The organism is Polynucleobacter sp. JS-Safj-400b-B2 (assembly GCF_018881975.1).
Lineage (GTDB): Bacteria > Pseudomonadota > Gammaproteobacteria > Burkholderiales > Burkholderiaceae > Polynucleobacter.
Genome location: NZ_JACVPJ010000005.1, coordinates 56,690 through 149,310, shown reverse-complemented (window position 1 = coordinate 149,310; position 92,621 = coordinate 56,690). Strand labels below are relative to the sequence as shown.

Here is a 92,621-nt window from a genome sequence, read left to right as displayed (position 1 = left end):
GATCTGAGCAAAACTAAGTTGTGGATTGATTGCGCTGGTCATTACTGATCTCGATTGGAGTTGATCAGTAAATAACGTTTGATGGGATGCTTAGGTTGTCATGAGGGGTGAATAAATCTGTGTTTCCCTAAAGATTTATAAGAATAGGTAGAGAAAATTAGATATGCAGGACGTTGACTCCCTAATTAATGTGCTCAATCTTCAGCCGCATCCTGAGGGCGGCTTTTATAGAGAAATGTATCGGTCACCGCTGATTGTTAAACCTATTAGCCTGGGTGACAGGAATGCCTATACCAGTATTTACTACCTTCTTGCGGGAGATGACTTCTCATCATGGCATCGCATTAAATCCGATGAAACTTGGTACTTTCATGTGGGTTGCGATGTGCTCATTTATTTTTTTGATGAAAATAAATTACTGCAGACCATACAGCTTGGGTTTGAATCCAGAAATTTTCAGTACACCATTCCGGCTAATACTTGGTTCTCAGCCAAATCCATAAATACATCTTCTTTCTGCTTGGTAAGTTGTGCAGTAGCCCCAGGATTTGACTTCAATGACTTTGAAATGGGAAAGAGAGATTATTTATTAGAGGAGTTTGGCCATTCCTCTAGTAGCATCCAGGCTATTAAAGCGCTTACGAGAGCGACCAAGGCATAGTCAGGCTTTTCAGCTTATGTTTTAGTGATTTTTGAGAGTACCCCTGTTGGGGCTTGGTAAATACTATTCGTAGGACTGGCTCTTGTCTTCAGTATGGGATGGCATATTTTTATATTAAGTGCAAAAACATACCTATGAAGCAAACTAATAAGGCAGATGACGTTGTCTTAAAGAGTTCATCAAGTATTGAGTTGGGGAAGAGTTTACGTAAGGCTTAACGCAGCGATGATTTCAGATTATCTCGGTAAGATGGATGAATTTGATGAGGCTGTTAGCCAATTTTCGGTAAAGTACGCCAATCAAAATGAGAAAGACTATTAGGAATTGCCTAGTGTTGTCAGAAAAGGGGTAATCAAGGCCATATCTGAAGCAGATTTATAAGTTCATGATCTCAAGACTCATTTTGCATCACTGGTGGGTCGGGCGAGATTCGAACTCGCGACCAACGGGCTTAAAGAGGTCTGATTAGCTCAGACAGGGTGGTAAATTGCTCAAGCCACTTAGCTTTTCTCCAGGCGCTCCAAAATGAGATCGGCAAGAATGGATTCATTGCCATTAAAGGCTAGCTCCATTGCTTGATAAATTTGTTCCTGCTCCAGGTCGGAGTAGTCGAGTTGATAGCCGGCTGATTCACTAAGTTTGGAGATAAAAATGCGTTGTACGCGACCATTCCCCTCTCGAAAAGGATGAAGAGCGTTTATCTCTGATAAGTAGTGAGCCAGCCGTTTTGATAGGGAGTTTGAATCTAGCTCCTTAAGCCAGTTTTCACGAGCTAGTTTGTTGAATATATCGTTTGCCGCAGATTCAATAAAGCGCACATTAGCAAAACGACTATTGTCACGACTTATATCTACTGTGCGAATCTTCCCGGCCCAGTCATATACATCTTGAAAGAGGGCTAAGTGAATGCGCTGAAGATGGGCAAGATCAAATTGACCTGCTATGGGTCTCTCTAGAATTTCAATTGATCGCAAAGTAGACAGCTCACCTTCGTAGGTGTCTAAATCTTGTGCGTTAGTTATTTCTGCTTTGTTTCGAAGTACGTCCGTACCTGGGTAGCAGTAGGTGTCATCCGCGTCGTAGCGTGACATAGCGTTGCTTAGTTTCTTCCAAAATTTGCGCAATACTCTTTTTGCCGGCAACGTAATCAGTGAGGTTTTGCTCTAACTGCTTAGTTGGAACAATGCCTTCAATCCGAGCGGAAGCCACAGCGTTAGAAACGTTGTATTGGCGAGCTTGAGATTGGTTGGCAAACTTAGTTGGCATAGCTCTATTTTAGTCGATTTGGGGGTGATTTCCTAGCCATAAAATAGCTCTAAATCAGGCTTTAAATAGCTATTTGGAGGGATGATGTAAGTAATAAAAAAGCCCCGCAGAAGCGAGGCTTAGCGTTACTGGTGGGTCGGGCGAGATTCGAACTCGCGACCAACGGATTACTGTAAGGATATCTGGCTCAATAGTCTGTCTGTTAGCGGACATATTGAGTGACGGAAATCTGAGTATGGGTTCTCTATCCCGGCTTGGCAAGCTTGTATTAATTGCAAGCAATAGTCTTCAAATGAATTCTGAGGGAATTTATTAAATTGATAAATAGATTACTAAAAGACCAAAAAGACTTGATGAGATAAGATGTGGATTAGATAATTTATTAAGATAGCATTAATTTAATAAATTGAACCTAAGCTTATTAATAAATAGATTGACTTAATTGTGACTAAATTTTTACTGACAATGCAGTACGAAGAAAATTTTTTACTTCCTATTTTTATAAAGCATTATTCCCAATTTTTTCCTTTAAATAGCATTTATGTAATTGACCATGGCTCTTCAGATAACTTTGTGCCTGAAGGGGTAAACAGAATATATATTCCACGCGACAGAGATTTTTCAGAAAATGATAGGCTGTCATTAGTTAAAAATATTGCCGATGGCCTTTTAAAATATTATGACTATGGGATCTATGCTGATTGCGATGAACTCATAGCCCTTGATTATTTCAATGAAAGTGATTTAGCTGACTACCCAGTTGTATATGTCTGTGGATTTGATTGTTATCCAGGAGTTCTTGATGGGAGTGAAAGAATTTTAGGTCTAGCTCATTCAGGAATGTGTAAGCCGTTAATTTTTAAAGAGGTACCCAATTGGAGCAATGGTTTTCATTTTTCTGATAAACATTCACCTCAATTAGAGCTTTCTATCCCTATGGCTCATGTCAGATATTTATTTCCATCGCAAATTTCCAAGAGAGTTGAGGTTCGAAAAAGAGTTTATTCATCACTTATTGCGAGGGAGAGGGATGAAGGTTTTGATATGCATTGGCATGAGGGAGATAAGACGGTTTCAGAATTTTTTGAGTACTCAACTATGCTAGAACAAAAAAATACTCAAATTTCTTTGTTTAGTAATTTTGAAAGAAATCGCCTTTTTAATGAGAGGGCTAGCCAGGGTGTCTTTGTAAAGCATTCTTTTTATGTGCCAAAAGCGGACTACAAGCTTTTGGAAGAGAGGTTTGATTTAACTGATATTTTCCCCCGATTATTAGATTAATAAAAATCACTTCTAGTTCTGGGAAATGAGTTTTTCTCTCAAGAGCTCGAGTTCTAGAGAGGGCATCGAATGCCAAAGAGAGCCTTTGAACTTAAAAATTTTCCGTTTAATTTATAAGTAACTGGGACACCAATTTTCTGCACAGTAAGTTGACTAGGGGGGGGTATACAACTGCCTAAAGTGGGTGTTTTAGCCTCGCAACCAATACATAGCCAATACATGGCGCTAAAAAAGAAAAAAGGCTTCAAAAGCATTTCGCCTTTAAAGCCTTATACATCTTGGTGGGTCGGGCGAGATTCGAACTCGCGACCAACGGATTAAAAGAAGTCGTGGCTCTTCAAAACCCTATGTAAATCAATGCATAGCAAGCGCCTAAAAGAAGTGTGCGATTGAGTGTGCGATTAATCGGATTTATAGATACCGTTGTATCAATGATTAAAAAGCCTAAGGGGTATTGTTTTGGACTCCAATTAGCACTATCATTACCTCACTACTACCCTGATGGTTTCGACTGTCAGGTGCAGGGCCTCTTCGGAGGCCCTTGCTTTTTCTAAAGAGGGTTTTGAGTGACCAAATCTAAATTAAGAACTATTGTCTATATTGATGGTTTCAATTTCTACTATGGGCAATTAAAAGATAGTCGTCATAAATGGCTGAATTTAACCAAGCTCTTCAAGACGGTCCTGGGTGAAGAAAATGAGCTAGTTAAGATCAAATACTTTACAGCTCGGGTGCAACCAACAGAGCGTGACCCACAAGTCAATATTCGTCAAGACACTTACTTTCGAGCGTTGAAAGTATATTGCCCAGAAGTTGAAACTCATTTTGGCCATTTCTTGCGTCATAAAGTATTTGCTGAGAATGCTAATCCACCACCAAATAAAATTGAAATTTTTAAGACTGAAGAAAAAGGTTCTGATGTTAACTTGGCTTTACATGTCTTAAATGATGCTTGGGCTAATGCTTATGACTGCGCTGTAATCGTTTCAAATGACTCTGACTTAGCGTCGGCTTTGCAGTTAGTGAAAGAGCAACATAAGAAAGTGATTGGCCTCGTAACTCCTGGTGCACCTAAGCGTAAGCCCTCATGGCAGCTAAAGAAGTATGCTAATTTCTTCATTCCAATTCGGCAGTGGGCCTTAGAGCAAAGTCTTTTGCCGGATGCTATACCAAACACTGAGATTACTAAGCCAAAGAGCTGGTAAAAATTCACTCTCCTGCTTATTTTTAAGTGTCTTACATTGGGGCGCCTAGCCACAAATATCAACTGATTGCGGTCTAATAAATAGCCAATTGCTCCAAGTGGATACCAACATATTCCATTTGCCCAAAAGAAAAGGGACCACATTTCTGTGATCCCTTTGTATTACTGGTGGGTCGGGCGAGATTCGAACTCGCGACCAACGGATTAAAAGTCCGCTGCTCTACCGACTGAGCTACCGACCCAGTTAAGCCATAAATTATAGCAAGAAGTTTGTAGGTCTTCCCTGGGTTTGTGGGGTCTGCCTCTCAGCCCTTGTAGTTACAAGTGGCTTATGAATTTATCCGTCTGGCAACCGGTGGATTTTTGGAAAAATAGTCCTTAATTCCTCTCAAAATAGCCTCTGCAATCCGATCTTGGTAGCCGTCATCATTCAACCTAGCCTCTTCCTGTGGGTTGCTAATAAAAGCGGTCTCTACAAGGATTGAAGGGATGTCTGGGGCCTTTAAAACAGCAAAGCTGGCTTGCTCTACCTTGGCTTTATGTAGGGGTGCAAATCCACCGATTTGCTTCAAGATGGAGTTGCCCACCTGCAGGGAATCTTTAATCTGGGCAGTAGTCGACATATCTAATAGCAAGTTAGCAACCTGCCTATCTTGCGTCTTGATATTGATGCCGCCAATCAGGTCAGAAGCATTTTCTTTATTGGCCATCCAGCGTGCAGCAGTACTACTTGCCCCCATTTGAGAGAGTGCAAATACTGATGCACCTTTAGCATTTCTTTCAATAAAAGCATCCGCATGAATAGATACAAATAAATCAGCTTCTACACGACGTGCTTTTTGTACTCTGACATGGAGTGGTACAAAGTAATCACCATCTCTGGTTAAGAAAGGGCGCATATACGCTTCGCCTTCAATCTTATCTTTGAGCCTCTTGGCAATAGCGAGTACGACATTCTTTTCTCTTGAGCCCGCAGCGCCAATAGCGCCAGGATCTTCGCCGCCATGGCCTGGATCAATCGCAATGGTGATCAAGCGCTTGTATTTAGCGGGCGCTGGTAATTCCTTTGGATCCGGAATAGCTTGTGCAACTGGAGCGGCTGGAGTCTTAGCAAGCTCCTTTTCTTTCTTGGTAGCGAACTGCGCAATCAGGTCCACTTCCTCATTAGATTTTTCCAGGGCGCTTTCTTTCTTGGCGCTACTTCTCACTAAAGCCATCAAAGGATCTGGTGGGGTAGTGGGGTACAAGTCAAATACCATGCGGTAGTTGTACTCACCAACCGGCTCTAGGGTAAACAGTTGTGGCTTGATCGGTTCTTTTAAGTCAAACACTAAACGCACAATGCCTGGCTGAAATTGCCCAACCCGAACTTGTGAGATATACGGATCGTTTGGCTTGACCTTGGTTACTAAATCTTTGAGGGTCGGATTTAATTCCAAGCCTTGCACATCAACCACCAAGCGATCTGGGTTCGTCAAAATCTGCTGTGTAATCGGTAGTGGTGTGTCAGATTCCAAAGTGACGCGGGTGTAGTCCTCAGATGGCCAGACGCGTACACCTAATATCTTGGCACCCCAGGCAATATCGAGCTCTGTCAGCAAGAGTGCAAAGCTTAAGAACTTCGCTGAAGTCTTGAGTGTTAGTCTTTTCGAGAGGTTGATCTTTGGTTTGATCTTTTTAGTGCTCATGTATTGCTAGGGCTTAATCTCTTGCAATGCACTAGTTCCAGATGAACTCAAGCTGTTGATCTTAATAGTGCGCTCATTCTCATCCGTACCAGCAGATAGCTGAATCTGAATATCAAAAGCGGGTAGAGTGCCCTCAGCTTTTTCTGGCCACTCGATTAAGCAAATACCAGGAACATCAAAATGCTCTGCAAATCCTGCTTCTTGCCATTCTAGGGGATCACGCATGCGATATAAATCAAAGTGGTGAATAGTGACTGCTTGCTCTTTTAATTGCAGTGGGTAAGGCTCGCACAAAGTATAGGTAGGACTCTTTACCTTGCCGTCATGACCCAGTGCCTGAATGAGGTATCTGGCAAAAGTAGTTTTGCCGGCGCCAAGATCGCCCTCTAAGGAGATATTTAAGTGTGAATCTGGCTGCTTAGTCAGAAAGTGCTCAAAACTGGCTGCTAGATGCTTAGCAAGAGAGGCGGTATCGGCTTCCTGCCTACAATAGAGTTCTATTGCTGTAAGAGGGATTGCCTTCGTTGTCGTTGCCGGTGTTTGAGCCATTCCCCTAGTTTATTCAATATTTGCGCTACATTCTGTATTCCATATGCTTTTATCTACTAGCCCTCAATCCTTAGATGAGTCCAATCTGCGTGATTGGCTCAATGCCCAAGCGACTAAGCTTGGGTTTGATGGATTGCGGATTACTGACACCCATTTAGGATCTGCGACTGATCGCCTAAAAGAATGGCTTGAGCAGGGTCGTCACGGCCAAATGGAATACATGCAGCGCCACGCTGATTTACGCTCTAATCCCGAACTCTTGGTTCCCGGGACCGTGCGCGTGATTTGTGTATCCATGAATTACCTCCCACCCGAAACTGATTTTGATACTGAGTGGCAAAGACTAAAGGATCCTACTCAAGCAGTGGTATCAATGTATGCCAGGGGGCGCGACTATCACAAAGTACTTCGTAATCGCTTGCAAGAATTTGCCCAACTCATCGAAGAACGTATTGGTAAATTAGGCTATCGCGTATTTACCGATTCAGCTCCATTAATGGAAGTAGAGCTAGCGCGCAAAGCGGGATTAGGTTGGCGTGGCAAACATACGCTTTTACTCAATCGAGAATCTGGCTCCACGTTTTTCTTGGGCGAGATCTTGGTTGACGTTCCGCTTCCATTAGATCAAGAGATTGAAGAGCATTGCGGAACTTGTACATCTTGCATTGATGTGTGTCCAACGCAAGCCATTACTGCGCCATATCAATTAGATGCTAGAAGATGTATTTCTTATCTTACGATTGAGAATCCTGACTCCATCCCAGAGGAGTTCAGAAAAGCCATGGGCAACCGCGTATACGGTTGTGATGACTGCCAGCTCATTTGCCCTTGGAATAAGTTTGCTAAGCGCACTGAGCTACCAGACTTTGCAAGACGTCATGGCTTGGGGCATGCAAGTCTGTTGCATTTATGGTCTTGGACTGAAGCGGAGTTTGAGCAACGCCATGAAGGCAGCGCTATTCGCAGAATTGGTTATAGCCGCTGGCGTCGTAATTTAGCGGTAGCAATGGGTAATGCGCTGGCAAACTCTGCTGTAGCAGATACCGATAAGTCAGCAATACGCTCGGCTTTAAATACGGCCCTCGTAGATGCTAATGCTTTGGTGGCCGAGCATATTGAATGGGCCCTAGGCGAATGCAAGGCTTAAAAAGTGACTAGGCTTACAATTAATCTATGTCATCTGCAGACCAGCCCTATATTGATCCTAGCGAAATCGCGCTAGAGGAGTCTACGGCGCAACGCTTTAAAAATCCAGGTGATGCCTTTTGGTCTGGTATTCGGGATGCGGCAGGTGCTCCTGCAATGGTGCTCTTTGCTGGCATGGTGGGCTTTGGTGCCATGGGTAAAACCAATGGCTTTGATGTTTGGTTCACCACCTTTACTTCATTCTTCATGTTTGCGTTACCGGGGCAGGTTGTCTTGCTCGAGATGGCGATTACAGGATCATCTGTTGTTGCAATCGCATTAGCAGTCACGCTCACATCAACGCGCTTTATCACCATGACAGTGACGCTCTTTCCACAGTTTCATCAAAAAGATCGTAATCGCAGTTTGTATGCTTCCGTGCATTTGCTGGCAATGACAGCATGGGCTATCTCCATGCGCGAGTTTCATGCGATTGAAGTGAAGCATCGCCTCAGTTATTTTGTTGGCTTGGGATTACTATGTTGGCTAATCTCTATTCCGGGAACCATCTTAGGCTTTTACTTGGCTGGCATGGTGCCTCCCGCTGTGACTCTAGGCCTTGTCTTTATTAACCCACTGTTCTTTTTGCTGACTTTCACTGAAGTGAAGCCCTGGATTAATCGCATTGCGATTTTCTTAGGCTGCATCTTTGGACCAATCTTCTTTGTGCTCGATCGCGATACCAGTTTGTTAACTTCTGGCTTGGTCGCAGGTACTCTGGCTTACTTTATTGATCGCAAGTTCTTACGCAAGAAATCTGGAGTGGTTGGATGAGTGCTATAGATTCTATGGCTAACGCGCTTTCAGGCTGGGGCTTGTGGATCGCCTTGGTGGGCGCATGTGTTGGTACATACTTTTGTCGCGCGATTGGCGTATTGCTATCGCAAAGCATCAACCAGGATAGCGAAGTCTTCCGCTGGTTAGCTGCTGTGACCTATGCAATGGTTGCTGCTTTAACAGTGCGCTTGATTGTGATGCCTTTAGGCTTGATGGCTACAGTGCCTTTGTGGATCCGCATTCTGATCTGCGCCTTAGCAATTGGCGTGATGATCTCAAAGCCAACTCGCCGCTTGGTTCCAGCCTTATTGACTGGAACCTTGTTGATGGTGAGTTACGGCGTGATTCGTTAATAGGCTAATTCTTTAAGCTGAGAGATGTGCTGCCAAAATTCTGGCGATATGCACAGCTTCTCGTTGAGTGCCATCGGCAATTTGATGGCGACAGCTCGTACCATCTGCTACCACCCAACTATTCGGTGACTTTCGAATACTCGGCAATAGACTGGCTTCTGCCATTTCCTTAGACACTTCAATATGCTCCGCCTCATAACCAAAGCTACCAGCCATACCGCAGCAAGATGATTCAATCAGCTTAGGCTCTGCATTGGGAATGAGTTTGAGTAATTCCATTGCCGGAGTTACTGCGGCAAATGCTTTCTGATGACAGTGACCATGAAATAACACTGACTTATCAGCTGCCTTCAGGTTCAATTTGAGCTTGCCTGCTCTTACTTCACCAGCCAAGAACTCTTCTAGTAATTGCGCTTGCTTAGAAACAGTCACAGCGCGATCGCCAAAGCCCATTACTAAGGCTTCATCCTTCAGGGTAAATAAGCATGAAGGCTCTAAACCAATAATCGGAATGTTTTTATCAGCATAGGGCGCGAGGTGATCAACCAACTCACCAAGCGTTTCTTTAGCTTTATCAACCATGCCCGCAGCCAAATAAGTTCTGCCACAGCAAAACTCTTTGGAACAGCCGTTTTCATTGGTATTGGCTTGGTTTATTTTGTTTGCTTGACTCTTGTGCGGAATATGCACTCGATAGCCTGCAGCATTGAGTACTTTCAATGCTGCTTGTAGGTTTTCATCTTCGAAATAAGCATTAAAGGTATCAGCTAATAGAACAACACCTTTGCCATCGGTATTGCTAGCCAGTTGCTCTGGCGTGTATTGATAAGAATTTGCCCCCTGCTGGTTCCAGAAAGTCTTGCTCTTCCAGATCGGTAGGCTTCTTTGTGCAGAAATTCCCATGACCCACTCTTGTAGTGTTGCAATGGGTTTAATGTGATTGCGTAAGTTTAATAAGGTCGGCAAGAATGGAATGCCGCTAATGGTGTAGGCATATTTAGGTAAATAGGCAACCGCCAAATCTCGTAAGGAGTGACCAACTCGCTTCTTGTAAGCAGATAAGAACTCAATCTTCATCTTCGCCATATCCACACCAGTGGGGCACTCGCGACGGCAGGCCTTGCAGCTCACACACAGCTCCATGACGTCCTTAATGGCGTCGCTTGCTAATGGAGAAGATTCGGGCGATGTTCCACTTTTTAGATCGAGTTGATTCGAAAGCGCCAGGCGCAAAGTATTTGCTCTGCCGCGGGTAAGGTGCTTCTCATCACGTGTCACGCGATAGCTAGGGCACATTACTTCAGCATCAAACTTCCGGCAGTGGCCATTGTTATTGCACATCTCTACTGCTTTAGCTAACCCCATAGCGGGATCACCACCGGTGCCGGGTGCAGTGGTTGCCTCTGTGACAGGATCGTTCTGCACGTTCCAAGCAGACCAATCTAATGCAGGCTGTAATGGAATAACTTTATAGCTTGGTGTAAACCTGAAGTTACTTGCGTCATCCATCTTTGGTGGATCAATGATCTTGCCAGGATTAAATAATCCCTTTGGATCAAATGCATGTTTAATTTCAGCAAGGGCTTCTGTAATCTTTGGACCAAACTGCCAAGAGATCCATTCACCACGGCAAAGGCCATCGCCATGCTCACCGCTATAAGCGCCTTTGTATTTGCGTACTAAGGCAGAAGCTTCTTCAGCAACGGCACGCATCTTTTGGGCGCCATCTCTGCGCATATCCAAAATAGGGCGCACATGCAGTGTTCCTACAGAAGCATGGGCATACCAAGTGCCACGTGATCCATATTTAGAAAAGACATCAGTGAGGGCCTGGGTGTAATCAGCCAAACTCTCTAGAGGAACCGCGCAGTCTTCAATAAAACTCACTGGCTTGCCATCACCTTTAAGGCTCATCATGATATTCAGGCCTGCTTTACGCACTTCCCACAAGTTCTTCTGTAAGGATGCATCAGGCATGGGCACTACTGAGCCCGGTAAACCTAAATCACTCATAAGCTCTTGTAAGGCTTTGAGCTTCTCAAGCAATGGTGCATGAGACTCACCAGAAAATTCTACTAATAAGATGGCTTCTGGAGTCTGCGTTGTGTGATCAATTAAGGCAGTTTCAATAGTTTTCTTAAAGCTGGGATTGCTACGCGCTAGATCAATCATGGTGCGATCAACTAACTCAACAGCGGTAGGGCCAAGCTTCACAATATGCTGTGCGCTATCCATTGCTTTGTAGAAACTAGCGAAGTTCACAATGCCTAATACTTTGTGTTGTGGCAAAGGCGCTAGCTTAAGCTTGAGTGACTTAAAGTACCCAAGGGTGCCTTCGCTACCTACCAATAGATGAGCAAGATTCACGCTGCCATCTTGGGTGTAAGGCAACTCACTTTGTGGATTAAAGATATCCAAGTTATAACCAGCTACACGCCTTAGAACCTTCGGAAAGCGCGCCTCGATTTCTGGTTGGAGAGTCGTAGCTAAGTTTTTAACAAAATCACCCAACTGCTTTGCCGCACCAGTACTGCTTGCATAATCGCTAAAGTTCGCAATTCTGCCGTCTGCTAGCCAGGCATCAATACCTAAAACGTTGTGGACCATATTGCCGTAAGCAATCGAGCGGCTGCCACAAGAGTTGTTGCCTGCCATGCCACCAATAGTCGCTTGCCCAGCAGTAGAGACATCAACTGGATACCAAAGACCATATTGCTTTAGTGAGCCGTTGAGGTGGTCTAGAACAATGCCAGGCTCAACTTCTACATAGCCTTTGTCCAGATTGAGGTCTAAAACATTTCTGAAGTATTTGGTGTTATCAATGACTAAAGCCGCACCAGTAGTTTGTCCGCATTGACTAGTGCCTCCTCCACGCGGTAGAACTGGCACACCCATTTCTGCTGCAATCTGTATAGCGCTAGCAATATCTTGCGCAGTCTTTGGTACAAAAACCGCAACTGGCATCGCTTGATAAATAGATGCATCAGTCGCATAGCGCCCACGACTTGCGCTATCAGTCATCACATCGCCAGAAGTCTCTTGGCGTAAGCGCTTAGCGAGCTCTACCTGATCCACCATGAGTTCTTTAAGGTCTAGAGGCTTATTCATGATTTGACAGTTTCTAACGGGGATTCGGATTGGAGTAATTGAGCTACTACATCACGTTTATTTCTGACGTGTTGGATCATAATTTTGCGCATACGAACACTGTCGCGTGCCTTAAGGGCATCAAGCATCTCTTGGTGTTCTTCAACTGCCTTCTCCCATTTCACGCCATCCTGATTGGAGCGAAAGCGCAAGGCTTCGATGCGTGCATTGACTTGAGTAAATAGCTTAGACAAAACAGGATTGTTTGCCGCCTGATTAATTAAATGATGAATGCGTAAATTGAGTTTGTAATAGCTCGATAAATCACGACGCGCATAAGAAGCCATCATTTCATATTGAAGGGCTTCTAATTCAGAGAGGGTGGCATCATTAATATTCTTGGCTGCTAATTCTCCGGAGAAGCCCTCGAGATCTGCAATCACATCAAACGTATTCAAAACATCTTCAAGACTGAGTTGTACGGCGATGGCACCACGATTGGCGATTAATTCCACTAAGCCTTCGGCAGCTAGCCGGCGAATCGCTTCACGAATGGGGGTGCGAGAGACATTGAGACTCTCGGCTAATTCGCGTTCATTGAGTTTGCTACCTGGGGCAATCTTGCCTTCAACCAAGAGGGATCTGAGCTTCTCGAAAGTAGCTTCATGCAAATTTTGTGAATTTGGCTGTTCTAGTACTGTCATGGATCAACCCCCGGCCTTAATAATTTGTATACAAAATAAGAATAAACGATCTTAAAGCATAAATATAGCCTTTAAATGCTTAAATTAGGCTTTATTCTGGTGAGCATTGAAAATAATTTGTATGCAAAATGGAAATTTCCCAAAATTTGGCATACACTAGTGCCAGAAATAACTACCTATAAACACTTTAAAAGTGAGACACAGCATGTTGAAACTTGATAACCACGCATCAGGACGCCATTTTTTACATATTCCTGGCCCAAGCCCTGTTCCCCCACGCGTACTGCGTGCCATTAGCTATCAAACGATTGACCATCGTGGTCCAGAGTTTGGTGCATTTGGTCTGAAGGTATTAGATGGCATCCAAAAGATTTTCAAAACTGAGCAACCAGTCATTATTTATTCAGCTTCTGGAACGGGTGCTTGGGAAGGCGCATTAGTAAACGTTCTTAATCCTGGTGACAAAGTGCTGTTCTATGAAACTGGTCAGTTTGCTAACTTGTGGCGGGCCCTTGGTAAGCGCCTTGGTTTGGATGTGGAAGTAGTTGGTAAAGCGGGACAAGACTCTTGGCGTTGGGGTGTTGATGCATCCGTGATTGAAGAGCGTTTACGTAAAGACACTGGTCATGAGATCAAAGCGGTTTGCGTTGTGCATAACGAAACTTCGACCGGCGTGACCTCCAATATTGCTGCAGTTCGTAAAGCGATTGATTCTTTAAAGCATCCAGCCTTATTGCTCGTAGACAGCGTATCTGGCTTGGGTTCAGCGGACTATGAGCATGATAAGTGGGGCGCTGATGTCACTATCTCTGGCTCACAAAAAGGCTTGATGTTGCCGCCAGGTATTGGCTTTAATGCCTTATCACCAAGAGCAATTGAAGCCAGTAAAAATAACAAATTGCAAAAAGCCTATTGGGCTTGGGATGAAATTCTCGAATCCAATAAAACAGGTTACTGGCCAACTACACCGAGCACCAATCTCATGTACGGATTGCATGAAGCGATGGACATGATGATGGCCGAGGGATTGGATACGATTTTTGCGCGTCACCAACGTTTAGCTGCGGCTTGTCGCGAAGCGGTCAACGCATGGGGTCTGGAGATTCAGTGTCAGGATAAAGATTGCTACTCACCTGTACTCACTTGTATTGCGACACCAGAAGGTATGGATGCGGATGTGTTGCGTAAACATGCTTTGGAGAAATTCAACCTATCTTTGGGAACTGGTTTGGGCAAGATCAAAGGTAAGGCATTCCGTATCGGCCATTTGGGCGATTGCAATGAACTGAGCTTGATGGCCGCCCTTAGCGGGGTAGAGATGAGTCTGGGTTCTATGGGTTACAAACCCAAGGCCAGCGGAGTCCTTGCAGCCCAAGAGTTCCTTAAATAAGAAGGACTTAGAGCAACACAGAAGCGTATTAAGTGGGATGGAGCCTGATTCTGTATAAGGAATCGCGCTACACCCCTTATAATTCAAGTACTTATATAGAAGTGCACGAAACAATCACACCATATTCGAGACAGAAAGATTAAACATGTTGGCTACTAAACCTTACTTAACTCAAGCTGATGTTCAAAAGATTTTGGATGCAGCAGATAAACATGCTGCTGCCAATAACTGGGCAGTGACTATTGCCGTTTGTGATGATGGCGGTCATGTGTTGGGTTTAATTCGTCGCGATGGTTGTGCGCCAGTATCTGCTTACATTGCACAAGAGAAGGCACGTACAGCTGCAATGGGTAAGCGCGAGAGTCGCGTTTACGAAGAAATTATTAATAACGGCCGCATTTCTTTCTTATCTGCTCCACATATTTCGGGCATGTTGGAGGGTGGGGTCAATATCGAGGTAAACGGGTTTACCATCGGCGCAGTCGGCGTTTCCGGCGTTAAATCGACCGAGGATGCTGAAACCGCTAAGGCTGGCATTGCGGCCATCCTGTAAGTTACCTTGACAAATACTGCTACTGAAATAAATTCTTCTACAGGGGTGAGCGATACCGCCACTCCTGGTGTTACCCCTCCAGCAACAATCACTTTTGCTGACTTTGGTTTAGACCCGAAAATTCAAAAAGCGGTTCTGGAGCAGGGCTACACCATTCCTACTCCGATTCAAGCGCAATCAATACCGCATGTATTAGCAGGAAGTGACTTGATGGGTGCAGCACAAACCGGTACCGGTAAGACTGCCGCCTTTGTATTGCCGATCATTCAAAAGATTTTGCGTCACGCTAGCAATAGCGCCTCACCCGCACGCCATCCGATTCGTGCGCTTGTTCTGACCCCAACTCGCGAGTTGGCCGTGCAAGTGTCTGAGAATGCAGCTAGTTATTCCAAACATACTGATTTGCGCGCTGCTGTTGTTTATGGTGGCGTGGATATGAAAGAGCAAGTCGCCATTTTGCGTAACGGCGTAGAGATTTTGATTGCTACACCAGGACGATTACTCGATCACATTGGTTCTAAAGTTGCCAATCTCTCTCAAGTAGAGATTTTGGTTTTAGACGAAGCCGATCGCATGCTCGATATGGGCTTCTTGCCTGACTTACAGCGCATCATTGATTTGATTTCTGCGCAAAGACAAACATTATTATTCTCCGCAACCTTCTCGCCAGAAATCAAAAAGCTGGCACAAAGTTATTTACGCACTCCCGTAACGGTTGAGGTAGCTCGTCAAAACGCAGCCGCCGATACGGTGAAGCAAGTAGTACACATGGTTTCGTCTGCGGATAAGCAACGTGCGATTGTGAAAGTTTTAGAGGCTCGTACCCGCGCTGGTTTATCTCGTCAGTGCATCATCTTTACTAATAGCCGTTTAGGCTGTGCAAAGCTTTCTCGTGCCTTAGAGCGTGATGGCATCAAAGCCGGCGCGATTCATGGCGATAAGAGTCAGGGTGAGCGTACTTTAACTTTAGATGCATTTAAATCTGGCGCGATTGAAGCATTGGTAGCAACCGATGTTGCTGCACGCGGTCTAGATATTCCAGACATGCCTTGTGTGATTAATCACGAGCTGCCGTATAACGCAGAAGACTTCATTCACCGCATTGGTCGTACTGGTCGCGCTGGTAGTAAAGGTGATGCGATTGCCTTGGTGGATGCCAGTGAGAAGCGCTTGTTAGACGATATTGAAAAATTGATGAAGCGTAAGTTGGATGTGCAGCCTTTGCCTGAAGGAGCGCCTTCACAAAGTCGTCCATCATCTAGCGGTTATGGTGGCTCTAGTGGATCTAGAAGCTCTTACAGCGCACCATCCAAAATGTCAGATCCTTTCTTCTATAAGCCTTATGAACCATCTGCACCCGCGGCATCTACTGCAGATGCTAGCAAGCCAGAAGAGAAAAAAGTCGGTATTACCCCGGCCAAGCCCGCTGTTGGTGCTTTGCTTGGTGGCTTTAAGAAAAAATAATTCACTTCGAATAATTAACTTCGCCATGCATGAGTGGCTGCCAATAGCCACTCTGCAATAGTGACATTCTCGCCATCAGGCAAATTCTTCAATCCTAAATGTTTTGCCGCTTTGCGTAACTCTAGTAGTGAGTGCTTCTGATCTTGCGTATTAATTTGAGTTGCCAGAGTTTGCTTGCTGAGCTTCTCACCATGTTCATCAAGCACAAGAGGTAGATGTAAATACTTGGGCCTCTCATATCCCAATAGCCCTTGAAGATAAATTTGCCTTGCGGTATTACTCAATAGGTCTTGGCCACGAACAATGTGGGTGATGCCTTGTTCAGCATCATCAACCACAACAGCAAGCTGGTAGGTAAATAGGCCATCACTTCTACGCAAGACAAAATCACCCACTTCTGTGTTGAGATTTTGACTTTGTGGTCCCAGCGCTAAGTCCTCAAATTCAATAAGGCAGTTTTGGGGAAGGGCCATACGCCAAGCCTTTTGTAATGACTTTACGGTTTCTACCCCATTGCTCATTAATGAGGCAGGACGGCAAGTACCGGGATAGACCATCTCTTGATTGCGGGGCGTATCAATTCCTAGGCTTGCCAGGGTATTGGCAATCATTTGCCGGGAACAGGTGCAGGAATACAGGCATTCAAGCCCATTTAAGCGCTCTAAGGCCTTCAGATATGCCTCATGGTGCTGTGATTGATGGATCACTTCCTCATCCCAAGAAAGGCCACAGGCGAGCAATTGAGACTGAATCTGCTGGGTTACCTCGGGTATGCAGCGGGGGGTATCTAAATCCTCGATTCTGAGAAGCCATTTACCTCCATTTTTACGGGCATCCAACCAGCTTCCAAGGGCGGCAACCAAAGATCCGGCATGGAGCGGACCAGTAGGCGAGGGGGCAAATCGCCCGCGATAGCCGCCAGCTGGGGATGAAGGGTTTTTGAGTTTGGACACAGCTAAAATCATCTCATGGCTTCACCCCGTTTTGTTCATCTTCGCGTCCATTCCGAGTTTTCGATTACGGATGGAGTCGTGCGCATTGATGATGCGGTAGCTGCCGCCGTTAAAGATGAGATGGGTGCGTTGGCCATCACCGATTTAAGTAATTTATTTGGTTTGGTGCGGTTCTATACCGCTGCCCGCTCTGGTGGCATTAAACCTATTGCTGGAGCAGATGTTTGGATTAGCAATCCTCAAGATCCGGATCAGCCGTATCGTTTATTGTTGCTGGTCCAAAACCATTCTGGTTATCTCAATTTATGCGAGCTGCTCAGCAGGGCATCTTTAGATAATCAATCGCGTGGTCGTGCTGAAGTGGATTCCACCTGGTTTAGTGAGCCTGCTGCTAAGGCCGAAGGCAAGGCTGCTAAGCGCACTCTGTCTTATGGGTTAATTGCGCTTTCCGGGGCGCGCATGGGCGAAGTCGGTACAGCGCTATTGGGTGGACAAGAAGATCAGGCTAAGATCATTGCCAGACGCTACGAAAAACTTTTTCCACAGTCTTTTTACATCGAAGTCCAGCGTGGCGGCAACCCTCAAGATGAAAAGCAACTCCAACTTGCGTGCCATCTTGCCAGTGAACTAGATCTGCCGGTGGTGGCCACCCACCCAGTACAGTTCATGCAAAAAAGCGACTTTACTGCGCATGAGGCTCGCGTCTGTATTGCTGAAGGGGAGTTGCTAGGTAATCCGCGCAGGGCTAAAAAGTTTAATGACGAGCAGTATTTCCTGACCCAAGAAGAAATGGAAACGCGTTTTGCTGATTTGCCTGCCGCATTGGCGAACTCGGTTGAAATTGCAAAGCGCTGCAACCTTTCATTGGTTTTAGGTCAACCACGTTTACCGGATTTCCCAACACCGCCTGGCATTACCCTCGATGATTACCTCTTGCAGCAATCGGAGATTGGTTTGAAGCGCCACATGGAGCGCAATTTCCCAGATGCAGAAGAGCGCGAAAAAGAAATGACACGCTATCACGAGCGCTTGGTCTTTGAGGTGAAGACAATTGCTCAAATGGGCTTCCCAGGATACTTCTTGATCGTGGCGGACTTTATTAACTGGGCTAAAAACAATGGCGTACCTGTTGGTCCTGGTCGCGGATCTGGTGCGGGCTCTTTAGTCGCTTACTCACTCGGTATTACCGATTTGGATCCGCTCCGTTACAACCTGCTGTTTGAGCGTTTCTTAAATCCAGAGCGGGTATCCATGCCCGACTTCGATATCGACTTCTGTCAGCACGGTCGTGACCGTGTGATTCAGTACGTTAAGGATAAGTACGGTAAAGATGCGGTCAGTCAGATTGCAACCTTCGGAACGATGGCTGCAAGAGCAGCGATTCGTGACGTAGGGCGCGTGCTAGAGCAGGGCTATAACTTCGTAGATGGTATTGCTAAGCTGGTGCCAAATAAGCCTGGTCAGTACATGACCATTGAAATGGCGAAGAAGGAAGAGAAGCAACTAGCCGAGCGTGAAAAGAATGAAGATGAAGTGCGTCAGTTGCTTTCTTTAGCGCAGCAATTAGAGGGCATGACCCGTAACGTTGGTATGCATGCGGGTGGTGTATTGATTGCCCCAGGCCGCCTCACCGATTTTTGTCCTCTTTACACCCAAGAAAGTAAAGATCAAGACAGTAGCTCCGTGATTAGTCAATTTGATAAAGATGACGTAGAGGCGATTGGTTTAGTGAAGTTCGACTTCCTAGGTCTGACCACCTTAACCATCTTGGCGGCAGCAGAACGATGGATTAAAGCGCTACATGCGGATCGCAGAGATTGGAATATCGGCGAGATTGCGTTAGACGATGAAAAAGCCTTTGATGTTCTTAAGCGCGCTAACACTGTTGCGGTATTTCAGCTAGAAAGCCGCGGCATGCAAGGCATGCTCCGTGAAGCCAAGCCTGACCGCTTTGAAGACATTATTGCCTTGGTGGCTTTGTACCGCCCAGGTCCAATGGATTTGATTCCGGACTTTATTGAGCGTAAGCACGGTCGTCAAAAAGTAGAGTATCCAGATCCCCGTATTGAGCCCGTTCTAAGGGAGACCTACGGCATCATGGTCTACCAGGAGCAGGTGATGCAAATGGCGCAGATGATCGGCGGCTACTCATTGGGTGGTGCTGACATGTTACGTCGAGCGATGGGTAAGAAAAAGCCAGAAGAAATGGCCCAGCATCGCAAGATCTTTAGTGATGGCGCAAAAGCAGGCGGCATTACAGAGGTAAAAGCAAACGAGATCTACGACTTGATGGAGCGTTTTGCAGGTTACGGATTTAATAAGTCCCACGCAGCTGCATACGCACTCTTAGCTTACCAAACTGCTTGGCTCAAAGCGTATTACCCCGCAGAATTTATGGCGGCCAACTTATCGCTCGCGATGGACGACACCGATAAGGTGAAGATCCTGTATGACGATTGCTTGGCTAATAATATTCGGGTGTTTTCACCAGATATCAATACTGGTGTTTATGAATTCACGCCATTGCGTGCTCCCGATGCTGCTCCAGACTCCCCAATTAGCCATATTCGTTATGGCTTAGGCGCGGTTCGTGGTACTGGCGAAGCTGCGATTGAATCCATCGTGAAGGCACGTGAAACTGGCGGACCATTTAAAGATCTATTTGATTTCTGCGCACGTGTTGATCGTCGCCAAGTGAATCGTCGTGCTATTGAAGCCCTCATGCGTGCCGGTGCTTTCGATAGTTTGTATCGTGACTCTGTTCCTGCAGATGGCAATCTGTATGACATCCGATCAACCTTACTTGCCTCTTTGGCCAGAGCGATTGAGGCTGCTGAACAAGCCGAGGCATCAATACATCAAGTAAGTTTGTTTGAAGTTGCTGGTGAAGAGGATCGTCATCTCCCGGAGTTGGTCCGCGAGCCTACCTGGTCTGAGAAAAAACGATTACAAGAAGAGAAGACTTCTTTAGGCCTTTGCTTAACGGGCCATATGTTCGATGCCTATCGTGATGAGACCTCCCATTTCATTCGTCAATCCTTATCCAAGGTAGCAGAAGGTAAGGATCAACTCATTGCCGGGATCATCACTTCTGCACGAATGCTCACTGGTCAACGTGGTCGCATGATGATTGCCACTATCGATGATGGTTCTGCAGCACTTGAAGTGACCTTGTATAGCGAAGTCTACGAACCCAATCGTTCTTGGTTAAAAGAAGATGAGCTATTAGTTGCCAAGGTAAATGTGATGCCTGATAAGTTCTCTGGCGGAATGCGGATTGTCTCTGAGGCAGTAATGGACATTACTGGTGCACGTATGCGCTTTGCTCGCAACGTCCATGTTTGTATTGATAACGCGATCGATATCAAAATGCTCCGTAGCCAAATTAACCCTTATCTCATGGCCAACCGCGTACGTGATCCAAAGTTGGGTGCATCTGCCCCAGCTGGGCTGGGATCGAATGAGGGCATGAAGGGCTTAATGCTCACTGCTGCTGTCACTACTAGTGGTGGCGCTTGCTTAATGCAGTTCCCAGAAGAGTTACGTATTTACCCAGATGATGCATGTTTGCATGGACTCAATCAAATTTTAGCCTCTAAGCAAAAAGACCCTGTACAGATTCAGTACCTCTAGTCACGTCATTCAGTATTGATGGTTAATCTAATTCAACAATACTTTCTCAATTGCCTCAATCACTTGCTGAGGCTCTAGAAAATCCAAACACTCGCTATAACTATCTGCTTTATCTAGGCATCCAGCCTTACGGCAGGGAGCGCATTCCCCGGGGCCTTGGAGAATGGTAACGTTACCAACAGTTTGGGTGCGGGCGCGCATTTGATAGGGTTGCTCACCAATAAAGCCATTGGGCCATGGGCCAAAGTTCGTTGGTGGGGTGGCGCCAAATAGCGTAATCGTTGGAGTATTGCATGCAGCGGCTAAATGGGTAATCGAGGTATCAACACCGATATATAAAACAGCACTTCGAATCAGTGTCCCCGCTTGCGGAATCGATAATTTGCCCGCAGCATTGATCACTTGTTTTTTACTTTCATCATCTAACAAAGAAATGATGTCGTGATTGAGTTGTACATCTTGCTTGGCAGGGGAGGCGCTTAACACCACCTGAAAACCTTGTTTTACTAGCCACGTAATGAGTGCTTGCCAATAAGCGAGCGGCCAACGTTTGTAGGCAGTAAGCGGCCCTGGGTGCACAACGACATAAGGTTGCTTGAGTTCGTTAACAATGGCGGGTGTTAAGGGCTCTCCTGTAGGCGGAGTAACCGAAATCGACTTGGCAAAAAGTTCAGAGTGATTCTGAAAGAAGGGCTCTAGTAGGCATAGTTTTTCTGTAATGACATGCTGATTAAAGTAGTCAACACCCACCGTATGCATGCAGATGAATTTCTTCCAAGCGTTTTGCTTTTCGCTCTTACTTCGTTTCTGTTGATCTTGTGCATCTTTGCCTTGAGGATGACCGCCAAGTACGCCAACCCTTCTAAAGGCCGCGACTAAGCCATAGAAGTAAGCGCGATCACTGGGTTGTGTCACAACTGCCAAGTCATAACGCTGAAAAAGACGATTAAAGAGGGAGAGATATTCACCAAAGCCGGGTCGGTCAGACGTTTCAATCACTTCAGCAATGTCGGGATTGCCATGGAGCATCTCCAGCTTGCCGCGGTATCCCAAGAAATGAAATTCTGCATCCGGCCAGAGCGCTCTAGCTTTGCTTATCAAGGGCGTCGTTACCAGTACATCACCAATTTGCCTGGTGGCAATAAAGAGTACTTTTTTAGGCTTGAGCTTGGAGTAATTAGTCATCGCTATTGATATGCTTAAAGCGCCTTAGCCAAAATCTTTTCACGCACGCGACGGGCATTCTCAGCAGCATTTCTTTGATCGTGGATTTTATGAAAGAGATGGAGCACTTCGGTAGACCATGAGCCAGATTTGCGACGAATACCATGGTGTTGTAATCGGAAAACAAAATCAGCGTCTTCATGCCCCCAGCCTGTCATGGTTTCATCAAAGCCGGTAATTGCTTCAGCATCAGCCTTCCAGCAGGCCATATTGCAGCCCTTAATTCGACGCCAGACAAATTTTTGGTAATCACGCCAAGAGCCATTACCTATCTTAATTTTAAGGGGCCAGTATTTGTTGATGCCACCACTAAGGCGCTTGCTTAATAGCCCTGTGCAAAATATCTGAAAACTCCAATGGGCCCAAGTGAGTAGTTCTTCGGTCAGAATGTCATTCAGCAAGACTCTACTGCCAGTTACAAGGTACCCCTTTTGGGCTAATTGACGATGCCGAGCTACAAAGTCTGGCTGCACGATGCAATCACCATCAAGGAAAACTAAATAGTCTCCATGGGCAGCAGCTATTGCCCGATTCAAAATCTTGGTTTTCCGAAAGCCCTGATCTTCTTGCCAGAGATGCGTGATTGAAATCGGATGAGTGGCTTTGATTGCCTCAATAAGGTGCCGTGTACTCTCAGCAGAGCCATCATCAGCAATAATGATTTCAAAGTTCTTATCAGTTTGAGTAGCTAGCGATTCTAGGCAAAGCTTGAGCGCTTGTGGCCAGTTGTATGTGGCCAGCAAAATCGAAATCATTTATTTGCTTCCTGGTTTAGATGCCAGAGCTTCATGTAGCGGTAATAGGTGCCTTGACCATTGGATACTGCTAAAGCAAATCCTTGGGCGCCATCTAAAAATCCTACGCGAATAATATATGTGCGAATAAATGCCCATACACCATGTACAACTGCCTTAATAGGACTGCTAGTTTTGCCTTTGGCAAATGCTTGCTCTGCCGATGCCGTGGAATATCGATCTAGCTTTTGCAGAACTTGTGAATAGTTCATAAAGCTGTAATGCAACATCGGGTTATATAGCTTTGCGACCTGACCATTGGGGATGAGTCGCTCGTGAACTAAGTCATCCGAGAAGCGCGCAGTACCACGCCTAAAGAGACGATCCACATAATCGGGGCTCCAGCCGGAGTGGCGGATAAAGCGCCCGCAATACCAGGACAACCTAGGAATAGCAAAACAGTCTACGTGTGCGCTGTGATGAATCGCCGTCAGAATTTCGGATTTCAGGGCAGGGGTCAGTCTTTCATCGGCATCTAGGGATAGCACCCACTCGCTGGTAGCGAGGTCTAGAGCGCGATTCTTCTGGGGGCCAAAACCAGGCCAATCCGCAGGCTGGGAAATGCTTGCCCCATGTTTTTTGGCTATTTCTAGGGTGTGGTCTGAACTATCGGTATCAACCACTACGATCTGCTGGGCGATCCCTTCCAGGGAGGCCAGACAATCGTCCAAATTGGCCTCTTCATTGCGGGTGATGAGTATGACTGATAAGGTGGGCATAATTCATTATATGAATGCTCAAGACCGTACCGCCCTAAATCGCTTAATTACCTACCTCAAGCCCCATTACGGCTTGATTATTGGGTCGCTTTTGGCCATGGCTTTGGTGGCTGGCGCCGAAACCTCCATTCCGGCTCTGATGAAGCCCTTGCTGGACCGCGGCTTTACTGGTCAGCTCAATAGCAAGCTCTGGCAAGTCCCCGTTTTTTTGGTTGGCTTGGCCTTGGTTCGCAGTTTGGCTCAATTTTTATCCAACTATCTATTAACTCGAGTAATTAATGCGGTGTTATTGAAATTGCGTGAGCAAATGTTTCAAACACTATTGCATGCAAAGACTGCTTTTTTTCAACAAAACTCTGCATCAAACCTCATTAATGCAGTTGTCTTTGAAGTAAATAATGTCCTCTCTGTTATGGGGGGAATGTTAATTAGCTTGGTGCGTGATTCACTCACTGTAATTGGTTTAATGGGCTATCTCATCTACCTAAACTGGCAATTGACATTGGTGGTACTGGTTATTTTCCCGGTGATTGCATTCATCATGAGCAAAATTAATCGTCGCCTAAGATCCCTAAATAGAGAGCAGCAAACACTCACTAGTGAGCTTGCTTACATTGTGGAAGAGGCGGCTGCGGGATATAAGATAGTTAAAGTTCATGGTGCTGAAGAGTACGAAATGAATCGTTTTAGACAAAAGGCTGAACGTGCACGTCAGTTTGCTTTGAAGTCTGCTGTGGCGGGCGGTCTAAATCAGCCAATCACTCAGTTGATTGCCTCTATGGCTTTATCCGTAGTACTAGTCATCGCGTTGATGCAATCTGCCACCGAAGGCACGACTGTCGGTGGTTTTGCAGCCTTTATTACCGCCATGATGTTGGTAATTTCACCGCTTAAGCACTTGGCCGATATTAATCAGCCGCTACAACGTGGGCTTACAGCTGCAGAAATGATTTTTGGATTAATGGATCAGCCTTTTGAGGAGGATGAAGAGCACAAGCAGAATATGAAGCCGCTTAATAAGGCAAAAGGCGCTATTCGTTTTGATGACGTTGGCTTTTCATATCAACAAGAGGTCGGGCGAAAAGATGCTTTGCGCAATATCAATCTCAACATTAAACCAGGTGAAGTTGTAGCTTTCGTTGGACCTTCAGGTGGCGGTAAATCTACGCTCGTTAATTTATTGCCACGCTTCTATAAGCCGACCAGCGGCCACATTTTCTTGGATGACATTCCTATCGAAGATATTGTGTTGGCCGATGTGCGACGCCAGATTGCTTTTGTAAGTCAGGATGTCATCCTCTTTAACGATACGATTGCTGCTAACGTCGCCTATGGCGCCAACGATCAAGGTGGTATTGATCGTGGACGTGTCATGGAAGCTTTGGAGGCTGCTAATTTGAGTGCGCTGATCAAAGAGTTGCCCGAAGGTATTGATTCGATGGTGGGTGATAACGGTAATCGCTTATCCGGCGGACAACGCCAGCGCATGGCTATTGCCCGCGCAATCTATAAAAATGCGCCAATTTTGATTTTGGATGAAGCAACTTCTGCATTGGATTCTGAATCCGAACGTCAGGTTCAGGAGGCGCTTGAGCGCTTAATGGCGAATAGAACTACTTTAGTGATTGCTCACCGTTTATCAACCATTGAACATGCTGACCGAATTGTGGTGCTTGAGCATGGCAAGATCGTTGAAAATGGTTCCCACGAAGATTTAATTAAGCAAGACGGCTTGTATGCGAATTTACATCGCATTCAGTTCTCAAACGCCTAATTGAGTCCAACCAAAATTTAGAAAATTTAACTGAGAACAATATCGTATTGTTCTTGACGGAAGCTACCCTCAGCCTGGAGGGTAATCGGTTTGCCAATGAAGTCGCCAAGCTGTGCCAAGAATTGATTTTCTTCTTCTAGGAATAGATCAATAACATCAGGTGCTGCCACAATTCGGAATTCTCGCGGATTAAACTGGCGGTGCTCTCGCACAATCTCTCGCAAAATCTCGTAACAAATTGTCTGCGCAGTTTTAATCTCACCCTTGCCAAGACAGGTAGCGCAAGGCTCGCAGGTGATATGGGCGAGCGACTCACGAGTCCGCTTGCGAGTCATCTCTACTAAGCCCAAAGCAGAAAAATCGCTTACTGAGGTACGCGCATGATCACGCTCTAGATTACGTTTGAGTTCATGCAACACGGATTCTTGATGGTCTTTGCCAACCATATCAATGAAGTCAATAATGATGATGCCACCCAGATTGCGTAAGCGCAGTTGGCGAGCAATCGCTTGAGCTGCTTCCAAGTTGGTTTTGAAGACGGTATCATCAAGATTGCGTGCGCCGACATAGCTGCCAGTATTGACATCAATCGTTGTCATGGACTCCGTTTGATCAATCATCAGATAGCCGCCAGACTTTAAGTCTACTCGACGACCGAGGGCCTTATTGATCTCAGCATCCACATCAAATAAATCAAATAACGCACGCTCGCCACGATGTAGAGTCAGCTTGCCCAGCAGGTTGGGCATGTAAGCGGTGGTAAAGGCTTTAAGCTTCTCGAAATTTTCAGCAGAATCCACTCGAATTTGAGTGGTCTCTTCTCCAGCAACATCACGCAAGACTCGCTCAGCAAGACTGAGGTCTTGATAGAGCAGGGTGGGGGCCGGATTATGTTTCATCGCCGCATGAATGTTTTCCCAGGTGGTGCGCAGGTAAAGCATGTCATGCTGCAGTTCAGTATCCGATGCATCTTGGGCGCTGGTGCGGACAATAATGCCGCCTTTTTCATCGTCAGCCATCAATCTGGCAAGACGGGCCTTGATCGCCTCACGCTCTTCAGGTTGATCAATCCGCTGGGAAACACCTATATATTTTTCAGTTGCAGCATCGCTGCCCGCAGGGGGTAAATAAACCAAATTACGGCCAGCAATACTCAATTGGGTTGTCAGGCGAGCGCCTTTAGTGCCTAGCGGATCTTTTAATACCTGTACTAGTAGTGTTTGCCCCTCAAATAATAATTTTTCAATTTGTGCCTGAGGATTATTTTGGGTAATGTCTGCAACGTGCATAAAAGCAGTTCGTTCAAGACCAATCTCAATAAATGCAGATTGCATACCTGGCAATACACGCGCTACTTTGGCTAAATAGATATTGCCGACAATACCTCGTTGTCGAGTGCGCTCAATCTGCAATTCTTGAACTGCGCCTTGCTGAATTAAAGCAACGCGCGTTTCTTGCGGGGTGATATTGATCAGTATCTCTTCGTTCATATGCTGCTGACTTGGGCACGTTCCAGCAAAAGGCTGGTTTCATAAATAGGTAGACCCATGATACCGCTATAGCTACCCTGAATTGAGGGAATAAAGGCACCACCTAAGCCTTGGATACCGTAGGCTCCAGCCTTACCAAAGGGTTCACCGCTGGCGATGTAGGCAGAAATTTGTTCGGGAGCTAAGTTGACAAACTGAACTTCAGAAACCTGCACTAATTGTATTGGTTTTTCATCAGGATTTATGGTCACAGCTACCGAGCTAAGTACTTCATGTATTTTGCCGCTGAGCATGCTCAAAATACGTACAGCATCTACTGCATCAGCCGGCTTACCCAGAATTTCTCCATCAGGACTATTGGGTAGACTCACGGTAGTATCGGCGCAGAGGATCGGGGCCCACGGCAACCCACTTTTTTTCCATCTCGAAAGTGCTGCAGCACTTTTTGCCAAGGTAACGCGCTCAACATAGTCGCGAGCTTTTTCATTGAACAAGGGAGTTTCAATGCTTTCACTGTCTTCATCGGGGCTAGGCAAAAGCATTTCAAAGCGAATACCGATTTGCTTTAAGAGCTCTTGTCGACGGGGACTCTGCGAAGCAAGGTATATAAAAGAATGCACGGGATTTATCAACTTACTCACGATGATATGGATGGCCTTGCAGAATGGTCCAGGCTCGATAGAGTTGCTCAACAAGCAATACTCTAGCCATTGCATGAGGCAAGGTAAGGCTAGATAGTCGCCACATGGCTTGCGCACTTGCTTTTAAGCTCGCGTCCAAGCCATCCGCCCCACCAATTAAAAAGGTGATGTCAAAGCCCTCTTGGCGCCAACTGGCCAGTTGAGTCGCTAAGTTTTGTGTAGTTTGATCTTTGCCACGTTCATCCAAAGCAATCACCCTGGACCCCTTTGGAATAGCTGCAGCAATCCTTACGGCTTCTTTTGCGGGGGTGATATCCGGTTTGATCTCTTTGATTTCAATGCTGCAGTCAGCAGGCATTCTTTTGATGTAGTCATGGGTAGCTATTGCAACCCACTCGGGCATCTTATGGCCAACTGAAACTATGGTGAGTCGCATTGCCGCAAATGACGACGAAATTACTCGTCGTCTTCAGATTCGCTTGCCTTGGCAAGACCCTTATCGCCAGCTAATTTGACGCGGACTGGTTTAGCGCCCCACATGCCTTCAAGCTGATAGTAAGAGCGTAGCATCGGTTGCAAAATATGTACAACAACGTCGCCGCAGTCTACCAATACCCACTCACCGGTTTCTAAACCTTCAATAGAAATAACTTCACCGCCTTTGGCATTTACCTCTTCTTTGACGGACATTGCTAAAGAGCGGGTTTGGCGATTGCTTGAACCGGTAGCAATGATCACGCGATCGAATAATTCACTTAATTTGGTGGTGTCATATACACGAATATCCTGTGCTTTGACATCTTCTAGGGCATCAATCACGACGCGTTGTAATTTACGTAAGCCCATATTTTCTCGGTAATAATTTTTGTATTTAGGGTGATCTTAGCTTGATTACTGATACAAGCCCAGATTTGTAATGATTTCTAGGGTGTGGGTTGGTATTTGCTCGGATGCTATAGCGCTTCTAGAGCTTGATTTGAGGAGGTCGCGTAACTCGGTAGAGGATAGATCGACATTCAAGCTGTCATCGATATATATGAGGCCTGCGGTGCTATTTTCAAGAGCGGCAACATTTTTTACCTGATGATCTTCAATAAATTGCCTCACTTCAGAACTAATTTGGTCTTGTAAATCATGGTGCGGTCTAGTGGCCACGGCAAAATTGACGTATTGACTCAGCTTTTCCCAAGAATTCCAGCTAGGAAGCGCCACCAAGGAATCTGCTCCCATTAGCCAAGTCAAGCTAGCATTTGCTCCAAATCGCTCTCGCAAGGCTTTGACGGTATCGATTGCATAGCTTGGTCCAGCGCGATCGATCTCCATACGGTCAATGCCTACTTGAGTAGCGATCTTGAGATATAAAAATGTTCGTGCTAAATCAATTCCTGCAGCCTCAGTTAGCTTAAAGCGTACTTCTGCAGGAGTAATGCCGGCACCTTTTTGCCAGGGTTCACCGCTGGGAATGAGTAGTAGGGCATCTAGTCGCAACAGTCTTGAAAAATGAGTGGCCAGCTTAAGATGGCCCACATGAGGGGGATCAAAGGTTCCCCCAAGAATGCCAATTTTTTTAGGAGTATTCAAAGGTAAAGCGCTCAAGCTAGCCAATCTCGTGGCTTGAGGTAATAGTCATATAACTTAGCCTCTGGCGTGCCAGGAGTTGGCTGCCAGTTGTACCACCATTGAACCACTGGTGGCATCGACATCAGAATAGATTCAGTACGACCACCTGAGTGCAGGCCAAAGATCGTCCCTCGATCAAAGATGAGGTTGTATTCAACATAACGACCACGGCGATATTCTTGGAAAGACTTTTCTTCAGGAGTAAAGCCATCTTGATGGCGGCGCTGCACGATTGGGAGGTAAGCGTTAATAAATGCATCACCTACTGCGCGAGTCATCGCAAAGCTCTTCTCAAAACCGAGCTCATTAAAGTCATCAAAGAAAACGCCGCCAATACCTCGGGGTTCTTCACGATGTTTTAAGTAGAAATATTCATCACACCATTTTTTAAAACGTGGGTAAAGCTCTTCACCAAATGGATCTAAAGCATCTTTAGCAGTTTGATGAAAGTGTTTGCAGTCCTCATCAACGCCATAGTAAGGGGTCAAGTCAAAGCCACCCCCAAACCACCATACAGCCTCTTTATCTGGCGCTTGGGCAATAAAGCAGCGCACGTTCATATGGGTGGTGGGTACCTTGGGATTATTTGGGTGAAAGACTAAGGAAACGCCCATCGCTTCAAAGCTGCGGCCCGCTACTTCTGGGCGGTGATGCGATGCCGAAGGTGGCATTTGATCGCCGCGCACGTGCGAGAAGCCTACGCCACCTTTTTCAAGAATATTGCCGCCATTCAAAATGCAGGTACGGCCATATCCTTTAAGTTTGCTGTCTTCAGGTTTATGCCATTCGTCAGCAACAAAGGCCTTACCATCCAAAGCGCTCATGGCAGTGGTGATGCGATCTTGCAAGCCTAAAAAATATTCTTTTAAGGCATTGATATCAATTTGGGTATGGTGATCTGACAAGGCGTTCTAACTTTATGGGGTTACTTAATTGCGCGGTAGCCGATATCTTTGCGATATTGCATGTCATCAAACTTGATGTGATTGATCACATCGTAAGCTTTTTGTTGGGCGCCACGAACAGTGTCCGCAAGACCAACAACACACATCACGCGTCCGCCTGATGTCACCACTTTGCCATCTTGCAGTTTCGTGCCAGCATGGAAAGTGATTTGATCTTCAGTATCAGCAGGTATGCCGGTAATGACATCACCAACACGAGGAGTCTCTGGATAATTATGAGCAGCCAGCACAACGCCAAGGGCTGTGCGGCGATCCCATTCCAATTCCACTTCATTGAGTGTGCCATCTACCGCATGATCTAGTGCATTGACCAGATCGCTACGCAGTCGGGCCATGATGGGCTGTGTCTCTGGGTCACCCATGCGGCAGTTAAATTCTAATGTCTTGATCTTGCCGTCAGGCGTGATCATTAGACCGGCATATAGGAAGCCGGTATAAGGAATGCCATCTGCTTTCATGCCTTTAACAGTTGGCATGATCACTTCACGTAATGCGCGTGCATGAATTTCTGGAGTAACTACTGGAGCAGGGGAGTAAGCACCCATGCCGCCCGTGTTTGGTCCTTGATCGGCATCTAATAAGCGCTTGTGATCTTGGCTAGTTGCTAATGCAAGAACATTCTTGCCATCTACTAAAACGATAAAACTTGCTTCTTCCCCCGTGAGGAATTCTTCTATCACTACACGGGCACCTGCATTGCCTAGTTTATTGTCTGCCAACATCATGTCCACTGCCGAATGTGCTTCTTCAAGATTCATGGCAACGACAACGCCTTTGCCAGCAGCCAGTCCATCAGCCTTAATCACAATCGGCGCACCTTTGGCATCAATGTAGGCATGTGCCTCTATTGCATTAGAGAAGGTTTGGTAATCCGCTGTTGGAATGCCATGACGCTTCATAAAGGCTTTAGAAAAGTCCTTAGAAGACTCCAGCTGGGCTGCTAATTGAGTTGGCCCAAAAATACGCAAGCCATTATTGCGGAATACATCCACGATGCCGGCAGCAAGCGGAGCCTCTGGACCGACAACTGTTAAATGAATCTTCTCGCGCTTAGCAAAGTCAGCCAACTCTTGCAATCCTGTGATGGGTAAGTTCTCAATACCTGCAGCGGTTTGCTTCGCGGTAGCTGTACCACCATTGCCTGGAGCAACATAAACCGTTTGCACTTGGGGGGATTGGGCTAACTTCCAAGCTAGCGCATGTTCGCGTCCGCCAGATCCAATTAGTAGAATTTTCATAACAAGCTATCTGTAGTAATTAACAAAAAATTAAAGCGCAGCGTTCGTAAATACTTCTTGAACATCATCTAAGTTCTCAAGTGCATCTAATAACTTCTGCATGCTTTCTGCCTGATCACCTTCTAAGGCAATCTCTGTCTCGGGGCGCATGGCTACCGTTGCTAATTCAGGCTTGAGGCCTGCCTTGCTAATGGCGTCTTGCACTTTAGAAAAATCAGGAACGGGGGAGAGCACCTCTAAAGATCCATCATCATGAGTGATGACATCTTCAGCGCCAGCATCTAATGCCACTTCCATCAGTTGATCTTCGCTAGTACCTGGTGCAAATAACATCTGTCCGCAGTGGTTGAATAAGAAAGCAACAGAACCTTCTGTACCCATATTGCCGCCATTCTTATTAAAAGCATGACGAACTTCTGCAACGGTACGTGTGCGGTTATCAGTTAAGCAATCAACAATGATGGCTGCGCCATTAATGCCGTAGCCCTCGTAACGAATCTCTTCATAGTTCACACCCTCGAGTGAGCCCGTACCACGCTGAATCGCTCTTTGCACGTTATCGTTCGGCATATTAGAGTCTTTGGCCTTATCAATAGCCAGACGTAAACGTGGGTTTGTAGCAATATCACCACCACCTAATTTGGCAGCTACGGTAATTTCTTTAATGAGTTTGGTCCAAATCTTGCCGCGTTTTTCGTCCTGACGACCTTTGCGGTGTTGAATATTGGCCCATTTCGAATGGCCGGCCATACGGGTAAGTCCTTTTAATGATTTGGCTAGAAGACCTCATTTTAAGGGGTTCTAGACCCGAGGTAGGGGGTATCTAACCATTTTTTGTTACACTCTCATGTCTTAGCAGTAACAAAGTAGCAAAGTAAGCAGAATTTCCACTGCAAACACCTGCCTCGGTGATGGAATTGGTAGACGTGCCGGACTCAAAATCCGGTGCCGCAAGGCGTGGCGGTTCGAGTCCGCCCCGAGGCACCACTCAAAGACTTTCCTGTCCTTGAGGTTTCCCCAAGACAATTCTTAGTCAATCTAGATTTCGTAAGTCTCGGACTCGTTATTCATCGCTTGCTCAACAATTTTCTTTGTGAGGGTGGGTGAGAAGAGCTCAATGAAGGTGTAAACAAAAGACCTGAGGTAGGCGCCTTGTTTTACACCTAAATGCGTCACATTATTTCCAAATAGGTGTCCTGCAGGAATCACTTTGAGGTTGCGATCTCGGTCTGGATCGTAAGCATGACCGGCAACAATGCCAATACCCATACCCGTTTCTACATAAGTCTTGATGACGTCTGCATCAATCGCTTCTAAAATAATATCTGGCGTGATATTTCTTTGTGCAAATGCAGCATCAATCTTGCTACGGCCTGCAAAGGCTTTGTCATAGGTAATGATTGGATACTTGGCGATCTCTTCAAGAGTGAGTGTCGCTTGGTTTAGGAGTGGATGGCTCAATGGCACCATTAGTACGTGTTGCCATTGATAGCCGGGCAGGGCTAGTACTCCAGGGGTATTAGCAATTCCCTCGGTTGCAATCGCAATATCAGCACGATCATGCGTAAGTAATTCAGCGATTTGGCCTGGGCTACCTTGCTGAATGCTGACCTTTACTTTTGGAAAGCGCTTAGTAAATTCAGTAAGTACTTTTGGTAGTGCGTAGCGCGCTTGTGTATGGGTAGTTGCAATCACGAAGCTACCCTGATCTTGGCTAGCAAAATCTTTGCCTACTCTTTTCAGGGTTTCAACCTCATCGAGGATGCGTTCAATTGAGCTCAATATGCGTTTGCCTGGCTCAGTGAGAGAGCGAATGCGTTTGCCATGTCGACGAAAGATCTCCACGCCCAACTCATCCTCCAATTCAATAATTGCTTTGGATACGCCCGGCTGAGAGGTAAAAAGTGCCTTTGCAGCAGTAGTTAAATTGAAGTTCTGTCTGACAGCTTCCCGTACAAAACGGAATTGATGAAGGTTCATGTAAATTCCTATCTATATATCTACAAAGATATAGGAATTAAATTTTAAATGATTTTTGGGTATTAAGCCTTTGAAACCCAGCGCAATCCAAATATTGCCAATAGGAAGTACAACAGCGGTGGGGTTAGGGCTGTGAGAAGTGCTGGCCAAGAGCCCAAAAGTCCCACATTGGAGAAGAGGGAGTTGAAAAGCTGAAAGCTCATACCGAGCATGATTCCGCCAAATACCTTAATGCCTACGCTACCAGCCCGTACCTTTAAATAAGCAAAGGGTAGTGCAAGTGTGAGCATTACAAAAATAGTAAATGGGTAAACGACTTTCTTCCAGAAAGCAATTGAATGTCGCTGTGCATCTTGTTTGTTATCACGCAGATGAGAGATAAAGCGACCCAAGCTCATGATCGACATTTTTTCAGGGCTAATTAAAAGTACGTTCAAAATTTGCGGCGTGACTTCGGATTCCAAAGTCACTATCGGGTGCGTAAAAGTATGCGCAGAAAAAACAGGATTCAGCGGATCGGACTGCTTCGTTTCCTTAAAGCGAGTTTCTGTCACATCATTTAAGACCCAGATACCGGCCTCATCAAACTGTCCAGATACTGCGCTTCGAATGGAGAGGAGGTGATAGCTATCGTCAAACTCATACATACGGATATTACGAATTTCATTATCTTTATCAACCTTACCAACGTTGACATAGCGCACACCAGGACGAACTGGGCCGCTACCATCCTCATCACGTAAGCGATCTTTTACCCAAACGCCAGTTCTAAACTGGGATGAATAAGCAGAGCCCATGGCCTTCATGCGAATCTGATCAGACTTAGCCTCGGTATAGGGTCCAATCCACTCGCTCATGATGAGAGTGAGTGCAATTAAGGGTAAAGAGATTTTGGTTAGGGTTATGAGGCCACGCTTAACGTCTAGACCGGCGATGCGCAAAATGGTGAACTCAGACTGACTAGCTAGCATGGCAAATACATAAATACTGCCAATTAAGCCTGCAATCGGAATAATTTCTGAGATTCGGCTTGGGGCTTTTAGCAGGACATGCAGTAGTGCTAAGGGAAGTGTGTAAGCTCCCTGAACGGAGCCGAGCTCACTCAAGATATCAAAGAATAAAAATAAAGCCACTAAAGCAAATAAGATAAAACCAAAAGCAGCATAGATCTGCTTAGCTAGATAGCGCTCATAAATGAAAGGAAAGAGCAATTTCATTTGGTGGCGATAGAGGCGGGTAGTTGACGACGCCACCACTTCAGAGAAGGGTTAATGCGATTTCGAATTAAAGCTGTTGCAATCAAGAGCGCAAGCAAATGTATAGGCCAGATCGCTACAAAGACGCCTACCTTACCTTGCGAGACAAAGTTTTGTGTCAGGTTCAGAAGGTTGCTATAGATTAAGTAAATTAAGACTGCATAGAACATTGCCGTGTAATTCCCAAGACGGGGGTTTACATAAGCAAGTGGAATCGCAATCAACACCAGACCTAAAGCCATCAATGGTAGGCCGATACGCCAGAGTAACTCAGCGCGATTGGGGTTGGTGGATACGGGATTGGGATCATTTAAGAGTTCTGTAATGGTCTTCTCACGATCGCGCGGTGCAGGGGCCAATGCATCTTTGCTGCGGATCTTCGTGCTGTATTCGTTAAATTCGAGAATCCTAAAATCAGGCTGTGTAGGTTGCCCCTCATAGCGTCTGCCGTTATGCAGCACGATGGATTTCTCGCCCCCTGCAGAGTTTTGGATAAAGCCGGTTGAGGACACTGCAATGCTCAAGCGACCATTCTTGGAGTCCGCCACAAAGATATTCTTAACTTCACTTTTATCAACATCGAGCTCTTCGATAAAAAATACGCGCTCCGCTTTTGCAGATTCTTTAAATTGACCCGCACTCACCATGGATACATCATCGCGTTGTTGAAAGCGCTGACTAATTAAGGTTGATTCGCGATTTGCCCAAGGCCAGACAAAAAGAGCAAGTAGGGCAATGATGATGATGAGGGGTATGGCAAATTGCAGAATGGGGCGAATGAGATTTGTAATGCTGAGGCCGCTGGCAAACCAAACAATCATTTCCGAATCTTTGTACCAGCGCACTAAAACAATGAGGGTAGCGACAAATAGAGAAACCGTTAATAGCACTGCAAGATAACCTAAGGTAGCCAAGGCAATCAAAACAAGAGCATCCTCTGGATTCACTGCTCCGTTGGCCGCAAAACCCAAAATTCGGATTACCAAGGTAGTCACCATAATGGTAACTAAGACCAAAAAGACCCCGCCAGTCGTAAAACTGAGTTCGCGGCGAAGGGCCTGTTTAAAAATCATGAGAAATAAGGGTTTGGATTGGTGAGGTTATTAGGGATTACAAATGGCTTATATTGTTGGAGATTAGGGAAGTTCATCTCATGTCGGAGGATAATGGATAAACGCCCCAAATTAGCAATTTCTCACCTTTTGAATCTACCAAAATACCGTAATAGATTATGACAATTCAATTTAGCACCAAGATTTTCCCTCAAGCAGACCTTCAGAGCCTAAAACTCCAGAAAACTAGCCTCAAAGCCTTGCTTGGCCATAGCGCTGACTGTTTAGTTCTAGGTTATTCCAAGGCAGACTTAGATAGCTTCTCAGGCACTAAGCGCACCAAAGTCAAAACGGGTTTTTTGCCAGAGCTTGATCTGTTGCTCAGGGGTTCGGTTGCTCATGCCAACGTTGTTGGAGATTTAGATGCTAAGCAGGCATCAGCATGCATGTTGCGCGCAGAAAAATCTTGGTCGACCAATGGTGTTAAAGCCAAACGAGTATTGCTAGTGAGTTTGGGTGATGTTCACCTTGCTAGTGAACGTAGTTTGACTACGTATTCCAAAGTTGCTCGTTCTGCTTTGAAAGAGCTTAGCGGCGGATCCATTGAAAGTGCGCTGTGGTTTACTCCCAGTTTTGCGCTCACTCACAAAGCGGACTTTATTGCAGAAGAGGTGCGCCTCACCATTCAGTACGCGGGCGATCAGGCTTATCGTTTTGGTGTGCGCCAGCCTGCCATGAAATTTAAAGCTAAGGATAAGGCCGATACTTTCAAAAGCTTGGTCTTTGCCGGCAATGAAACTTGTTCCAAGGAGTTAAAGGCAGCAGTTGACCAGGGTATATCAATGGTTGAGGGTATGAACTTGGCAAAGGATCTTGGTAATCTTCCTCCAAACATTTGTACACCAACCTATCTTGGTAAGGCTGCCCAGGGCTTAAGCAAAAAAACCAGCCTCAAAGTTGAAGTTCTTGGACGCAAGCAGATTGAGGCTTTGGGAATGGGTTCATTCTTGTCGGTTGCTAAAGGATCAGACACGCCTCCACAATTTATTGTGATGAAGCATCAAGGCGGCAAAGCAGGCGAAGCGCCGATTGTGCTGGTTGGTAAAGGCATTACTTTCGACACTGGCGGCATCTCACTTAAGCCAGGCGAAGCTATGGATGAAATGAAGTACGACATGTGTGGAGCCGCCTCTGTAATTGGCGCCATGTATTCAGTTGCTTTGATGAATTTAAAAAAGAATGTGATTGGCGTTATTCCAACTTGTGAAAATATGCCATCAGGTCAAGCGACTCGTCCTGGCGATATTGTGAAGAGCATGTCTGGACAAACGATTGAAGTTCTCAATACGGATGCAGAAGGTCGATTAATTCTGTGTGACGCGCTAACTTATGTGGAGCGCTTTAAACCTGCAGCAGTCATTGATATAGCTACCTTGACAGGGGCATGCGTCATTGCTTTGGGTCATGTACATAGCGGCTTATTTTCTGAAGACGAGAACTTGGTGAGCGAGCTTACTAAGGCAGGCCATGCTTCTTTAGATACAGTGTGGCGTTTGCCCTTAGATGCTGCTTATCACGAGCAACTCAAATCTAACTTTGCAGACGTTGCCAATATTGGCGGTCGTCCAGCGGGTAGTGTGACAGCGGCTTGCTTCTTATCTCGCTTTACCGAGAAATACAAATGGGCGCACTTAGATATCGCTGGAACTGCCTGGAAAAGCGGGGCTGCTAAAGGCTCTACTGGTCGCCCAGTGCCGCTCTTGGTGAACTTCTTGCTTGAGCGTAAGTAAAAGCCCCTGGAAAAATATTGCATGGCACGAATTGATTTTCATAGCAATGTGAGTGACAAGCTGGAATACGCTTGCCGCCTCACACGCAAGATTTGGAGCGCCACCCCTGAGGGTGAGCCAGTGCGCAATATTGTGATGGTGGGCGAGAAGGCTGATTTACAAAAGTTAAATGAGCTGCTTTGGTCATTTAGTAAAACGGATTTCTTGCCACACTGTTTTATTGATGACGAAGCTGCAGCAGAAACACCCATTGTGTTGACCGATGATTTTGCTTCTCCTGCCTTAAGTAATATCCCTCATGCTGATGTCATGATTCATTTGGGCATGCGCATGCCTCTAGATGTACCAGCTTTAGTTGCCCGTTTCCCCAGAATCGTCGAGGTTGTTACAGTCAATGAGGCTGAGCGCTTAGCAGGGCGCGAGCGCTTTAAAGCCTATCGCGAGCTTGGCCATGAGTTGCATAACTTTGATCAAGCCAAAAGTTAATACCCATGCTGATTCATCCCCAGTTTGATCCTGCAGCAATTCGTATTGGTTCTTTTGCCATTCATTGGTATGGCTTGATGTATCTAATGGCTTTTGCGCAATTCTTGCTTCTAGGACGTTTGCGCATTAAAGAACCACGCTATCAAGCCCTGGGCTGGACATATAAAGATCTTGAGGATCTCCTGTTTGCAGGCGTTCTAGGTGTGGTGTTGGGTGGTCGCTTAGGCTACACCCTGTTTTATATGCCAGGCTTTTACTTATCCCACCCTTTAAGCATTTTCAAGATTTGGGAAGGCGGTATGTCTTTTCATGGCGGCTTATTGGGTGTTCTGCTGGCGCTTTATTGGTTTGCTAAAAAACGTAAGACTAGTTTTTTTGTAGTGAGCGACTTAGTGGCACCACTTGTTCCTTTTGGATTGGCATTTGGTCGACTTGGGAACTTTATTAATGGTGAGTTATGGGGCAGGCCTACTGATCTTCCTTGGGCGATGGTATTTCCATTGGTAGATTCTGTGCCACGCCATCCATCACAGATTTATCAGCTGCTTGGCGAAGGTATTTTGCTGGGCATTACTCTGTGGATTTATGCAGGCAAGCCTAGGCGGGTTGGTCAAGTTTCTGGGTTCTTCTTGCTTGGCTACGGTGTTTGTCGCTTCTTGGCTGAATATGCGCGCGAGCCTGATTCCTTCTTGGGTCTTCTGGGCTTAGGCTTATCTATGGGTCAGTGGTTGTGTGTGCCAATGATGTTGTTTGGCTTTTATCTCATGGCTGCATTTAAATCCAAGAGTAAATAGCCTGTGCTGAATGAAGAGCTGACGCTGCGAAAATTAGAGGTACTGTGCTCGTTTGTTCGTACTGGTAACCTTTCTAAAACAGCGGAAGAGTTGGGCTTAAGTTCGGTCAGCATTCACAAGGCATTGCATTCTCTTGAATCCGGAATAGGGTGCGCTTTATTTGTAAAAGAGGGGCGTCAGTTAAAAGCTTTGCCAGCAGCCATTTATTTGGCCGAAGCAAGCGCGGATTTATTGGCGGATGTAGACCGCGTCCTGAAAAAGACCAGAGCCAAAGCCGGTGTCGAGAGCGGGCAAATCCGCCTGGGTTCAATGTACTCCTTGACGGCTAATATCATTCCCAGAGTAATCATGGGCACCAAAATCCGTAGACCTGATTTGGATATTGATTTATATCTGGGATCTAATGAGGACTTGATGAAGAGGCTCAGCGAGGGAAATATAGATGCAGTAGTTATGGCAGTTCCTGTAAGAGATCTTCCCGAGGGTGTCCAGGTGGTACCTCTTTTTGAGGACCAGTTGTTTTTGGCTTCCTCCAAAAATAATAAGCCAGCCGAAGCAAATGTTGATTTATCCGAATATCGGAATGAGAAATTTCTAACCCTTCAAGATGGTTTTGCCACCACTTCGGGGTTTTATGAAGCTTTCCAGTCAGCTGGCTTTGCCCCCAATGTAGTCATGAAGGTGGGGGATATCTTTTCTTTGATGAATATGGTCTCAGGGGACCTTGGAAGATCGTTGCTGCCCGGCAGAGTGAAGGCATTAATGGGTGATGCGATTGAATTTACCCCGTTATTGCCAAAATATCATGTGACACAGCGTATTGGCTTAATGTACCTTCAGGCTAATGAATCAAACCCCAATATCCTCGCTCTAGCGGCTGAAAGCCGCATGTTGCATCGCAATAACTCCTAACCACATCTTGATGCCTTAAGCATTTAATTAACTTCAAGTTAATGATTACATACTTTCATTAATTGATTCAGGTATGGCTCAGTTATACATTAGTTAGCAACCCTTCACTCTTTGAGTTGATTTTTTTGAGAGATATACATGCTTGAAAAGCTAGCAAAAGCCCGTTACTTTTCCCGCGTTACTGGCGCGGTCAATCGACTTATTTCGGAGCGCGGTGAATCGAATGCCGTCAGCATGGCTAACGATGTGATACACAACTATCGCAAGCTATCTAAAGATCAGCATTCAAAATTTTTCAATTTTCTATTTGAAAAACTCAACCCCGATGCTGCTGCAGTCATGTCTGCAGCGCAAAATTTTTCAGCAGAAGCGAGTGCGCGCAATTACATTAAATTGCAGCGTGTGACTGAGCCACCGAGACAAGAATTGTTTCGTCGACTCAATCGCGCAACGAATGGAACTGCTGCGCTTGTAGGTATGCGCCGCGATCTGTTGCAATTGCTTGAAAAGCAGCCTGAGTTAACTGCAGTTGATTTTGACTTACGTCACCTCTTGTCATCTTGGTTTAACCCAGGCTTTTTAAAGATGCATCGGGTGGATTGGAAGTCGCCTGCCGAGGTTTTAGAAAAACTGATTCAGCATGAGGCTGTGCACGCAATTGATGGCTGGGATGACCTGCGCCGCCGCTTGCAGCCAGATCGTAGATGTTTTGCATTTTTTCATCCGCAGCTTCCAAATGAGCCTTTGATTTTCGTTGAAGTTGCGCTTTTGCCAGAAATTCCAGCCGTGATTACCCCCTTGGTGGATAAGAAGGCAGAGACAGTTCATCAAACTTCGCAATATAAAGTGGCTGCTTTCTATTCCATTAGTAACTGCGAACCAGGTTTGCGTGGTGTTTCGATGGGTAACTTCCTGATTAAGCGCGTTGCAGAACAATTGCATGCAGAGTTCCCAAGTCTTAAAACATTTGTAACTCTTTCACCAATTCCGGGATTCATTGACTGGGTTGCTGCTGGTGCAGATATTGGCGGTGAAAAGTCCGGTACCCAGCTGAAGCCGGCAGTTCGTACAGCTCGTGAGCAATCCTTAGAGGCCCTTGGACTTGCTAATCGCTCTTGGTCTGAGCGTTTAAGTGCTGGATGGCATCCCGACAATGCCACTGAAAAAGAAAAAGCCGCTTTACTATGCCTCGCAAGTATTTACTTGGGCCTAGGCTCTGCCGGCCGTAATGGCAATCCGGTTGCTAAGTTTCACTTAGGCAATGGCGCTAAGCTTCATCAAATCAACTGGGCTGGAGACCTTTCTCGCAAGGGTTTAAGGCAGTCAGCATCTCTCATGGTTAATTACTTGTATGATCTTTCCGCTGTTGAGGAGAATCATGAGCGCTTTACCCATGGGGAAATTGACTATTCACGCGCAGTTGGCCGTCTAATGCAGGCCTAGAAATATATTTTTGGAGGAGAGGCTCTAAAAGCAGAATTCAGAGAGTATTCGCTTTAGAGTCAGCAGCAAGAAAGCAGACGCCAAGATCTGACCGTATTATGCAGTCTATAAAACACTATTAGGAGAACAATATGAGTAATGAATTGAAATCTGGGCTTAACAAGCCAAATGCATTGCGTCGCCAATTATTGGCAGGATCTGCAGCGTTGCCTTTAGCTGGCATCGTCGGCTATAGCCCTGCATCAAATGCTCAAGGTGCAACAAAAACCTTGAACATCTCACATCAGTTTCCTGGTGGAACTATTCAGGCAGGTGATTTCCGTGATCGTCTTTGCCGTAAATTTGCTGAATCAGTTGAAAAACGCACTAAAGGTGCATTGAAGTTTCAGGTTTACCCAGGTTCATCATTGATGAAAACCAATGCGCAGTTCAGCGCAATGCGTAAGGGGGCCTTAGATATCTCATTGTTCCCAATGCCATACGCTGGTGGAGAAGTTCCCGAGCTGAACATTGGCTTAATGCCAGCATTGGTTACTAGTTATGAGCAGGCTGCTAAATGGAAGACTGCTGAAGTTGGCAAGATGCTTACCAAAATTTTAGAAGACAAGGGCATTGTCCTTTTAAGTTGGGTTTGGCAAGCCGGTGGTGTGGCAAGCAGAAGCAAGCCAATTGTTCTCCCAGAGGATGTTAAAGGAATGAAAATTCGCGGTGGTAGTCGTGAATTTGACTTGATGCTTAAGGCAGCAGGGGCTTCAGTAATTTCATTACCTTCAAACGAAATCTATGCAGCAATGCAAACTGGCGCAATGGATGCGGCTTACACGTCTTCTACAAGCTTTATGTCATTCAAGCTTGAAGAGTTGGCAAAAGCATTTACTAGCGCACGTCAAAAATCCTATTGGTTCATGCTTGAGCCATTGATGATGTCTAAGCAAATTTTTGATGCTTTACCAAAAGATCAGAAAGATGCCCTCATGGCAGCTGGCGCTGAAATGGAGAAGTTCGGGCTCGAAGCTGCAAAAGATGATGACAAAACCGCAGCCTTAGCTTACGCAAGAGCCGGTAGCAAAGTTACCGACGTTGATGCAGCGATTGTGGATAAGTGGAGAGTAATTGCTCGTGATAGTGCCTGGAAAGACTACGCAGAAAAGAATGAAAGCTGCGCAGCATTGTTAAGAGCAGCAGAAAAAGTGACCTAAATCATGACTCAACTATTACAAGCGGCAGACCGCTTAATGTCTGGAATGAATAAGCTGATGGTGTTGTTTGGATCATTGGCATTGGTGGCTGCTTCAGTCATCTTGAGCTATAGCGTTGCTTCAAGAGCATTTTTCGGAGCAACGACTGATTGGCAAGATGAGGCTGCAGTCTTTTGCTTAGTAGGCGCTACCTTCTTATGTGGTGCTTATGTTCAGCAAATCCGCGGACATGTAGGCATTTCAGCGGTATCTACTATGTTGCCTAAAGCAATCAATCGTCTCAGAGTGTTGATTATTGATATCGCCTCTTGTACTTTCTGTGCATTTTTTTCATGGAAGTCTTGGGCTTTGTTCCATGAGGCGTGGGTAGATGGTCAAGTAACTTCATCTTCATGGGCTCCACCACTCTGGATTCCATACATCATGATGTCTATCGGTATGACCTTGTTGGCATTTCAGATTTTGCTCCAAGCGTTTGGAGATGTTGTTAATCCAGGCGAAGGGGAATAAGCATGTCAATTACAATACTAGGAATATTATTTGCAGCGGTCACGTTGCTGGTTATGTTTTCAGGGATGCCCATCTCTTTTGCATTGGGCTCTGTAGCGGTCATATTTATGGTGTTCTTTATGCCTGCATCCTCATTGGATACAGTGACTCAGAACGTCTATGAAGAAATGGCGAGCATCACCTTGCTCTCGATCCCGTTATTCATCTTAAAAGGGGCGGCGATCGGACGTTCACGCGCCGGTCAAGATTTGTATGAAGCTTTGCACGTTTGGCTTGGTAAGGTTCCGGGCGGCTTAGGTGTGGCTAACGTGTTAGCTTGTGCTCTGTTTGCTGCAATGGCGGGATCTAGTCCTGCAACTTGTTCTGCAATTGGTAGCGCAGGTATTCCAGAGATGCGTAAGCGTGGTTATTCACCTGGATTAGCAGCGGGCATTATTGCTGCCGGTGGAACACTTGGCATTTTGTTGCCACCTTCTATTACGATGATTTTGTACTCAGTTGCTGCAGAACAATCATTAGGGCGTTTATTCCTTGCTGGCATTGGCCCTGGTCTGATGTTGGTATTGTTCTTTTCAATCTATACCGTATATCGGTTCCGCAAAGAGTACAACCTTGCACTACAGGCTGTTGAGGTTGGCGCTCCTAGTCATCCGATATTAGAGCGCCACACATACACTATGCAGCAGAAGATGAGTTCTCTTCCGCGTGTATTGCCTTTCTTAGTTTTATTAATTGGTGTGATGGTTGCGCTTTATGGCGGCTATGCAACACCATCTGAAACTGCAGGCCTTGGTGCAATTTTAGCTTTCGCATTAATTGCTGGTATCTACAAAATGTGGCGAATTAAAGATTTATCGCCATTGCTTAATGCGACCATTAAAGAATCCACAATGTTGATGTTCATCATTGGCATGTCTTTATTGTTTTCCAATGTGATGAGCCATTTGCACCTCAGTCAGTCTGCCGCGCAGGCGATCGTTGATCTTGGCTTTGGGCGGTGGGGCTTGTTGGCTGCTATTTTGGTTTTGGTAGTGATCCTAGGCTTCTTCTTGCCACCGGTCTCTATTATCTTGATGACTGCACCGATTTTCTTGCCACCATTAAGGGCGGCTGGATTTGATTTAGTTTGGTTTGGAGTGGTAATGACCATTGTGATGGAGACGGGTTTAATACATCCACCGGTCGGTCTTAATATCTTTGTGATCAAAAATATTGCGCCTGATATTTCTTTAAATGAAATCATCTGGGGCGTATTCCCATTTGTGATCATCATGATTCTCTCCGTTGTATTGCTATGCTTTGTGCCAGAGATTGCTACAGGATTATCTGATCTGGTAATGGGTGTGGCTAAGGTGCATTGATTGCAGTATTGATAAAAATATTAGTCCTATAGGAAATTTCATGAATTTATATGCACTCTTGGAAAAAGGTTTTCCAAAAGATAAAAAAGCATGCGCTCTCGAGACGCACGATGGTCTCTATTATTCTTGGGGTGATCTTGAGGCGGCAACTGCGAAGCTTGCCAATTTACTGGCTAGCCTGAAGCTTCCAAAAGGAGCTAGGGTTGCAGTACAGGTTGAGAAGTCTCCTGAAGCACTTTTTCTTTATCTAGCAACGATTCGTGCAGGTTATGTGTATTTGCCTCTGAATACTGCCTATCAATCTGCAGAAATCCAGTACTTCCTGGAAAACGCAGAGCCAGCAGTGGTTGTTTGCAGCAGCAAGAACCTCTCTTGGGTTTCTAAAGTGGCTTCTAAGGCTGGCACTATGCATGTATTTACTCTGGACGAGAATCGTACGGGTACTTTATTGGACCGTGCAGGAAACCTGAGCGACAAATTCAAGACTGTTCCAGCAAAAGATGATGATCTTGCAGCAATTCTGTATACCTCTGGTACAACAGGACGCAGTAAGGGTGCAATGCTTACTCATAAGAACCTTGGCAGCAATGCACAAGTATTGCAAAAGTTCTGGGGTTGGAAAAAAGGTGATGTATTGCTGCACGCTTTGCCTATCTTCCACGTTCATGGATTGTTTGTGGCGGCGCATGGCGCATTGATTAATGGCAGCAAAATGATTTGGTTGCCACGTTTAGATACAGCGCAACTGATTAAGCACATGCCACAGTCCACCGTGATGATGGGTGTACCTACATTCTATGTACGCCTATTGGCTGACAAAGGGTTTACTAAAAAAGTAGCAAGCAATATGCGTCTATTTGTTTCCGGCTCAGCTCCTTTGTTGACAGAGACATTTAACACTTTCAAAGAAGTAATTGGCCAGCCGATTCTTGAGCGTTATGGCATGAGTGAGACGGTGATGTTAGTTTCTAATCCTTACAAAGGAAAGCGCGTAGGTGGTTCAGTTGGTCTGCCATTGCCTGGCGTTAAGGTGCGTGTAGTGGATGAAGATAACAAGCCATGCAAAGTAAATGAGATTGGCAGCATTCAAGTGAAGGGCCCGAATATATTTGCAGGCTACTGGCGTATGCCTGAGAAGACTGCCGAAGAATTTACCAAAGACGGCTGGTTTAAAACTGGCGACGTCGGTCGTTGGGGTGGCGATGCCAATGGCGGTAAGGCTCCAAATGATTACTTGTGCATTGTTGGTCGCAGCAAGGATTTGATTATTTCTGGTGGCTACAACGTTTACCCGAAAGAGATCGAAAGTTTTATTGATGACATGGTTGGTGTTGATGAGAGTGCTGTGATCGGTATTCCACATCCAGATTTTGGTGAAGCAGTAATGGCAGTTGTTGTGCCAAAGGCTGGAGCCAAGTTAAATGCAGAAGCGATGATTGCTACTTTGAAAACGCAAATTGCGAACTTTAAGATCCCTAAGCGGGTTGAGATTGTTGCTGATTTACCTCGTAACGCTATGGGTAAGGTGCAAAAGAATATTTTGCGTCAGCAATACACAGCGTAATTAGAAACCGAATGCCTTGCGGCTTTCATTAAACATGAAGGCTGCAAGGAAAAAAAGCAGGATGCCAAAAACGCGTTTGAGTTGAGCAATATCGAGTTTTCTGGCCATCTTGGCGCCTAAGGGTGCAGTAAAGATGCTGACCCCCACAATGCAGGCCACAGCTGGTAAATAGACAAATCCCAAAGAGCCTGCTGGAAGGTTGGGGTTGCCCCAACTGCCGTACATATAGCCAATCGTTGCAGCAGCAGCAATGGGAAATCCTAGGCCTGATGAGGTGGCCATTGCTGTGTGAGGCTTAACATTGCACCAGAGCATAAATGGCACGGTAATGAAGGCCCCACCAGCTCCTACTAAGCTTGCAAGCGCCCCCGCAAAAGTTCCAAAAGAAAATAATCCTACTGCGCTTGGTAAATCTCTGCCTGCCTTGGGTTTTTTATTGAGCAGCATTTGGATTGAGGTGTAAACAATAAAGACGGCGAAGCAGAGTGAGAGCCATGACGTTTTGAGTGCCTCAAATAATTCACTTCCACCAATGAGTCCGCCAAAAACCATTCCTGGACTTAGGGATGCAACCAGCTTCCAATCAATTGAGCCATGTTTGTGATGCGCCCAAATTGCGGAGCTTGTAGTAAATAGAATAGTGGCCATTCCGGTAGCGATCGCCATATGGACGATCACTTCCTGACTAAAGCCAAGGTGGTTAAATACCAGAATCATGAAGGGAACCAGAATCATCCCGCCACCGATGCCTAATAGGCCAGCCAAGTAGCCGGAGATGCCGCCACACAGCATGAGCATCAAGATATCGCTCAGTAACATGAATTCCCCGCCTTAGCCGCTAGGCCGTCATCCTGAACCCTAAGGTTCAAGGTGGAACGGCTACTCTGCTTTGGGTGCATTAAGAGGTTCAGGGAGTAACCAAGTCTAAGTTGGCACTGTGAACTTGCAAAACGCTCACGCCCGCAAGGTAAAGATCGTTCCGGATGCTTGCGCATCGGTTCAAGGAACTATTGGCCTTGGCGAACCAGGCAGGGAAAGAGTTTGCATCAAAGCATCCACTTGATCTTCAAGAGCGCGAATTTCACCTTGAAGGCGAGTAACTTCATCGGAGCTCATATTGGAAGAGGTGCTTTGTTGCGATTGATTTTTTTGCAAGGTAATAAGGTCGCCCGCAATTTTGAGTGCCGCCATCATGCTGGCACGTTCAATGCTGCGATTACCACCGTTGATAGCAAGTTGAATTTGTTCATCTACCAAGACACATGCTGCTCGTAATAAGGGCTCGTGCTCAGCGCTAGTTGCTAGGGTGATTTTTTGGCCAGCGAGACTGACTTCAATGCGTTGTTGGCTCATTATCATCCTCTGAATTATTTGGTGGAACGACTTCGCCAAGTAGATTTAGTTGGCGACCATCACTTTGGTCTGGTAAGCGACTCAAAATACGTTGAACACGTTTGTGAGCATCATCAATCTTACCCTCAAGTTGCACATTATTTTGATTCAGTTTTTGTACTGCCTCAGAGATTGCCTGAATTTTTCCAGCCATTCGATTGATGGATGCGCATAGCGCATCCATGTCTAAGGCTAGGTCGCCAGCGGAAGGAGGTGAGGTCTCGTTCATACTGGCATTGTAGTCTGAAAAAAGGGCTTATTTCATGGCGTAACGCAGGCCTACAAATAGGTTTGACCCCGGGGTGTTGTAGCCATAGCTTAATTGGTAGGTCTTATTTAAGGCGTTGTTCCAGCGGGCAAAGACGCTCAGGTCTTTCTCTAAATCGTAGTTAGCATAGAGATTGAAGATGGTATAGCCACCCATACCAGTGTTCGCACCCTGAAAATCATCTCTTCGCCCGGAAAAAGTCGCCCCAACACCAGCAGTTAACTTAAGGTAAAGGTATTCAGCTGCTAGGTTGCCATACTGCTTGGCTTGTTTAATGAGGGTGCTATTGGTACTTTCATTGACTGGGTTTTGCTGCGTGAAAGAGCCCTTTAGGTTGAGCGAAGCAATTTGAGTAGACCCGCTTAAAGTGCCCCCGGTAATTTTGGCGCTGGCAACATTAGATGCGCAGCCAAAAATACCCGTTCCCACTGGGCAAGTATCTGAATTACTTACTTGAATCAAGTTTGAGATGGAGTTACTAAAGACCACGATATGTCCATCGAGGCCTGGTTTTTCAAAATGTAGTCCCGCTTCTGTGTTTTTACTTTTCTCAGGAAGAATCGCTGTATTTCCGTATCCGGGGTAGTAGAGATCATTAAATGTTGGCGCTCTAAATCCAGTTCCGTAGTTGATGTTCGCACGCCATTCTTTGGTGAAGAAATAACCATAAGCCGCAGCACCGGTAGTTTGTGGTCCATAACCTGTAATGCTGTCATTGCGGAGCGAGAAGTTAGCTAAGTGCGCTTCTCTTTTCAACTGATAGGCAATGGCGCCTGAATTGGTGTTACGGGTTTGACTAAAGCCCAAAAAAGGATAGGGCGCTGTTAAGTTGTTGAAGTCACCGTTGTTGTAGTCCAGTTGATTACTGGAAACTTTTTGGGTTTTTCTTTCCGCTAATACTTGCAAAACATCAGTGCCAATAGCGAAATCATTTTGCCAGGTGTAGGTATTTTGTCTTTGATTCAGGGTGCTGTCGTATGCTGGATTATCTGGTGTGCCAGGAGCATGGTTTAGTGCGGTTCCTGTTTGTGCGGATGCTTGCAGGAGGCTGTGCCAGTTTTCCATCACTTGATTTTTAGAGTAGAGGGAATAGGTTCCCAACTGAGAAACTTGATTTTGAGTTTGTTGATATAAAAACTCTTGCGGGTCAAACCCAGGTAGTTGGTTATTTAGACGACTATTTAAAAACTGCAATCCAAACTCTTGTCCCTTACTCCACTCCTGGGATAATCTGCCAGTAATGCTGTCTTGAACGTAGCCCGTTCTGCCTGATGCACTAAGCCCATCCTTATTATTGGGTGCAATGGTGTTGAAACCCATGGAGAGCGTTTGGCTTGCGGCAAGCGAGTAGCGAATTTTTTGATCGCCTTGCGTAGAGCCATTAATGCTGGCTTCACTAATGCTCGTGCCGTAACTGCCATATCCAAAAGAGGCGCCCACCTTAGCAGGGCCATCACCTTTTTTGGTGAAGATTTGCACTACGCCACCTATAGCATCTGAACCATAAAGACTGCTCTGAGGCCCAAATACGATTTCAATATGATCGATGATGGTGAGTGGAATCACTGACCAGTTAGTGCCGCCATTGATCGCATCATCAATGCGAACACCATCGATTAATACCAGGGTCTGATTGTTGGTAGTGCCTCGTAAGAAAACGCTGGCATTAGATCCTCCAGTTCCGTAACTGGAAATAGTTACGCCCTTTTGGCGTTGGAGTAATTCAACTAAGCTAGTCTGTCCGGCCTGTTCAATTTCTTCTGATCCGATATAAACATTGTCAGCCAATACATCACTGGCTTTTGTTGGTGTCCACGTTGCGGTGACGATGATGGGATTAACAGAATTGTTTGTGCTTGCTAAAACTAATGGTGCATTGTTTTGTGCAAAGGCATTAACGCTAATAAGCGTGCCCAGAATGAGGGCGAATTTTGATCTGCTGAACTGCTGCTTCATGATTCACTTTCTGTTATCGATTGCCTAGCTAACTTCCCCGTTAGATGGGTCGAACAGAATTTCCCGTGCAGGAGTTCAGGCGTCAATGTGGCGACAGATCGCAGGACCAGGCGCATTCATCGGCGCGCGAAGGTCCCCGTCCGCAAAATTCCACCTGTCTTGGCCGGTATCCGGGCTAGTAAATATCAGAATCTGGCCTTCCCATGCGATTGATGCGCACAGTGGCTTTGTCAGATTCCTCACGTCTTAGGAAGCTAGAAAAGACGTATTTACCTACCGTTGCGGGGGCAGCACACGTTTAGTGTTTCCCGTTTAACTTTATTGCACTGCAATAAAGCACCACGACACCGTCATTCTAGCGGATCTCTATCACTCAAAGTCGGGGATCAGGGCTTTTAGAGGTAAAAAAGCCTACAATGGACAGCCTAGGAACAAGGATTTATGACTGTATTAGATAAGCACCCCGAAAAAAACCTGATTCGTTTGCAGTTGAGTCAAAACTCGGTCTTAAAAAGCCTAGATTCCACAGCAATGGCTGATTTAGAGCGCCATTTAGAGATTGCTGATCTTAAAAAATCTGAAATTTTGCTTCATCAGGGCGATCATCAGATGGAGCAGTACTTTGTTCTAGATGGCATCCTCAAGCGGATTGTCTCTAGTGCGGATGCAAAAGAGATGATTTTACGTTTTGCCATTGAAAAAGATATTGAAACCAGCTATGCCGCATGGCGCTTGAAAACTGCTGCACCCTACAGTATTGCGTGTGTCACTAAGGCTCGCGTAGCCCGGATGCCGATGAAGAAGTGGGCTGAATTCCTTGAGGAGCATAAGCCTCTTAAAGAGAGTTTTGAGTTTGAGGTCATGCGCCTGATGAGTGAAATCATGGCTCACACCATTACCTTACATATGCTCGATGCCCCAGGCCGTGTAGAGCGTTTCTTGCGTAAATATGAGGATTTGTTCGAGCTTCTCCCAAAGAAGGAGTTGGCAGCCTACCTCAATCTCTCTCCTGAGACCCTAAGTCGCCTTAAAACAAAGCATAAAGAGCTCTTTGTTTAAGGGGCAAACCGCCCGTAATGACAGGATTTAGGGGGAAATTGACCGAAGTCAATGATGAACCTCTTCCCCAAGCCTAATATTCATCTCAGCCTAAGCGGGATACAAAACCCGTTATGCGATTTATAACTACATTGGAGACGTTAGCGAAAGCTAAATTGCATTGACTCTACAAGAGCAAACCCGCAATTTCTATATAAATTTCTATGACAACTGATAATCAAAACACACAATTAACCGATGGCTTTCACCTCGTCATTGACGCCCTGAAAGCAAACGACCTCGATACTATTTTCGGCCTCGTTGGTATTCCAATTACCGATTTATGTCGTTTAGCACAAGCAGAAGGTTTGCGTTTTATTGGTTTCCGCCATGAGCAGCATGCTGGTAATGCTGCTGCAATTGCAGGCTACATGACTCAAAAGCCAGGTATCTGTATGACTGTTTCTGCTCCTGGTTTCTTGAACGGTTTGACAGCACTTGCCAATGCAACTGTGAACTGCTTCCCAATGATTTTGATCTCTGGTTCAAGCGAGCGTGAAATCGTTGACTTGCAACAGGGTGACTACGAAGAGATGGATCAGCTCAACGCTGCTAAGCCATATTGCAAAGCTGCATATCGTATTAACCACATTGAAGATATCGGTATCGGTTTTGCTCGCGCAATCCGTGCTGCCGTTTCTGGCCGTCCAGGCGGCGTTTATTTGGACTTACCAGCTCAGTTGCTTGCTCAAACTATGCCTGCTGATGAAGCTAAGAAATCCATTTTCAAGGTAATCGATCCAGTTCCTCGTCAAATCCCAGCGGCTGATGCAGTTGCTCGTGCATTAGATGTGTTGAAGGGTGCTAAACGTCCATTGATCCTCTTGGGTAAGGGCGCTGCTTATGCTCAAGCTGATAAAGAGATTCGTGATCTGGTTGAAAAATCAGGCATCCCTTACTTGCCTATGTCTATGGCTAAAGGTTTGTTGCCAGATAATCACCCACAATCTGCTTCTGCAGCGCGTTCATTTGTATTGGCTGAAGCTGATGCAGTGTTATTGGTTGGCGCACGTTTGAACTGGTTGCTGGCACACGGTAAAGGTAAAACTTGGGGCAAAGAGCCTAAGAAATTTATCCAAATCGATATTCAAGCAAACGAAGTAGATAGCAACGTACAAATTGCTGCGCCATTGATTGGTGATATCGGTTCATGCGTTGGCGAACTCTTGAAAGGTATTTCTGTTGTTCCGAAGCCAAGCGCTGAGTGGATTGCAGCAATCAACGAGAAAAAAGATAAGAACATGGCGAAGATGGCTGAAACTCTGGCCAAAGAAGCTAACCCAATGAACTTCCATGGCGCATTGCGCGTGATTCGTGATGTGATCAAGAAGAACCCAGATGTGAACTTGGTGAACGAAGGTGCAAACACACTCGACTATTGCCGTGCAATCGTTGATATGTACAAGCCACGTAAGCGTTTTGACTCTGGTACATGGGGCATTATGGGTATCGGTATGGGTTATTCCATTGGCGCAGCTGTTATTAGCGGTCTTCCAACGGTTGCGATTGAGGGCGATAGCGCGTTTGGTTTTAGCGGCATGGAATTGGAAACAGTTTGCCGTTACAACTTGCCAATCACAACAGTTGTTTTCAATAACAACGGTGTATACCGCGGTACTGACGTAAACCCAACTGGTGGTGCTGATGTTGCACCGACTGTGTTTGTTAAAGATGCTCGTTACGACAAGATGATTGAAGCGTTTGGTGGTGTTGGTTACTACGTAACTACTCCAGCAGAATTGGAAGCAGCTTTAACAGAAGCGATTGCTGCCGGTAAACCAGCCCTCATCAATGCTGTTATTGATGAAACTGCAGGTACTGAGAGCGGACGTTTAACGAACTTAAACCCATCCACAGCAGCGGCCAAAAAGTAAGAAATACTGAGTAATAAAACATTCATATTTTTAGACTAAATTTAGAAGCAAACAAGAAAGACTTAAGGAGAAACAAACATGACTAAACCATTAGACGGTATTCGCATTATTGACTTCACACACGTACAGGCAGGCCCTGCATGTACTCAGTTGTTGGCTTGGTACGGCGCTGACGTTATCAAAGTAGAGCGTCCAGGTTCTGGCGACGTAACTCGTAGTCAATTGCGCGACATTCCAGGTGCAGACGCGTTGTACTTCACTATGTTGAACGGTAACAAGCGTTCTTTAACTCTTGATACTAAGACTCAAGAAGGTAAAGAAGTTTTAGAGAAGATGATTCAAACTTCTGACGTAATGGTTGAGAACTTTGGTCCAGGTGCTTTAGATCGTATGGGATTCTCTTGGAAGCGTATTCAAGAATTGAACCCAAAAATGATCATGGCTTCCGTAAAAGGCTTTAGCGATGGCCACTCATACGAAGACTTAAAGGTATATGAGAACGTTGCTCAGTGTGCTGGCGGTGCAGCTTCAACAACTGGTTTCTGGGATGGTCCTCCTACTGTTTCTGCTGCTGCTTTGGGCGATTCAAATACTGGTATGCACTTGGCAATCGGCATCTTGACAGCTTTGATGCAACGTCAAAAAACTGGTAAAGGTCAGAAAGTATCTTGCTCAATGCAAGACGCAGTATTGAACTTGTGCCGTGTGAAGTTGCGCGACCAACAGCGTTTGGACAAAATTGGTTACTTGGAAGAGTACCCACAGTACCCACACGGTTCATTCACTGACGTAGTTCCACGTGGCGGTAACGCTGGTGGCGGCGGTCAGCCAGGTTGGGTATTGAAGTGTAAGGGTTGGGAAACAGATCCAAACGCATACATCTACTTCACTATTCAGGGTCACGCTTGGGAGCCAATTACTCGTGCGATTGGTAAGCCAGAGTGGGCAACTGATCCAGCGTACATGACTGCTGAAGCTCGTCAAGACAAGATTTTTGACATCTTCGCAACTATTGAAGATTGGCTCAAAGACAAGACTAAATACGAAGCTGTGGACATCCTCCGCAAGTTCGATATTCCATGTGCTCCTGTTCTCTCAATGAAGGAATTGGCTAACTCGCCTGACTTACGTAAGAGCGGCTCTATCGTTGAAGTTGACCATAAAGTACGCGGTAAGTATTTGACTATCGGTAGCCCAATCAAGTTCTCCGATTTGGAAATCGAAGTTGGTCCATCACCAGTACTGGGTGAGCACACTGATGAAGTATTGGCTGACCTTGGCTATAGCGCTGATGACATCGCTAAGTTGCATACAGCTAAAGCAGTTTAATAATAATTAACACTGGCATTAACTTGAAGGCGCTCTTAGTGAGCGCCTTTTTTATTTCTTAAAAACTCTATAGATTGACCATATGAATACCAATGTTGATTTACATCAGTTAGTAGAGTGCGTAGGTGATGCAATTATTGTTGCTGATGTTCATGAAAAGATTATCTTGTGGAATCCTGCCGCCACACGTATCTTTGGCTATTCAGAACAGGAGGCTCTAGGAAATACCTTGGATCTGATTGTTCCTGAGCGTCAACGCCAGAGACATAACGAGGGTTATAGTCATTCAATGGAGACGGGCACAACGCGTTATGGTGCCTCATTGTTGAAAGTGCCCGCTATGCACAAAGATGGCAGCATGCTTTCGATTGCCTTTACTGTTGGGATGCTTTTTGATGCCTCTGGGAAGGCTAACGGGGTAGTGGCGACCATTCGTGATGAAAGCGAGCGTTTTGCCGAAGAAAGGGCCCTTAAAAGGCGGCTTGCTGATCTTGAAAATCCCCAGAAATAGCCGCATATAGACCTTAAGAAGAGTAAATGAAGGTTTAGGTGGAATTCATGCCCAAAAAACGGGCATACCTCAATTTTTCCCATTTCCCGCTGGTAAAATTGCCTCAATTCAAAATTTCATTCTTATTAGGACTTAAATCATGGCAAAAGCACTAGAGGGGGTCAAAATCCTCGACTTTACGCACGTTCAATCTGGGCCAACTTGTACGCAGTTATTAGCTTGGTTCGGTGCAGATGTGATCAAGGTAGAAAAATCAGGCGAAGGTGATGCCACTCGTGGTCAATTGCGTGATATTCCTGACGCAGATAGCTTGTATTTCACAATGTTGAACCATAACAAGCGTTCAATTACTGTAAATACCAAAACCCAAAAGGGCAAAGAAATTCTGGAGCGCCTTATTAAAGAGTGCGACGTATTGGTGGAAAACTTTGCTCCAGGTGCGCTTGATCGCATGGGATTTTCTTGGGAACGTATTCAAGAACTCAATCCAATGATGATCATGGCTTCTGTCAAAGGCTTTGGTCCTGGCCCATACGAAGATTGCAAAGTGTATGAGAACGTAGCGCAATGCGCCGGAGGTTCTGCTTCTACAACCGGTTTTGATGATGGCCCTCCAATGGTGACTGGTGCTCAAATCGGCGACAGCGGAACCGGCTTGCATTTGGCATTAGGTATCGTCACAGCGCTCTATCAACGTACTCACTCTGGCCGTGGTCAGAAGGTATTGGCAGCCATGCAAGACGCAGTTTTAAATTTGTGCCGCGTGAAGTTGCGTGATCAACAACGTTTAGAGCGTAATGGCTTAATGCAAGAGTATCCACAGTTTCCGAACGGTGAGTTTGGTGACTCTGTACCTCGTGCCGGTAATGCCTCTGGCGGCGGTCAGCCTGGTTGGATTGTGAAATGTAAAGGCTGGGAGACAGACCCTAACTCATATATATACGTGGTGGTACAGGCTCCAGTTTGGGAGGCGATTTGCAAAGTAATTGGCCATGAAGATTGGATTACCGATGTGCGTTTTGCATCACCAATGGCACGCTTGCCGCACTTGATGGAGATTTTTGGCGAGATCGAAAAGTGGACCATGACCAAGACAAAATTTGAGGTGATGGATATATTGAATAAATACAATGTTCCATGCGGTCCAATCTTGTCTATGAAAGAAATTGCTGAAGAGCCTGCATTGCGCGCTACTGGTACAGTGGTTGAAGTAGATCACCCAATTCGTGGCAAGTACCTCACTGTTGGTAATCCAATCAAGATGTCTGATAGTCCAACGGATGTGACTCGTTCACCATTACTCGGTGAGCATACGGATGAGATTCTCAGTGAATTGGGATACTCAACTGATGAGTTGATCGCATTACGTCACGATAAGGTGATCTAAGATGCGGGTTGCTTTGATTGGAAGTGCGGATTTTGGTAAAGCAGCTTTAGAGGCTTTTTTGGATCGTGGCGATGAAGTCGTTGCTGTTTTTTGTCCCCCTGATAATCCTAAATCTAGCAAGCCTGAAGTCTTAAAAGAGGCGGCACTTGCAAGGGGCTTAAATCCCTTGCAGTTTGCCTCCTTAAAGGGTCCTGAAGCAGCCCAAGCTATGATTGATAGCAATGCCGATATCTGTGTGATGGCGTATGTTATTCAGTTCGTGCCACAGGAGCTCTGCAAGATACCTAAGCACGGCACTATTCAATATCACCCATCTTTACTACCTAAATATCGTGGCCCCAGCGCTATTAACTGGGCTATTGCATTGGGCGACGAGAAAACGGGTTTAACCATCTTCCGTCCGTCTGATGGTTTGGACGAGGGTGAAGTGATTTTGCAAAAAGAAGTGACTATTGGGCCTAACGACACCTTAGGAAAAATCTACTTTGATCATTTATTTCCGGTAGGCGTTAAAGCGCTACTCGAAGCAGCTGACCTAGTAGTTTCAGGCAAGCATCAAGAAATCGTTCAAGATGAATCCCAAGCAAACTATGAAGGTTGGTTTGATGCGAATGCTGCGCAGATTCATTGGGCGACGCACATTAGCCAAATTTACAACCTCATCCGTGCATGCAACCCTGCGCCGGGAGCTTGGACAAAATTGGGCGAGCAAAAAGTTCAGATCTTCGATTGCCATAAACATGTGACTGCTACCTTTGGCGCTGTTAAAGGCAAGCCTGGTGAAGTCACTCAAATCACACTAGATTCTTTCTTCATCACCTGCCATGGTGGACAAATTGAAGTCCTCAAAGCTAAAGGTGCAGCAGGTAAAGTCACTGGTGCGGAGTTGGCTAAAGAATTAAATCTACAAGTTGGGCAGTTTTTCGCTCTATAGGTTAATTGCTGCTAATAGCACTGCAATTGGCAAACCATTGCTTGTTGTTTCTGAGATTGCCTAGATATTATTTTAGAAATTCAAGTAAAATATAAACAAGGAAGTCTCAAAGACTTTTTATTTAGCCAAAGAACTATAAGCCGGTGCATTTTCCAAACGAAATTTTTTTTATAGCGGCCTCATTCATATTATGGGGGTTAGTAGCCGCCTCAAAACCTCTAGTTAATAAAGGCAATCTTTTTAAGTCCGAGAGTTACTGGTTTGTGGCATTTGTATTTACTGCATTGGCATTTACGTTCTTCTCAATTGCTTCATAGGTTCATTTAGTTCTGCTTAGTTTTGCAAATACCTGCATTATTGGGGGCAATTTGTATATGGCATTATTTTGTCATTTTCAAAGAAAACCTAATGCTAGAAAATTTAGGCTTTTGCCTTTATTGACATTGGTCATCTACTGGTTTGTTTTTGAATATTTAAGGCAAAGAGGGGCATTTACAGAAAGGGTCTTTATTACCCTTGCAATCTGTTCCCTATGTCTTGTTTGGCAATTAGCGGAACTGTGCCTATTAGGCAAATTGCAATTTAAAAATCTACAGCTATTCATATTTTCAACATTTATTGAATTAGTTTTAGCCTTTGCAAGATTGGGCGCTCTCTTTTTCTACGAAAATAAGCCTGGCATGACTCTCTACGATGAGCCTATTGTAGCTTCTCTATTGAGATGGTCTTGGTTTGCTTTTACAGTTATTTCCTATGTAGCCCTGATTGGCTATTGGATAAAAAGATTAGCTACCGAGAAGTCTGAAGTCATGATGGAAAACAATGAAATCAAGGTGGAGCTAGCTTACAAAAAAGCTGAAAAAGCTGAATTGCGATTGTTAGCTTCGCTGAATGCGCTCGCCAAGGCTCGTGACAATGAAACGGGTAATCATATTATCCGTACGCAAAGTTATGTAAAAGCGCTAGCACTTCGCCTTAGGATGGATGGGCATTACACCGAAAGCCTTTCCGATGAATTCATTGAACTATTGTTTAAGGCTGCTCCATTGCATGACATTGGGAAAATTGGCATCCCCGATTATATTTTGCTCAAAAAAGGACCCCTTACAGATCAAGAGTGGGAAATTATGAAAACCCACGCATTGATTGGCGAATCTGTGCTGAGCGCTTCTGAAGTGGATGACTCTGAACACGGCGTGGTTGAAAAGGCAATCAAAATTGCCGGGGGTCACCATGAGAAGTGGGACGGAACTGGATACCCCCGTGGATTGGTTGGTGAGGCAATCCCCTTATCAGCTCGAATTATGGCCTTAGCAGATATGTACGATGCCTAGACAATGAGCGGGTGTATAAAAAAGCATGGACACATGAGCGGGCAGTCGAAGAAATTATCTCTAAAAGAGATGCCCAATTTGACCCATTAATAGTGGATGCATTCATCGCTGAGCAGGAGCTTTTTAAAGAAATTGCTCAGAAATACTGCGATAGCTAATTGCCTCGATACAGCTCTAAGCCAATCTCTTTCAAGACCTAACTGAGAGAGCATTTTAATTGCTGAGTTACTGGTAGGCATCTAGCTACAAAAATTTCAGCCCAACTACTAGAGATTAAATCTCTAGGTTATCAATCAAGCGAGTTTTACCTAGCTTAGCTGCCGTCAGAATGACAAGCGGCTCACCAGCCTGTAGGCTTTCGTTGGAAGCCGAAGCTAAATCGCTTTGCTGACGAATGGCAATGTAATCGGGTTGCCATCCACGTTTCGCTAAGGAAGCAACTGCAGCCTTTTCGATCTCGGAGATGGATTGGTTATTGCGATCTTTCAGTTGTATAACTCGCTCGCGTACCTCTTTGAGTACCTTCATTAACTCGGGTGCTTCAGCGCGCTCCTCACTTGAGAGGTAGCCGTTGCGAGAGGAGAGGGCTAGTCCATCTTCTGCGCGAATAGTCTCGCCAGGGATGATCTCGACTGGCAAGGCAAATTGCTTGGCCATCTGACGAATAATCATCAACTGTTGGTAATCCTTCTTGCCAAACACTGCAACCTGAGGTTGTACGCAAGAAAAAAGTTTGAGTACAACTGTGCAAACACCCTTAAAGAATCCAGGACGGAATTCACCTTCTAGGATGTCGCCTAACTGTTGCGGTGGATCTACACGATATTCTTGAGGCTGTGGATACAAATCTCGCTCGGTAGGTGCAAATAAGATGTACACACCTTCTTTTTCAAGCTTATCAATATCCGCCTGCATAGTACGGGGGTAGCTATCAAAATCTTCATTAGGCCCAAACTGCAGACGGTTAACAAAGATACTGGCTACTACAGGGTCGCCATGTTGTCTTGCTAGGCGCATTAGCGAGAGGTGGCCTTCGTGAAGGTTGCCCATCGTCGGAACAAACGAGGCACGGTTTTGGCCTCGTAGGTGGTCACGTAACTCTTGAATGTCGCTGATAATTTTCATGCAACAGGTGTGTAGGCGAGACGCACATAAATTGGAGCATACGGCTCAGCTTGAGTAATTTCTACTAAGGCTTCACGAGAGAGCTCAAGCATAGCAATAAAGTTCACGATGACTACCGGAATACCTTTGCCAGACTTAATCGCATCCTCAAACAGTTCGCCGAACTCTACAAATTTAGTGCTTTGTAAGCGGCGCAAGATACGTGTCATGAAGTCACGCACTGATAATTCTTCGCGAGTGATAGTGTGATGCTGAGTCAGTTTGGCGCGGTGTAGAACATCACGCCAAGCCATTTGCAAGTCTTCTACATTGACGTCTGGCCAAGCAATGGCAACTGTAGTGTCTACATAACCATGTGCCACCTGAAAGTCGCGACCTTGCTGAGGAATTTGATCGAGCTCTTGCGCAGCAAGCTTCATACGCTCGTACTCTAAGAGGCGACGTACTAATTCTGCGCGTGGATCTTCTACTTCTTCTTCACTGTCTGCCTTCTTCATTGGCAGAAGCATACGTGACTTAATTTCGATCAACATTGCGGCCATCAGTAAATACTCAGCAGCAAGTTCAAGATTGTGATGACGAATCTGGTCGATATAACTCAGGTACTGTTGAGTCACCTGGGCCATTGGAATATCTAGAACATTGAAATTCTGTTTACGAATCAGATACAGCAGGAGGTCTAAAGGACCTTCGAACGCTTCTAGAAAAACTTCTAGTGCGTCTGGTGGAATATAGAGATCAGTAGGGAGCTTAAAAAGCGGTTCGCCATACAACTTGGCGAAAGCAGCTGACATTCCATCAGTAACGGATGGAGTGCTATCTAGTAAATCGGATATTGGCTGAGTACTCGGCTCAGTCATTCGAATACACGTAGGCGCGTTGCTTGAGTTTTGCAGCTTTGGCGCGGCGCTGATCTTCAACGCTCAATGGCTCTTTATCCCAAAGGAGGGCGCGGCCAGCTTGCTGTTCAGCTTCGAGGTTTGGACGCTCTGTTTTGAGTTCAGTTAAGAACTGGGTGATTTCAGATTGATATCTTGCCATGGCATTTCCTAAAATACTCCATAAATTCAATAACTTATGAAATTAATTCGAAAAGTTATCTAGGGACTACAACCCCCATTATAGGTGCTTTTTAAGGGGCTTTTTACAAGTTTGCGGCCAGCAAAGCCTCAATTTGAGGGGCTTCCACACGTGTCATTAGGTGTTTATAGGGCTGGATTGGGTTTTTGCTTGAAAGGGGGGTATTGATGTCTGCCCAAGAAAGGGGTGGCAAGGAGAGAAATTCTTCTACTCCAGCAACAACCTGAGGAATAATTGGCTTCAGATAGAGGCTGAGCATCCTGAATGCTTCGAGCGTAATGCTACAGACCCTTTGCAAATCAGCTTCGCGTTCTGGATCTTTGGCAATTTCCCATGGCTTATTCTCATCGACAAAGCCATTTACTTTGTCAGCAAGCTCCATCACTGTGCGCAACGCTTTGGCATACTCGCGACCCTCGTAGAGTTCAGCAATTTTTTCGCTTGATGATGCTATCTCTTTAAGCAGCAGATTACTCATAGCTTCATCAGAAACAACGCCACCAAATCGTTTCACTAAGAAACCTGCACTACGACTTGCAATATTGATGTACTTACCGAGTAAGTCGCTATTTACACGCGCAACAAAGTCTTGAAGATTTAAATCTAAATCCTCCATGCTGTCATTGAGCTTAGTTGCGAAGTAATAGCGGAACCACTCTGGATTAAAGCCACATTCAATGACGCTATTCGCTGATATCAAAGTGCCGCGTGACTTGCTCATCTTCTCACCATCAACAGTTAAGAAGCCGTGAGCAAACACATTTGTTGGCGTGCGATAGCCGGAAAACTGTAATGTTGCTGGCCAGAACAAAGTATGGAAATACAGAATATCTTTACCGATGAAATGGTATTGCTCGGTAGTCGTATCCGGCTTAACCCACTCATCAAAATTAAGACCTTTAGTCTGGCAATAATTGAGGAAGCTGGCGTAGTAACCAATTGGGGCATCAAGCCATACATAGAAGTACTTGCCTGGCGCATCGGGGATCTCAAACCCGAAATACGGGGCATCGCGGGAGATATCCCAGTCGCCTAACTTGCTTTCTCCTGGCTGGCCAACCCACTCTTTCATCTTGTTGCGAGCCTCAGGCTGTAAAGGCGTTTTTACTTGAGTCCATTCACGCAAAAATTCTTCGCAACGGGGGTCAGATAGCTTAAAGAAATAGTGATCAGAAATCTTTTTGATAGGTGTTGCACCGCTCACTACTGAAAAAGGATTCTTTAGGTCAGTTGGTGAATACGTTGCGCCACACTTTTCACAGTTATCGCCATATTGATCTTTGGCACCGCACTTAGGACATTCGCCTTTGATAAAGCGATCCGGTAAAAACATTTCTTTAACGGGATCGTAAGCTTGCTCTATCGCGCGTTTCTCAATCAAGCCCGCATCGCGTAGCTTGATATAAATATCTTGTGATAGCTTTTCATTCTCAGGACTATCTGTGGTGTAGTAGTTATCAAATGAAATGAGGAAGTTATCAAAGTCACGCTTATGTTCTTTCCAAACATTAGCAATGAGTTCTTTTGGTGTAAGGCCTTCTTTTTCAGCGCGCAACATGATGGGCGTGCCGTGCGTGTCATCGGCGCCAACGTAATGCACTTCATGACCACGCATCCTTTGAAAGCGAACCCAAATATCGGTCTGTACATATTCCACCAAATGGCCGATATGGATCTGACCATTGGCATACGGCAGGGCGGAGGTAATAAGAAGGCGGCGTTGGGAACTGCTCATGTAATGCGGACTTAAATAAAAAGGTTAAATAGCAAAATATAGGGTGAAGCACTCAATTATGCTGGCTAATGCATTGATTTTAGTCTGCGGTTAAAGTAAGGCACCGTGAAGTCTTCATAAACCCCGATAAACTTCAGCTCAGTCCGACCTTAGAGAGTATTTATGGCAGCAAAACCGACCATTCAGATGTCCCATGCCTCCGTGCCCTTGGTGCATGAGGTTGAGGTCATGGATGAAATGGGCCGCTTAAAAAAGACTCATATTCCTGGTGAGCGCCCTTTAACCATCTACCTAGACAAGCGTGAAGTCGTCACGCTCATGACCTTGGGGAGTGCCCCGGAAGCACTGGTCTTGGGCTATTTGCGTAATCAGCGCCTTGTGGAGTCTCCAGACGATATCGAGAGTATTCAGGTGGACTGGGAGACGGACTCAGCTGCGGTGAAAACCCATCGGAGCACGGTAGATATTGATGCCCTAACCAGCAAGCGGGTAGTGACCACTGGTTGTGGACAGGGAACGATGTTTGGTGGCTTGATTGATGAGATGGATGCGATTCGGCTTCCCGAAGGTTCATCTCTATCCCAAGAGGCAATAGTTGCCTTGATTGATTCCATTCGGATTCATGACTCGATTTACAAGAAGTCTGGCTCGGTCCATGCCTGCGCAGTCTATGAACGAGACGGCCAAGATGGAGTGCAACTGCTGCACTTTATTGAAGATGTTGGTCGCCATAATGCGGTCGATTCCATTTCTGGTTTGATGTGGCTGGTCGATAAGCCTGGTAAGGATCTGATTTTCTTCACCACCGGGCGTCTGACCTCGGAGATGGTGATCAAGGGCGCGCAGATGGGTATTCCTTTCCTTCTAACCCGCTCGGGCGTGACCTTGATGGGCCTTGAGCTGGCACGAAAAACTAATCTGACCATCCTCTCTCGCTGCTCCGGCAAACATTTCGAGATCTATAACGCCCCAGAGAGGGTCGTTTTTAGCCAAAAAACCCAATAAATTCGTCGGCGCGTGAGGGCGAAGGTTTTACAATCCCGTCATGACTATTAAATCAGACCACTGGATCCGCCGCATGGGCGAGCAAGGCATGATCAGCCCATTTGAACCTGGGCAAGTTCGCCAAGACGTCGCCGGCAACAAAATCGTAAGTTATGGCACTTCAAGCTATGGCTATGACATTCGTTGTGCTGACGAATTCAAGATCTTCACCAACATCAATAGCACCATCGTTGACCCGAAGAATTTCGATGAGCAATCCTTCGTTGATTTCAAAGGCGATGTTTGCATCATTCCTCCGAATTCATTTGCGCTAGCAAGAACGGTTGAGTACTTCAAGATTCCACGTAGCGTATTAACCGTTTGCGTTGGCAAGAGTACGTATGCGCGTTGCGGCATTATTGTGAACGTCACTCCATTTGAGCCTGAGTGGGAAGGTTATGTCACTTTAGAGTTTTCAAATACCACACCATTGCCTGCCAAGATTTATGCGGGTGAAGGTTGTGCTCAAGTACTCTTCTTTGAGAGTGATGAAGTTTGCGGCACATCTTATAAAGATCGCGGTGGTAAGTATCAGGGTCAGCGGGGCGTTACCCTGCCCAAGACCTAAGACATTACGGCAGTGCGCAAATTTCTTTTTAATCGCCGTCCAACGCGGATTAATTTAGAGGAATATCGTGCCACGCTCTCGCGCTCAGAAATGGCGCGACCAGAGAATAATTTCTACCATTGGCTGCTAGGCACCACCTGGACTAGCTTTATGTTGCTGGTTGTCTTTGTATTTCTCGGAACAAACCTTTTATTTGCTTTTGCGTATATTGCATGCGGTGATGGTGCCATTACTAATGCACGACCAGACTCTTTGTTGGATGTCTTTTTCTTTAGTGTGCAAACGATGGCAACCATTGGTTATGGTCGAATGACTCCTGTTGGTAGTTGGCCTAATGCGATTGTGACGTTTGAGGCGTTCTTTGGAATTGTTTACTCAGCCTTAACTACTGGTTTAGCTTTTGCACGCTTTACTAGGCCTACTGCTGGCGTGCGCTTTTCTAAGGTAGCTGTAGTTGGCAATCATGACGGTATAAAAACATTCAAATTTCGCGTGGCTAATGATCGTAGCTCGCATATTGTGGAGGCGCAGCTACGACTATGGCTAATTGCAGAAAGCATGACCAGTGAGGGTGAGCGTTATCGTCGATCGGTCGAACTACAGCTCCACCGTTCTGAGAGTCCGGTCTTTTCCATGACCTGGACAGCCATGCATAGCGTAGATGAGGCAAGCCCCCTAAAAGATTTCTTGGGTAAAGCGGAATTAAATGGAAATTGGCACCTTTTAATTACCTTTACGGGTTATCACGAGAGCTTGGCCAATCAAGTCTATGCTCGCCATGTTTACTTACCAAGAGATGTGCAGCAAAATGCGACTTTTGTCGATATAGTCACGGTTTCGTCAGATGGCAGTCGGATAATAGATCTGGCCAACTTTGAGAAGTGGGTTCCGAATGTCTCGGATAAATCAGTAGGGGAGTTTTTATGAAATTTCGTTTTCCAATCATCATTATTGATGAAGACTTCCGCTCCGAAAATATTTCGGGTTCGGGAATTCGTGACCTCGCCGAGGCGATCGAGAATGAAGGTATGGAAGTTATTGGCTTAACCAGCTATGGCGACCTGACTTCGTTTGCACAACAGGCTTCTCGTGCATCTTCATTTATCGTCTCGATAGATGATGAAGAGTTTGACTCTGATTCTGAAGATAATGATCTTCCGGCCCTAAATAATTTGCGCGCTTTTATTACTGAAGTGCGTAAGCGTAACGAAGATATTCCGATCTTCTTGTATGGCGAGACACGCACATCGCGTCATATGCCCAATGACATCTTGCGTGAGTTGCACGGTTTCATTCATATGAATGAAGACACTCCAGAATTCGTAGCCCGTCACATTATTCGTGAAGCCAAGGTGTATCTAGATTCATTAGCGCCCCCATTCTTCCGCGCGTTAACTAATTACGCCTCTGAAGGCTCTTACTCTTGGCATTGCCCTGGCCACTCTGGCGGTGTTGCTTTCTTAAAGAGTCCGGTTGGCCGTATGTTCCATCAGTTCTTTGGTGAGAATATGCTCCGTGCTGACGTCTGTAATGCTGTTGAGGAATTAGGTCAACTTTTAGACCATACTGGCCCAGTACTGCAAAGCGAGCGCAATGCAGCGCGGATCTTTAATGCCGACCATTTATTCTTCGTTACTAACGGTACTTCTACTTCCAATAAGATTGTTTGGCACTCCACTGTTGCTCCTGGCGATGTGGTGTTGGTAGACCGTAACTGTCATAAGTCCGTGATTCATTCCATCACGATGATGGGCGCGATCCCAATTTTCTTGATGCCTACTCGTAATCACTTGGGCATTATTGGCCCAATTCCAAAAGAAGAGTTTGAGTGGAAAAACATCCAGAAGAAAATTGATGCCAATCCATTCATCAAGGACAAGAACGTAGTGCCTCGCGTTATGACACTCACGCAAAGTACTTATGATGGCATTGTTTACAACGTTGAGATGATCAAAGAGATGCTCGATGGCAAAGTAGATTCACTGCATTTCGATGAAGCTTGGTTGCCACATGCAGCCTTCCATCCTTTCTATAAAGACATGCATGCGATTGGTTCAGATCGTAAGCGTACCAAGAAGAGTTTGATGTTTGCTACCCAGTCAACCCATAAGTTGTTGGCTGGCTTATCTCAGGCTTCGCAAGTGTTGGTGCAGGACGCGGAAGATACTAAGTTGGATCGGGATTGCTTCAATGAAGCCTATTTGATGCATACCTCAACCAGTCCGCAGTACGCGATTATTGCCTCATGTGACGTTTCTGCGGCCATGATGGAGTCTCCTGGCGGTACAACCCTGGTTGAAGAGTCTATTGCTGAGGCAATGGATTTCCGTCGTGCAATGCGCGAAGTGGACGATAAGTTTGGTGCTGATTGGTGGTTTAAGGTTTGGGGGCCAGATCATTTGGCTGAAGAGGGTATTGGCGAACGTTCGGATTGGATCCTAGAGCCTTCTGCAGCTTGGCATGACTTTGGTAAGCTGGCTCAAGACTTCAATATGCTCGACCCAATTAAGGCGACAGTAGTTACGCCTGGTTTAGACATCGAAGGCAATTTTGGCTCAATGGGTATTCCGGCCAGTATCGTGACTAAGTATCTTGCCGAGCACGGAGTGATTGTTGAGAAGTGTGGCCTGTATTCCTTCTTCATCATGTTCACCATCGGCATTACCAAGGGTCGCTGGAATACACTCGTAACAGAATTGCAACAGTTCAAAGATCACTTTGATAAAAATGCGCCTTTGTGGAAAGTATTGCCTGAGTTTGTTGCTAAGCACCCAGGCTACGAGCGCGTTGGCTTAAAAGATATTTGCCAGCAAATTCATGAGTTCTATAAGGGTCGTGATGTAGCACGTATGACTACTGAGATGTATACCTCAGATATGGTTCCAGCAATGATGCCTTCTGAAGCTTGGGCCAAGATGGCGCACAAAGAAGTAGATCGCGTGCCACTAGATCAGTTGGAAGGGCGTGTAACAGCTATGTTAGTTACCCCTTATCCTCCAGGCATTCCGTTGCTGATTCCTGGCGAGCGCTTTAACAAACGCATCATTGACTACCTCTACTTCGCTAGAGACTTCAATGAGAAGTTCCCTGGATTTGAGACGGATATTCATGGACTAGTTAAAGCCAGTATCGATGGCAAGAGTGAGTATTACGTAGATTGCGTCAGACAAGAGCGGGACATCACCCTTTAATCTCACCTCTTAGTTGAGCTTATGCCCTGAAAATTTCAGGGCATTTTTTTATTTGCCGATCTAAAAACGGTACTGTATCTTGCTTAATAATTATTTTGAAAGAGTGAGATTTTAATGGGCAAGAAACGCGTACCAAAATTTTTATTAGGCCATCCTCTAAATTCTACGCATGCTGATAAGGGTATGACAGAGACTTTAAATCTATTGAGGTGGCCAGCAAATACTAGGCATCTTAACTTATCCATTGCCCAATATTTAAATGGCAAGAAAAAGAAATATTGACGCGATTAGTTTTTATTTTATCGGTTTATCTAACTGAAACGTCACCGGAGCATCTTCATCCACTTTATTGGAGGATGTTTCTGGTTTACCTTCTTGATTTCCGGTGAAATTAAAGTCCTTACTCTCAATCACAGCAGCAGGCTTATCCAAGAGTGTTGTCACCAGTGCTGGGAATGCCATTACCAAGATGACCATTACCAACTGCAGACCTACCCAGGGAAGGGCGCCCCAATAAATGTCGCTACTTTTAACTTCCTTAGGCGCTACACCCCTAAGGTAGAAGAGAGCAAAGCCAAATGGCGGATGCATAAACGAAGTTTGCATATTCACGCACAGCATCACACCGAACCAAACTAGGGCAGCGCTAGCAGCTGCTTGAGGATTCCCATTCATGGAATCGAGCAACACCGGCGATAGGAGTTTAACTGCCACCGGCGCAAGCATCGGCACAACAATGAAAGCGATTTCAAAAAAGTCTAAGAAGAAGGCCAAGAAGAAAACAAATAAATTCACAATGATCAAAAAGCCAACCCAACCACCAGGAAGATTGGAGAAAAGGTCTTCAACCCAGAAGCCGCCATCTACTCCTTGGAATACAACAGAAAAGCAAGTTGATCCGATGAGGATGAAAACCACCATGGCAGTAATCCGCATAGTATTCTGATATGCCTCTTGTATTAGGCCTGTGAGATTTGGAATGCTGGAGCGACGCAGCCAAGCAAGCAACAATGCACCCATTGCACCCATAGCTCCGGATTCTGTAGGTGTGGCGATGCCAGTCATGATCGTACCCAGAACCAAAAAGATCAGTACGGCTGATGGAATAATTCCCATGAGGCATTTTTTCCAAAGTGCCCAGCCTGTGAGAGTAAGTTCACTCTCTGGTACTGGTGGCAAATGGTCGGGTCGGATGCGACTTAGGAAGAATGTATAGAGGGCAAAGAGGGCAATCTGTAAGAGCGACGGAACCCATGCACCTAGGTACATGCTACCCACATCAGCGCTTCCGCTTTGGGTTTTTAGTTGGTCGGCAAGCACAATAAGAACTAAAGAGGGTGGTACCAGCTGGGTAATCGTTCCAGACGCAGCTAAAACGCCTGTAGCGTAGCGCATGTTGTAGCCGTAACGTATCATCACCGGCAAGGAAATCATCGCCATAGCGATCACCTGAGCAGCTACAGTGCCTGTAATAGCGCCCAAGATAAATCCAACGATGATGACGGAGTAACCAAGACCTCCGCGAACGCGACCAAAGAGTTGTCCCATGGAGTCAAGCATTTCTTCGGCAAGCCCGCAGCGCTCCAAGATGGCGCCCATGAAAGTGAAGAAGGGAATAGCTAGCAGTAGATCATTTGCAAGCACTCTGCCAAAGATGCGTTGTGGAATAGCTTGCAAAAATGGGATGCCAAAGAAGTCCTCGCTAATCGCAATGGCTGAGAAAAATAAGCCTGCAGCCATTAAAGAGAATGCGACCGGAAAGCCGATCAACATAAAGACGATCAGCCCAGCAAACATCAAGGGTGGCATCCACTCCAACGGAATCATTGCATGGGCTTTTCGTAATGGAGGTCTTCGGCAGGCAAAGTCACATTCCCTTTTAAGGCGCCGATACGCTTAATGATTTCCGAAAGACCCTGGAGGCTCAGCATGAAAAACCCAAAGGGAACCACAAACTTAATGGGGTAGCGCGCTAGGCCACCCGAATTTAAGGAGTGCTCCATCACTAGCCAGGATGGATAAAAGAGTGTGATCCAAGAGAGCCACGCAAATAAGAGGCAGGCTGGCATTAAAAAGAAGATCAAACCAAAGAGATCGACCCACAAACGCCCACGATCAGAAAGCTGGGAATAAATTAAATCTACCCGAACATGTTCATTGCGTTTGAGTGTGTAGGAAGTGCCGAGCATGACGGCCGCAGCAAAGAGATACCACTGAAGCTCCAGTGGCCAGTTATTGCTCACATCCAAGCCATAGCGCAGCAGTGCGTTAGTGGCAGACACGACGCAGGACAATAAAATCATGATGCTGGCTGCTTTGCCCAAAAACTGATTTACGTAATCAATACCTGCAGAGAGTTTGGACCAAAACCCCATTTACTTTAGAGGTCTGCACGACCCCGCTTGATAGCGGCGAGCACTTGGGCGGGAGCTGTTCCGCCAGCATGTTGACGTGATTGAACTGAGCCATCAACGGTCAACAATGCAAACACATCATCACTCATGAGTTCAGGACGATTGTCTAAGCCGCATGCAAAGCGCAGTTCAGGCAGACTTAAGTCAGTCAACATGCAGTTTCTGCCAACACAGGCTTTAACGGCATGCGCTACAGCCTCATGTGCGTCACGGAAGGCTAACCCTTTTTTAACGAGGTAGTCAGCCAAGTCAGTTGCTGTTGCAAAACCATCTTCAGCAGCCTTCTTCATGACCTCAGCTTTCACTTCAATATGCGGGATCATGTCTGCAAAAATACGCAAGGTGTCTTGCACAGTATCTACGGCATCAAACAAAGGTTCTTTATCTTCCTGATTATCTTTGTTGTAAGCCAGTGGCTGACCCTTCATGAGCGTCAACAAAGAAATCAAATCACCATAAACGCGACCAGTCTTGCCACGTGCTAATTCTGGCACATCAGGATTTTTCTTTTGCGGCATGATCGAGCTACCTGTGCAGAAGCGATCCGGCAAATCAATAAAGCCAAAGCGAGGGCTCAGCCATAAGATAAGTTCTTCAGATAGACGTGATACGTGCATCATTAAGATGGATGAGAAGGCGCAGAACTCAATGGCAAAGTCACGATCGGATACAGCATCCAGTGAGTTATTGCAGATGCCATCAAAGCCGAGGATCTTGGCGACTTGCTCACGGTCAATAGGGTAGGTAGTTCCAGCCAATGCCGCAGCTCCTAAAGGAAGGCGATTAAAGCGTGCGCGTAAATCCGTCAAGCGACCTGCATCACGGCTAAACATTTCATAGTAGGCCATCAAGTGATGACCAAAAGTAATCGGTTGCGCTACTTGCAGGTGTGTATGACCAGGCATGATGGTAGCCGCATGCTTCTCCGCTAAATCTAAAAGTGCTAGGCGTAAAGATTTGAGGGTGATCGCAATATCATCAACACTGTCACGCAACCACAGGCGTAAATCAGTCGCTACTTGGTCATTGCGGGAACGACCAGTATGCAAACGTTTGCCAGCATCGCCAACTAATGCAGTAAGGCGGGCTTCAATATTGAGGTGGACATCCTCGAGAGCAAGTTGCCAATTAAATTGACCAGACTCAATTTCGCTCTTAATTTGAGCCATACCTCTTTGAATATCAGCTAAATCTTGCGCACTAATGATCTTTTGGGTAGCGAGCATTTCAGCATGGGCTAGGGAGCCGGCAATATCGACCATCGCAAAGCGTTGATCAAAGTCAATGGACGCGGTATACCGCTGAACAAGTTCGTCGACGGGTTCGGCAAAACGGGCCGACCAGGCTTGGGCTTTGTTGGCTAAGGAATTATTTGATGAGCTCATAAACACAGTATATTGGTGTAGGTCTTTGATTATTTTAAATGTTATGTCCCAAACCCTGAATTCCTCCTCTTCGGCAGCCCCAAAGCGCCTTGTAATCGCCTCCCGCGAAAGTCGTCTGGCCATGTGGCAGGCTGAGCACGTCCGAGATTGCCTTAAAAAGCTCTATCCTGACTGCGATGTCCAGATTTTGGGAATGACTACCCGGGGGGACCAGATTTTGGATAGAGCCCTCTCTAAAGTGGGCGGCAAAGGTCTTTTTGTAAAAGAGCTAGAAACAGCGCTTGAGGATGGACGAGCCGATTTAGCGGTGCATTCCCTGAAAGATGTTCCGATGGTCATGCCTGAGGGTTTTGACCTGGCCTGTGTCATGGCGAGAGAGGATGCGCGCGATGCTTTTGTTTCTAATGACTACACCAGTCTTGAAGATCTTCCTGAAGGTGCGATTGTAGGTACATCGAGCTTGCGACGCGAGTCAGTTCTGCGTGCAAAATTTCCCCATTTGGTAATTCAGCCATTGCGCGGTAATTTAGATACCCGCATGGGTAAGTTGGATCGTAGTGAATATCAAGCCATCATTTTGGCGGCTGCTGGCTTAAAGCGTTTAGGCTTAGAGTCACGTATTCGCACATTCTTGCCCTACGATCCATATACACCTGCTGCAGGTCAGGGTGCCTTAGGTATCGAAACTTTAAGCAAGCATCCCAATATTAAGCAGTGGCTTGCTCCCTTGAATGATTTGCCAACCTTGTATGCGGTATCCGCTGAGCGCATGGTGTCGCGTCAGTTAGGTGGATCATGTGAGGTACCGTTAGCTGCCCATGCTGTATGGGATCAGAACCAAATGAGCATTCGATCTTTTGTGGCAAGTGTTGATGGCAAAGCAATTTGCTTGGCCAATGGAAATGCACAAGTGAAATCTGTTGAAGATGCTGAGGCGTTAGGTCTTGTGGTGGCACAAGATTTGCTCTCGCAAGGTGCTGCAGAGTTAATTCCAAAGCTACCTAAGTAATACCAAGACCAAGCGGCTATTTGTATGAGCACTAAAACCATCATTGTCACTAGGCCTAGCGGTCAGGCACGCCAGCTGATTGAGGTGCTTACTCGCGCGATCGAGGCAAGCGGAGTAGGAAAGCGCAGCCTTCCAGAGATACTGTCCCTACCTTTATTGACCATCGCCCCAAAGTCCGATGCAAATTTAGCTAACCATATCGCCACCGTTCTAGGCAGTGCTGATCTTGCTATCTTTGTTAGTCCAAATGCGATTGAGAGCGTAATGCGTTTATTGGAGCGCGACTGGCAAGACTTCTCTAATAAGATTATTCCGATTGGTGTGATGGGTGGCAGCAGCCATCTGGCATTGAAAAACCACGGCATCGGCTCAGAAGATCATCCCACTCCCATCATTATTCCCAAAAATAATGAGCAGTGGGATTCCGAGGGTTTGTGGAAAGAACTTCAATCCCTACAGTGGGGCTGGCAGAATAAAAAAGTAGTGATCTTTAAAGGTGAGGGTGGCCGTGATTGGTTGGCTGATACTTTAATAAAGGCTGGCGCTTCAGTAGAAGCAATTTCCACTTACAGCCGCATACCATTAGATATTGATAATCCTGCATGGCAACTTGTAAGAGAAATGGATTTGAGTAAATCACTTTGGTTGCTTACTTCATCGGAAGCAGTTCGCTATCTTGGCGAAGTCATGAAGGATCAATTCACACAAAGTCTCAGTCCGGCAAGCGCCCTATGCCCACATCACAATATTGCTGATGCGGCCGAGATGATTGGGTTTGGTGAAGTATTTACCAGCGAACCCGGTGATGAAGCTTTGGTTAAATCAACCTTGGCTTGGTTGACAATCTAAAATGTAAATCGAATAACTAGAGGTTTGCAGCCTCTAGTAGGGTAGGCAAGAAAATTTCATTCACTAAGATGGGATGTCCCTTTAATTGATAGAGGGTACGTCTTGCCCACAAGGGTGAGCCCAGGGCGGCAGAGTGTTTAGAACATCTTTTCCATAGCTCACTGGTTTTATCGAGGCGAGCAATATCGCGTGGCGGCTTTGCCTTGGAATGTTTACGGGTTTTGCTAAATAAGACTGCGCCCAAAGGTTTTGTACCTAGACGCAAAATTTGGTGGTTACTGCCACTTGAGCTAAAGGTTGGAATGACACTGTGTGCCATAACCAGGGGAATGCCATTCGAACAAAGTAGTACTTCGCGTACTCTGCAGCGTCTGATCTTGAAATGAAAATAGCGACTTTCGTCGCTATTGAGTGATTGAGGGCAGTCGCGCAAAACCTGAACTTCTAGCTTTTGCCCAATTGCTTTCTCAATTTTTTGGGTGAGAGACCCAGTATCGCTAAGCCAAGGTTGCCACTTGCGTGGCGCCCGATGGATTTCACCGGAACCGACTCGATTCCATGCAGAACGGAGACGATTTCGGTGAATCATTTTTAGCTACCGCTAAAGTTACGACGTTGGCCGCCGGCTTTTGGTTTTGCAAAACGTGGGCCACCAGCTGGACGTGAATCACCAGAGCGTGCTGGACGCGAATCAGCGGAACGCGCAGGACGTGAATCAGCAGAGCGTGCTGGACGTGAGTCGCCTGAGCGATCGCCACCAGCATTACCGCCACTACCGCCACCACCAAAGCGAGACTCTGAACGAGCGCCTGAGCCATAACGACCACCGCCACCACCGCCAGAGCGATTGCCGCCGAAGCCACCGCCGGAACGACCGCCACCACCACCAGAGCGACCACCACCAGGGCGACCGCCACCACCACCAAAGCTTGGCTTGGCTTGTGGCTCAAGACCAGCGATGACTGAAGCAACGATATCTTGCTGCGTAAAGCGTTCGATATTGCGGATCTTGGCGCGATCACGATGTTCAACCAAAGTGATAGCAACACCATTGCGACCTGCACGACCTGTACGACCGATGCGATGCGTATAGTCTTCTGGTTTCATTGGCAAGCCAAAGTTAATCACGTGACTAATGCGTGGCACATCAATACCGCGAGCCGCTACGTCAGTTGCAACCAAAATCTTGGTATGACCTTTACGTAAGGACTCGAGACGACGCATACGCACAGCTTGAGGCATAGCACCGTGTAGGGCAGTTGCTTCATAGCCGTTTGCACGTAATGTGTCGGCGATTTTTTCGCTTTCAACTTGAGTGCTTGCAAACACAACTGCTTGATCCAAATCGGCATCAGCCAAAATATGCTCAAGCAATTTATGCTTGTGTGACATGCTGTCAGCCCAATGTAACTTCTGTTCAATGTTGGCATGCTTTTCGCCTGCATGAGCAAGCTCAACGCGCTTGGCATCTGTGGTCAACTCGTTTGCTAAAGACATAATCTTTGGCGCAAAAGTTGCAGAGAACATCAAAGTTTGGTTACGGCCTGCGCAACGCTTATCGATTGCCTCGAGATCATCAGCAAATCCCATGTCGAGCATGCGATCAGCTTCGTCGATAACGAGTTGTTTTACATCGTCCAAGCGAATTGCTTTGCTGTCACACAAGTCGAGTAAACGACCTGGAGTTGCAACAACCAACAATGCACCTTTCAATGCCTGGATTTGCTTGCCGTAAGGCATGCCACCCATAACAGTTGCGATACGGATACCCTTCATGCCACGAACTAAGTTCACTGCATCGGCGGCAACCTGTTGAGCCAATTCACGAGTAGGGCAGAGCACTAACACTTTAGGCTGTGCGCGACCTGGTACAGGTGAGTTGTTCGGGTTGTCTTCAATGAGTTGATTAATCAAAGGCAATAGAAAGGCTGCGGTTTTACCGCTACCGGTTTGGCTGCTGACCAATAAGTCACCACCAGCTAAGGCTGCAGGAATAACCTGAGCTTGCACAGCAGTAGCTTGGGTATAACCCAGTTCAGCAACGTTTTTAAGGAGTGATGCCGCTAAGGCAAAATTCTGGAATTCAGTTCCAGCGCTATTTGAGTCTTTCGACTCGTGTTTAGTTTCTTTAGAAAAAGTCATGCTATTACACATCCCCTTTAAGGGATGTCTCCGTATGTTGCACCCATTGTTTTTTTATAGGGTGCGATGGTCAAGGGCATCGACCATCAGACAAGCGGCAGCGCGTTTGTTACCTTCGGTGTTTATGACTTCTAAACGGTACGCTGAAATAGAGCTGGGGGGCGATGAATCAAATTGCTTTAAAAAGCTTCTTATTATGGCATTTTAAGCACTCGATTACAAGGGTTTTCCCGAATTTATTATGATGTAGAGATGGAATGGCTCTCATTAAGTCTCTTATCGCCTGCTAATGCTGGAATCGTAGATTTCTCAAGTTATCTACTGGGAACCTTATTCGTTATTTTGTTACCCGGCCCAAACTCACTTTACGTCCTAACTATCGCCCTTGCAAAAGGTTGGCGCTCTGGTGCATGGGGCGCTCTTGGAATATTCATTGGGGACTCATTACTCATGATTGCCGTGGCCCTAGGTGCCGCATCACTCTTGATGTCATCGCCTATGGTCTTCAGTTTTGTGCGCACCTTAGGAGCTATGTACTTCGCTTGGATGGGTTTTGGCCTATTACGAAGTGGCCAGCAGCGTTGGACGAAACAAGATACAAAGACCCGTGAGGTTCAAATGCGTTTAATGCAATTACATCCGCTATTTGCTGCCCTAACCTTATCCTTAACTAACCCCAAAGCAATTTTTTTCTTTATCGCCTTTTTCTCTCAATTTATTCGCCCAGATGTTGAGAACCCTACTTACACCTTCCTCTATCTTGCAATTGTTTTGCAGGTGATGAGTATGGCTTATTTGGCCAGCCTGATTTTCGTGGGACAAATTTTCTTGAAATTCTTCCAGCGCCAACCCCGGGTAGCTGCGGGATTATGGATGTTCGCTGGAATGTTGTTTATTGGTTTTGCAATTCGTCTGCTAATTGCGTAGACCACCATTACTTCAAATAGCGTAATAGCCACTCAGTCATTTTTCCATACGGAGGGTGTGCTGTTTTGGTTCCTTTAAAAAAGTTTAGGCCAAAAAAGCCACGTACTTCAAGAATGGATTTTTGATGACTGAAAGTATCAAAACCAGCCTTGCCGTGATAGCTACCCATACCGCTAGGGCCAACACCTCCAAAAGGCAAGTCTTCAATAGTGATATGTAAGAGTGTGTCATTAAGAGTGACACCACCAGAACGCGTCTCATCTAAGACCCGCTTCATATTCTTTTTATCTTTACCAAACCAATAGAGAGCCAGTGGGCTAGGCTTGTTATTTACATATGCAATTGCAGCAGAAGTATCTGCAACAGTGACGATTGGCAAAATAGGTCCAAAGATTTCTTCATGAAGAACGCGAGCCTCTTGTGGAACATTGATCAATGCAATTGGTTCGAATGGTCTTGCGCCAGCCCCTGGGTTATTGAGTAAGGGAATGACTCTTGCCCCGCGGTCGAGTGCATCACTCACTAGGTGTTGCCAGTACTCTAGTTGTCTTTCGTCAATTGGACCGGTTAATTCTTCGGGGTTACTAAATTGAGTTTGTGCTGCAGCCTGTAGTTCTTGGATAAATTCTTCCTGAATGCTTTGATCAAGCAAAACATAGTCAGGAGCAATACAGGTTTGCCCACCATTGAGTAACTTGCCATAAGCAATCGAGGCAGCAGCATCTTTAATTTTTGCGCTTTTATCAATGATCACTGGCGTTGTTCCACCTAACTCCAAGGTGACTGGAGTGAGATTTTCTGCTGCAGCACGCATTACTTTTTTACCGATTGCGCCTGAGCCAGTAAAGAAAAGATGATCAAAGGGCAGTGCGGCAAATTGCTCGGCGACCTCAGGACCACCTGTAGTTACGCAGAATTCGCTTGGATGAAAATATTCTTGTATGAGACTGGCGATAAAGCCTGAAGTGCGTGAGCTACGTTCAGATGGTTTTAGCCAAACACGATTGCCTGCAGCAAGGGCAGCAATCGCCGGAATGAGGGCTAATTGAACAGGGTAGTTCCAGGGACTCAGAATGCCAATTACCCCAAGAGACTGGGTTTCAACCCAGGCTTGCGAGGCACCCATGTGAAAAGGCACATCTCTTTGTTCCGGTTTCATCCATTCTTTGAGGTTCTTACGCGTGTGCTTGCATGCCTGATAAATCATCTGACACTCAGCAAGCCGGGTCTCTACTGGGTGGCGCACACCAAAGTCAGCCATGAGAGCTTTAATGATTTTTTCTTCATTTGCTTTAATCATTTTTTCAATGCGAGCAATTCGATCTAGCCTCACTTCGAGCGTGGGGTTTGGTTCTGCAGCATAGGCTGCTTTCATCTCATCGAGCTGGATAGTAAAGCGATTCATAGTGGATTAATGGTTGGCAGGTATTTGAATAAGGCATTAGGATAAAGCCATGAATACAAATTTAGATAAAAAAGACCCCGTTTTAGAGCGCGCCACCTTAGGTGGGGGATGTTTTTGGTGTCTTGAGGCGGTTTACCAGCAAATTTCTGGGGTTCGGTCTGTGGTTTCTGGTTACGCTGGGGGCGCAAGACCCAATCCGACCTATGAGGCAGTCTGCACTGGCGTATCTGGTCATGCGGAGATTATTGATATTATGTTTGACCCGGAAATAATTTCATTTCGAGACTTATTGGAAATATTTTTCGTGATTCATGATCCAACCACCTTGAACTATCAAGGCAATGATCACGGGACACAATATCGTTCGGTGATTTTTACTCATAATGAAGAGCAAACTCAGATTGCACATGAAGTAGTGCAAGAACTTGAGGATTCTAAAATCTACTCTAAGCCAGTAGTGACGCAGATCAATGCTGCGCCAACTATTTATCCAGCGGAAGACTATCACCAGAATTATTTCCAGCAGCACCCCAATCAAGGGTATTGCATGGCCGTTGTTGCGCCTAAGCTTGCTAAATTTAGAGCGAAATTTAAGTCGTTGATAGCGCCTCAGTATTCCTGAGGTATTGCAAAACGATTAAGGGGCCAGGCGATTAACCTGCCATTGAGTTCCCTCTAGCTTGTAATGCATACGGTCATGCAGTCTAGAAGGGCGACCTTGCCAGAACTCAATTTCAGCAGGGCGCAAGCGGTAGCCACCCCAATTATCAGGACGGGGAGGTGAATCACCAAATTCTTGTTTAAAGCGCTTTTCGGCATCTTCCAAGAATTCACGGTTTGGAATGGCAGCGCTCTGGGGGGAGGCCCAAGCACCGATTCTGGAGGCGGCTGGACGTGAATGGAAGTACTCATCACTTTCAGCTGCGCTAACCCTTTCAACAAGTCCTTGAATGCGTACCTGACGCTCTAACTCATGCCAATGAAAGAGTAGGGCCGCCTGTGGGCGAACCGCCAGATCTTGACCCTTTTGACTGTCATAGTTAGTAAAAAAGGTAAAGCAGTTTTCGTCTGCGCCTTTTAGTAAGACAATACGTGCTGATGGATTTCCGGCCTGGTCTGCAGTTGCTAGGGTCATGGCGTTGGGTTCCGGGCACTCTGCCTTTACGGCCTGATCAAACCAAAGTCTAAAAAGCTGTAGAGGATCATGAGGAACCTCGGTCTCGGAGAGTTGACCAAAGGTATAGTTTTTGCGAAGTTGTGCAATGGAGTCCATTTATTCAGTATAAAGAGAAGCTATGGCAGAAGACAAGGTAGAGGGAAGTTTAGAAGATCGACGTTTTGGCGGGGTCTCGCGTCTCTATGGTTCAGAGCTGCGCGAGCGTTTTCTGAACGCAACAGTTGTCGTCGCTGGTCTAGGTGGGGTTGGATCCTGGGCGGCTGAAGCTTTGGCTCGAACTGGTATTGGACATCTTGTATTAATTGATTTTGATCATATTGCTGAGAGTAATACCAATCGACAAGTGCATGCCTTAGAAGGGCAGTACGGAAAAGCAAAAGTCCAAGCGATGAGGGAACGCATTCTGCAGATTAATCCAGAGATCAAGCTGACGTCTTGTGATGAATTCTTAGAGCCGGAAAACTTAGATCAACTCATTCCTGAAAATGCTCTGGTATTAGATGCTACAGATTCAGTGCAAACGAAGATTGCGTTATCGGTATGGGCAGTCAAAAATAATCGTTCATTGGTGATGTGTGGTGCTGCTGGTGGAAAATCAGATCCAACATCAGTGCGCTGCGATGATTTATCTCGCACCGAACAAGATGCCTTGTTGGCTAAGGTTCGCCAAGGATTAAGGCAGGATCATGGCTTCTCTAGAAACCTCAAGAAGAAAATCGGCATTCGTGCAGTCTATTCGCATGAGCCGCGGGCTGGAGCTTCCAGCGGGGGTCTAGCCTGCTCTGGATATGGTTCTACTGTGATGGTTACCGCCGCCTGTGGGCTGGCTGCTGCTGCAGAAATCCTCAATCTCATCTCCACGCAGTAAGTTTTTCTTAAAAACACTATTAATCCTTAAGGGGATTCCCTGTAGGAAATTACTGATTCTTTTGCAGTCAGAAATTATTTATTCCAAACTCTGCGTTGATTTCAAAGGCATTTAAAAATTTGTCTGTGTAGATTTATTTATTTAATCACTTTAGTAATTTTTTCCCTCTAGTACATATTCCCTATCCTCCCTAGACTTTGTTCCGTTGGTAAATCGCCAATAACAAATTGAAAGGAGGTCTCTCTTGCAGACTGAACACTCTGGCTTAAAGCGCCACCTCAAAGTACGCCACATTCGTTTGATGGCTTTGGGTTCAACGATAGGCGTTGGATTATTTCTGGGATCCGCAAGCGCCATTCAAATTGCAGGCCCATCCATTCTCTTGGGTTACTTACTTGCAGGTATTGTTGCCTTTATTGTCTTACGTACACTTGGTGAGATGGCGGTGCATGAGCCGGTAGCAGGTTCATTTGCAGCCTATGCCAACACCTATGTAGGTCCGCTGGCGGGCTATATGGTGGGATGGGGTTATTGGACCTACTGGATCGTAGTTGGCATTGCAGAAGTTACTGCCGTTGGTATTTATATGGGAATTTGGTTTCCTGATATACCGCAATGGATCTGGGCACTCTCTTCTATTGTGATGATGGGATTAATCAATCTCATTGCAGTAAAGGTGTTTGGTGAGTTTGAATTTTGGTTTGCCCTGATCAAGGTAGTAGCCATTGTTGCCATGATCGCACTAGGGGGCTCAGTCATTTTGTTTGGCTTTACCAATGGTTGGCAGCCGATTGGCCTGAGTAATTTATGGCAGCACGGTGGATTTTTTCCAAATGGCATTAGCGGGATGTTGCTGTCATTGCAGATGGTCTTGTTTGCTTATGTGGGTATTGAGATGATTGGTCTTTCTGCTGGTGAAGCAGAGAACCCCCACAAAACGATTCCGATGGCCATTGATTCGTTAGCTTGGCGCATTTTGATTTTCTACATGGGTGCGATCCTGGTTATCTTGGCAATCTTTCCTTGGAATCAGATAGGGCAGCAAGGAAGTCCCTTTGTTGTCATGTTTGAGCGATTGGGCTTGCGAGAGGCAGCAGGCTTAATTAACTTTGTAGTGATCACTGCAGCCCTCTCTTCTTGCAATGCGGGCATCTTTAGTGGTGGTCGCTTGTTGTACTCCCTGGCATCGAACGGATATGCCCCAAAATCTTTTTCAAAGCTTTCTAAGTATGGGGTTCCCCATCGGGCAGTAATGGCTACGGTCGGGGTCTGTATGTCAGGCGTAGTGCTAAATTACTTTGTGCCTGATAAGGCCTTTCAATACATCATGGCTGCAGTGACCTTTATTGGTTTGATGGTTTGGATTGCTATCTTAATTACCCAGATCAAATTCCGTCGCTTACTTTCTAAATCCCAAGTAGCTCAGTTGGGGTATCGCGCTCCTTGGTGGCCCTATTCTTCATGGTTTGCTCTGGCATTTATTGGTTTGGTAGTGGTGTTAATGGGCTTTCATGAGGATGCGCGGATCGCCTTAATAGTGGGCCCGTGTTTATTGGGCGTGTATCTCGTGATGTTTTATGTCGTGGGTTTACATCGCAAAACAGCAATCAAGTGTGATTTTAAATAATAGGAGATAGCAATGATTATTGGCATACCTCAAGAGGTAAAAAATAATGAGTTTCGAGTAGGCTTAACGCCGGGCAATGTCAGCGGGCTTTGTAGGCAAGGGCACTCCATCCTGATTCAAAGGGGCGCTGGTGAGCAAATTGGTTTAAGTGATGAGGCGTATCGCCTTGCTGGTGCTAGCCTAATTAATAGTGCAGCAGAAGTGTTTCAAAAGGCGGAGATGATTTGAAGGTCAAAGAGCCTCAGGCACAGGAGTGTGCGATGCTGCGCGAGGATCAAATTCTGTTCACTTACCTGCATTTAGCACCGGATCCTGAGCAGACTAAAGCCTTAATGCAATCGGGGGCGACTTGCATTGCCTATGAAACTGTCACTGCTCTGAATGGTGTCTTGCCGCTATTGGCACCCATGAGTGAAGTCGCTGGTCGGATGTCAATTCAGGCTGCCGCATCACATTTAGAAAAAACAAATGGCGGTATGGGTATTCTGATGGCAGGAGTTCCAGGGGTTTCGCCAGCAAAGATTGTTATTTTGGGGGCCGGTGTGGTGGGTCGTAATGCCCTGCAAATGGCGGTAGGGATGGGGGCTGATATTTGTATCTTCGATCGCGACATTGAGCGCTTACGTCAGATTGACATGTTCTATGGCAATCGTGTGAGAACTTTTTATTCGGATAGCTTGCTGATTGAGCAAGAGATATGTGAGGCAGATGTTGTGATTGGGGCGGTGCTTCTTCCCGGTGCTGCAGCCCCTAAACTCGTATCGCATGACATGATTAAAAAAATGAAGCCAGGTTCAGTAGTGGTAGATGTCGCCATTGATCAGGGTGGATGTTTTGAAACTTCAAAGCCTACTACTCATGCAGACCCAACCTATGTGGTGGATGGCGTAATTCATTACTGTGTAGCCAATATGCCAGGAGCGGTTGCGAGAACGTCTACCTTTGCATTAACCAACGCCACTTATCCATTTGTAGAGGCCTTAGCAAACCGTGGGGTGATGAAGGCGCTATCGATTGATCACCACTTGCGTAATGGCTTGAGTGTCCATAAAGGAGTGCTGACCTCTGAACCAGTTGGGAAAGCGCAAGGGCTCAACTTTGCTTCTGCAGAGGAGTTATTGGTGGAATAGCAATATATTTGCAAAATGGATGGGTCTAGTGGGTTTTGAGGGGTGTTGGGATTTAAACTATCCCTTATGCGCAAGAGATTGCAACTTCTCTAAATTACTGGACTCGCCCAATATATGGATTTTTCAGCCTTAACCCTCTCTGCTGGAGTAGTTGCTTTGGCGGAGATGGGAGATAAAACCCAATTACTTTCTTTGATGCTAGCCGCTCGTTACCCCAAGCAAGCATTGGCCATCATTGCAGGCATCTTTATTGCCACCATTGCAAATCATGCATGCGCTGCCTTCTTGGGGCATTGGCTTACTACCCTGGTTTCGCCTGATGTCATGCGCTGGATTTTGGGATTGAGTTTCTTAGGAATTGGTTTGTGGCTATTAGTGCCCGATCATATTGATGATGCCGCTGGATCAAAGGTAGCCGACAAAGCCCTGCAGGTATTTCTGCTGACAGTGGGCTTATTCTTTTTGGCAGAGATGGGGGATAAGACGCAAATTGCAACTATCGCCTTAGGGGCCCGTTATGAGGATGTTGTCTCCGTAACTATAGGCACCACATTGGGGATGATGTTGGCCAATGCCCCTACAGTCTGGATTGGTCAGAAATTCACTAAGAGAATGCCCATTAAGTGGGTTCACGCGGTAGCAGCTGTCACCTTTATTGCCATAGGTGTAGCCACCTTGATATGGGCTTGATTTAGAAGGTCAGCCAGTCTTTCAGCCTAGACTTAAAATAGGCTCATGAAAACTGATCTTCCACAGAGCTTCCGTCGGCTTGAGTACCTTCCGCCTATTTATACATTCGATCAAGTCGAGCTCGATATTGCTTTAGATCCAGCGCGAACAATTGTAAAGAGTCGTATTGAGGTTTTGCCAGGCAAAAGTTTTGAGCCAGGAGCTCCATTAGTTTTGGTTGGCTATGAGCTCGAGTTTGTGAGTTTGCGCATCAATGGTGAAGCCCATCGTCATTTTGAACTTACTCCTGAAACGCTCACGATCCATTCTTTGCCTAATGAAGGTAAAGAAAAGTTTGTTGTGGAAATTATCTGCGTTTGCGTTCCTGAGAAAAATACGACTTTGATGGGCCTGTATGTCTCCAATGGAAATTTCTTCACTCAGTGTGAAGCAGAAGGCTTTAGAAAAATTACCTATTTCTTAGATCGTCCTGATGTGATGGCGCGCTATCGTGTGACATTGCGTGCGCGTGAATCTGAATGCCCTGTGTTGCTTTCTAATGGCAATTTACTCGGTACAGAAAAGCTTCCAAATGGTTGGCATAGCGCCACTTGGGAAGATCCATTTCCTAAGCCATCCTATTTGTTTGCCTTGGTGGCGGGTAAGTTGGAATGTATTGAAGAGACCATCACCACTAGCAGCGGCGCCAAGAAGCTTTTGCAGATCTGGGTTGAGCCGCATGACCTAAAGAAGACTCGTCATGCAATGGACTCTTTAATAGCTTCTATTCATTGGGATGAGAAGCGTTTTGGGCTGGAGTTGGATTTAGAGCGCTTCATGATTGTGGCGGTAAGTGATTTCAATATGGGTGCGATGGAGAACAAGGGTTTGAATATTTTCAATACCAAGTTTGTCCTTGCTCAACCTGAAACTGCTACCGATGCTGACTTTGCCAATATTGAAAGTGTTGTTGCGCACGAATACTTTCATAACTGGACTGGTAATCGTGTGACTTGCCAAGATTGGTTTCAGCTTTCGCTCAAAGAAGGTTTAACCGTATTTAGAGATCAAGAGTTCTCTGCTGATCAAATGGACAGCGAATCGGGTAGGGCAGTAAAACGTATTGAAGACGTCCGCTTATTGCGTCAACTGCAATTCCCGGAGGATGCGGGTCCAATGGCTCATCCAATCCGTCCAGATGAGTACCAAGAGATTAATAACTTCTATACGGTTACTGTGTACGAGAAGGGCTCTGAGGTAGTCAGGATGTATCAAACTCTCTTAGGTAAAGAAGGTTTCCGCAAGGGCATGGATTTGTACTTCAAGCGCCATGATGGACAAGCAGTTACCTGCGATGATTTCTTGATGGCTATGGCGGATGCCAATGGTAAGGATCTAACTCAATTTAAGAATTGGTATAGCCAGGCAGCTACCCCTAGGGTGAAGGTGCAGGAGCATTACGATGCAGCAAAAAAACAGTTTCAACTGACGCTGACCCAAAGCTGCGCACCTAGCCCTGGTCAGCCAGAAAAGAAGCCATTTCATATCCCGCTCAAAATGCGTTTGCTGACAAAAGCGAATGACCAAGTAGAGCAGTTATTGGAATTGACTCAAGAGACTCAAATCTGGACCTTTGAGAATATAGAAGAGCGTCCGGTTCTCTCAATTAATCGAAACTTCTCGGCACCAATCAATTTGGATTTTGAGCAGTCTGAGGCTGATCTACTAACTTTGTTCTCAAGTGATGACGATGCATTTAATCGCTGGGAGGCTGGTCAGAAATTGGCTATGCAGATGATTCTGAATAATCGTCTGCCTGATGCTCAATTGATTGAAGCCTATCGTAATATTTTGTTAGATCCCAATTTAGACCCCGCCTTTAAGGATTTAGCTTTCACCCTGCCAGCAGAGTCCTACTTGTATGAGCAATGCAAGAGTGTTGATCCACAGCAAATTTTCAATGCACGACGAGCATTCCGTCGAGAGATGGCCAAGCAACTACAGCTCGAATGGGCGGCTTTGTATCAACAAATGCAAACACCTGGTCCATTTAAGTCTGATGGGGTAGATGCAGGTAAGCGCGCCCTCAAAAATTTAGCATTAAGTATGTTGCTTGAGGCTGCACCAGCAGTATGGGCACCAATGGCCGCTAATCAATATCAAATTGCTGACAACATGACGGACCGCTATGCAGCTTTATCAGCATTGGTCGTACATGGCTCGAAGCAAGCTAAGGATTGCTTAATTGACTTTTATAGTCGATTTGCCAATGACGCTCTAGTAATAGACAAGTGGTTTGGCTTGCAATCTAGCCGACCTCCTGTTGATGGCCTTGATTCTACCCTTACTGAAGTGAAGAAGCTTCGTGAGCATCCTGCATTTAAGTTAAACAATCCAAACCGAGTGCGTAGCGTTATTCATGCTTTCTGCGCCAATAACCCAGCTAGCTTTCATCAGGCTGATGGCAGTGGATATGAGTTCTGGGCCGATAGCGTATTAGCTCTTGATCCCATCAATCCTCAGGTAGCCGCACGTTTAGCCAGAGCTTTGGATCGCTGGCGTCTATTCGCCCAACCCTATCAAGATCGCATGAAAGCAGCTCTAGAGCGTGTTTCAGCCTGCCAAACACTCTCTCCAGATGTGAGAGAGGTGATTGGAAAGGCTTTGGGGTAATTAAGAAGTTAGTGGAGCTCATTGCTATACGAAATGCCTAATCGAATTGCAAGTTTTTCTAGACTCTTATCCAAAGTCCAAAGCTGGGCATTCTCTGAAAGTAGAGTCGATGTAAGAAGTGAAACATCAATCGCTCCACATCCAGATTCTTGGAGTTGATGTTTTTCAATAAACTCCAATATTTCATAAGGGGTGGCTATAGCCGCTTGCCGTAATTTTTTAATGTATTCCAAGGTTTTAGAGCGTGGCGATGGCGATGTTCCGCAGGCTAGTTCTATTTGGATTAAGGGGTGACCTAGTATTTGGTCATTTAGTAATAGAGCTTTGAAAGATGCATTTGACTTTCTAAAGTGAGCCACCCAAACTGATGTGTCAGCTAAAACCATGGTCATGATTGCTGACCATCCTTTGGTTTGCGGCGAGGAATAGCCTTCATCTGAGGGGATTTGCCGCCTAATGCTGCTAATCTCTTGGCTACTTGAACTCGTATGAATACATTAATGGCCTCCCTAAAAAGATCGGCTTTATCCATCCCGGGGTCAGCAAGATCCAGCCCTCTCTGATAAAGGTCATCATCAATCGTCACAGTAGTTCTCATAATTACTCCTCATCAATTATGATGCATTATAACATCTAAAATAACATCAATATAAGAGGGACGGCTGCCAAAAGAGCTCTTTATTTGAGAAATGACCAGATTTTCAGTTTGGCATTCGGAACAAGGCAAAATAGACCTTAATTTCAATATAGCTTTGGAGTAATACCTTTGTCCTCAAGTACTCATATCAATTTCAAGCAATATTTGACCTCCGCTAAGCCGGCGGGTGCTGCCATTCCTGCAGGCTTGCAAGAATTACTCACTGCGGTAGTTAATACCTGTTCAACTCTCAGTCATGAAGTAGCGCAGGGCGCCTTGATTGGCTTATTGGGTTCCGCAGGCACTGGCAACGTACAGGGTGAAGTTCAGCAAAAGCTCGACATCATTGCCAATGATTTATTGATTGATGGTGTTAAGGGCTGCAAGTCTCTTGCGGGTTTGGCATCTGAAGAGATGGAGTTACCAGTTCCAGTTCAGGGTACTGGTGATTACTTGCTATTGTTCGATCCACTTGATGGCTCTTCCAATATTGATGTGAACGTCTCTATTGGAACAATTTTTTCTGTCCTAAAGAAACAGGATCCAAGTGCGCCTTTGCAAACTGCTGACTTCTTGTTATCCGGTCGTCATCAAGTTGCAGCAGGTTATGTGGTCTATGGTCCACAAACTACTATGGCTCTAACCTTGGGTGATGGGGTAGTAATGTTTACCCTGAATAAAGTGACTGGCGAATTTTTACTCACCAAGGATGAGGTAAAGATTTCCCACTCAACCAAAGAGTTTGCAATCAATATGTCGAATATGCGTCACTGGGCTGATCCGGTGCGTCGCTATGTGGATGAATGCTTGGCGGGTACGAGTGGTACGCGCGACAAAGATTTCAATATGCGCTGGATTGCCTCAATGGTGGCCGATGTGCATCGTGTTTTATCTCGTGGCGGAGTATTTATGTACCCATGGGATCAACGTGAGCCACATAAGCCAGGCAAGTTACGCCTGATGTATGAGGCTAACCCTATGAGCTTCTTGGTAGAGCAGGCGGGCGGCGCATCTACCAATGGGACTGATCTCATTATGGATTTGCAGCCAACCGATTTGCATGAGCGTGTTTCAGTGATGCTGGGATCCAAAGAAGAGATTGACCGTATTCAGAATTACCATGCATAAGTAAGTGTCTTCTTAAATAAAAAACCCAATCGCTTGATTGGGTTTTTTTGCTCAAAAAGTTACTTTTAAGGCCTTACCTGCTCCTTAAGATAAGCGAGTGATTCGTCAACTTGATCAATCAGAATCAGGCAGATATCGCCAGCGGCAAGATCATTTAGGGCAGTATCAATTGCCTTGAATTCCCCATGAATTTCTTTGACTTGCTTTGCTTTGGTGGCGCCAACTAAACCCTCTTGCAACAGCTTTAATACTTCTCCATCTTTACGGCCACGTTGGCAAGCATCCTGATAGAGAATGACATTATCAAAAGAATTGCCCAAGATACGGGTCAAGTCACGAATATCTTCATCGCGACGGTCGCCTGCGCCACTCACTACTACATGACTCTTGCTTGGCTTCATCGCTTCAATAGCGCTTGCTAGGGCGCGCATCGCATCGGGATTGTGCCCATAGTCAGCGATGACAGTGGCACCCTTATGTTGAAACTGATTAAAGCGGCCCGGCACTGAATTAGCGTCACTTTCAAAGCTATGTAGACCGCGAGCAATCTTTTCTGCATCAAGACCCAAAGCCCAAGCTGCACCAATAGCAGCCATGGCATTTTCTATTTGAAAACCGAGAACGCCATTTTGTGTCAATGGAATCTCGCTCACAGGGAAGCGGTACATGATGCGCGCTCCCTTAGAGGCAACGATATAAGTACCGTCAAAATAAATAACTTTTTTATTCTTGGCGCGATGTGCGGCAATGACTGGATGATGTTGATTCTGGGCAAAGAAAATGACTCGACCAGAACATTTATCCCCCATCTTCACTACCATTGGGTCAGCCGCATTTAAGACTGCAGCACCAGTAGGGGCTACGTTTTGTACGATGACGCGCTTCAGGATGGCTAAGTCTTCAACACTAGTAATGTAATTGAGGCCCAAGTGATCACCTTCGCCAATATTAGTTACAACAGCAACTTCACAGCGATCAAAACCAAGGCCTTCGCGCAACATACCACCTCGGGCTGTTTCTAGAACGGCGGCATCGACATCGGGATGCATCAACACATTCCGAGCGCTTTTAGGTCCGCTGCAGTCACCGGTATCGATGAGGCGATGATTGATGTAAACACCATCTGTGCCTGTCATACCTACGCGCATACCAGTTTCATTGAGTAAATGAGAGATCAAGCGCACGGTAGTAGTTTTGCCATTCGTGCCCGTAACTGCAACCACAGGAATGCGGCCATCATCTCCGGGTGCGAACATCATATTGATGATGTCTTCACCAACCGGGCGCCCTTTGCCGTAAGAAGGTTTTAAATGCATACGCAAACCAGGAGCAGCATTTACCTCAACAATACCGCCACCTTGTTGCTCTAGGGGCTTATAGATTGATTCACAAAGGATATCTACACCAGCAATATCAAGACCAATCATCTGCGCAGCTGCAATCGCACTCGCTGCTACATCGGGGTGTACATCGTCAGTCACATCAGTAGCGGTACCGCCAGTACTCAGGTTGGCGTTGTTACGCAATAAAACGCGCTCACCGGTTTTAGGTACATGTTTTGGTGATAAACCATTGTTTGCTAAATGTGCGAGGGCGATATCATCAAAGCGAATTTTGGTTAGCGCTGTCGCATGTCCGTCTCCACGCAATGGATTTTTATTTTCCATTTCTACGAGTTCGGCGACAGTATGAGTGCCATCACCAACTACTTGAGCAGGTTCGCGGCGCGCAGCGGCTGATAGGCGATTACCAACTACCAGTAAACGGTAGTCCGCACCAGGAAGATAGCGCTCAACAATGGTTTCTCGACCAAAGGCTTGGGTCACAATAAAACCTGCGCGAACTTCTTCTTCAGTTTGAATGTTAGCTACAACACCTTTGCCTTGATTACCATCTTTTGGCTTAAGCACAATGGGGCCACCAATTTTTTGAGCGGCACGCCAAGCATCATCAGCGGTAGTAACAACCTCGCCAATGGGCACCGATACGCCTGCAGCAGCTAGTAAATTCTTGGTGAGCTCTTTATCCTGTGCAATCGCTTCGGCAATCGCACTGGTATTGCTAGTTTCTGCAGCCTGAATTCGTTTCTGTTTACTACCCCAGCCAAATTGCACCATGCTGCCTTCAGTCATTCGACGGAAAGGGATGTTGCGTTGAACAGCGGCATCAACGATCGAGCCAGTACTAGGTCCAAGACGAACATCCTCATAGAGTGCTTCTAATTCGGAGAGTGCGGCAGCAAGATCAAAAGGTGCGTCATTGAGCGTTGCCTGGATTAATGCAAAAGCAAAGTCAAAAGCCATACGACCCACAACTTCTTCGATGTATTCCACGACAACTTGATAGACACCATCATCAATAGTTTGAACGGTGCGACTAAAGGTCACTGGACACCCAGCTTGCGCCTGTAGTCCAAGTGCCGCATGCTCAAGGGCATGTGCTAGTGAGAGTACTTCATTGTGTCCGCCGCGACGCATGCTACCTAACTGCGGAAAGCGTTCGCGGATCTTGGTTTCAAATTGGGGGATGGAGTCAATAGAGCGCTCTGACTCATCACAAGAAACAATCGCTTCTAAAGCGGTATGGCGGCTCCATAAATTTGGGCCGCGTAACATACGAATACGGGTGATTTCCAATTAAGCCCCTGTAGCAATAGTGGCATCAGGCACGAATGTTTCTGCGCCTGCTTCAATAACATTAAACGGAATGTCTAGAGCCCAGGCCGCAGCAATCGCCGCTCCTAAGTTCATAGTCTTCCAAGGAGAAGTGCTGTTGGCTTCTGAATGACGTGGCACAGGAATCGATTTCTGATCGAGCTTGCCAGACTTCAGAGTGATTTGTTGTTTGCCAATGGCAACTGCACGCCCACCATCTAGCAAGTGATTTTTGATAATCTCAGAGTCTGGATTTTCACTAAAGAAAATCACCTGTCCATCACAAAGCTCAGCCATCTGTACGCACATTGGATCATCAGCATTGAGAACGGCAACACCCGTTGGTAGCACCACATCTACTTGGGTACGTACAACGCTGAAAACTTGATCCTCATCGTAAATGGCGTACTGCGGGAAGTTCGCCTTTGGATCCACATTGAGCACAACGCCAACTTGGCAACGATCGTAGGCTAGGCCTTCAATCAACATCGATAAGTGATTATTCTCAATTACTACAGCTTCTACTGCGCGATTGAGTAATGTACGACGTGCGTTCTCCCAATTGGAAGAGTTGGAGTTGGAGATTGCACGATTGCCAAAAAAGAGACCCTTGCTGCAAGACAATCCAACGTAGAGATTGGTTAAGCGCAAGAAATGGGCAATCATTTCGGAAACAGGAGTTTTGCCATGTTCACCGCAGACGCCGACTACGGGAATGCGGAAATCTGCTCCCGGAGGGAAAAGGTGATTTGCGATCTCAACACCCACTGGCTGTGGTTTGCCGCTCGCAGGTTTTAAGTGCATTAATAGGCCTGGGCCAGCATTGACTTCAACAATGGCAGCATTTTGTTCGGCGAGTGGCTTACTAATGTCTTGGGCCACTAAATCAACGCCCGCGATTTCAAGACCAACGACACGAGCGGCTAATGCTACTTGACTGGCTACATCGGGATGAATTAAATCAGTCACATCAAAAGCAACGTTGCCGTTACTTTGGATTAAGACTTTGTGGTCAGCAGCAGGAATGCTGTCGCCGGTTAATTGTTGGCGGGCTAATTCGAGTTCCACTGCTGAATCAATCCGAACAGGATTAAGAGGGTGCTCTTCAGCGGTACCGCGACGCGGATCAGAATTAATCTGAATCTGAATAAGTTCATGAACGGTATGCTTGCCATCACCATTCACCCAAACAGTTTCACCTTTTGCCGCAGCAACTACCTTGTTGCCTACAACTAGCAAGCGATGCTCATCACCAACAATGTGACGCTCAACCAATACTTCGCTACCTTCGTCAATTGCAACAGCATAAGCAGCTTCAATTTCTTGTTGGGTATAGAGATTAATAAAGACGCCACGACCATGATTGCCGTCGATTGGTTTCACTACAACTGGTAGACCAATGTCTTGTGCAGCTTCCCAAGCATCATCAGGGCTGGTAACAGTTCTGCCTTCGGGCGTAGGAACTCCAGCGCTACGAAGTAAGCTCTTGGTTAAATCTTTATCGCGAGATATCGTTTCCGCAATCGCACTAGTTTGGTCTGTCTCAGCTGTCCAGATGCGACGTTGCTTAGCGCCATAACCCAATTGAACTAGATTACCTTCAGATAAGCGAATCGATGGAATGCCGCGCTCTTCAGCTGCATTGACGATGCATGCAGTGCTTGGGCCGAGTAATAGATCGTCACCGAGCTCGCGAAGATTTTCAATAATGGTTTGAGCTTCAGCTACACAATCTTTGTTATCTTGAGCTAGGGCAAGATACAGGTCGCGTGCGTACTTTAGGGCAGTGAGAGTGACTTCCTTGTTAATGGCGCTAACCATGACTTTGTAAACACCGCGCCTGTCACCGTCACGTGCCTTACCAAAGCCGCCAGGAATGCCGGCTAAGTTTTGTAACTCTAATGTGAGATGTTCGAGGATATGGGCAGGCCAGGTACCTTCTTCAACACGCTTTAAGAACCCGCCAGTTTCACCATAGCTGCAGCGATGCTCAACAAGACTTGGTAGCGCTTTGACAAGGCGGTCATAAAAGCCGGGAATGAGGTTAGAGGGGTAGTCCTCTAAATCGCCAATATCGAGCCATACCTCAATAACGGGATGATAGGTCCACATATTGGGGCCACGGAGATGCTTAACGCTCAGAATCTCAATGGATTTATCTAGTAATTGGGGCATATACAGTGTTGCGATGGTCATTGCCGTGGATTTGGCATTGACACGTCAGATAGTCTCTCTGTTTCTAATAGTTATTGAAAAACTCACAAAAATAGCAAAAATACATAAAAAGGCCTAGTTAGGTAATTTAACGGCTTTTAGGCCTCTAAAGTTGACATGAGTAATAAATCTAAATAATTCAGCTCCACTATACTTTTAAGGTCAATGAAGCCACAAATCCTACCTTTTGCCCCTGTGCTGCCAAGCTACTGGGAGACCGTTTTAGTTGATCAAAACTCCCCTGTAAAGAGCCCTGAAGCCCTATTGGCATGGGTTGAGCTCGACTTGGACGCTGAACTACACTTTGAAAAAAGCCTGCTTTTGCTCAGCGAACAAGGCCTGTTTTGGACTGACGGTAAGGTATTTGAATCCTGGAAATTGAGCCAAGACACCCATTTGGCTCATGGCGACCATGCTGGAGTGGGACATTTACGCCTAGAAACTCCCGAGAAATTAGTGAGATCTTGGAATTTCACTTTAGCTGTGAACCCCCAAGTGCTCCGTCTGCAATCGAGTTTTAAGCAACTGACTCGTGGTGAGGAAATTAGCAACGGTGAAGTTAGTGAATATGACAAACAGGTTTGCGCTGTTTGCTTGAGTCCAAAACCAGCAAATTCTGATTCATGCCCAACCTGCGATCCTGAAGATGATGCGCCGCCATCTACTTGGACATTATTTAAGCTTTGGCGTTTTGCCCGTCCTTACAAAAAGCAATTGTTACTTGGTTTTGTATTAACTCTGCTATCTACAGGCGCGACTTTAATACCGCCGTATCTGACAATGCCATTAATGGATCATGTATTAATTCCATACGAGCGTGGCAATCCGATTGATTTTCATTTGGCCAGTATGTATCTCTTGGCTTTATTCGGCGCAGCAATTGTTGCCTGGGCTTTGGGTTGGTGGAAAACTTATCTTCTTGCATTAGTCAGCGAGCGGATTGGTGCTGATTTACGCAATACCACTTTTGAGCATTTACTCAAGCTTTCATTGGAATATTTTGGCGGCAAGAGAACTGGTGATTTGATTGCCCGTATTGGCGCTGAGACTGATCGTATCTGCGTATTCCTATCTTTATACGCACTTGATTTTGCAACCGATGTGTTGATGATCACCATGACTGCAGCGATCCTGGTGTCTATTGATCCTTTGCTGGCTTTAGTTACCTTGGCGCCTTTGCCATTCATCGTATGGATGATCCATGTAGTGCGAGATCGCCTGCGTTTTGGTTTTGAAAAGATCGACCGTATCTGGTCTGAAGTCACCAATATTTTGGCAGACACTATCCCAGGCATTCGTGTAGTCAAAGCATTTGCTCAAGAAGATC

General features: G+C 45.9%; 81 protein-coding genes, 2 tRNA genes, 1 other RNA gene, 3 pseudogenes and 1 riboswitch (1 of these 88 cut by a window edge). Of the genes and pseudogenes, 45 read left to right on the top strand and 42 right to left on the bottom strand.

From position 1 onward, the window contains the following. Nucleotides 1–163 precede the first annotated feature (163 nt). Both ICN48_RS08060 and ICN48_RS08055 read left to right on the top strand, forming a co-directional pair. The gene (locus ICN48_RS08060) at nucleotides 164–661 is read left to right on the top strand and encodes a cupin domain-containing protein (RefSeq protein ID WP_216153189.1); all 498 of its coding nucleotides are present in this window, start codon (nucleotides 164–166) and stop codon (nucleotides 659–661) included. Nucleotides 662–886: 225 nt separating this feature from the next. After that, nucleotides 887–982 carry a DUF2252 family protein gene (locus ICN48_RS08055; protein WP_216153188.1) on the top strand — a complete coding sequence of 32 codons (96 nt, stop codon included), beginning with the start codon at nucleotides 887–889 and terminating at the stop codon, nucleotides 980–982. A gap of 179 nt (nucleotides 983–1,161) precedes the next feature. Here the strand turns inward: ICN48_RS08055 and ICN48_RS08050 are convergent, their stop codons facing one another. After that, complete coding sequence (locus ICN48_RS08050) at nucleotides 1,162–1,752, bottom strand: Fic family protein (protein WP_216153187.1); 591 nt, start codon at nucleotides 1,750–1,752, stop codon at nucleotides 1,162–1,164. Further along, on the bottom strand, nucleotides 1,730–1,927 hold the full coding sequence (locus tag ICN48_RS08045; RefSeq protein WP_068948940.1) for an antitoxin VbhA family protein: 198 nt from the start codon (nucleotides 1,925–1,927) through the stop codon (nucleotides 1,730–1,732). The genes ICN48_RS08050 and ICN48_RS08045 overlap by 23 nt, the downstream gene beginning before the upstream one ends. Nucleotides 1,928–2,371: 444 nt before the next feature. Between ICN48_RS08045 and ICN48_RS08040 the strand changes: the two genes are divergently transcribed. Both ICN48_RS08040 and ICN48_RS08035 read left to right on the top strand, forming a co-directional pair. Continuing rightward, on the top strand, nucleotides 2,372–3,208 hold the full coding sequence (locus tag ICN48_RS08040; RefSeq protein ID WP_216153186.1) for a hypothetical protein: 837 nt from the start codon (nucleotides 2,372–2,374) through the stop codon (nucleotides 3,206–3,208). A gap of 566 nt (nucleotides 3,209–3,774) precedes the next feature. Next, the gene (locus ICN48_RS08035; protein ID WP_216153185.1) at nucleotides 3,775–4,413 is read left to right on the top strand and encodes an NYN domain-containing protein; all 639 of its coding nucleotides are present in this window, start codon (nucleotides 3,775–3,777) and stop codon (nucleotides 4,411–4,413) included. A gap of 165 nt (nucleotides 4,414–4,578) precedes the next feature. Here the strand turns inward: ICN48_RS08035 and ICN48_RS08030 are convergent. The 3 genes from ICN48_RS08030 to tsaE form a co-directional block, all read right to left on the bottom strand. Further along, nucleotides 4,579–4,654: transfer RNA gene (locus ICN48_RS08030), tRNA-Lys, on the bottom strand. Nucleotides 4,655–4,741: 87 nt separating this feature from the next. After that, the gene (locus tag ICN48_RS08025) at nucleotides 4,742–6,100 is read right to left on the bottom strand and encodes an N-acetylmuramoyl-L-alanine amidase (protein ID WP_216863769.1); all 1,359 of its coding nucleotides are present in this window, start codon (nucleotides 6,098–6,100) and stop codon (nucleotides 4,742–4,744) included. A 6-nt stretch (nucleotides 6,101–6,106) separates the two neighbouring features. Further along, nucleotides 6,107–6,649, bottom strand: coding sequence for a tRNA (adenosine(37)-N6)-threonylcarbamoyltransferase complex ATPase subunit type 1 TsaE (gene tsaE, locus ICN48_RS08020; protein WP_216153184.1), 543 nt, complete (start codon nucleotides 6,647–6,649; stop codon nucleotides 6,107–6,109). 43 nt (nucleotides 6,650–6,692) lie between these two features. Here tsaE and queG point away from each other — a divergent pair, with 43 nt between their 5' ends. From queG to ICN48_RS08005, 3 genes are read left to right on the top strand one after another with little or no spacing between them, the layout of a single operon-like run. Next, complete coding sequence (queG, locus tag ICN48_RS08015; RefSeq protein WP_216153183.1) at nucleotides 6,693–7,796, top strand: tRNA epoxyqueuosine(34) reductase QueG; 1,104 nt, start codon at nucleotides 6,693–6,695, stop codon at nucleotides 7,794–7,796. A gap of 26 nt (nucleotides 7,797–7,822) precedes the next feature. Continuing rightward, complete coding sequence (locus tag ICN48_RS08010) at nucleotides 7,823–8,608, top strand: AzlC family ABC transporter permease (RefSeq protein ID WP_216153182.1); 786 nt, start codon at nucleotides 7,823–7,825, stop codon at nucleotides 8,606–8,608. Beyond that, complete coding sequence (locus ICN48_RS08005) at nucleotides 8,605–8,964, top strand: AzlD domain-containing protein (RefSeq protein ID WP_216153181.1); 360 nt, start codon at nucleotides 8,605–8,607, stop codon at nucleotides 8,962–8,964. The genes ICN48_RS08010 and ICN48_RS08005 overlap by 4 nt, the downstream gene beginning before the upstream one ends. 12 nt (nucleotides 8,965–8,976) lie before the next feature. Here the strand turns inward: ICN48_RS08005 and ICN48_RS08000 are convergent, their stop codons facing one another. Then, the gene (locus ICN48_RS08000; protein ID WP_216153180.1) at nucleotides 8,977–12,072 is read right to left on the bottom strand and encodes an FAD-binding and (Fe-S)-binding domain-containing protein; all 3,096 of its coding nucleotides are present in this window, start codon (nucleotides 12,070–12,072) and stop codon (nucleotides 8,977–8,979) included. Then, nucleotides 12,069–12,755, bottom strand: coding sequence for a GntR family transcriptional regulator (locus ICN48_RS07995; RefSeq protein WP_216153179.1), 687 nt, complete (start codon nucleotides 12,753–12,755; stop codon nucleotides 12,069–12,071). Before ICN48_RS07995 ends, ICN48_RS08000 begins: the two co-directional genes overlap by 4 nt. 205 nt (nucleotides 12,756–12,960) lie before the next feature. Here ICN48_RS07995 and ICN48_RS07990 point away from each other — a divergent pair, with 205 nt between their 5' ends. The 3 genes from ICN48_RS07990 (at nucleotide 12,961) to ICN48_RS07980 (ending at nucleotide 16,162) form a co-directional block, all read left to right on the top strand. Then, the gene (locus ICN48_RS07990; RefSeq protein ID WP_216153178.1) at nucleotides 12,961–14,145 is read left to right on the top strand and encodes an alanine--glyoxylate aminotransferase family protein; all 1,185 of its coding nucleotides are present in this window, start codon (nucleotides 12,961–12,963) and stop codon (nucleotides 14,143–14,145) included. Between the two features lie 148 nt (nucleotides 14,146–14,293). Beyond that, a complete protein-coding gene (locus ICN48_RS07985; RefSeq protein ID WP_216153198.1) occupies nucleotides 14,294–14,698 on the top strand; it encodes a heme-binding protein in 405 nt (134 codons plus the stop codon). A gap of 6 nt (nucleotides 14,699–14,704) precedes the next feature. Then, entirely contained in the window at nucleotides 14,705–16,162 is a 1,458-nt protein-coding gene (locus tag ICN48_RS07980) for a DEAD/DEAH box helicase (RefSeq protein WP_216153177.1), read from the top strand. Between the two features lie 14 nt (nucleotides 16,163–16,176). Here ICN48_RS07980 and gluQRS read toward each other — a convergent pair whose 3' ends face one another. After that, complete coding sequence (gene gluQRS, locus ICN48_RS07975) at nucleotides 16,177–17,127, bottom strand: tRNA glutamyl-Q(34) synthetase GluQRS (protein WP_216153176.1); 951 nt, start codon at nucleotides 17,125–17,127, stop codon at nucleotides 16,177–16,179. A gap of 3 nt (nucleotides 17,128–17,130) precedes the next feature. On the opposite strand from gluQRS, the gene dnaE reads away from it, so the two are divergent. Then, entirely contained in the window at nucleotides 17,131–20,748 is a 3,618-nt protein-coding gene (gene dnaE, locus ICN48_RS07970; protein ID WP_216153175.1) for a DNA polymerase III subunit alpha, read from the top strand. Between the two features lie 27 nt (nucleotides 20,749–20,775). Here the strand turns inward: dnaE and ICN48_RS07965 are convergent, their stop codons facing one another. Genes ICN48_RS07965 through ICN48_RS07955 form a run of 3 tightly spaced genes read right to left on the bottom strand, consistent with a single transcriptional unit; the run spans nucleotide 20,776 to nucleotide 23,485 of the window. Then, the gene (locus ICN48_RS07965; protein ID WP_216153174.1) at nucleotides 20,776–21,933 is read right to left on the bottom strand and encodes a glycosyltransferase family 9 protein; all 1,158 of its coding nucleotides are present in this window, start codon (nucleotides 21,931–21,933) and stop codon (nucleotides 20,776–20,778) included. Between the two features lie 14 nt (nucleotides 21,934–21,947). Continuing rightward, a complete protein-coding gene (locus ICN48_RS07960; RefSeq protein WP_216153173.1) occupies nucleotides 21,948–22,727 on the bottom strand; it encodes a glycosyltransferase family 2 protein in 780 nt (259 codons plus the stop codon). Next, nucleotides 22,724–23,485 (bottom strand): glycosyltransferase family 2 protein, encoded by a 762-nt coding sequence (locus ICN48_RS07955; protein WP_216153172.1) that lies wholly within the window; start codon nucleotides 23,483–23,485, stop codon nucleotides 22,724–22,726. The genes ICN48_RS07960 and ICN48_RS07955 overlap by 4 nt, the downstream gene beginning before the upstream one ends. A gap of 10 nt (nucleotides 23,486–23,495) precedes the next feature. Here ICN48_RS07955 and msbA point away from each other — a divergent pair, with 10 nt between their 5' ends. Beyond that, nucleotides 23,496–25,259 (top strand): lipid A export permease/ATP-binding protein MsbA, encoded by a 1,764-nt coding sequence (gene msbA, locus ICN48_RS07950; RefSeq protein ID WP_216153171.1) that lies wholly within the window; start codon nucleotides 23,496–23,498, stop codon nucleotides 25,257–25,259. Nucleotides 25,260–25,285: 26 nt separating this feature from the next. On the opposite strand, the gene rng is transcribed toward msbA, so the two are convergent. The 8 genes and pseudogenes from rng to ICN48_RS07910 form a co-directional block, all read right to left on the bottom strand. After that, nucleotides 25,286–26,749 (bottom strand): ribonuclease G, encoded by a 1,464-nt coding sequence (gene rng, locus ICN48_RS07945; protein WP_216153170.1) that lies wholly within the window; start codon nucleotides 26,747–26,749, stop codon nucleotides 25,286–25,288. Beyond that, nucleotides 26,746–27,390 carry a nucleoside triphosphate pyrophosphatase gene (locus ICN48_RS07940; RefSeq protein ID WP_370624181.1) on the bottom strand — a complete coding sequence of 215 codons (645 nt, stop codon included), beginning with the start codon at nucleotides 27,388–27,390 and terminating at the stop codon, nucleotides 26,746–26,748. Before ICN48_RS07940 ends, rng begins: the two co-directional genes overlap by 4 nt. Next, the gene (gene rlmH, locus ICN48_RS07935) at nucleotides 27,383–27,826 is read right to left on the bottom strand and encodes a 23S rRNA (pseudouridine(1915)-N(3))-methyltransferase RlmH (RefSeq protein ID WP_216153168.1); all 444 of its coding nucleotides are present in this window, start codon (nucleotides 27,824–27,826) and stop codon (nucleotides 27,383–27,385) included. The genes ICN48_RS07940 and rlmH overlap by 8 nt, the downstream gene beginning before the upstream one ends. Before the next feature lie 23 nt (nucleotides 27,827–27,849). Next, nucleotides 27,850–28,236: pseudogene (gene rsfS, locus ICN48_RS07930) on the bottom strand (ribosome silencing factor); the annotation flags it as partial. A 45-nt stretch (nucleotides 28,237–28,281) separates the two neighbouring features. Continuing rightward, complete coding sequence (locus ICN48_RS07925) at nucleotides 28,282–28,986, bottom strand: nicotinate-nucleotide adenylyltransferase (protein ID WP_216153166.1); 705 nt, start codon at nucleotides 28,984–28,986, stop codon at nucleotides 28,282–28,284. Further along, complete coding sequence (hemF, locus tag ICN48_RS07920; RefSeq protein WP_216153197.1) at nucleotides 28,983–29,894, bottom strand: oxygen-dependent coproporphyrinogen oxidase; 912 nt, start codon at nucleotides 29,892–29,894, stop codon at nucleotides 28,983–28,985. Before hemF ends, ICN48_RS07925 begins: the two co-directional genes overlap by 4 nt. 41 nt (nucleotides 29,895–29,935) lie before the next feature. Then, nucleotides 29,936–31,213 (bottom strand): phosphoribosylamine--glycine ligase, encoded by a 1,278-nt coding sequence (gene purD, locus ICN48_RS07915; protein ID WP_216153165.1) that lies wholly within the window; start codon nucleotides 31,211–31,213, stop codon nucleotides 29,936–29,938. 30 nt (nucleotides 31,214–31,243) lie between these two features. Beyond that, nucleotides 31,244–31,963 (bottom strand): YebC/PmpR family DNA-binding transcriptional regulator, encoded by a 720-nt coding sequence (locus tag ICN48_RS07910; RefSeq protein WP_216153164.1) that lies wholly within the window; start codon nucleotides 31,961–31,963, stop codon nucleotides 31,244–31,246. A gap of 152 nt (nucleotides 31,964–32,115) precedes the next feature. Here ICN48_RS07910 and ICN48_RS07905 point away from each other — a divergent pair. Continuing rightward, a tRNA-Leu gene (locus tag ICN48_RS07905) sits at nucleotides 32,116–32,200 on the top strand. A gap of 51 nt (nucleotides 32,201–32,251) precedes the next feature. Here ICN48_RS07905 and ICN48_RS07900 read toward each other — a convergent pair. The 3 genes from ICN48_RS07900 to lptF form a co-directional block, all read right to left on the bottom strand. Next, nucleotides 32,252–33,193 (bottom strand): CysB family HTH-type transcriptional regulator, encoded by a 942-nt coding sequence (locus ICN48_RS07900; RefSeq protein ID WP_215391265.1) that lies wholly within the window; start codon nucleotides 33,191–33,193, stop codon nucleotides 32,252–32,254. A gap of 62 nt (nucleotides 33,194–33,255) precedes the next feature. Beyond that, complete coding sequence (lptG, locus tag ICN48_RS07895) at nucleotides 33,256–34,410, bottom strand: LPS export ABC transporter permease LptG (RefSeq protein WP_216153163.1); 1,155 nt, start codon at nucleotides 34,408–34,410, stop codon at nucleotides 33,256–33,258. Beyond that, nucleotides 34,407–35,522: an LPS export ABC transporter permease LptF gene (gene lptF, locus ICN48_RS07890; RefSeq protein WP_216153162.1), complete on the bottom strand. Its 1,116-nt coding sequence runs from the start codon at nucleotides 35,520–35,522 to the stop codon at nucleotides 34,407–34,409. The genes lptG and lptF overlap by 4 nt, the downstream gene beginning before the upstream one ends. Nucleotides 35,523–35,686: 164 nt before the next feature. On the opposite strand from lptF, the gene ICN48_RS07885 reads away from it, so the two are divergent. The 9 genes from ICN48_RS07885 (at nucleotide 35,687) to ICN48_RS07845 (ending at nucleotide 45,560) form a co-directional block, all read left to right on the top strand. Continuing rightward, on the top strand, nucleotides 35,687–37,291 hold the full coding sequence (locus ICN48_RS07885; protein WP_370624184.1) for a leucyl aminopeptidase: 1,605 nt from the start codon (nucleotides 35,687–35,689) through the stop codon (nucleotides 37,289–37,291). Nucleotides 37,292–37,312: 21 nt separating this feature from the next. After that, nucleotides 37,313–37,777, top strand: a complete 465-nt coding sequence (locus ICN48_RS07880) for a DNA polymerase III subunit chi (RefSeq protein ID WP_216153160.1) — start codon at nucleotides 37,313–37,315, stop codon at nucleotides 37,775–37,777. A 5-nt stretch (nucleotides 37,778–37,782) separates the two neighbouring features. After that, nucleotides 37,783–38,571, top strand: a complete 789-nt coding sequence (lgt, locus tag ICN48_RS07875; protein ID WP_216153159.1) for a prolipoprotein diacylglyceryl transferase — start codon at nucleotides 37,783–37,785, stop codon at nucleotides 38,569–38,571. A gap of 3 nt (nucleotides 38,572–38,574) precedes the next feature. Beyond that, complete coding sequence (locus ICN48_RS07870; RefSeq protein WP_216153158.1) at nucleotides 38,575–39,483, top strand: LysR substrate-binding domain-containing protein; 909 nt, start codon at nucleotides 38,575–38,577, stop codon at nucleotides 39,481–39,483. Nucleotides 39,484–39,621: 138 nt separating this feature from the next. Next, a complete protein-coding gene (locus tag ICN48_RS07865; protein ID WP_216153157.1) occupies nucleotides 39,622–40,926 on the top strand; it encodes a malonyl-CoA decarboxylase domain-containing protein in 1,305 nt (434 codons plus the stop codon). Between the two features lie 131 nt (nucleotides 40,927–41,057). Then, nucleotides 41,058–42,125, top strand: a complete 1,068-nt coding sequence (dctP, locus tag ICN48_RS07860) for a TRAP transporter substrate-binding protein DctP (protein ID WP_216153156.1) — start codon at nucleotides 41,058–41,060, stop codon at nucleotides 42,123–42,125. 3 nt (nucleotides 42,126–42,128) lie between these two features. Further along, entirely contained in the window at nucleotides 42,129–42,635 is a 507-nt protein-coding gene (locus tag ICN48_RS07855) for a TRAP transporter small permease (protein ID WP_216153155.1), read from the top strand. Between the two features lie 2 nt (nucleotides 42,636–42,637). Then, nucleotides 42,638–43,996, top strand: a complete 1,359-nt coding sequence (locus ICN48_RS07850; protein ID WP_216153154.1) for a TRAP transporter large permease — start codon at nucleotides 42,638–42,640, stop codon at nucleotides 43,994–43,996. Nucleotides 43,997–44,036: 40 nt separating this feature from the next. Then, nucleotides 44,037–45,560 (top strand): malonyl-CoA synthase, encoded by a 1,524-nt coding sequence (locus tag ICN48_RS07845; RefSeq protein ID WP_216153153.1) that lies wholly within the window; start codon nucleotides 44,037–44,039, stop codon nucleotides 45,558–45,560. Here the strand turns inward: ICN48_RS07845 and ICN48_RS07840 are convergent, their stop codons facing one another. The 5 genes and pseudogenes from ICN48_RS07840 to ICN48_RS07820 all read right to left on the bottom strand — a co-directional run bounded on the left by ICN48_RS07840 (nucleotide 45,561) and on the right by ICN48_RS07820 (nucleotide 49,176). Further along, nucleotides 45,561–46,379: a sulfite exporter TauE/SafE family protein gene (locus ICN48_RS07840; protein ID WP_216153152.1), complete on the bottom strand. Its 819-nt coding sequence runs from the start codon at nucleotides 46,377–46,379 to the stop codon at nucleotides 45,561–45,563. Further along, a non-coding RNA gene (gene ssrS, locus ICN48_RS07835) (6S RNA) lies at nucleotides 46,380–46,598 on the bottom strand. Nucleotides 46,599–46,697: 99 nt separating this feature from the next. Continuing rightward, nucleotides 46,698–46,913: pseudogene (locus ICN48_RS14080) on the bottom strand (cell division protein ZapA); the annotation flags it as partial. Then, the gene (locus ICN48_RS07825; RefSeq protein WP_216153151.1) at nucleotides 46,894–47,181 is read right to left on the bottom strand and encodes a hypothetical protein; all 288 of its coding nucleotides are present in this window, start codon (nucleotides 47,179–47,181) and stop codon (nucleotides 46,894–46,896) included. The pseudogene ICN48_RS14080 and the gene ICN48_RS07825, both read right to left, overlap by 20 nt. A gap of 27 nt (nucleotides 47,182–47,208) precedes the next feature. Continuing rightward, a complete protein-coding gene (locus ICN48_RS07820; protein ID WP_216153150.1) occupies nucleotides 47,209–49,176 on the bottom strand; it encodes a TonB-dependent receptor domain-containing protein in 1,968 nt (655 codons plus the stop codon). A gap of 143 nt (nucleotides 49,177–49,319) precedes the next feature. Continuing rightward, nucleotides 49,320–49,535, bottom strand: a riboswitch (cobalamin riboswitch). 82 nt (nucleotides 49,536–49,617) lie between these two features. Between ICN48_RS07820 and ICN48_RS07815 the strand changes: the two genes are divergently transcribed. From ICN48_RS07815 to ICN48_RS07780, 8 genes are all read left to right on the top strand, one after another. Then, nucleotides 49,618–50,235 carry a Crp/Fnr family transcriptional regulator gene (locus ICN48_RS07815; protein ID WP_216153149.1) on the top strand — a complete coding sequence of 206 codons (618 nt, stop codon included), beginning with the start codon at nucleotides 49,618–49,620 and terminating at the stop codon, nucleotides 50,233–50,235. Between the two features lie 203 nt (nucleotides 50,236–50,438). Further along, entirely contained in the window at nucleotides 50,439–52,148 is a 1,710-nt protein-coding gene (gene oxc, locus ICN48_RS07810) for an oxalyl-CoA decarboxylase (RefSeq protein ID WP_216153148.1), read from the top strand. A 78-nt stretch (nucleotides 52,149–52,226) separates the two neighbouring features. Continuing rightward, nucleotides 52,227–53,477: a formyl-CoA transferase gene (gene frc, locus ICN48_RS07805; RefSeq protein ID WP_216153147.1), complete on the top strand. Its 1,251-nt coding sequence runs from the start codon at nucleotides 52,227–52,229 to the stop codon at nucleotides 53,475–53,477. Between the two features lie 82 nt (nucleotides 53,478–53,559). After that, entirely contained in the window at nucleotides 53,560–53,988 is a 429-nt protein-coding gene (locus tag ICN48_RS07800) for a PAS domain S-box protein (RefSeq protein WP_216153146.1), read from the top strand. A gap of 139 nt (nucleotides 53,989–54,127) precedes the next feature. Then, on the top strand, nucleotides 54,128–55,375 hold the full coding sequence (frc, locus tag ICN48_RS07795; protein WP_216153145.1) for a formyl-CoA transferase: 1,248 nt from the start codon (nucleotides 54,128–54,130) through the stop codon (nucleotides 55,373–55,375). Nucleotide 55,376: 1 nt separating this feature from the next. Beyond that, entirely contained in the window at nucleotides 55,377–56,309 is a 933-nt protein-coding gene (locus ICN48_RS07790) for a methionyl-tRNA formyltransferase (RefSeq protein WP_216153144.1), read from the top strand. 680 nt (nucleotides 56,310–56,989) lie between these two features. Further along, the gene (locus ICN48_RS07785; protein ID WP_216153143.1) at nucleotides 56,990–57,643 is read left to right on the top strand and encodes an HD-GYP domain-containing protein; all 654 of its coding nucleotides are present in this window, start codon (nucleotides 56,990–56,992) and stop codon (nucleotides 57,641–57,643) included. 11 nt (nucleotides 57,644–57,654) lie between these two features. After that, nucleotides 57,655–57,801: a hypothetical protein gene (locus tag ICN48_RS07780; RefSeq protein WP_216153142.1), complete on the top strand. Its 147-nt coding sequence runs from the start codon at nucleotides 57,655–57,657 to the stop codon at nucleotides 57,799–57,801. 115 nt (nucleotides 57,802–57,916) lie between these two features. Here ICN48_RS07780 and panC read toward each other — a convergent pair whose 3' ends face one another. The 4 genes from panC to metG form a co-directional block, all read right to left on the bottom strand. Further along, nucleotides 57,917–58,768, bottom strand: coding sequence for a pantoate--beta-alanine ligase (panC, locus tag ICN48_RS07775; protein ID WP_216153141.1), 852 nt, complete (start codon nucleotides 58,766–58,768; stop codon nucleotides 57,917–57,919). Beyond that, nucleotides 58,765–59,628, bottom strand: coding sequence for a ScpA family protein (locus ICN48_RS07770; protein ID WP_216153140.1), 864 nt, complete (start codon nucleotides 59,626–59,628; stop codon nucleotides 58,765–58,767). Before ICN48_RS07770 ends, panC begins: the two co-directional genes overlap by 4 nt. Further along, a complete protein-coding gene (locus tag ICN48_RS07765; protein ID WP_216153139.1) occupies nucleotides 59,621–59,809 on the bottom strand; it encodes a DUF3460 family protein in 189 nt (62 codons plus the stop codon). The genes ICN48_RS07770 and ICN48_RS07765 overlap by 8 nt, the downstream gene beginning before the upstream one ends. Nucleotides 59,810–59,912: 103 nt before the next feature. Then, nucleotides 59,913–61,583, bottom strand: a complete 1,671-nt coding sequence (gene metG, locus ICN48_RS07760; protein ID WP_216153138.1) for a methionine--tRNA ligase — start codon at nucleotides 61,581–61,583, stop codon at nucleotides 59,913–59,915. 162 nt (nucleotides 61,584–61,745) lie between these two features. Here metG and ICN48_RS07755 point away from each other — a divergent pair, with 162 nt between their 5' ends. From ICN48_RS07755 to ICN48_RS07740, 4 genes are read left to right on the top strand one after another with little or no spacing between them, the layout of a single operon-like run. Next, nucleotides 61,746–62,588: a formate dehydrogenase accessory sulfurtransferase FdhD gene (locus ICN48_RS07755; protein WP_216153137.1), complete on the top strand. Its 843-nt coding sequence runs from the start codon at nucleotides 61,746–61,748 to the stop codon at nucleotides 62,586–62,588. A 40-nt stretch (nucleotides 62,589–62,628) separates the two neighbouring features. Beyond that, nucleotides 62,629–63,195, top strand: coding sequence for a dCTP deaminase (dcd, locus tag ICN48_RS07750; RefSeq protein ID WP_216153136.1), 567 nt, complete (start codon nucleotides 62,629–62,631; stop codon nucleotides 63,193–63,195). A gap of 12 nt (nucleotides 63,196–63,207) precedes the next feature. Continuing rightward, the gene (locus ICN48_RS07745) at nucleotides 63,208–64,122 is read left to right on the top strand and encodes an ion channel (protein ID WP_216153135.1); all 915 of its coding nucleotides are present in this window, start codon (nucleotides 63,208–63,210) and stop codon (nucleotides 64,120–64,122) included. Further along, nucleotides 64,119–66,386, top strand: coding sequence for an arginine/lysine/ornithine decarboxylase (locus ICN48_RS07740; protein ID WP_216153134.1), 2,268 nt, complete (start codon nucleotides 64,119–64,121; stop codon nucleotides 66,384–66,386). The genes ICN48_RS07745 and ICN48_RS07740 overlap by 4 nt, the downstream gene beginning before the upstream one ends. A gap of 294 nt (nucleotides 66,387–66,680) precedes the next feature. Here ICN48_RS07740 and ICN48_RS07735 read toward each other — a convergent pair whose 3' ends face one another. From ICN48_RS07735 to argH, 3 genes are read right to left on the bottom strand one after another with little or no spacing between them, the layout of a single operon-like run. Then, complete coding sequence (locus tag ICN48_RS07735) at nucleotides 66,681–68,213, bottom strand: TRAP transporter large permease subunit (protein WP_216153133.1); 1,533 nt, start codon at nucleotides 68,211–68,213, stop codon at nucleotides 66,681–66,683. Then, on the bottom strand, nucleotides 68,210–68,761 hold the full coding sequence (locus ICN48_RS07730) for a TRAP transporter small permease subunit (protein ID WP_216153132.1): 552 nt from the start codon (nucleotides 68,759–68,761) through the stop codon (nucleotides 68,210–68,212). The genes ICN48_RS07735 and ICN48_RS07730 overlap by 4 nt, the downstream gene beginning before the upstream one ends. Before the next feature lie 5 nt (nucleotides 68,762–68,766). Next, complete coding sequence (argH, locus tag ICN48_RS07725) at nucleotides 68,767–70,185, bottom strand: argininosuccinate lyase (RefSeq protein WP_216153131.1); 1,419 nt, start codon at nucleotides 70,183–70,185, stop codon at nucleotides 68,767–68,769. A 43-nt stretch (nucleotides 70,186–70,228) separates the two neighbouring features. Between argH and hemC the strand changes: the two genes are divergently transcribed. Beyond that, nucleotides 70,229–71,194 (top strand): hydroxymethylbilane synthase, encoded by a 966-nt coding sequence (hemC, locus tag ICN48_RS07720; protein WP_216153130.1) that lies wholly within the window; start codon nucleotides 70,229–70,231, stop codon nucleotides 71,192–71,194. A gap of 24 nt (nucleotides 71,195–71,218) precedes the next feature. Further along, entirely contained in the window at nucleotides 71,219–72,043 is an 825-nt protein-coding gene (locus ICN48_RS07715; protein ID WP_216153129.1) for a uroporphyrinogen-III synthase, read from the top strand. A 16-nt stretch (nucleotides 72,044–72,059) separates the two neighbouring features. Here the strand turns inward: ICN48_RS07715 and ICN48_RS07710 are convergent, their stop codons facing one another. Further along, nucleotides 72,060–72,632, bottom strand: a complete 573-nt coding sequence (locus ICN48_RS07710; protein ID WP_216153128.1) for a chorismate lyase — start codon at nucleotides 72,630–72,632, stop codon at nucleotides 72,060–72,062. Between the two features lie 2 nt (nucleotides 72,633–72,634). After that, nucleotides 72,635–74,185 (bottom strand): DEAD/DEAH box helicase, encoded by a 1,551-nt coding sequence (locus tag ICN48_RS07705; protein WP_216153127.1) that lies wholly within the window; start codon nucleotides 74,183–74,185, stop codon nucleotides 72,635–72,637. A gap of 252 nt (nucleotides 74,186–74,437) precedes the next feature. Here ICN48_RS07705 and leuE point away from each other — a divergent pair, with 252 nt between their 5' ends. Continuing rightward, the gene (leuE, locus tag ICN48_RS07700; protein WP_216153126.1) at nucleotides 74,438–75,112 is read left to right on the top strand and encodes a leucine efflux protein LeuE; all 675 of its coding nucleotides are present in this window, start codon (nucleotides 74,438–74,440) and stop codon (nucleotides 75,110–75,112) included. Between the two features lie 7 nt (nucleotides 75,113–75,119). Here leuE and ICN48_RS07695 read toward each other — a convergent pair whose 3' ends face one another. Then, nucleotides 75,120–76,517, bottom strand: a complete 1,398-nt coding sequence (locus tag ICN48_RS07695; RefSeq protein ID WP_216153125.1) for a coniferyl aldehyde dehydrogenase — start codon at nucleotides 76,515–76,517, stop codon at nucleotides 75,120–75,122. Nucleotides 76,518–76,566: 49 nt separating this feature from the next. On the opposite strand from ICN48_RS07695, the gene msrA reads away from it, so the two are divergent. Next, nucleotides 76,567–77,139 (top strand): peptide-methionine (S)-S-oxide reductase MsrA, encoded by a 573-nt coding sequence (gene msrA / locus ICN48_RS07690; protein WP_216153124.1) that lies wholly within the window; start codon nucleotides 76,567–76,569, stop codon nucleotides 77,137–77,139. 15 nt (nucleotides 77,140–77,154) lie between these two features. Here the strand turns inward: msrA and pdxH are convergent, their stop codons facing one another. After that, nucleotides 77,155–77,790, bottom strand: a complete 636-nt coding sequence (gene pdxH / locus ICN48_RS07685; RefSeq protein ID WP_216153123.1) for a pyridoxamine 5'-phosphate oxidase — start codon at nucleotides 77,788–77,790, stop codon at nucleotides 77,155–77,157. A gap of 22 nt (nucleotides 77,791–77,812) precedes the next feature. Here pdxH and ICN48_RS07680 point away from each other — a divergent pair, with 22 nt between their 5' ends. The 5 genes and pseudogenes from ICN48_RS07680 to pepN all read left to right on the top strand — a co-directional run bounded on the left by ICN48_RS07680 (nucleotide 77,813) and on the right by pepN (nucleotide 84,661). Further along, the gene (locus ICN48_RS07680; protein ID WP_216153122.1) at nucleotides 77,813–78,562 is read left to right on the top strand and encodes a ThiF family adenylyltransferase; all 750 of its coding nucleotides are present in this window, start codon (nucleotides 77,813–77,815) and stop codon (nucleotides 78,560–78,562) included. A 244-nt stretch (nucleotides 78,563–78,806) separates the two neighbouring features. After that, nucleotides 78,807–80,189 (top strand): amino acid permease, encoded by a 1,383-nt coding sequence (locus ICN48_RS07675; protein ID WP_216153121.1) that lies wholly within the window; start codon nucleotides 78,807–78,809, stop codon nucleotides 80,187–80,189. A 12-nt stretch (nucleotides 80,190–80,201) separates the two neighbouring features. Then, nucleotides 80,202–81,319, top strand: a pseudogene (gene ald, locus ICN48_RS07670) (alanine dehydrogenase). Between the two features lie 114 nt (nucleotides 81,320–81,433). After that, nucleotides 81,434–82,009: a TMEM165/GDT1 family protein gene (locus ICN48_RS07665; RefSeq protein WP_216153120.1), complete on the top strand. Its 576-nt coding sequence runs from the start codon at nucleotides 81,434–81,436 to the stop codon at nucleotides 82,007–82,009. Nucleotides 82,010–82,054: 45 nt separating this feature from the next. Continuing rightward, on the top strand, nucleotides 82,055–84,661 hold the full coding sequence (gene pepN, locus ICN48_RS07660) for an aminopeptidase N (RefSeq protein WP_216153119.1): 2,607 nt from the start codon (nucleotides 82,055–82,057) through the stop codon (nucleotides 84,659–84,661). 8 nt (nucleotides 84,662–84,669) lie between these two features. Here pepN and ICN48_RS07655 read toward each other — a convergent pair whose 3' ends face one another. Together ICN48_RS07655 and ICN48_RS07650 are read right to left on the bottom strand one after the other, a co-directional pair. Beyond that, nucleotides 84,670–85,053 carry a type II toxin-antitoxin system VapC family toxin gene (locus ICN48_RS07655; RefSeq protein WP_216153118.1) on the bottom strand — a complete coding sequence of 128 codons (384 nt, stop codon included), beginning with the start codon at nucleotides 85,051–85,053 and terminating at the stop codon, nucleotides 84,670–84,672. Beyond that, a complete protein-coding gene (locus tag ICN48_RS07650) occupies nucleotides 85,050–85,259 on the bottom strand; it encodes a type II toxin-antitoxin system VapB family antitoxin (protein WP_216153117.1) in 210 nt (69 codons plus the stop codon). The genes ICN48_RS07655 and ICN48_RS07650 overlap by 4 nt, the downstream gene beginning before the upstream one ends. A 168-nt stretch (nucleotides 85,260–85,427) precedes the next feature. Between ICN48_RS07650 and ICN48_RS07645 the strand changes: the two genes are divergently transcribed. Next, complete coding sequence (locus tag ICN48_RS07645) at nucleotides 85,428–86,426, top strand: class 1 fructose-bisphosphatase (protein ID WP_255539508.1); 999 nt, start codon at nucleotides 85,428–85,430, stop codon at nucleotides 86,424–86,426. Between the two features lie 65 nt (nucleotides 86,427–86,491). Here ICN48_RS07645 and cphA (ICN48_RS07640) read toward each other — a convergent pair whose 3' ends face one another. Further along, complete coding sequence (gene cphA, locus ICN48_RS07640) at nucleotides 86,492–89,062, bottom strand: cyanophycin synthetase (RefSeq protein WP_216153116.1); 2,571 nt, start codon at nucleotides 89,060–89,062, stop codon at nucleotides 86,492–86,494. Continuing rightward, on the bottom strand, nucleotides 89,063–91,255 hold the full coding sequence (cphA, locus tag ICN48_RS07635; RefSeq protein ID WP_216153195.1) for a cyanophycin synthetase: 2,193 nt from the start codon (nucleotides 91,253–91,255) through the stop codon (nucleotides 89,063–89,065). A gap of 204 nt (nucleotides 91,256–91,459) precedes the next feature. On the opposite strand from cphA (ICN48_RS07635), the gene ICN48_RS07630 reads away from it, so the two are divergent. Continuing rightward, nucleotides 91,460–92,621, top strand: partial view of an ABC transporter ATP-binding protein gene (locus ICN48_RS07630; RefSeq protein WP_216153115.1) — the start only. The gene runs 1,184 nt beyond the window's last position; 1,162 of the gene's 2,346 nt are visible here — the first part of the coding sequence; its start codon is at nucleotides 91,460–91,462; its stop codon lies off the right edge, out of view.

Bases quoted from the DNA above. Each gene is read 5' to 3' on its own strand.
- ICN48_RS07755 (WP_216153137.1), top strand. From the start codon at position 61,746: ATGGCAGCAAAACCGACCATTCAGATGTCCCATGCCTCCGTGCCCTTG.
- ICN48_RS08050 (WP_216153187.1), bottom strand. From the start codon at position 1,752: ATGTCACGCTACGACGCGGATGACACCTACTGCTACCCAGGTACGGAC.
- ICN48_RS07865 (WP_216153157.1), top strand. From the start codon at position 39,622: ATGCTTGAAAAGCTAGCAAAAGCCCGTTACTTTTCCCGCGTTACTGGC.
- ICN48_RS07715 (WP_216153129.1), top strand. From the start codon at position 71,219: ATGAGCACTAAAACCATCATTGTCACTAGGCCTAGCGGTCAGGCACGC.
- ICN48_RS07730 (WP_216153132.1), bottom strand. From the start codon at position 68,761: ATGGGGTTTTGGTCCAAACTCTCTGCAGGTATTGATTACGTAAATCAG.
- ICN48_RS08000 (WP_216153180.1), bottom strand. From the start codon at position 12,072: ATGAATAAGCCTCTAGACCTTAAAGAACTCATGGTGGATCAGGTAGAG.
- pepN (WP_216153119.1), top strand. From the start codon at position 82,055: ATGAAAACTGATCTTCCACAGAGCTTCCGTCGGCTTGAGTACCTTCCG.
- ICN48_RS07665 (WP_216153120.1), top strand. From the start codon at position 81,434: ATGGATTTTTCAGCCTTAACCCTCTCTGCTGGAGTAGTTGCTTTGGCG.
- ICN48_RS07840 (WP_216153152.1), bottom strand. From the start codon at position 46,379: ATGTTACTGAGCGATATCTTGATGCTCATGCTGTGTGGCGGCATCTCC.
- ICN48_RS07845 (WP_216153153.1), top strand. From the start codon at position 44,037: ATGAATTTATATGCACTCTTGGAAAAAGGTTTTCCAAAAGATAAAAAA.
- ICN48_RS07880 (WP_216153160.1), top strand. From the start codon at position 37,313: ATGGCACGAATTGATTTTCATAGCAATGTGAGTGACAAGCTGGAATAC.
- hemC (WP_216153130.1), top strand. From the start codon at position 70,229: ATGTCCCAAACCCTGAATTCCTCCTCTTCGGCAGCCCCAAAGCGCCTT.
- ICN48_RS07650 (WP_216153117.1), bottom strand. From the start codon at position 85,259: ATGAGAACTACTGTGACGATTGATGATGACCTTTATCAGAGAGGGCTG.
- ICN48_RS07800 (WP_216153146.1), top strand. From the start codon at position 53,560: ATGAATACCAATGTTGATTTACATCAGTTAGTAGAGTGCGTAGGTGAT.
- argH (WP_216153131.1), bottom strand. From the start codon at position 70,185: ATGAGCTCATCAAATAATTCCTTAGCCAACAAAGCCCAAGCCTGGTCG.
- msrA (WP_216153124.1), top strand. From the start codon at position 76,567: ATGAATACAAATTTAGATAAAAAAGACCCCGTTTTAGAGCGCGCCACC.
- tsaE (WP_216153184.1), bottom strand. From the start codon at position 6,649: ATGGCTCAAACACCGGCAACGACAACGAAGGCAATCCCTCTTACAGCA.
- ICN48_RS07765 (WP_216153139.1), bottom strand. From the start codon at position 59,809: ATGGCAAGATATCAATCTGAAATCACCCAGTTCTTAACTGAACTCAAA.
- frc (WP_216153145.1), top strand. From the start codon at position 54,128: ATGGCAAAAGCACTAGAGGGGGTCAAAATCCTCGACTTTACGCACGTT.
- rng (WP_216153170.1), bottom strand. From the start codon at position 26,749: ATGAACGAAGAGATACTGATCAATATCACCCCGCAAGAAACGCGCGTT.
- ICN48_RS07710 (WP_216153128.1), bottom strand. From the start codon at position 72,632: ATGATTCACCGAAATCGTCTCCGTTCTGCATGGAATCGAGTCGGTTCC.
- msbA (WP_216153171.1), top strand. From the start codon at position 23,496: ATGAATGCTCAAGACCGTACCGCCCTAAATCGCTTAATTACCTACCTC.
- ICN48_RS08010 (WP_216153182.1), top strand. From the start codon at position 7,823: ATGTCATCTGCAGACCAGCCCTATATTGATCCTAGCGAAATCGCGCTA.
- lptF (WP_216153162.1), bottom strand. From the start codon at position 35,522: ATGATTTTTAAACAGGCCCTTCGCCGCGAACTCAGTTTTACGACTGGC.
- ICN48_RS07995 (WP_216153179.1), bottom strand. From the start codon at position 12,755: ATGACAGTACTAGAACAGCCAAATTCACAAAATTTGCATGAAGCTACT.
- cphA (WP_216153195.1), bottom strand. From the start codon at position 91,255: ATGCCCCAATTACTAGATAAATCCATTGAGATTCTGAGCGTTAAGCAT.
- ICN48_RS07900 (WP_215391265.1), bottom strand. From the start codon at position 33,193: ATGAACCTTCATCAATTCCGTTTTGTACGGGAAGCTGTCAGACAGAAC.
- ICN48_RS08045 (WP_068948940.1), bottom strand. From the start codon at position 1,927: ATGCCAACTAAGTTTGCCAACCAATCTCAAGCTCGCCAATACAACGTT.
- ICN48_RS08055 (WP_216153188.1), top strand. From the start codon at position 887: ATGATTTCAGATTATCTCGGTAAGATGGATGAATTTGATGAGGCTGTT.
- ICN48_RS07955 (WP_216153172.1), bottom strand. From the start codon at position 23,485: ATGCCCACCTTATCAGTCATACTCATCACCCGCAATGAAGAGGCCAAT.
- metG (WP_216153138.1), bottom strand. From the start codon at position 61,583: ATGAGCAGTTCCCAACGCCGCCTTCTTATTACCTCCGCCCTGCCGTAT.
- dctP (WP_216153156.1), top strand. From the start codon at position 41,058: ATGAGTAATGAATTGAAATCTGGGCTTAACAAGCCAAATGCATTGCGT.
- ICN48_RS07910 (WP_216153164.1), bottom strand. From the start codon at position 31,963: ATGGCCGGCCATTCGAAATGGGCCAATATTCAACACCGCAAAGGTCGT.
- dnaE (WP_216153175.1), top strand. From the start codon at position 17,131: ATGGCTTCACCCCGTTTTGTTCATCTTCGCGTCCATTCCGAGTTTTCG.
- ICN48_RS07740 (WP_216153134.1), top strand. From the start codon at position 64,119: ATGAAATTTCGTTTTCCAATCATCATTATTGATGAAGACTTCCGCTCC.
- dcd (WP_216153136.1), top strand. From the start codon at position 62,629: ATGACTATTAAATCAGACCACTGGATCCGCCGCATGGGCGAGCAAGGC.
- ICN48_RS07960 (WP_216153173.1), bottom strand. From the start codon at position 22,727: ATGATTTCGATTTTGCTGGCCACATACAACTGGCCACAAGCGCTCAAG.
- ICN48_RS07825 (WP_216153151.1), bottom strand. From the start codon at position 47,181: ATGAACGAGACCTCACCTCCTTCCGCTGGCGACCTAGCCTTAGACATG.
- ICN48_RS07850 (WP_216153154.1), top strand. From the start codon at position 42,638: ATGTCAATTACAATACTAGGAATATTATTTGCAGCGGTCACGTTGCTG.
- pdxH (WP_216153123.1), bottom strand. From the start codon at position 77,790: ATGGACTCCATTGCACAACTTCGCAAAAACTATACCTTTGGTCAACTC.
- purD (WP_216153165.1), bottom strand. From the start codon at position 31,213: ATGAAAATTCTACTAATTGGATCTGGCGGACGCGAACATGCGCTAGCT.
- lgt (WP_216153159.1), top strand. From the start codon at position 37,783: ATGCTGATTCATCCCCAGTTTGATCCTGCAGCAATTCGTATTGGTTCT.
- ICN48_RS07680 (WP_216153122.1), top strand. From the start codon at position 77,813: ATGGCAGAAGACAAGGTAGAGGGAAGTTTAGAAGATCGACGTTTTGGC.
- ICN48_RS07695 (WP_216153125.1), bottom strand. From the start codon at position 76,517: ATGAATCGCTTTACTATCCAGCTCGATGAGATGAAAGCAGCCTATGCT.
- ICN48_RS08005 (WP_216153181.1), top strand. From the start codon at position 8,605: ATGAGTGCTATAGATTCTATGGCTAACGCGCTTTCAGGCTGGGGCTTG.
- ICN48_RS07770 (WP_216153140.1), bottom strand. From the start codon at position 59,628: ATGACTGAGCCGAGTACTCAGCCAATATCCGATTTACTAGATAGCACT.
- panC (WP_216153141.1), bottom strand. From the start codon at position 58,768: ATGAAAATTATCAGCGACATTCAAGAGTTACGTGACCACCTACGAGGC.
- gluQRS (WP_216153176.1), bottom strand. From the start codon at position 17,127: ATGATTTTAGCTGTGTCCAAACTCAAAAACCCTTCATCCCCAGCTGGC.
- ICN48_RS08025 (WP_216863769.1), bottom strand. From the start codon at position 6,100: ATGAGCACTAAAAAGATCAAACCAAAGATCAACCTCTCGAAAAGACTA.
- ICN48_RS07785 (WP_216153143.1), top strand. From the start codon at position 56,990: ATGACTCTCTACGATGAGCCTATTGTAGCTTCTCTATTGAGATGGTCT.
- ICN48_RS07815 (WP_216153149.1), top strand. From the start codon at position 49,618: ATGACTGTATTAGATAAGCACCCCGAAAAAAACCTGATTCGTTTGCAG.
- rlmH (WP_216153168.1), bottom strand. From the start codon at position 27,826: ATGCGACTCACCATAGTTTCAGTTGGCCATAAGATGCCCGAGTGGGTT.
- lptG (WP_216153163.1), bottom strand. From the start codon at position 34,410: ATGAAATTGCTCTTTCCTTTCATTTATGAGCGCTATCTAGCTAAGCAG.
- queG (WP_216153183.1), top strand. From the start codon at position 6,693: ATGCTTTTATCTACTAGCCCTCAATCCTTAGATGAGTCCAATCTGCGT.
- ICN48_RS07705 (WP_216153127.1), bottom strand. From the start codon at position 74,185: ATGACTTTTTCTAAAGAAACTAAACACGAGTCGAAAGACTCAAATAGC.
- ICN48_RS07790 (WP_216153144.1), top strand. From the start codon at position 55,377: ATGCGGGTTGCTTTGATTGGAAGTGCGGATTTTGGTAAAGCAGCTTTA.
- leuE (WP_216153126.1), top strand. From the start codon at position 74,438: ATGGAATGGCTCTCATTAAGTCTCTTATCGCCTGCTAATGCTGGAATC.
- ICN48_RS07820 (WP_216153150.1), bottom strand. From the start codon at position 49,176: ATGAAGCAGCAGTTCAGCAGATCAAAATTCGCCCTCATTCTGGGCACG.
- ICN48_RS07735 (WP_216153133.1), bottom strand. From the start codon at position 68,213: ATGATTCCGTTGGAGTGGATGCCACCCTTGATGTTTGCTGGGCTGATC.
- ICN48_RS07855 (WP_216153155.1), top strand. From the start codon at position 42,129: ATGACTCAACTATTACAAGCGGCAGACCGCTTAATGTCTGGAATGAAT.
- ICN48_RS07990 (WP_216153178.1), top strand. From the start codon at position 12,961: ATGTTGAAACTTGATAACCACGCATCAGGACGCCATTTTTTACATATT.
- ICN48_RS08060 (WP_216153189.1), top strand. From the start codon at position 164: ATGCAGGACGTTGACTCCCTAATTAATGTGCTCAATCTTCAGCCGCAT.
- ICN48_RS07965 (WP_216153174.1), bottom strand. From the start codon at position 21,933: ATGACTAATTACTCCAAGCTCAAGCCTAAAAAAGTACTCTTTATTGCC.
- frc (WP_216153147.1), top strand. From the start codon at position 52,227: ATGACTAAACCATTAGACGGTATTCGCATTATTGACTTCACACACGTA.
- oxc (WP_216153148.1), top strand. From the start codon at position 50,439: ATGACAACTGATAATCAAAACACACAATTAACCGATGGCTTTCACCTC.
- ICN48_RS07655 (WP_216153118.1), bottom strand. From the start codon at position 85,053: ATGACCATGGTTTTAGCTGACACATCAGTTTGGGTGGCTCACTTTAGA.